Annotated in this window: 104 protein-coding genes, 14 tRNA genes, 3 rRNA genes and 1 pseudogene (2 of these 122 cut by a window edge); 19 read left to right on the top strand and 103 right to left on the bottom strand. The window is 37.7% G+C overall.

From position 1 onward, the window contains the following. The 3 genes in view from MKY45_RS09805 to MKY45_RS09795 are tightly spaced (at most 58 nt apart) and all read right to left on the bottom strand, a layout consistent with a single transcriptional unit that may run on beyond the window. A protein-coding gene (locus MKY45_RS09805; protein ID WP_341172871.1) for a hypothetical protein crosses the window boundary here: on the bottom strand, window positions 1-169 show its 5' portion. 47 nt of this gene lie to the left of the window's left edge; 169 of the gene's 216 nt are visible here — the first part of the coding sequence; it begins with the start codon at window positions 167-169; the stop codon falls past the left edge of the window. A 31-nt stretch (window positions 170-200) separates the two neighbouring features. Next, window positions 201-524: a MazG-like family protein gene (locus MKY45_RS09800; RefSeq protein ID WP_256706074.1), complete on the bottom strand. Its 324-nt coding sequence runs from the start codon at window positions 522-524 to the stop codon at window positions 201-203. Window positions 525-582: 58 nt separating this feature from the next. Next, window positions 583-1,365, bottom strand: coding sequence for an MBL fold metallo-hydrolase (locus MKY45_RS09795; RefSeq protein WP_256706073.1), 783 nt, complete (start codon window positions 1,363-1,365; stop codon window positions 583-585). A 116-nt stretch (window positions 1,366-1,481) separates the two neighbouring features. On the opposite strand from MKY45_RS09795, the gene MKY45_RS09790 reads away from it, so the two are divergent. Further along, window positions 1,482-1,655 (top strand): hypothetical protein, encoded by a 174-nt coding sequence (locus MKY45_RS09790; RefSeq protein ID WP_193064569.1) that lies wholly within the window; start codon window positions 1,482-1,484, stop codon window positions 1,653-1,655. A 1-nt stretch (window position 1,656) separates the two neighbouring features. On the opposite strand, the gene MKY45_RS09785 is transcribed toward MKY45_RS09790, so the two are convergent. Then, on the bottom strand, window positions 1,657-2,253 hold the full coding sequence (locus MKY45_RS09785; RefSeq protein WP_193064568.1) for a TetR/AcrR family transcriptional regulator: 597 nt from the start codon (window positions 2,251-2,253) through the stop codon (window positions 1,657-1,659). 94 nt (window positions 2,254-2,347) lie between these two features. Here MKY45_RS09785 and MKY45_RS09780 point away from each other — a divergent pair, with 94 nt between their 5' ends. Then, window positions 2,348-2,887, top strand: a complete 540-nt coding sequence (locus tag MKY45_RS09780) for a 2TM domain-containing protein (RefSeq protein ID WP_193064567.1) — start codon at window positions 2,348-2,350, stop codon at window positions 2,885-2,887. 168 nt (window positions 2,888-3,055) lie between these two features. Here the strand turns inward: MKY45_RS09780 and MKY45_RS09775 are convergent, their stop codons facing one another. From MKY45_RS09775 to MKY45_RS09755, 5 genes are all read right to left on the bottom strand, one after another. Then, window positions 3,056-4,480: an aspartate ammonia-lyase gene (locus tag MKY45_RS09775; protein ID WP_413465456.1), complete on the bottom strand. Its 1,425-nt coding sequence runs from the start codon at window positions 4,478-4,480 to the stop codon at window positions 3,056-3,058. Window positions 4,481-4,528: 48 nt separating this feature from the next. Continuing rightward, on the bottom strand, window positions 4,529-4,738 hold the full coding sequence (locus MKY45_RS09770; protein WP_193064565.1) for a hypothetical protein: 210 nt from the start codon (window positions 4,736-4,738) through the stop codon (window positions 4,529-4,531). 416 nt (window positions 4,739-5,154) lie between these two features. Beyond that, window positions 5,155-5,718, bottom strand: a complete 564-nt coding sequence (locus MKY45_RS09765; protein ID WP_193064564.1) for a flavodoxin family protein — start codon at window positions 5,716-5,718, stop codon at window positions 5,155-5,157. After that, window positions 5,719-6,930 (bottom strand): MFS transporter, encoded by a 1,212-nt coding sequence (locus MKY45_RS09760; protein WP_193064563.1) that lies wholly within the window; start codon window positions 6,928-6,930, stop codon window positions 5,719-5,721. Between the two features lie 204 nt (window positions 6,931-7,134). Beyond that, complete coding sequence (locus tag MKY45_RS09755; protein ID WP_193064562.1) at window positions 7,135-8,370, bottom strand: ATP-grasp domain-containing protein; 1,236 nt, start codon at window positions 8,368-8,370, stop codon at window positions 7,135-7,137. Between the two features lie 237 nt (window positions 8,371-8,607). On the opposite strand from MKY45_RS09755, the gene MKY45_RS09750 reads away from it, so the two are divergent. Next, window positions 8,608-9,504 carry a LysR family transcriptional regulator gene (locus tag MKY45_RS09750; protein ID WP_341172870.1) on the top strand — a complete coding sequence of 299 codons (897 nt, stop codon included), beginning with the start codon at window positions 8,608-8,610 and terminating at the stop codon, window positions 9,502-9,504. Window positions 9,505-9,795: 291 nt separating this feature from the next. Here the strand turns inward: MKY45_RS09750 and MKY45_RS09745 are convergent, their stop codons facing one another. Next, window positions 9,796-10,782, bottom strand: coding sequence for an alpha/beta fold hydrolase (locus MKY45_RS09745; RefSeq protein WP_319022566.1), 987 nt, complete (start codon window positions 10,780-10,782; stop codon window positions 9,796-9,798). A 196-nt stretch (window positions 10,783-10,978) separates the two neighbouring features. Continuing rightward, the gene (locus MKY45_RS09740; RefSeq protein ID WP_256706057.1) at window positions 10,979-11,119 is read right to left on the bottom strand and encodes an FbpB family small basic protein; all 141 of its coding nucleotides are present in this window, start codon (window positions 11,117-11,119) and stop codon (window positions 10,979-10,981) included. A gap of 351 nt (window positions 11,120-11,470) precedes the next feature. On the opposite strand from MKY45_RS09740, the gene MKY45_RS09735 reads away from it, so the two are divergent. Both MKY45_RS09735 and MKY45_RS09730 read left to right on the top strand, forming a co-directional pair. Beyond that, window positions 11,471-11,683: a helix-turn-helix transcriptional regulator gene (locus tag MKY45_RS09735; protein WP_193064559.1), complete on the top strand. Its 213-nt coding sequence runs from the start codon at window positions 11,471-11,473 to the stop codon at window positions 11,681-11,683. Then, window positions 11,680-12,078 (top strand): hypothetical protein, encoded by a 399-nt coding sequence (locus MKY45_RS09730; protein ID WP_193064558.1) that lies wholly within the window; start codon window positions 11,680-11,682, stop codon window positions 12,076-12,078. The genes MKY45_RS09735 and MKY45_RS09730 overlap by 4 nt, the downstream gene beginning before the upstream one ends. A 67-nt stretch (window positions 12,079-12,145) precedes the next feature. On the opposite strand, the gene MKY45_RS09725 is transcribed toward MKY45_RS09730, so the two are convergent. The 3 genes from MKY45_RS09725 to MKY45_RS09715 form a co-directional block, all read right to left on the bottom strand. Beyond that, window positions 12,146-12,940, bottom strand: coding sequence for an aminoglycoside N(3)-acetyltransferase (locus MKY45_RS09725; RefSeq protein WP_289585227.1), 795 nt, complete (start codon window positions 12,938-12,940; stop codon window positions 12,146-12,148). Window positions 12,941-13,067: 127 nt separating this feature from the next. Next, window positions 13,068-13,394 carry a permease gene (locus tag MKY45_RS09720; RefSeq protein WP_226895045.1) on the bottom strand — a complete coding sequence of 109 codons (327 nt, stop codon included), beginning with the start codon at window positions 13,392-13,394 and terminating at the stop codon, window positions 13,068-13,070. Between the two features lie 76 nt (window positions 13,395-13,470). Further along, complete coding sequence (locus tag MKY45_RS09715) at window positions 13,471-13,680, bottom strand: helix-turn-helix transcriptional regulator (RefSeq protein WP_193064555.1); 210 nt, start codon at window positions 13,678-13,680, stop codon at window positions 13,471-13,473. A gap of 256 nt (window positions 13,681-13,936) precedes the next feature. Between MKY45_RS09715 and MKY45_RS09710 the strand changes: the two genes are divergently transcribed. Then, on the top strand, window positions 13,937-14,140 hold the full coding sequence (locus MKY45_RS09710) for a hypothetical protein (RefSeq protein WP_193064554.1): 204 nt from the start codon (window positions 13,937-13,939) through the stop codon (window positions 14,138-14,140). A gap of 140 nt (window positions 14,141-14,280) precedes the next feature. Here the strand turns inward: MKY45_RS09710 and map are convergent, their stop codons facing one another. The 13 genes from map to MKY45_RS09645 all read right to left on the bottom strand — a co-directional run bounded on the left by map (window position 14,281) and on the right by MKY45_RS09645 (window position 25,483). Then, complete coding sequence (gene map, locus MKY45_RS09705; protein ID WP_193064553.1) at window positions 14,281-15,021, bottom strand: type I methionyl aminopeptidase; 741 nt, start codon at window positions 15,019-15,021, stop codon at window positions 14,281-14,283. A 285-nt stretch (window positions 15,022-15,306) separates the two neighbouring features. Then, a complete protein-coding gene (locus tag MKY45_RS09700) occupies window positions 15,307-16,314 on the bottom strand; it encodes a ketoacyl-ACP synthase III (RefSeq protein WP_341172869.1) in 1,008 nt (335 codons plus the stop codon). Window positions 16,315-17,521: 1,207 nt separating this feature from the next. Further along, window positions 17,522-18,967 carry an MDR family MFS transporter gene (locus tag MKY45_RS09695; protein ID WP_341172868.1) on the bottom strand — a complete coding sequence of 482 codons (1,446 nt, stop codon included), beginning with the start codon at window positions 18,965-18,967 and terminating at the stop codon, window positions 17,522-17,524. 203 nt (window positions 18,968-19,170) lie between these two features. Continuing rightward, a complete protein-coding gene (locus tag MKY45_RS09690; protein WP_193064550.1) occupies window positions 19,171-20,202 on the bottom strand; it encodes a C45 family autoproteolytic acyltransferase/hydolase in 1,032 nt (343 codons plus the stop codon). Further along, window positions 20,199-20,957, bottom strand: coding sequence for a MerR family transcriptional regulator (locus MKY45_RS09685; RefSeq protein ID WP_341173477.1), 759 nt, complete (start codon window positions 20,955-20,957; stop codon window positions 20,199-20,201). Before MKY45_RS09685 ends, MKY45_RS09690 begins: the two co-directional genes overlap by 4 nt. Before the next feature lie 383 nt (window positions 20,958-21,340). Then, window positions 21,341-21,757 (bottom strand): ester cyclase, encoded by a 417-nt coding sequence (locus tag MKY45_RS09680; protein ID WP_193064549.1) that lies wholly within the window; start codon window positions 21,755-21,757, stop codon window positions 21,341-21,343. 122 nt (window positions 21,758-21,879) lie between these two features. After that, window positions 21,880-22,395, bottom strand: coding sequence for a ClbS/DfsB family four-helix bundle protein (locus tag MKY45_RS09675; protein ID WP_042533512.1), 516 nt, complete (start codon window positions 22,393-22,395; stop codon window positions 21,880-21,882). 37 nt (window positions 22,396-22,432) lie between these two features. Then, on the bottom strand, window positions 22,433-22,663 hold the full coding sequence (locus MKY45_RS09670; protein ID WP_042533511.1) for a DUF3923 family protein: 231 nt from the start codon (window positions 22,661-22,663) through the stop codon (window positions 22,433-22,435). Continuing rightward, window positions 22,578-22,793, bottom strand: a complete 216-nt coding sequence (locus MKY45_RS09665) for a helix-turn-helix domain-containing protein (protein ID WP_226895044.1) — start codon at window positions 22,791-22,793, stop codon at window positions 22,578-22,580. Before MKY45_RS09665 ends, MKY45_RS09670 begins: the two co-directional genes overlap by 86 nt. A gap of 217 nt (window positions 22,794-23,010) precedes the next feature. Continuing rightward, on the bottom strand, window positions 23,011-23,619 hold the full coding sequence (locus MKY45_RS09660; RefSeq protein WP_256706054.1) for a DUF6434 domain-containing protein: 609 nt from the start codon (window positions 23,617-23,619) through the stop codon (window positions 23,011-23,013). Between the two features lie 27 nt (window positions 23,620-23,646). Continuing rightward, complete coding sequence (locus tag MKY45_RS09655) at window positions 23,647-24,381, bottom strand: SDR family NAD(P)-dependent oxidoreductase (RefSeq protein WP_193064589.1); 735 nt, start codon at window positions 24,379-24,381, stop codon at window positions 23,647-23,649. A gap of 63 nt (window positions 24,382-24,444) precedes the next feature. Next, a complete protein-coding gene (locus MKY45_RS09650) occupies window positions 24,445-25,110 on the bottom strand; it encodes a Pr6Pr family membrane protein (RefSeq protein WP_341172867.1) in 666 nt (221 codons plus the stop codon). A 187-nt stretch (window positions 25,111-25,297) separates the two neighbouring features. Continuing rightward, window positions 25,298-25,483: a hypothetical protein gene (locus tag MKY45_RS09645; RefSeq protein ID WP_042533507.1), complete on the bottom strand. Its 186-nt coding sequence runs from the start codon at window positions 25,481-25,483 to the stop codon at window positions 25,298-25,300. A 202-nt stretch (window positions 25,484-25,685) separates the two neighbouring features. Here MKY45_RS09645 and MKY45_RS09640 point away from each other — a divergent pair, with 202 nt between their 5' ends. Continuing rightward, window positions 25,686-26,954 (top strand): aminotransferase class I/II-fold pyridoxal phosphate-dependent enzyme, encoded by a 1,269-nt coding sequence (locus MKY45_RS09640; protein ID WP_193064545.1) that lies wholly within the window; start codon window positions 25,686-25,688, stop codon window positions 26,952-26,954. 61 nt (window positions 26,955-27,015) lie between these two features. Here the strand turns inward: MKY45_RS09640 and MKY45_RS09635 are convergent, their stop codons facing one another. The 32 genes from MKY45_RS09635 to MKY45_RS09480 form a co-directional block, all read right to left on the bottom strand. Next, window positions 27,016-27,774 carry an ABC transporter ATP-binding protein gene (locus MKY45_RS09635; protein WP_341172866.1) on the bottom strand — a complete coding sequence of 253 codons (759 nt, stop codon included), beginning with the start codon at window positions 27,772-27,774 and terminating at the stop codon, window positions 27,016-27,018. Next, entirely contained in the window at window positions 27,767-28,579 is an 813-nt protein-coding gene (locus tag MKY45_RS09630; protein WP_341172865.1) for an ABC transporter ATP-binding protein, read from the bottom strand. The genes MKY45_RS09635 and MKY45_RS09630 overlap by 8 nt, the downstream gene beginning before the upstream one ends. Window positions 28,580-28,589: 10 nt before the next feature. Further along, a complete protein-coding gene (gene opp1C / locus MKY45_RS09625) occupies window positions 28,590-29,435 on the bottom strand; it encodes a nickel/cobalt ABC transporter permease (protein ID WP_042533501.1) in 846 nt (281 codons plus the stop codon). A gap of 2 nt (window positions 29,436-29,437) precedes the next feature. Continuing rightward, entirely contained in the window at window positions 29,438-30,367 is a 930-nt protein-coding gene (gene opp1B, locus MKY45_RS09620) for a nickel/cobalt ABC transporter permease (protein WP_042533498.1), read from the bottom strand. A gap of 63 nt (window positions 30,368-30,430) precedes the next feature. Beyond that, a complete protein-coding gene (gene nikA, locus MKY45_RS09615) occupies window positions 30,431-32,017 on the bottom strand; it encodes a nickel ABC transporter substrate-binding protein (RefSeq protein WP_042533496.1) in 1,587 nt (528 codons plus the stop codon). Between the two features lie 60 nt (window positions 32,018-32,077). Then, complete coding sequence (locus tag MKY45_RS09610; RefSeq protein WP_042533495.1) at window positions 32,078-32,599, bottom strand: GNAT family N-acetyltransferase; 522 nt, start codon at window positions 32,597-32,599, stop codon at window positions 32,078-32,080. A 132-nt stretch (window positions 32,600-32,731) separates the two neighbouring features. After that, window positions 32,732-33,745, bottom strand: coding sequence for an urea transporter (locus MKY45_RS09605; protein WP_052485033.1), 1,014 nt, complete (start codon window positions 33,743-33,745; stop codon window positions 32,732-32,734). Between the two features lie 15 nt (window positions 33,746-33,760). Then, window positions 33,761-34,582: an urease accessory protein UreD gene (locus MKY45_RS09600; RefSeq protein ID WP_042533494.1), complete on the bottom strand. Its 822-nt coding sequence runs from the start codon at window positions 34,580-34,582 to the stop codon at window positions 33,761-33,763. 1 nt (window position 34,583) lies between these two features. Continuing rightward, entirely contained in the window at window positions 34,584-35,195 is a 612-nt protein-coding gene (gene ureG / locus MKY45_RS09595; RefSeq protein WP_042533493.1) for an urease accessory protein UreG, read from the bottom strand. Window positions 35,196-35,210: 15 nt separating this feature from the next. Beyond that, complete coding sequence (locus MKY45_RS09590) at window positions 35,211-35,897, bottom strand: urease accessory protein UreF (protein WP_193064542.1); 687 nt, start codon at window positions 35,895-35,897, stop codon at window positions 35,211-35,213. Further along, entirely contained in the window at window positions 35,890-36,345 is a 456-nt protein-coding gene (locus MKY45_RS09585) for an urease accessory protein UreE (RefSeq protein ID WP_042533490.1), read from the bottom strand. The genes MKY45_RS09590 and MKY45_RS09585 overlap by 8 nt, the downstream gene beginning before the upstream one ends. An 11-nt stretch (window positions 36,346-36,356) precedes the next feature. Further along, complete coding sequence (gene ureC / locus MKY45_RS09580; RefSeq protein WP_193064541.1) at window positions 36,357-38,066, bottom strand: urease subunit alpha; 1,710 nt, start codon at window positions 38,064-38,066, stop codon at window positions 36,357-36,359. Beyond that, a complete protein-coding gene (gene ureB, locus MKY45_RS09575; RefSeq protein ID WP_193064540.1) occupies window positions 38,056-38,385 on the bottom strand; it encodes an urease subunit beta in 330 nt (109 codons plus the stop codon). Before ureB ends, ureC begins: the two co-directional genes overlap by 11 nt. Before the next feature lie 11 nt (window positions 38,386-38,396). Beyond that, window positions 38,397-38,699 carry an urease subunit gamma gene (locus tag MKY45_RS09570; protein ID WP_042533484.1) on the bottom strand — a complete coding sequence of 101 codons (303 nt, stop codon included), beginning with the start codon at window positions 38,697-38,699 and terminating at the stop codon, window positions 38,397-38,399. A 689-nt stretch (window positions 38,700-39,388) separates the two neighbouring features. Then, window positions 39,389-40,261: a DNA-3-methyladenine glycosylase family protein gene (locus MKY45_RS09565; RefSeq protein ID WP_193064539.1), complete on the bottom strand. Its 873-nt coding sequence runs from the start codon at window positions 40,259-40,261 to the stop codon at window positions 39,389-39,391. A gap of 123 nt (window positions 40,262-40,384) precedes the next feature. Next, on the bottom strand, window positions 40,385-41,404 hold the full coding sequence (locus tag MKY45_RS09560; protein WP_042533481.1) for a serine hydrolase domain-containing protein: 1,020 nt from the start codon (window positions 41,402-41,404) through the stop codon (window positions 40,385-40,387). A 34-nt stretch (window positions 41,405-41,438) separates the two neighbouring features. Then, window positions 41,439-42,086 (bottom strand): HAD-IA family hydrolase, encoded by a 648-nt coding sequence (locus tag MKY45_RS09555; RefSeq protein WP_042533480.1) that lies wholly within the window; start codon window positions 42,084-42,086, stop codon window positions 41,439-41,441. A 14-nt stretch (window positions 42,087-42,100) separates the two neighbouring features. Further along, window positions 42,101-42,241 (bottom strand): hypothetical protein, encoded by a 141-nt coding sequence (locus MKY45_RS09550; RefSeq protein WP_175297046.1) that lies wholly within the window; start codon window positions 42,239-42,241, stop codon window positions 42,101-42,103. A 71-nt stretch (window positions 42,242-42,312) separates the two neighbouring features. Then, window positions 42,313-43,212 (bottom strand): PhzF family phenazine biosynthesis protein, encoded by a 900-nt coding sequence (locus MKY45_RS09545; RefSeq protein ID WP_193064537.1) that lies wholly within the window; start codon window positions 43,210-43,212, stop codon window positions 42,313-42,315. Between the two features lie 91 nt (window positions 43,213-43,303). Continuing rightward, window positions 43,304-44,548: an MFS transporter gene (locus tag MKY45_RS09540; protein WP_341172864.1), complete on the bottom strand. Its 1,245-nt coding sequence runs from the start codon at window positions 44,546-44,548 to the stop codon at window positions 43,304-43,306. A gap of 191 nt (window positions 44,549-44,739) precedes the next feature. Further along, window positions 44,740-45,138, bottom strand: coding sequence for a RidA family protein (locus MKY45_RS09535; protein WP_193064535.1), 399 nt, complete (start codon window positions 45,136-45,138; stop codon window positions 44,740-44,742). A gap of 413 nt (window positions 45,139-45,551) precedes the next feature. Further along, window positions 45,552-46,079 carry a GNAT family N-acetyltransferase gene (locus MKY45_RS09530; RefSeq protein WP_193064534.1) on the bottom strand — a complete coding sequence of 176 codons (528 nt, stop codon included), beginning with the start codon at window positions 46,077-46,079 and terminating at the stop codon, window positions 45,552-45,554. 223 nt (window positions 46,080-46,302) lie between these two features. Then, window positions 46,303-46,950: an SDR family oxidoreductase gene (locus MKY45_RS09525; RefSeq protein WP_193064533.1), complete on the bottom strand. Its 648-nt coding sequence runs from the start codon at window positions 46,948-46,950 to the stop codon at window positions 46,303-46,305. Between the two features lie 218 nt (window positions 46,951-47,168). Continuing rightward, on the bottom strand, window positions 47,169-47,450 hold the full coding sequence (locus MKY45_RS09520; RefSeq protein WP_256706051.1) for a hypothetical protein: 282 nt from the start codon (window positions 47,448-47,450) through the stop codon (window positions 47,169-47,171). Window positions 47,451-47,638: 188 nt separating this feature from the next. After that, window positions 47,639-48,001: a hypothetical protein gene (locus MKY45_RS09515; protein ID WP_193064531.1), complete on the bottom strand. Its 363-nt coding sequence runs from the start codon at window positions 47,999-48,001 to the stop codon at window positions 47,639-47,641. After that, window positions 47,991-48,530, bottom strand: a complete 540-nt coding sequence (locus tag MKY45_RS09510; protein WP_193064530.1) for an acyl-CoA thioesterase — start codon at window positions 48,528-48,530, stop codon at window positions 47,991-47,993. The genes MKY45_RS09515 and MKY45_RS09510 overlap by 11 nt, the downstream gene beginning before the upstream one ends. A 131-nt stretch (window positions 48,531-48,661) precedes the next feature. Next, complete coding sequence (gene cidR, locus MKY45_RS09505; RefSeq protein WP_341172863.1) at window positions 48,662-49,561, bottom strand: cidABC operon transcriptional activator CidR; 900 nt, start codon at window positions 49,559-49,561, stop codon at window positions 48,662-48,664. Between the two features lie 67 nt (window positions 49,562-49,628). Beyond that, entirely contained in the window at window positions 49,629-50,036 is a 408-nt protein-coding gene (locus MKY45_RS09500) for a hypothetical protein (protein ID WP_193064528.1), read from the bottom strand. Between the two features lie 878 nt (window positions 50,037-50,914). Further along, window positions 50,915-51,448, bottom strand: coding sequence for a hypothetical protein (locus MKY45_RS09495; RefSeq protein WP_193064527.1), 534 nt, complete (start codon window positions 51,446-51,448; stop codon window positions 50,915-50,917). 749 nt (window positions 51,449-52,197) lie between these two features. After that, complete coding sequence (locus MKY45_RS09490; protein WP_341172862.1) at window positions 52,198-52,929, bottom strand: ABC transporter permease; 732 nt, start codon at window positions 52,927-52,929, stop codon at window positions 52,198-52,200. Continuing rightward, window positions 52,926-53,768 (bottom strand): ABC transporter ATP-binding protein, encoded by an 843-nt coding sequence (locus MKY45_RS09485; RefSeq protein WP_341172861.1) that lies wholly within the window; start codon window positions 53,766-53,768, stop codon window positions 52,926-52,928. Before MKY45_RS09485 ends, MKY45_RS09490 begins: the two co-directional genes overlap by 4 nt. Before the next feature lie 410 nt (window positions 53,769-54,178). Next, entirely contained in the window at window positions 54,179-55,462 is a 1,284-nt protein-coding gene (locus tag MKY45_RS09480; RefSeq protein ID WP_341035585.1) for an IS110 family transposase, read from the bottom strand. Between the two features lie 874 nt (window positions 55,463-56,336). On the opposite strand from MKY45_RS09480, the gene MKY45_RS09475 reads away from it, so the two are divergent. Together MKY45_RS09475 and MKY45_RS09470 are read left to right on the top strand one after the other, a co-directional pair. Then, complete coding sequence (locus tag MKY45_RS09475; RefSeq protein ID WP_193064524.1) at window positions 56,337-57,011, top strand: response regulator transcription factor; 675 nt, start codon at window positions 56,337-56,339, stop codon at window positions 57,009-57,011. Between the two features lie 12 nt (window positions 57,012-57,023). Further along, window positions 57,024-58,031 (top strand): sensor histidine kinase, encoded by a 1,008-nt coding sequence (locus tag MKY45_RS09470; protein WP_193064523.1) that lies wholly within the window; start codon window positions 57,024-57,026, stop codon window positions 58,029-58,031. Here MKY45_RS09470 and lanM read toward each other — a convergent pair. Both lanM and MKY45_RS09460 read right to left on the bottom strand, forming a co-directional pair. Continuing rightward, window positions 58,014-60,707 carry a type 2 lanthipeptide synthetase LanM gene (gene lanM, locus MKY45_RS09465; protein ID WP_193064522.1) on the bottom strand — a complete coding sequence of 898 codons (2,694 nt, stop codon included), beginning with the start codon at window positions 60,705-60,707 and terminating at the stop codon, window positions 58,014-58,016. The genes MKY45_RS09470 and lanM overlap by 18 nt on opposite strands. A 69-nt stretch (window positions 60,708-60,776) precedes the next feature. Continuing rightward, a complete protein-coding gene (locus MKY45_RS09460) occupies window positions 60,777-60,947 on the bottom strand; it encodes a class II lanthipeptide, LchA2/BrtA2 family (protein WP_193064521.1) in 171 nt (56 codons plus the stop codon). 150 nt (window positions 60,948-61,097) lie between these two features. On the opposite strand from MKY45_RS09460, the gene MKY45_RS09455 reads away from it, so the two are divergent. The 3 genes from MKY45_RS09455 to MKY45_RS09445 all read left to right on the top strand — a co-directional run bounded on the left by MKY45_RS09455 (window position 61,098) and on the right by MKY45_RS09445 (window position 66,485). Further along, window positions 61,098-61,286: a plantaricin C family lantibiotic gene (locus MKY45_RS09455; protein ID WP_193064520.1), complete on the top strand. Its 189-nt coding sequence runs from the start codon at window positions 61,098-61,100 to the stop codon at window positions 61,284-61,286. A 75-nt stretch (window positions 61,287-61,361) separates the two neighbouring features. Continuing rightward, window positions 61,362-64,379: a type 2 lanthipeptide synthetase LanM family protein gene (locus MKY45_RS09450; protein WP_193064519.1), complete on the top strand. Its 3,018-nt coding sequence runs from the start codon at window positions 61,362-61,364 to the stop codon at window positions 64,377-64,379. Window positions 64,380-64,394: 15 nt separating this feature from the next. Then, window positions 64,395-66,485 carry a peptidase domain-containing ABC transporter gene (locus MKY45_RS09445; protein WP_193064518.1) on the top strand — a complete coding sequence of 697 codons (2,091 nt, stop codon included), beginning with the start codon at window positions 64,395-64,397 and terminating at the stop codon, window positions 66,483-66,485. A gap of 462 nt (window positions 66,486-66,947) precedes the next feature. Here the strand turns inward: MKY45_RS09445 and MKY45_RS09440 are convergent, their stop codons facing one another. Next, window positions 66,948-68,153, bottom strand: a complete 1,206-nt coding sequence (locus tag MKY45_RS09440; RefSeq protein WP_341172375.1) for an ISL3 family transposase — start codon at window positions 68,151-68,153, stop codon at window positions 66,948-66,950. 392 nt (window positions 68,154-68,545) lie between these two features. Here MKY45_RS09440 and MKY45_RS09435 point away from each other — a divergent pair, with 392 nt between their 5' ends. Continuing rightward, window positions 68,546-68,836, top strand: coding sequence for a transposase (locus MKY45_RS09435; protein ID WP_226895040.1), 291 nt, complete (start codon window positions 68,546-68,548; stop codon window positions 68,834-68,836). A gap of 136 nt (window positions 68,837-68,972) precedes the next feature. After that, window positions 68,973-69,672, top strand: a pseudogene (locus MKY45_RS09425) (IS3 family transposase); the annotation flags it as partial. A gap of 305 nt (window positions 69,673-69,977) precedes the next feature. Here the strand turns inward: MKY45_RS09425 and MKY45_RS09420 are convergent. The 20 genes from MKY45_RS09420 to MKY45_RS09330 form a co-directional block, all read right to left on the bottom strand. Continuing rightward, entirely contained in the window at window positions 69,978-70,739 is a 762-nt protein-coding gene (locus MKY45_RS09420) for a DUF2599 domain-containing protein (RefSeq protein WP_226895037.1), read from the bottom strand. Between the two features lie 348 nt (window positions 70,740-71,087). Next, window positions 71,088-71,255 (bottom strand): transposase, encoded by a 168-nt coding sequence (locus MKY45_RS23295; protein ID WP_193064587.1) that lies wholly within the window; start codon window positions 71,253-71,255, stop codon window positions 71,088-71,090. A 110-nt stretch (window positions 71,256-71,365) separates the two neighbouring features. Further along, window positions 71,366-71,447 (bottom strand) — tRNA-Leu (locus tag MKY45_RS09415). Between the two features lie 7 nt (window positions 71,448-71,454). Beyond that, window positions 71,455-71,528 (bottom strand) — tRNA-Cys (locus tag MKY45_RS09410). Window positions 71,529-71,539: 11 nt separating this feature from the next. Further along, a tRNA-Gly gene (locus tag MKY45_RS09405) sits at window positions 71,540-71,611 on the bottom strand. Between the two features lie 5 nt (window positions 71,612-71,616). After that, window positions 71,617-71,691 (bottom strand) — tRNA-Gln (locus tag MKY45_RS09400). 41 nt (window positions 71,692-71,732) lie between these two features. Beyond that, a tRNA-His gene (locus tag MKY45_RS09395) sits at window positions 71,733-71,805 on the bottom strand. Between the two features lie 5 nt (window positions 71,806-71,810). Further along, window positions 71,811-71,884 (bottom strand) — tRNA-Trp (locus MKY45_RS09390). 15 nt (window positions 71,885-71,899) lie between these two features. After that, a tRNA-Tyr gene (locus tag MKY45_RS09385) sits at window positions 71,900-71,985 on the bottom strand. A gap of 13 nt (window positions 71,986-71,998) precedes the next feature. Continuing rightward, window positions 71,999-72,071 (bottom strand) — tRNA-Phe (locus tag MKY45_RS09380). A 23-nt stretch (window positions 72,072-72,094) separates the two neighbouring features. After that, a tRNA-Asp gene (locus tag MKY45_RS09375) sits at window positions 72,095-72,171 on the bottom strand. Between the two features lie 4 nt (window positions 72,172-72,175). Beyond that, window positions 72,176-72,252 (bottom strand) — tRNA-Met (locus MKY45_RS09370). A gap of 21 nt (window positions 72,253-72,273) precedes the next feature. After that, window positions 72,274-72,349, bottom strand: a tRNA-Val gene (locus MKY45_RS09365). Between the two features lie 3 nt (window positions 72,350-72,352). Beyond that, window positions 72,353-72,427: transfer RNA gene (locus MKY45_RS09360), tRNA-Glu, on the bottom strand. 15 nt (window positions 72,428-72,442) lie between these two features. Beyond that, window positions 72,443-72,534, bottom strand: a tRNA-Ser gene (locus MKY45_RS09355). A 3-nt stretch (window positions 72,535-72,537) separates the two neighbouring features. Beyond that, window positions 72,538-72,612: transfer RNA gene (locus MKY45_RS09350), tRNA-Asn, on the bottom strand. A gap of 68 nt (window positions 72,613-72,680) precedes the next feature. Then, a 5S ribosomal RNA gene (gene rrf, locus MKY45_RS09345) occupies window positions 72,681-72,796 on the bottom strand. A gap of 129 nt (window positions 72,797-72,925) precedes the next feature. After that, window positions 72,926-75,847 (bottom strand): 23S ribosomal RNA (locus tag MKY45_RS09340). Window positions 75,848-76,044: 197 nt separating this feature from the next. After that, a 16S ribosomal RNA gene (locus MKY45_RS09335) occupies window positions 76,045-77,608 on the bottom strand. The 16S, 23S and 5S rRNA genes sit together here with 14 tRNA genes alongside, the layout of an rRNA operon. Window positions 77,609-78,573: 965 nt before the next feature. Further along, window positions 78,574-79,455 carry a nucleotidyltransferase-like protein gene (locus tag MKY45_RS09330; protein WP_042533455.1) on the bottom strand — a complete coding sequence of 294 codons (882 nt, stop codon included), beginning with the start codon at window positions 79,453-79,455 and terminating at the stop codon, window positions 78,574-78,576. Between the two features lie 251 nt (window positions 79,456-79,706). Here MKY45_RS09330 and MKY45_RS09325 point away from each other — a divergent pair, with 251 nt between their 5' ends. Then, window positions 79,707-80,078, top strand: coding sequence for a YgzB family protein (locus MKY45_RS09325; protein WP_042533453.1), 372 nt, complete (start codon window positions 79,707-79,709; stop codon window positions 80,076-80,078). Between the two features lie 128 nt (window positions 80,079-80,206). On the opposite strand, the gene perR is transcribed toward MKY45_RS09325, so the two are convergent. The 4 genes from perR to MKY45_RS09305 all read right to left on the bottom strand — a co-directional run bounded on the left by perR (window position 80,207) and on the right by MKY45_RS09305 (window position 82,308). Beyond that, window positions 80,207-80,653 (bottom strand): peroxide-responsive transcriptional repressor PerR, encoded by a 447-nt coding sequence (gene perR / locus MKY45_RS09320; protein ID WP_042533451.1) that lies wholly within the window; start codon window positions 80,651-80,653, stop codon window positions 80,207-80,209. Between the two features lie 98 nt (window positions 80,654-80,751). Then, window positions 80,752-81,309, bottom strand: a complete 558-nt coding sequence (locus tag MKY45_RS09315) for a cob(I)yrinic acid a,c-diamide adenosyltransferase (protein WP_341172859.1) — start codon at window positions 81,307-81,309, stop codon at window positions 80,752-80,754. A 28-nt stretch (window positions 81,310-81,337) separates the two neighbouring features. Next, window positions 81,338-81,811: a thioredoxin-dependent thiol peroxidase gene (bcp, locus tag MKY45_RS09310; RefSeq protein ID WP_042533447.1), complete on the bottom strand. Its 474-nt coding sequence runs from the start codon at window positions 81,809-81,811 to the stop codon at window positions 81,338-81,340. Window positions 81,812-81,873: 62 nt separating this feature from the next. After that, window positions 81,874-82,308, bottom strand: coding sequence for a potassium channel family protein (locus MKY45_RS09305; protein WP_042533445.1), 435 nt, complete (start codon window positions 82,306-82,308; stop codon window positions 81,874-81,876). A gap of 274 nt (window positions 82,309-82,582) precedes the next feature. Between MKY45_RS09305 and MKY45_RS09300 the strand changes: the two genes are divergently transcribed. Continuing rightward, a complete protein-coding gene (locus MKY45_RS09300; protein ID WP_042533443.1) occupies window positions 82,583-83,881 on the top strand; it encodes a glutamate-1-semialdehyde 2,1-aminomutase in 1,299 nt (432 codons plus the stop codon). Window positions 83,882-83,957: 76 nt separating this feature from the next. Here MKY45_RS09300 and MKY45_RS09295 read toward each other — a convergent pair whose 3' ends face one another. The 4 genes from MKY45_RS09295 to mutY all read right to left on the bottom strand — a co-directional run bounded on the left by MKY45_RS09295 (window position 83,958) and on the right by mutY (window position 88,007). Then, window positions 83,958-85,706 carry an ABC transporter ATP-binding protein gene (locus MKY45_RS09295; RefSeq protein WP_193065388.1) on the bottom strand — a complete coding sequence of 583 codons (1,749 nt, stop codon included), beginning with the start codon at window positions 85,704-85,706 and terminating at the stop codon, window positions 83,958-83,960. Window positions 85,707-85,869: 163 nt separating this feature from the next. Beyond that, window positions 85,870-86,403: a nucleoside tri-diphosphate phosphatase gene (gene ntdP, locus MKY45_RS09290; protein ID WP_042533439.1), complete on the bottom strand. Its 534-nt coding sequence runs from the start codon at window positions 86,401-86,403 to the stop codon at window positions 85,870-85,872. Window positions 86,404-86,579: 176 nt separating this feature from the next. Next, window positions 86,580-86,756 carry a gamma-type small acid-soluble spore protein gene (locus MKY45_RS09285; protein ID WP_040984584.1) on the bottom strand — a complete coding sequence of 59 codons (177 nt, stop codon included), beginning with the start codon at window positions 86,754-86,756 and terminating at the stop codon, window positions 86,580-86,582. A 174-nt stretch (window positions 86,757-86,930) separates the two neighbouring features. Beyond that, window positions 86,931-88,007 (bottom strand): A/G-specific adenine glycosylase, encoded by a 1,077-nt coding sequence (gene mutY / locus MKY45_RS09280; RefSeq protein ID WP_256706048.1) that lies wholly within the window; start codon window positions 88,005-88,007, stop codon window positions 86,931-86,933. A 72-nt stretch (window positions 88,008-88,079) separates the two neighbouring features. On the opposite strand from mutY, the gene MKY45_RS09275 reads away from it, so the two are divergent. Beyond that, complete coding sequence (locus MKY45_RS09275; protein WP_042533435.1) at window positions 88,080-89,069, top strand: metal-dependent hydrolase; 990 nt, start codon at window positions 88,080-88,082, stop codon at window positions 89,067-89,069. Between the two features lie 125 nt (window positions 89,070-89,194). On the opposite strand, the gene MKY45_RS09270 is transcribed toward MKY45_RS09275, so the two are convergent. Then, a complete protein-coding gene (locus tag MKY45_RS09270) occupies window positions 89,195-89,527 on the bottom strand; it encodes a YfhH family protein (RefSeq protein ID WP_332094473.1) in 333 nt (110 codons plus the stop codon). A gap of 60 nt (window positions 89,528-89,587) precedes the next feature. After that, window positions 89,588-90,412 carry a recombination regulator RecX gene (recX, locus tag MKY45_RS09265; RefSeq protein WP_338112850.1) on the bottom strand — a complete coding sequence of 275 codons (825 nt, stop codon included), beginning with the start codon at window positions 90,410-90,412 and terminating at the stop codon, window positions 89,588-89,590. 91 nt (window positions 90,413-90,503) lie between these two features. Here recX and MKY45_RS09260 point away from each other — a divergent pair, with 91 nt between their 5' ends. Beyond that, complete coding sequence (locus MKY45_RS09260) at window positions 90,504-91,397, top strand: TIGR01777 family oxidoreductase (protein ID WP_193065384.1); 894 nt, start codon at window positions 90,504-90,506, stop codon at window positions 91,395-91,397. 127 nt (window positions 91,398-91,524) lie between these two features. On the opposite strand, the gene MKY45_RS09255 is transcribed toward MKY45_RS09260, so the two are convergent. Together MKY45_RS09255 and MKY45_RS09250 are read right to left on the bottom strand one after the other, a co-directional pair. Next, complete coding sequence (locus MKY45_RS09255; protein ID WP_256706046.1) at window positions 91,525-91,989, bottom strand: hypothetical protein; 465 nt, start codon at window positions 91,987-91,989, stop codon at window positions 91,525-91,527. A gap of 167 nt (window positions 91,990-92,156) precedes the next feature. Further along, a complete protein-coding gene (locus MKY45_RS09250) occupies window positions 92,157-92,897 on the bottom strand; it encodes an Rpn family recombination-promoting nuclease/putative transposase (RefSeq protein WP_332094474.1) in 741 nt (246 codons plus the stop codon). Window positions 92,898-93,404: 507 nt separating this feature from the next. On the opposite strand from MKY45_RS09250, the gene MKY45_RS09245 reads away from it, so the two are divergent. Next, window positions 93,405-93,968, top strand: a complete 564-nt coding sequence (locus tag MKY45_RS09245) for a GNAT family N-acetyltransferase (protein ID WP_341172858.1) — start codon at window positions 93,405-93,407, stop codon at window positions 93,966-93,968. Window positions 93,969-94,043: 75 nt separating this feature from the next. Here MKY45_RS09245 and MKY45_RS09240 read toward each other — a convergent pair whose 3' ends face one another. The 9 genes from MKY45_RS09240 to MKY45_RS09200 form a co-directional block, all read right to left on the bottom strand. Continuing rightward, the gene (locus MKY45_RS09240) at window positions 94,044-94,223 is read right to left on the bottom strand and encodes a hypothetical protein (RefSeq protein WP_042533423.1); all 180 of its coding nucleotides are present in this window, start codon (window positions 94,221-94,223) and stop codon (window positions 94,044-94,046) included. Between the two features lie 12 nt (window positions 94,224-94,235). Beyond that, complete coding sequence (locus MKY45_RS09235) at window positions 94,236-95,081, bottom strand: SPFH domain-containing protein (protein WP_341172857.1); 846 nt, start codon at window positions 95,079-95,081, stop codon at window positions 94,236-94,238. A gap of 74 nt (window positions 95,082-95,155) precedes the next feature. Next, window positions 95,156-95,941: a ComEC/Rec2 family competence protein gene (locus tag MKY45_RS09230; protein WP_341172856.1), complete on the bottom strand. Its 786-nt coding sequence runs from the start codon at window positions 95,939-95,941 to the stop codon at window positions 95,156-95,158. A gap of 310 nt (window positions 95,942-96,251) precedes the next feature. Next, a complete protein-coding gene (locus tag MKY45_RS09225) occupies window positions 96,252-104,273 on the bottom strand; it encodes a Cna B-type domain-containing protein (RefSeq protein ID WP_341172855.1) in 8,022 nt (2,673 codons plus the stop codon). A gap of 484 nt (window positions 104,274-104,757) precedes the next feature. Beyond that, a complete protein-coding gene (locus MKY45_RS09220) occupies window positions 104,758-107,802 on the bottom strand; it encodes a hybrid sensor histidine kinase/response regulator (protein WP_341172854.1) in 3,045 nt (1,014 codons plus the stop codon). A gap of 28 nt (window positions 107,803-107,830) precedes the next feature. Continuing rightward, window positions 107,831-108,829, bottom strand: coding sequence for a response regulator (locus MKY45_RS09215; RefSeq protein WP_341172853.1), 999 nt, complete (start codon window positions 108,827-108,829; stop codon window positions 107,831-107,833). A gap of 444 nt (window positions 108,830-109,273) precedes the next feature. Continuing rightward, a complete protein-coding gene (locus MKY45_RS09210; protein WP_341172852.1) occupies window positions 109,274-112,303 on the bottom strand; it encodes a hybrid sensor histidine kinase/response regulator in 3,030 nt (1,009 codons plus the stop codon). A 33-nt stretch (window positions 112,304-112,336) separates the two neighbouring features. Further along, window positions 112,337-113,323 (bottom strand): response regulator, encoded by a 987-nt coding sequence (locus tag MKY45_RS09205; RefSeq protein WP_341172851.1) that lies wholly within the window; start codon window positions 113,321-113,323, stop codon window positions 112,337-112,339. Window positions 113,324-114,524: 1,201 nt separating this feature from the next. Continuing rightward, on the bottom strand, window positions 114,525-115,343 hold the final stretch of the coding sequence (locus MKY45_RS09200) for an ATP-dependent Clp protease ATP-binding subunit (RefSeq protein WP_193065378.1). Its footprint extends 1,326 nt past the window's final position; 819 of the gene's 2,145 nt are visible here — the last part of the coding sequence; its start codon lies off the right edge, out of view; the stop codon is at window positions 114,525-114,527.

Genomic DNA, 115,343 nt, shown 5'->3' with positions numbered 1-115,343 from the left:
TGCGCCGGGGATAAGCTGGAAACCCGGGCCCGCCGTGCAAGAATAAAAGTAATGGTTTATTTTGATTTAAAGATTCTACAATGATCCCTTGCTTTGCACCATTGATTTCTACATATTCCTTTAGGATTGTTTTATTGTGTTCCTTGTTTTCCGTATACGCTGATTGCATGTTGACAGCTCCTTATTTATAAAATACGATATTATCCGTCCGCAGAATAACGCTCTAAGAGCTTCTCTTTATGAGACTGAAATACTTCCTCCAAAGAGATATTATATTTATTGGCGATAACGATAACATTCCCCAGTACATCTCCTAATTCCTCTACTAAAGCATCTCTATTTTCGGCAATTGATTCCGTTATCTCATCCGGTCTGTCCCTGCCAATCTCCAGTGCTCTTATGGCTCTTGCTACTTCTCCTGTTTCCTCTGCTAAAAAACCGATCCGGATGAAAATATCTAATTCCGACCAGCCTCTATGTTGGTAATAACTATTTACCCATTGTTGAAATTCAGTTACATTCATTTTTTACACTCCTTGATTCAGCTATTGAATTTCCCTTCCCTCTTAATGATATTCGAAGTTAAAACTGCACACGAAACCCATGAAAAGTATGAACTCCCGTGCCAAATCGCACAAAATCATGCTTCCGTAAATACTCCACTGCATTTTTAACTTCATCTAAAATTTCAGGAAGAAGTCCCAATGTATTATGCGCTCCATAAATCATGGAGACATGATTTATTTGCGTGAGCCTCTCTAACGAATTTACTAAGTCTGCCGGATTGGTTGTCGGATAAAAAGCATAGATTGGAGTTTCATCATATAGCAAGTCCCCTGTAAATAAATATCCGGTCTCTTCATCAAAAATCACAATATGACCTGGAGAATGGCCGGGAGTATGGTAGATAATTAATGTTCTGTTCCCCAGCTCCACCCTATCACCGTCTTTTAAAATTCCAGTTGGCTCACCCTGGAAGGGTTTATATGTATTCGGGTCAAAGCTTTCTGGCACAGGAATCGTAATATCCCTTGCTGTATTTTGTCTTATTTGTTCTAATGACAACCCTACAATGCCATGAACAAGCCAATCTCTTTCCGCTTCATGAACAAATATCCGGTCATATTCTCCATGACTTCCAATATGATCGGAATGTACATGCGTCGTGATAACATCAATGGGCAGAGGCGTCAGCTGATCTGTGATTCGCTTGATATTATCAATACCTAAGCCAGTATCAATTAAAGCTGCTTTTTTGTCTCCGATAAGCAAAAATGAATGCACTTTTTCCCAATGACCAAGCTCACTAATGGCATATGTTTTTTCATCTATTTTTCGAACGGTAAACCATGGATCATTTAACATAACCTTACCTCCCTCTCAGACTACTAATACTATATTATCAGAAAATATGGCTTAGACACTCTATTTCCCCTCTGCTATTATTTATATGAAGAGAAAAATACGAAAGGAACCTTCATATGAAAAAGAAAAGAATAATTATATTTTCAGGAATTCTTCTTTTTATCTTAATCATTACTATATTTTCTAACAACTTTTCTTTAGAAGAAAGAGAGGAGGATGAAATTGTAGCAGAAGAAATACTGGATTATACATTTGAAAATTACGATTTTCTTTCTGCTAGATGCCTTTAGATTACTTTATAAGAGAATGGAGGTGATACTTTAAAGTCTCCATCATTTCTTCATGTGTAAACTGCTCTGGATTTAATAAGTGATGCATCGCCATCCCATCGACGATAGCATGAAGCCTGTTAACCTCCATCTCTATGTCAAGTCCATCTTTTGCTATATCTAATAATTGCAATGCGTGAACAACATTTTTAAATCCTTCATGCATGTCACCATAGACTTTATCACTTAGCTCCCGAAGTGTTTTATCGACCAGAACTTTTGCTGAAAAAGCTAACCATACCTCCATTTCTATTTTTCGTTCTTCATCGACAGGCAGTACTTCACTTACACCCTCTGTCACAAGCTCTAACGGATCCCTGTCTTTTGAAAATTTCCTTGCTTTCGCTCTTTGAATAACCCGATCAGATACAAGCTCCATGGAAAAGTGCAGCAATTCCGACTGCGTTGCAAAATAATGTCTGACAGCACCAACTGATAAACCTGAAGCTTGCGCTATTTTTCTGACGGTTGCATGTTCAATCCCCTCTTCTACAATAACTTTCCATGTCGTTTCTGCAATTTGAATTTTACGTTTTTGATGATCTACTTTTTTTGGCATATTTTTATTTTAGCACACTTGTATTAAATAAACAATCATCCTTTTTATTAATTTAATACAGTTGTACTAAATTAATAAAAAGGATGTGTTTCATTTGATTGGTTGGCTGATTATAGCTTGTGAAATTGGATTTTGGGTGTTTGTTTTAGCTGGATTATGTTCCAGATATGTATGGAAAAAGAAGAAACTAGGTACCTTCCTGTTGATTTGTACGCCTGTTGTAGATCTCATATTGCTTATTGTAACGGTCATTGATTTAAAAAATGGCGCTGTTGCTACTACGATACATGGAATAGCCGCGGTTTATATTGGTGTAAGTATAGCCTTTGGCCACCGGATGATTCAATGGGCAGACGGCCATTTTAATTATCGATTCGGAAACGGTGATAAGCCGGTAAAAATAAAGTACGGGAAAGCGCATGCCAGAAAAGAACGTGAAGGATGGTACCGGCATTTGCTCTCCTTGTTCATCGGCGGCGGGATATTAATAATCATCACTCTCTATATTAACAATTATGCTCAGACTGAATCATTAATGCGTATTATGCTGCTCTGGTCTCTTATTGTAATCATCGATTTTGTAATAAGTTTCAGCTATACACTTTTCCCTAAAAAAACAAAAAGTATAGTGTGAAATTGGGGAAATTGGCTTTTCGATTAGAAGGATAGGTCTTCACAGTGAACTACTCTCACCGGTATAATCCTAACTAGTTATTTAGTGAGGAGCGCTTCTTTTGGAAGGAAGTGATAATCAAAAGGTAACTGCGTTCTTTAAGCAAGAAATCAGTTACCTTTTTGATATTCATTTTTTCATCAGAAACTCATTCCCGGCAATTCCAGGTGTTGTCATCTCTTTTGGATCCAGAATCGTATCCAGTTCCTTCTCTGATAAAAGGTCGTGCGCCTTGCAGATTTCTTTGATAGTCAGCCCTGTTTCAAATGCCTGCTTAACTACCTTGGCAGCTGTTTCATATCCTAAATGTGGATTCAATGCGGTGATAATGCCATAACTCTCTTCCACATACTCACGGCATCTCTCTACATTTGCTTCTATACCGCTTACTGCATAGCTTGTAAATACATCTAAGCCATTATCCATTATTTTAAGAGACTGCAGCAAATTAAAAATAATAACAGGCCCCATCACGTTTAATTCAAATTGCCCGGCTTCAGATGCCATACAAATCGACTGGTCATTGCCTGCAACTTGAAAAGCAACCTGGTTGACCACTTCAATCATGACCGGATTTACTTTCCCAGGCATAATGGAAGAACCCGGCTGCTTTGCAGGAAGAATGATTTCCTGAAAGCCTGTCATTGGTCCGGATACCATCAAACGCAAATCATTACAAATTTTGGACATATTCATTGCCAACACTTTCAATGCCGCTGAAAGTGCCGTATAAGCATCTGTATTTTGTGTGCCATCCACTAAATTTTTCGCTGAATGAAGCTTTACACCAAGCTGTTTAGATAGTTGTGTTACCGCCTTTTCCATGTACTCGGGTTTGGCATTAAGTCCTGTCCCAACAGCTGTTGCACCAATATTGACCGTCAGCATTGCCTCTGCTGCCTGCGTAATTCTATTAATATCCCTGCTAACCACTTCCGAATAAGCGCTGAATTCCTGACCTAACAGGATTGGTACAGCATCCTGAAGGTGAGTTCGTCCCATTTTTAGCACATTCTGAAATTCTGCTTCTTTCTTCACCAGTTCTTTTTCCAATCGCTTCAAGGTCGCTATCAATTCCTGAGCCATGCGATAGGAAGCTATTTTTAATGCCGTTGGTATCGTATCATTGGTGGACTGGGACATGTTGACATGGGTATTAGGCGAACAGAAATTATAGTCGCCTTTTTCTTTTCCCAATATTTCCAAAGCACGGTTGGCCAGCACCTCATTCATGTTCATATTAATGGAGGTGCCTGCTCCTCCCTGAATGGAATCCACGACAAACTGATCCAATAGTTTTCCTTCCATCACTTCTTCGGCAGCGCTTACAATTGCTCCCCCAATAGATTCTGGCAGCATTCCAGTATGCATATTGGCTAGTGCCGCTGCCTTTTTCACCTCGGCAAGCGCGAGAATCAGCTCTTTATGAACTGGGATTTCCGTGATGGGAAAGTTCTCAAGAGCACGTACCGTTTGAACGCCATAATAAGCATCCTGAGAAATCGTTTTTTGGCCTAAAGAATCTTTTTCAGTTCTAAATCCTGTTTTATTCATCATATACACTTCCTGTACAAATACTAATCTATCACGTTCATTATACTATCAAAAGGGAATAATTCCTACCCAACCTCTATTTTCCTGTTTGTTCCCTGCTTCTCTAATAATATTTGTATCATTTGCTGTTTTATCTAAAATTGTTAAAAGTTCTTCCTGGTCTGAAAAAGAAAGTGTGTCTGGAACAGCAAAGGGATAGACTATTTTATTTTCTAAAGTAAGAAATGAAACAATCTCTTTATTTTTTGTTTCCGTCAATTATCTGTGGCCTTTCATATAACAATTAAAATAGCATCAAAAAATCTGTGAACTTTTTTAAAAGTGATATTAAATTTGTGATTAAAAGATAAACCGTTATAGGCAGTTTCCCGTAACAGTTTATCTTTTTCTTGTTGCCCGATATGTGAACGTTTTCATTATTATAAACTAGTATTTTAACACTCAACTCTATTACTCTATCACGATAGTTCCACCGAATAATTACATTGCTTTCCAAGAGGAAATGCGATCTCAAATTGCTTTGTACACCACTTCTATTAAAAACCTTTTCAAATAACTAAGGGAAATCTACAGAAATCTGCAGGTTTCCCTTAACCAAATTATTATTCACAGCGTTTTGTTTATTTTCTATAGTTACTCTTTCTACTGCTTACATCCATAGTGCGAAGCTTTATTCATTCCTGTACTCCCCCCTCTTTTTTTAATCTTTCCCCTAACGTATGAGCCTCTTTTATAGCAGTTTCATCTTTCAATATATCTAGAGGTTTATTTCCCTCGCCTATTAAATATCCCTTATACTCCAATCCAATGAAATCACAGATGTAAGCGAATTGTTGTATTAAAGGCATTCCTTTAACCAAAGGATTATCTCCTCCAACCGCAATAATATAAGCTTGTTTACGATTCATTTGTTGATTAAAATTGGGATAGTTTTCATCTCTAACTGTCTGCGACCAGCGATCAATGAATCTTTTCATCACACTGGTCATTCCAAACCAATAAATAGGCGTTGCAAAAATTAAAACTTCACAGTCAATGATTAGATCGATTATTTGGCCATATTCATCTTCCACTGGTAAGAATCCATTTCTTTCGTGTCTCTGATCGGTAATATCGTTAAACTGATATTTTTTCAAATCAATTTTTGTTACTGCTGGTAGGTTCTTAATAACTTCTTCTGTTAACCATTCCGTATTCCCTTGATATCTCGTACTTCCGTAGATAACTCCAATTTTCATTTAAACCACCTCGTACCTGTTATTCTTCTTATTTTTACTCTTCGTAACAAAGTAATGTAAAACTAAACCAAACAACATTAATCCTCCCATACAAATAAATCCTATACTTGGAGAAAAAATATCGATTAATAATCCAAGGACACTTGCAAATACAGCCTGAAGAAATAGCGCAATTCCCATCCAAACAGACATCGCTCTGCCCATTAGTGATTTAGGAACAATTTCCATAAGCATGGTATTCATAATAATTCTTATCGAAGAATTTGAAAAACCAATGATGAAACTACCTAGGAAAATAACGAAAACAATAGAATTAAAAGATAGACCTAGTAACGTCATAATAGATAACGCAAAGATTACGTTGACAGCTTTATTTTTTGTAATATTTCTCGCAAATGGCGCTGCAATAAATCCGGAAATCAAACCGCCAATTCCATAAGCCATATCAGAAAATCCAAAGACCACCGAATCAGCATTTAACGTTTTACTAACATACTCTGGTAAAACAACATTAAAAACCATGGTAACTACTAAAGGAATCGCTGCTACTAACCCTAGAAGAAAAGTTAATTTATGAGAATATAAGTATTCAATTCCTTTTTTAAAAGATTGAAGATAACCTTCATCTTTATCTATCAAACTTGACTCATATTTAACAAAAATCATAAATAAACTACAAATGACAAACATTAAAGAATTGATTAGCAGAATAGCTTCAAATCCAGCAAATCGATAGATAAAACCAGAAGCTGCACCTGCCATAAACATTCCAACTTGTAAACTAATCTCGACTAACGAATTCCCTTTTGATAATTGCTCCCCTGACAGCAATTCTTGAATAAGACTACGAGATGCAGACATATAAATACTCCATCCGATACCGTTAACAATGGAAAATAAATAGATATACCCTATAGAAAATCCGTCTAATAGAAAAGCAACTGTAAGTATCCCAATAGCAACCGCTCTTAAAATAAATGTTATTTGGATAACTACTTTTCGATTAAATTTATCTGTAAGAATACCGGTCAATGGTGAAACAAGAAAACCAGCTATGACATTCAGTGCTAACATCACACCTACTGCTCCAGACGAACCAGTTTCATCTAATAGATACCAATTTGCTCCAATTGTACTCATTCCTACTCCAAATCCTGACATAATATCTGCAAGAAAAAAGAATAAAAAATTTTTATTTTTTAAAATTGACATCTTATCGCCTCGTCCTTTTACTGTTATTATCTTGAATATCCTATGACGTAAAATGGATAATTCAAAAGCTTCCCTCGACAATCAATTTAATCTCACCATGATACGAGGCTTTTAATTCTTAATTAACATAAAATTAATATTCACAAAATATTAGAAAAACTATCCAGCGAATAATAGAATCAACAAGGTAATTTCAAAAATAAGCTATGCATAATCTAAATGGATTAAGTTAATCAATTCTGTCGCTTTATTTTTTGCATCCTTAGAATTACTACTAGTTGTAATAACGTACCCCAGTCTATCATCCGAACTTTCAGGAACTTTTACAGCAGATCCCGACCGAATGCTTACTCCATATTTAATAACAGATGGATTCGTTTTAAGATGTTCTATACCACTTATGTTTGAGATTATTCCATTTTTCGGAGCAGTTAAATAAGCTATCGACGTTGCTTTTTTAAATGGAAAATATTCATTTATAGGTAAGCCCAAATAGAAGTTTACGGTCTCTTCAAAAATATCCCAACCGTAAGTATTCACAAGAAGCTGAGAAGAAATCTGATCTCCGCCGGGTCTTCCATTTACTTCGATAATTTTTGGTCCAGAATTCGTTAATTTTAATTCCACATGGCTTGGCCCGTTATCAATCCCTATGGCTCGTACAGCTTTAGAACCCACCTCGACAAGCTCTTCTTGTCTATTAAAATGTACGGAGGCAGGGACGGTATGGGATGTTTCTACAAAAAATGGTAAATCTGATGTTTCCTTCTCCGTAACGGATGAAAAAATAATCTCTTTGTCTTTTAGAAAGAACTCAACACTAAACTCTGGCCCCTCTAAATATTCTTCCACCAGATAGTCTCTGCTAACGTCAAATCCCATATAGGTCTTTTTAAATTCTCTTAACTTATGAAATGCTTGAACCATTGCTTCTTTATTATTGATAAAAAATACTCCCTGGCTACTCGCACAATTTGTTGGTTTCAGTACGACTGGATAGCCAATAGATTGTGCAGATTCACATGCTTCTTCCAAGCTTGATACTTTGGCAAATCGAGCGCTGGGAACGTTGTACTTTTTATACACAATACGCGCTGAATCTTTATTACGAGCGGTATATGCAGCAACTGAGGGAACAGTCGGCAAGTCCAGCCATTCCGCTACTTCAGCAGTATAATGTGAAGCATAATCAGTTGCAGGAATCAACGCATCTATTTTCTCATCATAGATGGAGTCTTTGATGGCGTTATAAATTAATTTTGGATTTCTAATATCAGCAATTAAAAAGTCATGAAAATAATTTTCATATCCATATATTTTAGGGTTATCCTTCGAAGACCCTATAGCAATAACTGTACATCCTTTTTGGTAAGCCCTCTCTACAAAATCGACTCCGTAGAAACTAGGCTCTACAAATGCAACAATTTTTTGTGTATCCATTTACTTACAGCTCCTTATTTTTTTCTGAAAATAGTCATCTTTCACTGCCAAAGATATATTCTTTATCATTTCAATTTCGTTCTAATATGCTAAACCATTTAAATCCATCATAATTCCCTCCAGTTATTGGTTTTTCCACTTTTTTGTGAGCAACATTATTGTATGATAAGATATTTGTATAAACCAGATTAAAAATCCGATAGTTTCCATCGGAAATATCGATTGGAGCGAAAATAAATGGATATAAAGCAGCTATCAACGTTTCAGGTTGCAAGTGAAACGTTAAATTTCACGAAGAGCGCTGAAATCTTAAACTATGCTCAGTCCAGTGTTACTTCTCAAATCAAAAGTTTAGAGGCTGAATTAGGGGTTAATTTATTCGATAGACTAGGAAATAAATTGGTATTAACTTCATTTGGAGAAAAATTCAAAAGTTATAGTGATACGATTATTTCCCAATATCATTCAGCTATTGAAGAAATCCATTTTGATAAAAATATGAAAAGCACTATCACAGTTGGAGCAACCGAAAGTCAATGTACTTATAAACTGCCTGAAGTGCTAAAAGAATTAAAAATGCTATTTCCTAATATAGGAGTGATTGTTAAACCGCTTCATAAATTCTCTGAAATTCAGGCACAATTACATTCTGGTGAAATAGATTTTGCATTTATGCTCGGTGAAGAAATAGAACGTGGCGGGGATAACTTGGAGATTTCAAAACTGGCATCAGAAAGGTTGGTTTTAGTTGCTTCTCCAGACAATACTATTTCACAAATTACTAACGCTAATTTACAAGATTTAACCGAAGAAACCATTATCCTTACCGAAAAAGGGTGTTCTTACAGAAATTTATTAGAGAGAACCCTTTCAAGTAAAAAAATAAACTTCCATGCAACGTTTGAAATCACTAACATAGAAACATTAAAAAATTGCGTGAAAACAAATCTCGGAATTGCTCTTTTGCCTTATGGAGTTGTAAAACAAGAAATTGAAAAAGGAGAATTAAAAATGGTCAGGCTGCCTGAAGAAAAGAATCGTGAAATATATCACTTTATCTCCTGGCATAAAGATAAGAAACTAACCCCCATTTTAAACTCATTTATTTCTGTTAGTGAACGTGTTTTCTTATAATCATGAGCCATATGAATTCCTTTACCTTCATCACTTCCATCCAATAATAAAGCCTGCAGAGAAAATGGAATTATTTCTCTGCAGGCTTTATATAAAAACTAGAAGCATTTGTATCATAATCAGATTAATTATTTGTATCATTTTTAAAATACATATTCTGAAAATCATACCGCTTCTCCCAATTCCATTCACTCTTCTATTTGCTCCTAACACGGTTTTACCCTGTTTCGATTATCATTGCATCCTTTCAATTTCAACAAGGACACTAACGTTTACAAATACTATAAGCTATTATTTTTCATCAGAAATTAAACCAATAAATGCACGAACTTCTTCACTTATTTCCTTATAACGCGTCCAATGCAGATAATGATGCCCCTCCAAGGTAACAATTTTACTGGCAGAGAAATCCGTTACCTGTGTTTCAAAAAAAGTCAGCATATTTTTACCATCCGCGGTTTCCTGATCTTCTTTTGGAGTAAAGAGTAAAACAGGCATATTCGCCGGAAATGTCATCTCTGCCGTTTTCTCAATATTATTGGCTATTTCATTGGCTTCGGCAACAACATTTTTGTTATTTATTTTCCAAGCCGAAATAGCCTTGGTCATTTTTAAATTATCTTCAGAATATGTACCGTCGGCAGCAAGCGGCAGGAAGTCTTCAGAGCTAATATATGTTGCTAACCTTGCCAATCCGGAAGGTGCTAAATAGCTCATATATCCAGGCATTGCTGGGGCAGCTTCATCAAAGTACGCTAACGCCTCTGGTAAAGTCGGGTCGATGCCTATGACAGCTTTGACCTCTTCTGGATACACATTAGCAAAATACATGCCGTATATTCCTGAAACGGAATGGGGCATCAATATATATGGACCATGGATACCCGATTGCTTTAGAGCGGTTCTTAATTCTTCAACAATATTTTCCACTGTTCGTTCTTTTTCGGTTAATTCACTCCAGCCATAACCAAATCCCTCGACCACGACTACTTTATTTTCCTTTGCTAATTCATTTAACAACGGTTCAAAATCTAAGGCTGGAGCGGCGGTTCCTAGTCCACTCATTAAAACAATCGTATTATCTCCTTCCCCTTTTATATAAATATGCATATCCTTCCCATCCACTTCAACAAATTCTCCGATTGGCGGATACGTTTTTTGCCCAAATGCAGTCATGATATTATTAAAAAGAAACCACATGACAAACGCAGCAACGGTAATCAATAATATATTCCTTAAAATCCTCCAAAGTCTAACTTTCCTTTTCGTTTTCATCATTATTTCCTTTGGCCTTCTTTCTTTTTAATTCTATCTTACCGTGCCAACGAACGTATAAGAATGAACCTGAGGAATATTTATGGATAGGCCTTGAGGCTTATCGGATATCGCTGACTAATTACTGCTAATCAACTTCTATATAATCCTTTTTTAGGCATTAAAAAACCACTTTAGTAAGCGGCTCTTACTAAAGTGGTTAGCTTTTTTTATAGCCTGGAAAAGCTTCTTGTTTCTTCTCTAACTTCTCTTCAATTTGGGAAATTCTTTTTTCATCGTTTAATAATTCTTGTCTGTTTAAATCGACCAATTGTTCAAAATTTAATGTTTTCGGCCTCAATTTATACCCTCCTCTCTTTCTATATCTTTATTATAACTTATAATCGTTTGTATAAATCAAAATTGTTTGAACATTTATTGAATTTTTTATAGTTTTTATAAGAAGGGTTAATAGATTATATTATGTTTTTTTATTCATTAAAAAAAGGCAGGATATTGGTGAAATCATAGATGCAAAAATTCTCACCCAGTCGCTAAGAGAATAATATTGTTTAAAATTTATATCCCTGGCCTTTAATACGAATTTTTAAGTAATTCATTTATATTTATGTAAAGATATATTTACATAATTACAAGTTCATGTTATAAATTATGTAAAGGTATATTTACATTTTATAAAGGTGGCGAGCGAATGCCTGTACAAAACAACATCAAAGAAATAAGAAAACAAAGAGGCATTAAGCAATTGAAATTAGCAGAGGATTTACAAGTATCGCGGCAAACGATGACGGCAATTGAAAAAAATAAATACAATCCAAGCTTAGAACTCGCTCTAAAAATTGTTAAGTACTTTGAACTTCCGATTGAAGAAATTTTCATTTTAAAGGAGGACGACAAATCATGAATAAGCATTTACAACCTTGGGTTTGGACGGTCGTTGGGAGCATTGGTTTTATTACTTCGCTGCTCGTGAAGACCATTATCTATTTATTTACTGGTCAATTTGATTTCTCCGGGCTTCTCGGATTGCTTGCCGGATTATTTATTATAATCATCATCAATATAATCATTGTTAAAACGAAAAAAGATAAAACGCCTTCGATAGACGAAAGAACCCTGAATAACATTAAAAAATTCTATGCTATTTCCCCGCATATTTATTTAGGAATCATCATTATAGGTCTCATTATTCTTTCCATAAAGGGAATGGAAGTGATTTCAATCACTTATCTGTGGGCAGCAGTTATGTTGTATTTGGTGTTAAGTGGAATTGGGTCACTCGTAATCCATTTAAAATAAGTGAAAGCTTTTTTAAAAACAAAAACAGGATAACATTTTTATCATTCTTACATGTTATCCTGTTTCTTTATTTTATATTTTTTCCTGTAAAATCAACTAAATCAGGCTGATAAATCAGCTTTGAGCGCGCTTCTCCAACATAGCCTTCCCAAATGGCAAATTCCTTTTCAAACTTTTCTCCGATTGCGGGGAACTTTTCCTCATCATAATCGAGCTCTTTATACTCTTTCCATACCCTCTGACCGTTTTCTAAAATCGGACTCATTTTATGAACTTCTTTTATTCCTGCAGCTTTATGTTCTCCATAATGCATGGAGGTGTTGGTTCCATAATCCGTTCCAAGCATCAACACATAGCCTTTGTTACGATATATATAAGCAAGCGGAGATTTATCTCCCAATCCATTATCTAATGAGTGATTACTTGCGATTTCACCCCTGTTCTTTCCCCATACAGAAAAAGAGAGTGCAGGATGATAACTGCGCCTAACATTGGGGTATGTTCGGAATGCCTCTGGTATAGTCCCCATTCCAAAGGTCGGTGTTACATCGGGATCAAACGGCGGTAATTCCTTCATTACTTCAGGAATCCATTCTTCTGGAATTGCCGGATTACTCCACTCTCTTGGATCCGATATGTCACCACTATGAGCTGGCATGATAATCGTCCCTTTTGAAGTTATCACGTCCTGTAAAGCATGAATAATAGCTACTGGGCCACCACAGACCCATCCTAATGATCTCATGGAGGAATGGACGATTACCGTCATTCCTTCATATAAGCCCAGCTTTCTGAAGTCATTCGCAAGCGAGCTGCGCGTTTGCGGTGCATTGGATTGTTGGATTAATTCTTCCTGACTCATAATGAAAAACTCCTTTGTATATGAGAGAAATCACAGTAATAGACGGACATGATTTCATATGATTCCATTCTTTCTGATATTTTTCTGTCCATATGTATTATCGATTATTTCATCAAACTAGAAAATATTAATACTTTTTCGCAGCGATGACCATGCAAATAAAGACCGTACAAATGGTTAATGCTGTCAGAATATAGAGCACGTCTAATGCAGATAGTGTTAAGAGATTAAACTGCAGAATAATCATTAGGATCATAAAATAAACTAATAAGGCGAAATAAGCATACTCCAGCCCCTTTTGCCTAATTAACTTCATTCGTTCATCTTTTTGTTTGAATTGCGGATAAAGATAACTCATGCAAAAAGCCATAATACCTAATGATGGCATGATATAGGTGGAAGTTGGCGGAAATGCATTTGCCATCACCGCTGCAAATACAATAAAACCAAACATACCTGCCTGAAAAAAACCTAAAATTAAAAAATAGCCCCCGGCTTGCATCTTTATTCACGATATCCCTCCTGCTCATTTATTTTTTATAATCTTCTTCCTCTAAAATAAAAACATTCTCTACATTAGTTTGAAAAAGTTCGGCAATAATCATGGCTAAAGGAAGTGATGGGTTGTATTTTCCCTTTTCAATTGAAATAACGGTTTGTCTTGAAACGCCAAGCAGCTCAGCAAGTTTTTCCTGAGAATAATCAAATTTTCGTCTGAATTCCACCATATTATTTTTCAATCGATTTCAGCCCCTTCATGATTAATGCTAAAGTAAAGGTCACTTGACGTCAAGTGTCCTTTACTTTACTTATTTAACGTGTCCGTCCGAATGATGCAGTCTAACGGACATGTAAATTATTTATAAAATCATAACTAACAGCCGCTGTATTTCGCACGCTTTTTGTAGTTTGGAAATTTTGATACAATAACCCCAGAAAGCAGGTTTTGACAATTCCATAATCGAATGACCTAACAAAGGAAAAAGGGGGATCTTATTGGCAGGCTTATTAGAAAACATATCCCAATTATCTGGAGCAATCCTCTTGATATGCGCCGTTTATTATTATTTTCATTTTAAAAAAATCAAAAAGGAAAGAAAATTAACAGCCATGGAGCGAACCGTTTATGTCCTGACTCAAATTGCGATTTTCCTATGGATGGGCAGTAATTTAATTCTGTTTCTAGATCGAATTTATTAAAGGGCGGTAATGGCCTTTATTATGCCATACCGCCCTTTAATGGAATGAAAATCTATAGTCTTTAAATAACGATGGAGATAACTAAGCTCAAAAACAAAATGGCTACTTAAACAATCTGGTTTAAAACATTAAAAACATACTTACAATGTAGTAATAATCGGTCCTTCCTTCGTCAGAATAATCGTATGCTCATATTGCGCTACAAAGCTTTCATCCGTCAGGAAAGTCCACCCGTCATCCGATTGGTAAACTTCCTCTTCCAGTGTAGAGATAAACGGTTCAAAAGCAATAACCATACCATCTTTTAAAATTTCATCATCCCAGCGGGAGTAGTAATTGAAAATATGGTCCGGTGCTTCATGAATAGATCGGCCAACGCCATGCCCCGTAAGGTTTGTTATAACAGTTAAATCATTTTGCTTGGCTGCATTGTGCACCGCTTTTCCAAGACCGCTTTTTTTCGCACCCGGCTTTGCCTTTTTCAGACCAGCATCAAATGCTTCTTTAGCAACGTCACATATTTTCTGCAGGATTTCCTCTCCATTTCCGACTACAAAGGAAATTCCAGTATCGGCAAAATAACCGTTTTTCGAGCCTGACACATCAATATTAACAAGGTCGCCTTCCTGAATAATCCGTTTCCCCGGAATACCGTGGGCTACTTCTTCATTTACGCTGATGCATGTATATCCAGGGAAATCATATTCTCCTTTTGGTGCAGATTGTGCTCCTTCTTTTTCAAACATCTCGCCTGCTATTTCATCCAGCTCTTTCGTTGTGATTCCAGGTTTTGTATATCGGACTAATTCATTTCGAATGGCTCCACAAATTTTACCGATTTCTTTTAGACCTTGAAAGTCTTCTTCTGTCTTTGCAATCATTGTGTATCCTCACTTTTTAAGTATTTTATAATTTATATTTCATTTTGATTTTATCATAAACAGTATGGATTTTTCTTCAACTAAAAATTCTTTGTAAAAAATAAACAATCAAAAGGGCTATCTTTTTTATTCTTATAATGGCGTATCATACAGCCAGTTATATATAATAAATGCTACTCTAACTATTTTTAGAATTTGACGGATTGTATCGCCATGATTTTATTAAAAATAAGAGGACTTTCGTACATAAATGCATTACGAAAATCCTCTCCTATACATATTTAATTATAATGGTCTCGGCGTATTAACTTCCTCATCAAAATTTATTTTTAACAGTTGCCCTGCATGCACCAAGCCGGAACCGAAGCCGTACAGAAGCGCTTTATCTCCATTCTGCACTTTTCCATTCCGAACACCAAGGTCCAGTGCCAAAGGAATGGTTGCTGCTGAAGTGTTCCCAAATTTCTCAAGGCTATAAAGTGTTTTTTCGATCGGGTGTCCTATTTTTTCACAAATCGGTTCAATCAATCTCAGGTTGGCACTATGCGGAATAAACCAATCTACCTCATCTAAGCCGGCTTCCGTTTTCTCTAAAAGCTGTTCAATGCTTTTCGGCACCTTCCTTACTACCCATTTAAAAACTTCTCTCCCGTTTTGGACAAGATATTTTGTGTCAATTAGCTCTACATCATTCACCTTGTTAGCTAAGCTGGTTTGATATACATACTGTGCGCCGCTACCATCGCTGCCCAAATGGAAGCCGATAAAATCTTCTGCGTCCTCATCTTTTTCCACTAACACTGCACTGGCAGCATCACCGAATAAAATACAGGTGCTTCTGTCGGTATAATCCGTTACTTTTGAGAGCGTTTCTGCTCCAATCACAAGCACCTTCTTATGAAGGCCGGAACGGATTAAACTATTCGCCGTATGCAGACCATAGACAAACCCCGCACACGCTGCACCTAAGTCAATGGCCCCTGCCTGCTTGATTTTCAGCCGATTCTGTATAATGCTTGCAACAGACGGGTAAGGAAAATCCGGCGTGCTGGTTGCTACAATAATCATATCGACATCTTCCACTGTTTTATTATATCTTCGCATTAAATCTTCCACAGCAGCTACACATAAATCACTCGTAAATTCATCTGAACGCGCTATTCTTCGTTCGTGAATTCCAGTTCTCTGTACAATCCAATCATTTGTTGTCTCCACCATTTCTTCCAGATCGAAATTCGTTAATTTCTTCTCAGGTACATAGCTTCCGATCGCAGTCATTCTTGTTCCAATCATCGAATCCCTCCAAAATAATTAGAAGTTAGTATTATTATCTGGTACTAATTATAACATAAAACGAAACATCAGTCAGTGGGAGTTTTTCGGACGGTTCTACGTAATAAAAAATATATGATAGGTTCTGTAAAATATAATGCATGGTATTTATCATTCTATATCAAATCATTCCAATCCATATTTCTCAGTGTAACATGGTGAGCCTCTACTTCTCTCATCTATGCTGCCAGATGGCGTAAATCCAATAAAAGTAACATCGCATAATTGAAGGCACTTCTTCCAACGACTTTTTTATTTTACTTAGATAAACTGCCTAAACACATTCTTTCCAATCATTATAGCAATATTCGCTATTCTTCCCTCATTTTCAACAAAAATGTCAGATTATGCGCTTTCCCGGGAAATATTCCATGTCATTAACGATAATATTTTTAGCAATGCAGAATATGAAGCCAATACCTTCATTAATTATAAAACGAAAAATTTCATGCAGCAGGAGTTTTAGACACACAAAAGTTCTTCTTCGGGGTAGGTAATCGCAATGGTTTCAGTGGGCGAGTAATCGCAGGCCCAAGGCGTGGCGAACTTAGTCTGTTTCCTTTCTCCCACTGAGTTATCTTGAGTAATTCAGGAAGTTAGCTCACCAGATTTCCCGCCTAAATAAATTCATTTCACGCATTATTTTAATGTCTCCAGACTGCCGATATTCTAGAAGTCCGTTATGTTTTATCATTGTTTCGGTATTCGTAGGATTTCACTTTAATATCTAATGATTGATATAATCCTTTTCACAAAGCTTTAAACAACTTTCTTCAGCATATCAATCGACATTAGTTTTTTATAAAAATTTTTAACTAAAAGTCTAAAAAACTATTTATTTAAATATTATGAATAATGTAAATTATAATTATAAAAGGCAAACAAATTTTATAATAGACAAATGGAAAGAGTCCTGCACAAATCCAAATTTGAAACATCACTTTTGAATAAATTCTATTCATCATTTCCATTTGCTTTTGTCTCTTTATTGAAAAACAAACGTCAAGGGGTCCCCTTGACGCTGTTTCAAACTCTATTTTTCATAACACTTTAACAAACTGCTAAAAAAACCTTTAAGAGATAAAATAACACACAGTTCAAAATACCCTTACGCAAGCTCAATCAAATACCTGCTGGATAAGTCATTTCATTTTCCCTCTGGCCTGTTTTACCTCGATTCACGAACTGTCCGCTCTTCTCTTTCATCCCGCTGCATATGACTTTGCTCTTCAGCAGGGGAATTGCCATTCTTCATAAAGAAGCTGATTACAACCCCAATCAGAGAGAGTATTGTAATGACCATAAAGGCTGTATTAACACCATGGATCATTGGATAAGATATATCCAGATTATGCTCTGCAGACATTTCCGTTGTTGTCATTATGGTAATGACAATTGCTGTTCCAACAGAGGCTGAAACCTGACGCATCGTATTCGTCATCGCCGTACCATGTGGAATCAAGTCTCTAGGCAGCTGATTTAAACCGGCAGTTGTTACAGGCATCATGACCATAGACAGACCGAACATCCGGATCGCATACAGAATCGTAATCATTAACATTGATGTGGACGGTCCCAGATTGGTAAATGCAAATGTAGAGATGGTAATAATGATAAGGCCGGTTACTGCGAGCCACCTCGCACCGAAACGGTCAAATATTTTACCCGTGATGGGAGACATCATTCCATTCACTAAAGCGCCGGGAAGAAGCGCAATTCCTGCTTCCATCGCAGTAAAACCGCGTGCATTCTGCATATAAAGCGGAACTAACGTTTCCGTGCCAATCAATCCCATAAATGCAATCATGGGAATAATCGTTGATAAAGTAAAAATAGGATTTTTAAATACCCTAAACTCCAGCATAGGCGTCTCCATACGTAATTGCCTGATAATGAAACATACTAGCGCTACCGTTCCGACAATCAGGGTAGTAATCGTAATGGGACTTGCCCAGCCATTGTTTCCTGCACTTGTAAATCCATATAGAAATCCGCCAAAACCGAAAGATGACAAGATAATCGATAACATATCCAATTTCGGATACGTTAATTCCGTAACATTTTTCATCACTTTAGCTGCAAATACAATAACGATAATTGCTATAGGCAGAATAAGAAGAAATACGGCGCGCCAGGAGTAATTCGTGATAATCCATCCGGACAATGCAGGACCAATCGCTGGAGCAAAAGAGATTACCAGCCCTACCAATCCCATCGCTACGCCGCGGTTCCTGACAGGAAAAAGTAGTAAAAACACAGTCTGCATCAGCGGCATGATTACGCCTGCACCGCTGGATTGAATGATCCTTCCTAAAAGCAGCATACCAAAGTTCGGAGCCATGGCAGAAAAAGCGGTTCCGACAGCAAACACGGTCATCGCAGTAATAAACAGCTGCCTAGCCGTGAAACGTGCCATTAAAAATGCCGTGACTGGTATCATAACGCCATTGACGAGCATAAAAACCGTCGTCAGCCATTGTCCGGTATTGGCACTTACATCCATTTCGTCCATGATTGGCGGGATGGCAGTAATCATCGTCGTCTGGTTTAAAATTGATATGAACCCACCTGTAAGAAGTACGATAATGATAGGTGTTTTATTAAATGATTGCACTTTTCTATGACACCCTCCTTCATATAACAAATTACAATAGTGACCATGTTACAGGAATGATTTCGTTTTGTCGACGATTGTGCTTTACATTTCCCCGCCATAGCAAGGTAAGAAATTAAAGCAGAGAACAACAAATTTAACGCGCTTTGGTTAAGAAAAGATGTATTTAAAGGATGGCATGATTTCAATCTAAACCCGCCATATTAATAAAGGAAGCTCCCGCTTGCTATCTCCCCTTCAAGTAAACAAGGCAGTTTTTCTTTTCCTTTCAGCCAATCGTTGAACGAAAGGAAATAGGGATCACCATTTCCTCCAATCCCCGCCATTACACCCCGGTCTTTAGGGCAATAGACCACCGTATGAAGTGTTCCAAAGTATTCTTTATAATCCTTGAAAAATAATGGCGATTCTTCATCGTTAAATATATGATACGCAGAAATTGGAGTAACATTTTTCTTTTCCAAGGCTTCCAAATAATTTTTACGGTGCAGCGAACCTTGAATGAATGCTCTATTTTTTTCACTTAGCTGCTTAGATTCAAAATGATTCGTACATATCAGCGGTGTCCTTTTATAAACAATCTGTTGCTCAGGTGATACTTCCACAACGGCATTATTTCCTTCTCTATCCATGATGGAAAAGTTCACGCAATACTGATGGGGAACTTGTTTGATAAGTGAAATTGCTTCATAAATGTCAGCACATTGCTCCAAGACCATTCGGCATATCGTCGTTGCCAAAAAGCCTTTTTGACTGACCTTTTCATTTACTAAATGCAGCCCAATCACAAGCCCCTTTTCATTCATGCCATCCAGTCTGCCAGTAATCTGCTGACTGAACCCGATGCTTGCATAGCTGTTATCCGGATTGAGCAGAACCAGTCGAGCATCATATAATGCATCACTAAAATCATAATTTCTCACATACAAAGAGTCATTGGCCAGTGTGGTACAGCCCATGGAAGGCATTTGTATATTGTACCCTCCAAACAGCTGCATTGCTGTATCTACATGAATGTTCATCCCTGCAGCCAGCCCCTCTATCTCGTTCAAAAGACTTGGCGAAACTTTCTCTATTTGTTTTCTTGCTTCCAGCATGTTTCCATTCGTCTGTAATTCCGTTTGCTGTTTCCATTTTGCATTCGATTTCAGCGCAATGCCCTGTTTCCTGCCGATTTCATACATCTTCCCTTTTAGTTCCATGACTTCCACCTGCAGTTTTTTTCTATGCTTCATTGCTTCGCCCCTATATAACTGACAGGCATAATGATGTCGGCTGTTTCCATCTGGTCACCGCGATACCATTCCAGAATAGAACCAGCAGGAGTCCAGCTGTTTGTCACGCAATAATCCATTAAGCTGCGATAAGCTCTTTCAATTTTTGAAAAGTCTTCATTAAAAGGAAGACCGACACAGAAGCTGCCCCGCATTTTTTCTGAAAAAGCATCTGGAAAGAGTGCTGTATTTATTTCTCGGGATACACCGAAGCCAATCTCTGCTTTGACTTGATTTCTGTTTCCGGATATATACCGTAAATACATGTTGTTAATCGGAATATAGTGCTGTTTCATCTGTTCTCTTCTGAAAACAAACTCCCGGCTAAACTGTCCCGCAGCGGATTCTGCCTCAAACCAAATGACTTTCTCTCCCGTTTTTTCAAACATATAAATCTCTTTTTTCTCATTATCACATTCTAAATAGCGAAGACTGACTTCCAGCTGTCTCTGATTTTCTTTTATGGTTTGAATCCATTTCTTCTTCATCTGCTTCCGGCTGTTTTCGTTCGCTTCTAAATAAAGCTGAATATCACGGATAGGAACCTTAGCTGCCCGCAAGCTTGCAATCAGCTTGGCGAGAGGAATTTGATCTTCGGCATACATGCGGTAGTTACTGCTCTCCTCCCTTACTGATTTCAGAAGATGCTTTTCTTCATAAAAACGAAGGGTGCTTTTTGGTATTCCAGTCTGTATTGAAAAGACCTGTATCGTCATCAATATGTTTTCCTCCAATTCCCTTTCTTAACTATAAGCATAACCCTTTAAGTAACTTGAATGTCAAGAAGTACTTTGCGGACTGTTACTTCAAAAATGCCATTTAAATTCATTCAATCATTAAGTTTTTGAAGCCCTTAATGATTGAATTGTCTTCACGAAATGAATCATCTGTTCCCGCAAAAAAAATCAAAAAACACTGAAGCAGCTGCATTTCAGTGTTTTCTTAACTAGATTTTGATTAGAACGTTATGTTTCTTAAACTTACTCGCTTTCCGAACTAATTTTCAAAAGGTTATCATACTATACATCAACAGCTCCATCCTTCATATAGAGCTAGCAAAAATTAATGAATTTTCAAGTAAGTCCAACTGAACATACCACTAAAATACTTCCAGCTGATTCATAAAATCCATTACATCAGAAGAAACCCAATAATCTTTGATTTTACCCTTTTCAATACGGAATATGTCCGTTCCATCAAAGGAAACAAGCTTTCCTTTCTCTGCTTTTGCTCCCTCCATATTACCATTATAAATGCCTTCAAAATTCCAGCGGGCGGAAACATAATTTCCTTCTTCAATGGGCTGAACCACTAGGGACATGTTTACATTTTCAAAATAGTATTTAGCAGATTCAACAACATCCTTTAATGCTTTTATCCCTTTTGCGCTGCCCGAATCTTTGCCATCTGTTCTTGCTTGATGTACTGTGCAATTCTCATCAGTAATGTCATGCAGAATAGATATGTCTTCATTCCAGGCATTCATCCATGCTTGATAAATTTCTTTTCCATTCATATTATAAACTCCTCTCTTGATTAATAGGATTCCATTAATAACATGATACGTTAGTAATTTCCCGATTAACTTCCTATTCTTTTTTAGTATCTGCTTATTTTGCAGATTGAAACAATGCAAACTTATACTCCCCGAACCTTTTTCCACTTTCTAATCTTCGTCCGGAATGTCTTAAACGGCGCCACTGTATTAATATGGATCCATTTCCAAATCGCCCAGCTGGAAGGAGTCGTCGTCGCCCATTGTCTGCCACCCTGCTCAAATAACTCTTTATCCTGATAGCTTTCTACCAACTGAATGACCCGGTCAACATCTTGATGAAACTTCTCAATCAGATTTCCCAATGAATCATCTGCATACGTATCATAGAAGCTTTGATAAAGGCCGCCGAGATTATTCCATTTATAATCCGGCGTTGGCGTGATAGCATCTTCCCCATTTTGATTGGCCTGCTCCCAGAATAAGATTAAATTCATCCATCCCAGCTGATAAGCAATCATTTGTGCCGGCGTTCTGTCTACATCATCTACAGAGACATCTTTATCTGAATGATTCACTGAATCAAATTCACTAATAAATAAATTGGCTCTCTTAGTGATTTCATCAATTAGAGCTTGTTTACTCTCGTATCCCTGCATGTCATCCATCCTTTCTGATATGTAAATTGTTTTATTTTTAATTCTTTGCCAGAGACGGATGCTTTCTTTTCCTTGCAAAATATAAAAATATCAATTGACCTATCAGAACAAGTACAAAAAATCCGCCTAAAACCATAAATGCAAGAAATCTTAATTCAGGAGTCTGTACCACCCCTGCTCCGTCAACATCTCGAACGCCGATAGCAACAGATGCTGCTATAAAAAATAGTATCCAAACGATACTTGTTGTCCACCAAATTTTCATCATATGTATCACCTATTTGTTTTCCTGTAAAATAGTTGTAGACAAAGCGGGAGCAGCCGATTGTCTTATGAATGAAGGTGATTTGTTTTTTGTTCGGATAGATACGAAAACGAAATGCTTTTTTTACTTTCATGGCTTCTTACCTCCTCCTGTCTATTATATCAGAAGAAGGATGTTTTCGGAACATTTGTTCGATTTAATATTGAACAATCGAAACACTCAAAAGCAATCTTTTGTGCATAGGAGATTCATCTCCCCCTTACCTCTACGCGCTTGAAGAGGGAGTTTTCTCTCCTTTTTTTGATAAAAATAGCATGTAATCTCCCAATCCAGATTCGTGTTAACTTACTTCATTCCGCTTCAGATGCAGATCGATATACATTATCGCCGCGTCTGCTCCGAACTTCCTTCCAGGCACTGATTGCGTCTTGCAGTGATTTTCCCTTATTCGCCGAATCATCAAAATAAGCACGAATAAACGTATTATATTCAAATTGTCCGGAAATCGTTGTACGCTTTCCTTTCTTTTTATCTTCTTCTAATTGATAATAATGATCTACTACGTCTTGATATGTTTTTCCAGCATTGGCTTTGAGATAATTCTGCAAGGCTACAGAGAAATGAAACTTCGGGCCAATCACACGTTTAAAAAATTCTCTATGCTCCTGCGTGCATTTAAAATTGGATTCAATCACCGTTTCCAAGCTCATCGAATCTGCCTTTTTCCGTTTTTCTGGATATGCAGGTGCTTTTTTAGACTTGGCAGCTTGTGATAGCTCCCCTGTTTTTAAATAATGGATGATACGTTCTGCAATTTCTGTTTTAGCTCCTGAAGTTTGCATTCCTTTCTTTCTGCAAAAATCCTGCAATTCCACCTTCAACCAATAGAAATCTAAAAAATCTTCTACCGAAATGTTCTCATCCAAATAAGGACGAGTCTCTTTGTTCTGTCTGTTCATTTTTTCGCTCCCCCCTGACGTGCAGCTTCATCTCAGATAACCGCCGTTATTGATATCAAAAGTAGCTCCTGTATAATGTTTCGACTTATCCGATAACAAGAACACTACTGTTTCAGCAACATCCTTAGCAGTTACTGGTGTATCAACTAATTCGCTATGTAAATATTCTTCTTTTCTCCACGAAGGGATGACTTCCATCATCGAGGTGTCCACCATCGTCGGCGCAACAGCGTTTACCCGGATGTATGGAGAAAAATTCATGGCACAGCTTTTCGTCAGCCCCAGAATTGCTGCTTTTGAAGCACCATAGATTGCATCCGAGCTCCCTTCCATCCCTGCAACGGAGGACATATTGACAATCACGCCAGGTTGCTTTGCTTGAAGCAGCTTTTCACCAAACAGCTGCGAGAAATAAATGCCTCCCTTTACATTCACATCTAATACCTTGTTTATTTCATCCTCTTGATAATCTGAAATATTTTTTGCTAAGTAGACACCCGCATTATTCACTAATCCATCTAACTCGGGATGTTCTGTTTCCAGATAATGAAAGAATGCAGAAACTGCTTTATAGCTGCTGATATCTAATGCATATGTAAATAATTTGTCGCGATGATCTATCCTCTGCTTTAAATCATCCAGTCCTTCTTGATTCTTATCACACGCTATAACAGCCGCGCCTACCTCTATACACTGCCGGACCACTTCCTTCCCTATTCCAGCAGCTGCACCAGTGACGATAATTTCTCTATTTTGAAGCACCATTAAAATCTCCTTTATTTCCTTTTATTATATATCCATTTCCTCAAACTCTTTCATGCAAATCTATCGCGACGAAATAGCTCTATTCTTATGACCGATATACAAAAATATTCGATTAGATACAATCAGCAGAAACCCAAGAATAATATAAACAAATAAAAAAGCGGCAATAAAGCCTGCAACATTTGAATAACTTCCCACGCCTGCCGGAATCTCACCATTGGGGTTTAAAAAGAAATAGGGGTAAAACCCGTCCATTAATCCTCTCAAGCTTGAAATAACACAATAAATAACCGGATAAATCATCCAATAAAAAATATATTGATAGCTGTATCTTTTCTTCGTCTCCAAAAGAAGCCAATTGATAAAGACGGCTATCGGAATAAAATAATGCAGCGTCACATTCGTGATGGTGCGGATGCCAGTATATTCACCCCCGCTGGCAAGAAGAAAATGATAGGTAGAAATGCAGACAAACATATATATAACGGAAGCATTTTTGAAAAAATCCAAGAATGGACTCTGATTTTTACGATTTAAAATGGCGACGCTGCTGCACAGAAAGGTTATCGCGACCATTAAATTCGCTTGAAACGTAAATTTCGTTATTGATACCAAAGGGTCCGGAGAGTAGGCGACGTGTAAAATAACACTGATAAAACCTGTAAGCCCAATTAACAGATGAAAACCCAGCTTTAACCTGAATGGTCTTTCAATTACATTTCCCATATAAATACCCCTATTTTATTTTCGATACAAAATAGCGCAGCATAATTAAGGCTGCTCTGTTAGCTGATTTGCAGCTGCTCCTATTATAGAATTCTACATATTTACTATAACTCCTGCTCTTATAGTTGAATTTAAACAGTTTATTAATGCAGAAATGATCTCCAAATTAACTTTCCCCTTCCCTGCTTCACATTACATCCGTCACCCATCTCAGCACGCCTCTAAATGACCAAAAGAGAATCCGAATCGGAAGAATGATAACTTCCGGAATCCAAAAAAGAATATCAAAAAACAAATCGGTCTTTGTATAATCTCCTTTCCCCTTTTTGCTTTTCCTTGTTTTCGATTTCTTCTTTTCCCACCAGTCACTCATTATGCTATTCCTCTCCTTTCTTATTATCTTTCTTTACGGGTTACAGCCGGGAAATGTTTCAATTATTCAACAATTTATAGAGGAAATGCTTCCTTGTTAAATAGATTTGTAAACTTCTCATGTTTTCCCTTGCAATTCTTATTGAATGAAATAAAATAATTAACAAGAGATAAAATTAAGTTACACATGCCGGAGGGATAAAATGAGTACGCTACAACAGATGGATCATTCCAGTCTGCAACATCTTCATGAAAAAACAAAGAAAGAATTGGATGCAATCAAGAAAGAAAATCTATCTTTAAATATGGCGAGAGGAAAGCCAAGCGCTGAGCAGCTGCAATTGTCATTGGAATTGTTAGACAGCGTTACTTCTAAAAATATTGGGGATAACTTTTTTGTTTTAAATTATGGGATGGTAGATGGTCTGCCAGAAGCAAAAGCATTATTTAAAGATCTATTAGAAGTAGATACAGAGGAGATTTTAATCGGAGGTAATGCCAGCCTGAATATCATGCATGATTTGATTTCAAAAGCATTGATTAAAGGCGTTATTGATAGCGAAACTCCTTGGGGTAAAGAAGATGCAATTAAATTTATATGCCCTGTCCCCGGTTATGACAGGCATTTTACGATTTGTGAACAATACGATATCGAAATGATTTCCGTAGAGATGCTGAATGACGGTCCGGATATGGACAAGGTGGAAGAGCTTGTACGCAACGATGCGTCCATCAAAGGAATGTGGAGTGTTCCGAAATATAGTAATCCCGAGGGTATTACATATAGTGATGAGGTCGTGGAACGTTTAGCTAAAATGGAAACGAAAGCAAAGGATTTTAAAATTTTCTGGGATAATGCGTATGCCATTCATGACCTGACGGATCATCCTCCAAAATTAAAAAATATATTGGAAGCATGTAAGGAACACGGAAACCCAAACAGAGTATTTATGTTTGCATCTACTTCCAAAATGACTTTCCCGGGCTCTGGTGTTGCAGTCGTAGCAGCAAGCAGGGAAAATATCAGCTTTATTAAAGAGCAGTTAAGCGTGCAGACAATTGGTCCTGATAAAGTAAACCAGCTGCGCCATGTCCGCTTTTTTGAAAACTATAGTAATCTCCTGGAACACATGAAAAAGCATGCGGAAATTATGAAGCCTAAATTTGATGCCGTAATAGAAATACTTCATTCCAAACTGGATTCTTATGGCATTGCAACATGGGCAGAACCGGATGGAGGCTATTTTATCAGCTTAGATACGATGGACGGCTGTGCTTCTGAAGTAATCCATCTTGCCAAAGAGGCTGGAGTCACCTTAACCGGAGCCGGAGCAGCCTTTCCATATGGGAAAGATCCTCGTGACAGAAACATTCGTATTGCGCCATCATTCCCATCGTTAGAAGAAGTGGAAAAAGCAATCGACGTGTTATGTACATGCATTATTCTTGTAAGCACGAAAAAATTATTATAAAAGATAAAACTTGCCATTTGCCGGGTTAGCAGGCAAGTGGCATGTTTTATATAGTAGAATTCTATTCCACTCTAAACCGAACCACTGCTTCCAACAGCCTCTTCGCATAAGTACTCTGCACATTTGCCAGATTTTTTGTCTCTATCTGCTCAACGATTTTTCCTTCATTTAAAAACATCACTTGATTACATAGATAAGCAACGGTTTGCAAGTCATGTGCGATAAATAGACACGTCATATCCATTTCTTTTTTTAACGTATCGAGTAAATCTAGGATTTGTGCTTGAACAGAAACATCCAGCGAGCTGACTGCTTCATCCAGAACCAAAAATTTTGGCTTCGTACTAATTGCCCTGGCGATACACACCCGCTGTAACTGGCCGCCGCTTAACTCATGCGGATAACGTTCTGCTAACTCCTTAGACAGACCGACTTTCTCCATTAAACTTTCCGCTGTTTCCTGTATCGGATGATTCCGGCTGAAAGCCTTCAAGGGTTCCATGATAATATCTTTTATCTGGAAAGCAGGATTGGCTGAGGACGTATAGTCCTGAAAAACAACACTCATCTGCCCTCTCTTTTCCTTCCTCCACGCTGCTGGATTTTCCCCCTCCAGCAACAGACTGCCGCTGTCTGCTTTTTCCAAGCCTAATATCAATCTGCTTAATGTACTTTTCCCACTGCCGCTTTCCCCGACTAAGGCAGCCCAGTCTCCCGCATGAATCTGAAAGGATACGTCCGCTAAGACGGATAACCTTTCTTTTCTGAAGCCTTTTCCTGCTTTCGGATATGTTTTATAGACCTTCTTTACTTCAAGCATGATAGGAATCCTTTCTCATCGATTGTTCAAACGCACGGGTCAGTTTGATTCTTGTATCCACCAAGTATTTTGTATATTCATTTTGTGGATGCTGAAATACATTTTCTGTCCTGCCATATTCCACTTGTTTCGCGTCTTTCATCACAAGCACATCTTCCGTCAGCTGTTGGATAACGCCGAGATCGTGAGAAATAAAAATAAAGGTAGTCCCCGATTGAGCCTGGAGATGCTGAAATGTTGCAATGACTTCTTTTTGGGTAATAGCGTCCAGCGCAGTGGTTGGTTCATCCGCAATAATAATATCAGGCTGTACGGCTGCTGCAATGGCAATCATACATCGCTGGAGCATCCCGCCGGACAATTGATGCGGATATTTCTTCAGCACCTGTGCAGCTTCCTTTATCCCCACTCTTTCTAATTCTCTCAAGGATACTTGTTTTGCCTCTGTCCTGGAAATTATCAAATTCTCACATAGCGTTTCCTGCATCTGCTTTCCAATGGTATCTAACGAATCAAAGGCGGACATGGCATCTTGCAGAATCATGCTGATATGCCGGGCTCTTATATCTCGAATTGATTTTGTCTTCATCCTCAGCATATCCGCATCTTCAAAATAGGCTGCACCGGAAACGGTTATCCAGGGCGCTATAAGCCCCAGCATCCCCTTCACCGTCATTGACTTGCCGCTGCCGCTTTCCCCGACAATGCCCAAACTGCGGCCGCGTTCCAATTTAAAAGATATATCTTCAACGATAACCTCGTTTGTTTGTGTATCTTGTATCGATAAATTTTTCACTTCCAGCATAACCAAGCAATCACCTCATTCTTTTACCGCGCTTTCCACGCTTAACATTAAAGGCATCCTGCAGACTGTCCCCAAGAAAATTAAATGCCGCTACCACAACAAGAATTGCTATTCCCGGAGCAAGCATTAATTCCGGATAGATGGTCATCACGTTCTTCGCTTCGTTTAACATCATTCCCCATTCAGGCGTCGGTGCCTGCACTCCCAGCCCGAGGAAGGATAAAGCGGAAATCATTAAAATCACCGAACCTGCATCAAGTGTGGCCAGGACCGAAATCTCGCCTACCGTATTTGGCATGATATGCTTTTTGAAAATATGCCATCTGCTGAAGCCGGAGACTCGGGCAAACTGAATATAGTTTTTATCGGCATATTTAATGATAATCGAACGGACCATACGTGTGTACCATGCCCATTTTGCAATAATACTGGCGATCACGATATTGGTAAGCCCTGGTCCCATCATTCCGATAATGGCCAGAATCATCACTTCACTTGGAAAGGACATAAAGACATCGCAAATCCTCATAATGATCTCGTCGATTTTCCCGCGAAACAGTCCGGCGATTCCTCCAATCAATGTTCCAATCACAATCGTGACAATCATGGTTATAAAGGCAATGAAAACCGTCGTGCGAATCCCGTATAACAGCCTTGAAAAAATACATCTCCCCAGCTGATCCGTACCAAGCGGATAGGTTGTACTTATTCCCGCCAGTTTTTCTTTTACATTGACATCAATTGGACTATGCGGCGCTAGCCATGGCGCGAAAATTCCTGCCAGTACCACAAGGGTTAAGAAAATGATACAAATCATGGCGGAACGATCTCTCATCAATTTATTTAAACCCCCCATGATTATACCTCTTTTCTCATTCTTGGATCGAATATGGCAGTAACAATATCTACCAGTAAGTTACAGATGACAAATAAAACCGCCATCAGAAAGACATACGCTTGGATAACGGGATAATCATAATTGAATATCGCTGTCACACTCAGCCTGCCTATCCCCGGCCAGGCAAAGATATTCTCGACAATGACAGTGCCTGCAATTAATTTGGGAATCGACATGCCCAGTGCTGTAATAGCAGACTGAAGAGAGTTTTTGAAAATACGCTTTAAAATAATACCCTCTTTCATCCCGCGGGCTTTTGCATAAAGTACAAAATTCTCGTTTTTGTTTTGCACCATATTATTTCGAATCAATCTCACATAGGTGGAAATATAAGCAAAAGCTAACGTTACTGCCGGCAGAATAACAGATGTCCAAGAGCTCATCCCGCTTGTCGGCAGCAGATTTAATTTAATCGAGAAAAACCATATCAGCAAAAGCCCGATCCAATAACCGGGCATGGCCTCTGCAATAAAGACAAAGCCTCTAATGGTCCGATCAATGATGCTTCCTTCATAAATCGTACATAGAATGGAGGCAGAGACGCTGATAAAAACAATCATTACGAAGGCAACCAACGCAAGCATCAGCGTAGCTGGCAATGCCTGCCCGATTTCTTCGATCACCGGTTTATTATTAACAAAGCTGTTTCCGAAGTCACCTTTGATACTGCTGGTCACCCATGTAATATATCTTTCAAAAAATGGTTTATCGAGGCCCAGCTCCTCGCGCATCTCTGCAACAGCTGTTTCTGTCGGTGTGATTTCATTTACCCGCAGCGCGACTTCCGCCGGATCACTTTCGCTCAGATTAATGAGAATAAACGCCAAAAAGGATATTCCTATTAATAAGGGAATGATGCTTATGATTCTTTTCGTAATATAACGCTTCATTTACTCCACCTACATTCTTACATTAAAGAACCAAAAAAGCGGACCTTCATCCGCTTTTTTAATTTACTCTGTATCAAAATACATGTTTTCAAATGGAACTTCATATTGAGAGACATTAAACGTGACACCCTGCAGTTCTGGTCGATGGACTGCTTTTGTACGTGAGTATGTGAGCGGGATGTATACTGCTTCATCATGGATATACGATAACACTTCCGCATACATCGCTTCTCTATTCTCCTCATCATGCTCAATCATCAAATCGGTAATTGTTTCGTCCAGCCACGCTTTCTTGTCCAGCCCTGTCTGCGCCTGATAATCGCCATGCGCCGGGATTCTCCAGGAGGACAGGTAAGATTGCGGGTCATAAGGCGTTCCCCATGACAAGGAATATTGCAAATCAAATTCTCCTGATTTTTGTCTGTCTAAAAACGCCTGCTTCTGCTCTCCAGTGATATGCAGCTCCACACCTATCTCCCGCAAATCAGACTGAATATATTCACTGATCGTCTTTTCCTGTGCATTATCCGAATTATAATACAGGTTAAGCTCTAATTTCTCGCCATCTTTATAACGATATCCATCATCACTATTCAACTCCCAGCCGGCATCATCGAGCAGATTATTAGCTTTATCCGGATCATATTTCCTTTCCTCCAGTCCAAGGTCGCTGTAAGGAACTGTCGATGCAAGCAAGGTCGGCGCAACAGATTCTGATCCATTTAAGATACCATCCGCAATCGATTGTTTATCAACCGCATATTGCAGCGCTTCTCTTACCTCGATTTCGCCAGTGATGGGACGATTGGAGTTCAATAAAATCGCTCTGGAAGCGACCGGCTCACTCATTTCGGTTACGTACTCTCCCTGCTCTTCCAGCGCGGAGAAAGAGTCCAGGTCAATCATATCTCCATCGGATCCAAAAATCAGATCGACCTCTCCTTTTTCAAGGGCAAGCAGAATGGTCTGATGATCCGGCATCACCTTCCATCTTACTGCATTCACTTTAGGCTGTTCTCCCCAATATTCTTCGTTGGCAGTGAACACAGCCTCCTGATTCTCTTTATGTTCTGATAAAACCCACGGCCCTGTTCCCGAATAACCGCTGATGCCATCCTTTGTCGTTCCATCCACAAAGTCATTGGGAGATAAAAAACGAAACGGGCGGGTAAGTCCCAATTCCGTTAACGTCGGATAATACGGATGCTTTAACACAAGCTTATACGTATATTCATCCACTACCACATTTTCGTCAATCAAATTGACTAAATCCAGCCAAGCATGACGTTCTTCATTATCCATGATGGCATCCATATTCTGTTTTACCGCCTCTGCGTTGAACTTTTCTCCGTCAGAAAAGGTAACATCCTCTCTTAAATGAAAGGTATATTCCAGCCCATCCTCTGAGATATCCCAGCTCTCCGCCAGCCAAGGCTCTACACCGTCTTCCGTATTCTTGACCAGTGATTCAAACACCATATTCTGGGCTGCCATTTCCCCGCTGTATAAATGCGGATTAATATCGCGGATATCCTTCGAGCTGGCATATACGATTTCATCTTTAGCTGCTTTATCATTTTCCGAATTGCTGCAGCTTGCCAATAAAAACAAAAACAATACGGAAAGCAGCCCTATATTTATTTTTCTCATTTTATTACTCCTATTATTCTTGGTGTCATGCCTGATGAAGCAGCTCACGCAAAAGGAATACTATAAGACCTTATCCATATGCAGTGTTTTCCAGACTGGATCTGACTCAGCCAGTCTTTCTTCAAAGCCCAGCGCTTTCCAGAAGGGAATACCGCCAGGCAGAAATGGATGAGAATGCAGATAAACCTTCTCGTATCCTACTGTTTGAATCGACTTTAAAGCCGTTTGATAGAGGGCAGTGCCAATTCCTAAACGTCTATATGCCGGATCTATATAGCATCTTACCAATTCCGTGGTCTTCGTTTGCGCGTAAAATTGCTGCAGCTCGTCAAATCGATTGTCATAGGGCAAATAACCAATTGTACCAAGCACATTGCCCGCTTCACTTAAAGCTGCAAATAACGCCGCATCCCTTCTATCTATATAATGTGCATAAAAATGAAGCATATCCGGCGGTAATTGCTGATGATCCAACATCGGAAATACTTCTTTTCGAATCGTTGTCATAAAATCCACTACCTGCGCAGCGTCCTTTTGTTCAACCTGTTTCACACGATATTTTACAGGTGTTTGTATAGACATTTCCTATCAGCGTCTCCTTGCTCTGATTGATTCCTTCATGTTGTTCTCTCTTCATAGCTGCAGGCAACATCAACTCGTTTCTCTATTGATGTTACCCTGCAACAACGCTTCATCATAAAAATTCATTTTCTATTATACTCTATTTCCCGGTTTTAAGATAGAATTTGATGCGCTCAACAGCAGCCATGTAATGATTACAAATGGAATGGTTAATACAGGCAGGCCGTATGGGATAAGCAGAATAGATAAGCTCGCAGAAATCGGAACCGTCAATAGTGCTCCTATCAGACCGTACACAAACATACCTTTCGCCCCCTTGGCATTGAATGTATGGCCCACTGCTATGGCCGTCAAAATCGCATTGTATCCATACAGCCCAAGCTGCATCTGATCATTTTCTGCCCCTAATATGTAAGCAAAAGCTAAGGCAGCGACAGCGGATATAATGGTGCTCGCGCTCACTCTGATCCCGGCAATCAGAATTCCTGCCAGGATCAGCGCTCCCGCCCACACAGAATCCAATAGAAAGATTTCACTGATGCTTTTAAAAAATGCGGTAATCCAGTCCATTCCGCTTCCTTCAATATACTCCCAATGCATTAGATTCTGCGGTATAAGCTGATCACTCATTATGAATAAATCTAATTTATAAGGAAATAAAAATATCAGCCATGATGTAATAATGAATGGAAAAGTGAGAACCGGAATACGCACAAAATAATTATTTAAAGCTACGGTTGCTAATGCGGATAATCCAGTTCCTGCAAAAGCAAGCAGCCACAGATACGGCCCATCCAAAAAAATGAGAATAGCTAAACAGCTTAACACCGCGTTATAGCCCATTAATCCATCCTCTATAAAACTTCTATTCTTCGTGAGCACATAGCCTATAACATTCGCTATTATCACACTTAATAAGGATACTACGGCAAATTGCCAGGAAACAACAAGAATGCCCAAAAAAATGAAAAGTCCTGTTTTCCAATTCGCCAGCAGGATTACTTGGGAAAAACTGTGCAGCGTACTGATCAAATAATATTTTCCAGAAATTTGTCGCTCCATCTTAACTACCTTTCCAAAGGCCGGGGAAGCAAGCTTTCGAACATCTCTAAAGCTGCTCTCAGATATCCCGCTTGTCTTCCCCACCGTTTTTAAACTCTTTTAATATTTCCGTAAAAATACAGGAGACATGCCAAACCATACTTCTCGTAAATACCCATGGCACATTTGCAGTATCTCTTCGATGATTTGCGTCTGATTGGCCAATATTCTCAAAGAAAACCCCGGGACCGGACACCTCGAGATACCGAAGTTCACGTCCTTCTGCTCCATCATATCATAGATATTTTCAATTACTTCATCTGTCATATAAGGACTAATAACCATCATGGAGCCTAAATGACTATACCCTTCCATTCTTCCAAACACAGAAGGATTATTTTTAGCCGGTTCCGTTACAACGCGGTCAAAAACGCCTAATTCCTTATGGATAAACACTTCATTTTGCAAATCTACCTTGTCATAACTGAATTGCTTTCCGGTTGGTGACCATCCAGGTGTAATAATATCAGAGCAAATCAATGTCGAGGTATTATCTACATAAAATTGGTTGAGCTGTTTATACGACCCTTCCCGATAAACGATCAGCGGATCAGGGATATACTCCAGCAGACTGTTCGATTTCAAGGTAAACTTCCCATACTGATACGCAGGCTCTCCTGGGGATTTATATACTTTGGTTGCAGATTGCGTTGTCAAAATTGCCCGGGCATTTTCATTCACCCTAATATCCATGGAATATGTATCTCCAGATAAATAGCCGCCTCCAGGATTTAATAGATAATAGGTTAATTGCCCGGAATCGTCTAAATAGATTGGACGCATCACTTTGAAGGCACCTCGGAAATATACATCCGCAGGGACCGTTTTATTCTTCTTCTCCGTTAATTCAAGCTGAAGCTCTCCGGTCCATTCCTTCTGCATCTTAGACGATCCCTCGAAGCAGTACATTATCTTTCAGCCAATCAATTACTTCGTCCAATCCTTCATTATTTTTCAAATTCGTAAAAATAAAGGGTTTATCTCCTCGAAATTCTTTCGTATCTCTTGCCATGATATCTAAGTCCGCTCCAACATATGGCGCCAAATCCGTTTTATTAATAATAAATAAATCCGACTTAATCATGCCCTGCCCGCCTTTACGGGGAATTTTCTCTCCCTGGGCTACATCAATGATATAAATAGAAAAGTCAACAAGCTCCGGACTGAATGTCGCTGCCAGATTGTCCCCGCCGCTTTCAATGAAGATCAATTCTACGTCGGGAAAACGTTCTATTAATTTATCGATAGCAGCAAAATTCATGGAGGCATCTTCTCTGATAGCGGTATGCGGGCACCCGCCCGTTTCCACACCAATAATCCGGTCATCCTCCAGCACACCATTTTTCATTAAAATTTTAGCGTCTTCTTTGGTATAAATATCATTCGTAATAACCGCCATGTCCATTTCATTATTTAATTGTCTTGTTATTTTCTCTACTAACTCTGTTTTTCCAGCCCCTACTGGACCGCCAATACCTACTCGAATCGGTTCCATCTCCAAATCTCCCTTCTAAGACATAAATATCCTTACTTTTACATGCTCATGCTTCATTTGTGAAATTTCCAGACCGGGCGAAACAATCCCAAAATCCGCTATCGTTAAAGCAGCTATTTCTTCCGCGACACTGTTTATTAATTGCTGACTCTCCAGCAATATCTTCTGCCCGTCTGTCTGCCCCATCGGAATAGCTCTTACTGCATTCTGTACCAGGTTGGAAACCAGGGAATATAAATAAAACCCAAGTCCCTCCCGAGGTTGTATCCTGTGATAATGCGCAATAACTGCAAAGACAATGGCGCTGTGCCCGAATGATTTCCCTTGCTTTATTCGTTTTAGATAATTTGCAAGTATTCCGTATTCAAACAGACTTTCTGCCAGCTTCAGCATCCGGACTCCCATTTGGGTATTTCCTTCCCTTGTTTCCTTTGGAAGGTTCTGGACATAAAGCAGCCGGTCCATATGCCAAATCCGCTCCAAATCATTTTCACACAGCGCCTCGCATACAAGTTGAAAAGCAAGCCCTTCTGTATATTTCACCTGTTCCCTGAAATACGTATCCAGCCATTCTTGAAATGAGATCCTGTCCTTCACAACATCTTCTTGAATATAGGTTTCCAGTCCAAATGAATGGCTGAAACCGCCAATAGGGAAGTTTGAATCGCATAACTGAACAAAGGTGAGCAATGAATTAGTCATGGCTATGCCCTATATGTTTAAACGCTTCTTTTAATTTGCGCTCTTCCCGCTGATAAGAAATGTCTAGCTGTTTCAGCAATTCTTCTACAAGATAATCATATTGGACAATCATATTATCCGCTTCAAATTGTGCAGGAAGATGACGGTTTCCTAATTGGTGCGCAATGACGCCCATTTCATGAATATCTTTAGGGCGGATAACAATCACGTCGTCCTGATAGACATCAATAAAAATAATATTGGATGTATCTTTATATAAAACGTCACCCTTTGTCAGGGCCTGTCTTTCTTTTAAGGAAATACCAATATCCTTTCCATGGTCTGTTTTCACCCGTAAAATACGCTTCAGCAAATCGGCACTATCCAGGTAAACCTTTTCTTTATGCAGCTTTGCAAGCTCTGCTTCTTCTATATCATTTATATTCATCTCAATTTTTTCAACCAGCATTGGTCATCACCTCAAAATAAAAAGTATCGTTGCCCCATCGCCACCTCTTTCAGCGGTTCACAGGTTATGGCTTCACCGTCCACTTTTACTTCATATGTTTCCGGATCCACGTCAATGGTTGGTGTCTTATCATTCAGCTTCATATCTTTCTTCGTCAGATTACGAATGTTCTTTACAGGCAATACCGTTTTCTCTAAACCCAGCTCTTCCTTTATCCCCTTTTCATAGGCTGCAGTGGATACAAATGTTAAGGATGTTCGTTGCACTGCTTTCCCATGCGCTGCAAACATCGGGCGATAAATAACCGGCTGTGGTGTTGGAATCGATGCATTGGCATCTCCCATCACACTTTCAATAATCGAGCCGCCTTTTACAATCAATTCTGGTTTCACACCGAAAAATTCCGTTGGCCAAACAACTAAATCAGCATATTTCCCAGCCTCTACCGACCCGACATACTCGGAAATACCATGGGTAATCGCCGGGTTAATCGTATATTTTGCAACATAACGTTTTACTCTATTATTATCTGCAGTTTCTGTATCTCCCTCAAGTATACCGAGCTGTTTTTTCATTTTATCCGCTGTCTGCCAAGTTCTTAAAATAACCTCGCCAATCCGCCCCATTGCCTGTGAGTCGGAACTGATAATGCTGAGTACACCCATATCATGCAGAACATCCTCAGCAGCAATTGTTTCTTTGCGGATACGAGAGTCAGCAAACGCTACATCCTCCGGTATCGACGGACTTAAGTGATGGCAAACCATCAGCATATCGACATGCTCTTCAATCGTGTTGACCGTATAAGGCATGGTCGGATTGGTAGAAGAAGGAATCACGTTTGGATATTGTGCTGACTTAATGATATCCGGAGCATGTCCGCCGCCTGCACCCTCTGTATGATACATATGAATGACGCGGTCTTTCAGTGCTGCCATTGTATTTTCAACAAATCCGCCTTCGTTTAAGGTATCTGCATGCAGCGCCACCTGTACATCGTATTTATCCGCAACTGTCAACGCATGGTCAATCGCAGAAGCAGTCGCTCCCCAATCCTCATGTACTTTTAAACCGATTGCTCCGGCTTCGATTTGCTCTGCTAACGGATCGATCGAAGCAGCTTGTCCTTTCCCTGTATACCCAATGTTCACCGGATAATCTTCTGCAGCCTCCAGCATCTTATGAATATTCCATTTCCCCGGCGTAACGGTTGTTGCTTTTGAACCGGAAGAAGGCCCTGTTCCGCCGCCAATCAATGTTGTTAAACCAGATGCAAGCGCCGTTTCAATCTGTTGCGGTGAAATAAAATGAACGTGGGCATCAATCCCGCCGGCAGTCACAATTTTACCTTCCGCTCCGATAATATCAGTCGCTGCACCGATGGTAATATCGACGTCATCCATCACCAGCGCATTACCACTCTTGCCGATTCCGCATATTTTACCGTCTTTAATGCCGATATCCGCTTTATAAATCCCTGTGTAGTCCAATATAATTGCATTTGTCAATACCGTATCTGCAGCTTCATCATTTAGAGCAAGCGGATTTTGTCCCATGCCATCCCGGATGACTTTTCCTCCGCCAAAAACAACTTCATCCCCATACGAGGTATAATCCTTTTCAATTTCAATGATGAGATTCGTGTCAGATAACCTCACTCGATCACCCGTTGTAGGTCCGTACATTTCCGCATATTGTTTTCGGGGAATATTATAAGCCATTTACTTTCTCCTTCCCGACGCTTCCATCTGTCATATTATTAAATCCATATATCTTTCTCTCTCCGGCAAAGTCTACCAGCTCCACCGTCTTTTCATCCCCTGGCTCCAGACGGACCGCAGTTCCTGCTGGAATGTTCAACCTTTTGCCAAAAGCGGTATCCCTGTCAAACTTTATCTGTGTATTGATTTCATAGAAGTGAAAATGTGATCCAACTTGTACTGGGCGGTCTCCTAAATTAATGACGGTTACTTTCGTTGTATCTCTTCCTTGGTTAATTTCTATCGTCCCTTCTTTTGGCAGCACTTCTCCTGGTACCATCGAAATCCCTCCTATTTAATTGGCTGATGCACAGTTATCAGCTTTGTTCCATCTGGAAACGTTGCTTCTACCTGAACATCCTTAATCATTTCAGGTACCCCTTCCATGACATCTTCCTCCGTAAGTATGGTTGTGCCAAAGCGCATTAATTCAGCAACACTTTTGCCATCTCTTGCGCCTTCCATTAATTCATAAGTAATCAGTGCAACACTTTCCGGATGGTTTAATTTTAAACCTCTGTCCTTTCTTCTCCTTGCAAGGTCAGCAGCAACAACAACCATCAGCTTATCCGTTTCTCTTGGCAACAGATTCATCGGCTTCCCTCCTTGATTTAAATGATGATACATCATTTAAAAAATCATCTCGTTATTCCCAATAGTTCGATAATTATTGGGATGCAAACTGGTATTTCTAATCCAGCATTGAAGAATAGATTACATAGCCAGCTTCAACAATTTATATTAATTTTTCGAATAACTTTATATGTAATATTACCTAACATATAAAGTTATGTTAATTATCATAAGAGTTATTTTATAAAAATGCAAGTCTTTTAACTAAATTGGTTTTGAATAATTTCTACGGAAGGTACAAACACACTGATATATCTACAAAAATAAACCAGATTCTATATTGCTTATTTCGCAATAGAATCTGGTTCATTTATTAAATCGTTATGAAAAAATTTATGATGAAGCATATAAAACGCAACTTCATTCAGTGGGAGTTTTCAACGCACAAATGTTTCCGATGGGGTGAGTAATCGCAGCCCCAGGAGATTGCGAACTTAGTCTGCTGTTTTTCTCTCATTGCGTTAGCCTAAGTGATTTAGGAAGTTAGCTCATCTGATTCCACGCCTGAATAAATTTATTTTTACGTTTGATTTTGACGGGAGTTTTACAGACAGTTTTCTAAGATAAAAATTATACTTTGAAATAAGACCGGGCGTGAAGTGAACATAATCGATTATACTCCCCATTCCATTATTCCCGGCATTTTCATATCACTTATCAAACCAATAAGCCAAAAACTTAAACTCTCCCCATTCTTTATATAGCTGCTGCAATTGTGATTTAGGTGGAAGTTCACCAGCGAAATATTTATTTTTTACATGCTTTTTAAATTCGCTGTCTACTGGCAAAAAGTCGTATCTTCCTAATAACATTAAAATAATGCTGAGTGCATAAGGTCCGACGCCTCTAATTTCTTTCAGCTTGTGAACGACATCTTCAGTCGGCATTTCTGGATTGGTAAGTTCCTCTAAGTCATATACACCATTACATATGTTTAATGCAAGATCATAAATATAATCACTTCGATAGCCTAATTTGATGCTTTTATTTAAAAAGGTTTTATCTTTTTTTAAAACTGCTTCTGGTGCAGGAAAAGTAAATAATTCCGACTCATTCGAGTATCTTTCTCCTAAATGACTCACAAAATTCGTTGTCATGGCAATGGTCCGGCTCCAGGTCGTATTGGTTGTGAAAATCGTCTTTACAATATCTTCAAAGATGCTTGGGGAGCGTAAAAGTCTTCCTTTATTTTCCGCTACGATTTCCTGCATATTCTGGTCAGCGCTGCACATTTGATAAAAAGCACGAAAATCCTCATCTAAACGAAGCATCCAGTTAACCTTGCGAACAACCTCTTCACTTTCTTCTCTCGTTAACGTTTGCTTACCCCCTGTTTCTATCATCAATGTATTTTGATTCTGTGTTATATGCAGCAGAACGATTTTACCAGTTGAAAGCGCTTCTACCCTTTTTAAAACACTTCTGTCATCGTTAGCTTGAAAAGGCGGCAGTAAATACCATCCGTGATCGGTAACAGCAGCTTTAAAATTGAATTGTTTTGGCAGTTCAATAGCATTTCTCAACACGATTTCCTCCTGACTAAGAACTATTATTTTATATAGGGGGGTCAAAACCTCTAGTCTAGTTGTAAAAAGGAGTGGAACCAATATAACGAAACTTCACGCAGCGGGAGTTTTTGTTCTTCTTCATGATAAACAACGCATCACCGTATCTCCAAATGATCGGACATCCGATAAATAATCATACCCTTCAGGTGACCCGAAGCTGTTAAACATCCGTACAGCTACTATATTTTCCTGTGGAATCACTAATAACGTTACTCCTGTATATCCCAGTATCTGATACGATTCTTTAGGAACGCTTTGTCCAATTTCTGTTTTTTCAGCCGGTAAGTCTTTCACAAACCATAAAAAGCCATTTTGCGGAAGGTTTTTATCTACCGTTGATGGGCTTTGTACCGTTGCAGCCATCTGTATTATTTCTTTCGGTATCATTTGTTTTCCGTTTAGATAGCCTTCCTTAAGATGGACATAGCCCCAATATGCCAATTCACGTGCAGATACATACATATTCATTTTGTTGCCTTCCGTGCTTTCACTAACATTCCAATTTTTATCAGATTCATCTCCAAGGATAACATCCACAAGCTTCTCATGTTTTTGTGCGTACCAATCTGATTCATTAAATTCGAAAGGATTAAAAACCTGTTCATGAACAATTTCAGATACCGTTTTACCAGTTGTTTGTTTTATGAGCTCCGTTAATACATCTATTCCAACCTGTCTATATGACCAATTTTCTCCTGCAGGAAATTCTCGAAATACCGTATCTTCTTTTTTATGTAAACCATGTGTATGGGTTAATACATGCCTTATTGTTGTATCCTTCCATATATCTTCATTAAGTCCAGGCAAATAATGCAGTATCAAATCATCTATGGTTTTAATTTTCCCATAATAGACTGCGCATGCCACAGCAAATCCGATATAGCTTTTCCTGACAGAGGCTACATGAAATTGGGTATCTTCCTGAACTTTTCTTGAACCTGATTTGTTTGATTGGCTTCCAAAATAGTCTTCTAATACTACTTTATCGTTGTGAATTACAAAAGCAGCAGCTCCGGAGCAGGTTACCTTTTCCGCTGTATTTAGGACATGTTCTGTTATAGGAACAAAATCTTTATTCTTTTTTGAGCTAAGAAACATTATATCCCCCTGTCTGTTGAATATCCGTTATTTTTTAGGTGAATTGCATTCTTCTTAATTCAATTAAATCATTAATCACAACATCTGCTTGCGAAAGCTCTTCTTCTTTCGCAAAATCAAAGCTGCATCCTACAGCTGTCAATCCATTATCTTTTGCTGCTTTAATGTCTGATATCCGGTCTCCAACCACTGCCGCTTCCTCTATTCCATATTTCGTTAAAATAGTTTTGACTAAATCAGATTTACTAAATGATTCGATTTGTTCAATACTATAAGTCTCTGAAACCCAGTCATCTAAATGATAATAATCCACAATCGCTTTTAAATAGGCTGGTACTCCATTACTGGCGATGAATATGGTATAACCATCCTTTAATAAAAACTCAAAAATATCCTGTACATTCGGATATAATGCACCTTTTCCGTTTTTTATATTTTCAATTAATCTATCTTGAAAATAATCATTGACTTGCTCTCTTTCCTTCACAGAATGATTCGGCAGTAAAGTTTCCCATACTACCGGCAATGGAACTCCCATAATTTCCCGGAACTTATCAATTGGGATGGAGTCTCCCCATTTCCCTAAAGAAGCTAAATAGGTAAACGTATCTTCTAATGACAATTCTAAAATTTTATCTGTTTGAAATAATGTTCCGTCCATATCAAAAATTACCGATTTCATACTTCCTCACCTCTTTAATACGGAATAAAAGTCCCTTTTAATTTATTTTTATATCTTTCTACCTTCTTTATTTTCTTGAAAGTAATCAGAGATAACAATGCAACAGCGATTAGCGTCCACTCATGCGTTTCTCCTCTGTTATCTATAACCTTCATTAGAATAATCACTCCTTGATTTTGACTTTCACAGTAAGATATTTTCATCAATATACATTACTTGTATTCTTCTAATTTTCCAACATAATCTCAAAGTCTTTCACAAAAACAGCATTCCCGGTAATTTGAATATCATATGACTCCCCATTCTTAGATACCTGAACACCTACCCTGCCATCTTTACCAATTTCATGTCCCTGCTCCACCACAAGCTTCATCACATCTTTCCTATCTTCTCTTATATAGTCAGTATAATAAGCACCCATTACTCCCGACGCTGTTCCTGTTACTGCATCCTCTACAGTACCTGAAAATGGAGAAGAGAAGTGCCTTGCATGCATATCCGCATCTGTATCATACGTTTCGATACAAATTGGATGTACAGACGATTTAGGCATCTCCTTTAAAATTGCAGGAAAATCTTTATTCTCTGGTTTCATTTTACGAAAAGCTTCTAAATTATTTATTGGAAGCAGCAGTGTCCAAGCACCTGTGCTTCCATAAAGAATTGGTAAGTTATCATGTATATCCGATTCTTCTATCCCAATCGAATGAGCTAAATCCATTTTAGAGCCATGGAACGCTACAAATTCCGGTGCAGCCTGGTTCATTGTTATCGTTATTTCCTTTTCAGGAGCAGAATCAAGCCTTACTGGTAAAATCCCTGCTTTAGTTTCAATCGTTAATTCTGTTTTATCTCCGAACAGTCCTTTTGTTTTTAACGCATACACCGTTGCCATGGTCGCATGACCGCATAAATTCATTTCATGTCCAGGTGTAAAAAAACGTATCCCTAAGTCTGCTGTTTCTGATTTAACTGGAAATGCCGTTTCATTGAATCCTACTTTAAATGCGACTTCCTGCATTTGCTCATCTGTCAGCTCATCCCCATTTAAAACAACTCCAGCAGGGTTTCCTTTATTCGGCACCTTACTAAATGCATCATAATGATATACTTTGACCGATTTCATGCTATGTCCCTCCCGTAATCATATTAAAATTCTCGACGGAAAAACGAAATACTTATCGAGAATTTTAATATGCTGCTTCGTTTATACTTTCCTATTTGTTATAAACTGGCTCTACTTTGCTCAATGCAACGCCAGCCTTTCCAAAACGAAGGAAGATGCAAGCTGGCATCAAAAGAATAAAAGCCCCGATCATTAAAGCAATTTTTTCCATAAATAATTCCGGAATAGCTCCCGCTAAAAAAGTTCCCAGTATGGAAAATAGTCCGCCAATAACATAGGTGGAGCTCCTGACTCTTGTTAAGAATTCATCTGGCGTGATCCCCTGGTGAATAGCACCTTGCACAATAAAAGCCATAGATAGCGCACAATCAAAAACAGCCATCCCAAAACACATCATAATAAAAACGTTTGTTGCTGTAATCATTAATATACCTATACCAGAGATAATCAGCAAGAAACTCATCAGCAACACCCAATTTAGATTTTTGAATTTATTGATCAAAAAGATGCCAACAATATTACCTACGCCAGCACTCGATAGCAAAATACCAATGAACCCTTCAGACAACTCTAATGTAATCCGAGCGTAAAAGATTATAGTTAATGTAATAAATATCGTTGTGAAAGCTAATATTGCCATGGCTATTGTGCTGATCAGCTGTTGTGGATTAGAGATTAAAATCTTCAATCCAGCGATGGACCTTCTTAAAAACACGCTCCATTTACTTTTTTGCAGCTCTTCCGTCTCTGTCCCTATAAAACCTTCTTTATTACGAATAAAACCAATCAACAGAGCAGAAAGAAGAGATAAAATCCCGCAAATAAGCAACGTTAATACCGAGCCTGTTTTTGCTAATAATATTCCACCCAACGCAGGGCCGATGACAGTAGCAATAGCATCAGCTGCTTCAATATTGGTATGTGCTTTTAACAGATTTTCTCTGCCGGCAATGGCAGGAATCATTGAAGTAAACGCTGTTCTGCTAATTAAGGCAAGTAACCCCATTACGAACAACAAGGAAGCAATAATTACTGCATTGACATTCTGTGTTGCCAGAAGAAACGCGAGCATAAAAATGCCTATTCCATATAAAAAATGACAAGAAGATGCAATTCTGACCTTATTCTTCGTTTCTACCCATGTTCCGATTGGGATGGCAAATAGAACCGTACCCAATTGCTGGGACAAAGCGACAAGGGCTGTAACTAGCGGCGAACTGGTTTGACCTAATACAACTAAAGGAATCAACAGCTCTTTAAACCTTCCATTTAAAATAGAAAGAAACTCTGAACCCCACATACGTCTAAAATCTTGGTTAATGAGTATCGATTTCAATTTAATTCTCTCCTCTTTAAGGGAGATACACTGCTTCCAGGAAATGCCTGAAAAAATTCCTATCTGCGTATAACTGATATTCCTACCCGCCATAGTGCTTATTCCGTTTTGTAGATATCTCCCTGCTTCATAATTCAATTGCAGATATGAAGAGAGATTGTTAAATTGGACAATCCATTTTATATAGCTCCTTATTTATTTTCTTTACACGCCCATGCATCTATCTCTACTTTAAATCGCGGACCGGCTAACCCGGCAACAAAAACCATCGTTGTACAAGGAAGGTGATCCCCTAAAAATTCGCCAATTGCTTCTCTTCTTCTATCCGCATCCATTTCCCCGACAATATAAAAAACAAGCTTCGTCAGGTTTTCTACGTCCATATCCGCTTCCTGTAAATTGATGCGAATGTTTTCAAAGGCCATTTTTAATTGCTCCACGGAATCCTCTGAGACATTGCCTTCCATATCCATCCCTAACTGGCCCGACAAATTTAACCACCGTATGTCTCCGGAGACTTCGATTTGATGACTATACGGAGCTAATGGTTTATGTACATCCTTTGGATTTCTGGATTCTATCACTTTCATTCCTCCTGCTATTCTATTATTTTTTTATTAGCTTAATTAACAAGAATAATTATTCAATATATCGATTTGCAGATTAATTATTATTTCGCGCATTTATCTGATAACATCAAGAGGAAAGCTTATTTAATAAAGAAATAAAGCGTTCCCCTCTATCTTTTTAACAGTCTTCTAATCAGATAAATAACAAGGACAACAGCTATCACCGTAATAATCATCCCTGGTATTCCGATATTTCCCATCATTTATTAATCCCCTTCTCTATTTCAATACGATTTAATTGTGAGAATTTTATATATTCTGTTCTTCATGTTAACATATTCCTAGATGTTGTTGTAATTAGCTGGGAAAATACATTCTAAGAAATCTCAATATCCTTAAAACCTCCCAGTTTATTTGAATATATTTTTCAACATTCAATCCCATCCTGAAGTAAATACAATATGCTCCGCACTATCTAAACTTGGGTGACGCAGCAGCCCACTTTTTTCCGCAACCCTTAACGAAGGTATATTAGATGGACGAACTCTCGATATGATTGGTAATTCAGAAAGGTGTTCACGAGCTAAATACACAGAATATCTGGCTACCTCCGCAGCATATCCTCTTCCCCAAAACTTTGGTGAAAATCTATAGTACAAGTTTAACACTTCGCGCCCTTGCCAATTTATATTTCTTACGCCTCCAATTCCTACTACATCCGAGCGCTTATGCTCAGAAATCATCCAATAACCACAGCCATGTGTTATCCAGTCCTTATTCCAAAGCTCTATCTTTTCCAGAGCTTCCTCTATGTTTTTCATTGGTCCAGACGGCCGGTATGTATTTGTTTTGGGATCTCCTTCAATCTCAAGGACAGCATAAGCATCTGCTTCTGATGGCTTTCGAAGAATTAGATTTTCTGTTTTTACTTGTTCAAAGACTTTTTTGATTAAAGCATTCATTATAAATCCCTCTCTTTTTTATACAGTATATTGGTTTTTAAAATTCTAATTTTTTAAATTGAAATGAAATGATACCATTATGCCCTCTTTATTTTTTTATTATCTCAAGCTGATATTAATTGCTCCCATATTAAAAGGCTATTTAACAAAGAAAGACCTGTGCCCATCTTTTACATAGCACAGGTCTTTCTAGACAGATTAGAAAATCTGACGTTTTTATTTATTACACCGACTGTATCGCTTCTTCAACAGCTGTCTGTCCGCCTACTGCGCGGAATCTCTTGCCGATGGTTGTATCATTTTTCAAGCTGGTATAAATCACTTTCGCAATATCTTCCCGAGGGACTTCTCCCCGTTCCACATTGGCTCCAAGATTTACTTGATTGGTGCCAGGTTCATTCGTTAATAGTCCTGGATGAATAATGGTATAGTCTAAATCGGAGTTTAACAGCCACTCATCTGCATAGTGTTTTGCTACGACATAAGGTGCAAACGATTCAGGGGCTGATTGAATAGCTTCACGGTTGGTATCAAACGAACTAATCATGACAAAACGTTTAACATTCGCCTGTTCTGCCGCTTGAATGGTTTTCACCGCTCCATCCAAATCAATCATCAGGGTTTTATCCTTTCCAGTTTTCGGACCGGAACCAGCTGTGAATACGACCGCGTCCACACCCTCTGCTGCATTAGCAATTGCATCGACTTCATCCTCTAAGTTAACAATGGCCGTTTCTGCACCTAAATCTTTAAAATAATTCGCTTGCTCTTCCTTGCGAATCATCGCACGTGCCTGATCCCCATTGTCTTGAATCAGCTTGACCAGATGCTTCCCTATTTGTCCATTTGCTCCAACTACTAAGATATTCAACACACTCACCCTTTCTTTTTGACTTCTCCCTGTTTATTGTAAAGGTTTCAGAATGAGATGTTAAATAATTGGATTGTGTAGAAGAGCTGGCTGGGTAGTCAGCGTGATTTCATTTCGTCTGAATGCCTGCCCTGACGTTAATCCCATCCGCCAGATTAAACTAACAAAGCTACTTAAGGTTTTCTATTCATCTTATTCCCCCCTGCTTATACTCCTTCTCACGCCTCCCCCATACCAAAACCTAGTAAAAGCAAATAAACAAGTGCTCCCGTTAAGTTGAGAGAAATTATCAATCCAAATACGGCAACAACCTTTTTTTCATTCTTTTTAAAAAGAGCAGCTACACTTAAGATGATTGATAACGGAGCGCCAATTAATTGAGCAATAAGTATAGTTTGAGCTAATACTAATGGTTCTATATCAGCCACGGCAAACAATAATAGAAATAATAGTATAGGCAGCCCGAGTGATAGATAACTGATCCAAGAATACTTTTTCATCAAGAAAGCCTCCATTCTTCGTAAAGCCTGATAGATATTTCACAGAACAGCTAATTTAATTAAAGTAATATTATTCAAATTATTTTAACACAAAGCTGCTGATATAATCATGACTATTTTATTTACGTGCCCACAATCGCAAAAACAGGGCTTATCACTCCAAACAACATGGTGATAAGCCCTGGCTGCTATTTAATGATTGTATTGACCTGAATAAGCTCCGGCTTTGCCCCCAGCACTAACAGAAATACTTGTGAATAGGAAACTTGTTCTAAACGCTGCAGGATAGACAGCAATTTTTCAAAATCCTTTTGCTCTTTTAATAAATTCACTTCTTTCTGATAAAGGTGTATAACAGACTCCCGAATAAAAGGAGGTTTGGTTGCTTCTTCATTTCTTACTAATAGTTCCCCTAAATATTTGTAAGGAATCTGCAACTGTCTAGTCAGACTCACGATATGCTGTAAATGCTCATACAATTCTCTGTAATCCCTTTGAAGCTGGTCAAGCTCTTCCTCTATATGATATAAACTATTTATATTAACAAACATAGATATCTCCTCTTTCCCATGGTTTTTCCAAACCAATAATTTGTGTCAGCTCTTTACTGTGTTCTCTTCGCTTCCGGCGCATCGCTGCCCGTTTTTCGCCAGATTCATATAAGAATTTTTCTTCTGTTGATTCCGGTACAATGGGTGCTACTTTCACAGCCTTTTTGTTGCTGTCCAGGGCAACAAAGGTAAGAAAAGCAGTGGCAGCAATTTTTCTCTCCCCTGTAATCATATCCTCGGCAATCACCTTACAAAAAATCTCCATCGATGTATTGCCTGTATAGGAAACAAAGGATTCAATACATACCGAATCAGACTGACGAATCGGATGAAGAAAATCAATTGAGTCCGTAGAGGCTGTGACACATTCCTTCACTCTGGCATGCCTTCTTGCAGAAAGCGTGGCATTATTATCTAATTTCTTCATCAATACACCTCCAAAGAGGGTATTGTAATTATTTAAATCATTGATTAGCACTTGATCCGTACTAACTACTCTGCTTTCGTTTGGATGCTTATAACTGTTCATATTTCAAGTGTTCCCTTCCTTAATAAAATTGCTTTATTTTTACTCTATACTTATCTTAAATCCTATCGTTCTATAATAAAAATAGTTATTCTTTATTTGAACTATAGATGAAATCTATGGAAGCGCCATATTTAATTATTTTTGCCATCTTTAAACATCAATTGTTCCTGCATAAACTTCAGCCACTCTTTGGTAACAAAGGAGGTATAGCTATTCTTCTTCCAAATAATTGCTAATTGCCATAAAATCGAAGGATCCGCAATTTCAATACTGACAACGTCTTCCTTTAGCGTGTCAATAATACTTGCCGGGAGAATACTTACCCCAAGGCTTGCCGTAATCATCTGTTCGATAAAGTACCACTGTGAGCTCTCCGCAATCACCTTAGGAATAAAACCAGCAGTCTTACACGCCTCGGTTATACGATCATTTAAGATGAAATCTTCACTAAATAAAATAAAGTCATCATCCTTTAATTCAATAAGACTTACTTTCTCTCTCTCGGCAAATTTATGAGAGCGCGGAACCACCAATTTCAACTGTTCCTCAAGCAGAAAAAATTGATGAAAGGTATCCGTATCTGTCGGCAGCACCGTAATACCGACATCGACCTCATCATTAATGATGCTCTCTTCAATCCGCTTACTGCCACTTTCTAATAATTCAAAGCTGATATCCGGATAGCTCTCATGAAACTCTCCAAGCGTGTGAATAAACAGCTTTACATTCATAATCGGAGGCAGCCCTATTTTAATATGCCCCTGCTTCATTCCTAACAAATTATTCATTTCTGTCGGAAGATTTTCATATAACCGGACAATTTCTTTTGCCTGCTGTAAAAAAGCTTTTCCCGCATCAGTAAGCACCATTTGCCGTTTATGACGGTCAAATAATTCCATTCCTAATTCTGCTTCTAGATTCCGTAAAAGCTTACTAATCGTAGGCTGTGAAATATACAGCTTTTCTGATGCCTTAGTCATGCTGCCAGTTTTGACGATTTCTATAAAATAAATCATGTGTTTTAGTTCCATTGTTTTGCCTCTTTCTTAATTAGGGTAGTTATTTTAAGTTTACCATTTTAAAGGTTAAGATAACCATTCAAGTATTGTGGATAGCCGCTGAATTTGGCGGAAGGCCATGTTTAGTAAACAAAGATTGAATTGCTGTTTCGAAACTTTCGCCACGCTTAGTTAAATCAACATTAAGTTTATTCATATGATGTAGAAATGTTTTAGAAAAGTTATTCATCATAAAAAGAGAAGGGATTATAATAACATTATTATCCTGAGGCATAACTTGATTACCTATTGATTTCTTATCAATTGCTAAATAAGGTGCACGCACTTCTTTTTGTTCAGTTTGAATAAAATAATTAGTTGCTTCAAAATAAATAAGTGCCATAGCTTTAAGACAAAAATAGAAATGGAACAAATCCAAAACGTGTACAGATGTATTGGAAATCTTCAATATAGGAACATAAAAAACCTCCTGTATTCCTAATGTCATGCTGCTTGGCATGCACATTAAGTATGCAAGGAGGCTTAACTGGTAAAGCCTTCCGCAAAAGGCGGTAAAAAAGATTGCAAGGCTGGTACATATTGAATGCCATACTCAAAGGGATGATAGCTACTAATATTGCACCTAATATTGCCAGTACTACTGCAACTACTTTTCCGTTCATTAATCTTTGTCGATTTGGGGTAGCGGTTACATTTATCAAACGACGTAAAACGGATGTGGACGAAATATTAAATTGTTCACAAGTTACCTTTAGACTATTTCCTTGTTCGAGATAGAACGCTACAGCCTGTCATTTTAATTCCTCCGGGTGGAATGTCATGACCACCTTGACATTCTTCTGCAAAAAAATCACTATCTAAACCCTTATCCACAAAACCTCGATCTGCTTATCAGTCAAAGAGCAGGTCCCTTCAGATACTAACTGCTTTGCTATCCCCAATGATGTAGGATGCTCCAACTTTACTAAAGTAATCAATTGCTAAACATAATCCTCAAATTCCCAATCTCTTGCTGTTTCATTTCGTAACATTTCTTTTAAATCTTAATAATACATAATTCTTTTTCCTTTCTAAAATTTATTTACATCATAACCCTAACATAAAAATAGGCTGTTAAAGGTTCGTTTCTTATCCAATACTTTAGAACTGCAAAAATTAGAGATTTACTAATATGAAGAAATAAAGAAAATTATCTTCTTGTTCTATTTTGAATATACGTTACGAGCAATTGTTGCGCTTCCAGACAAAGAACCTTACAGAAAAATTATCGTTTCAAAGGCAAAATAATAAAATGTTGTCATTCATAAAAACACTTGGTGTCATTAAACAGTAAAACAAAATATCATATTAACTCATTGGTGTTTATTAGTGGTTGGAATCTTTATCAAATGATAGATTTACAGGAGAATTCAGCATTTCATCCTGCTGCTGCATATTAGTAGTTGGAATATTTTCATTTACTTCTTCCAAAAAAAATTGATTTGCCCATACTGTTCCTTTCCCTGATAAAATGATTCCGAATAATATAGTAGTACTATTATTTGGCACATCTAAAACTATGGAATATAGTTTCCAATCTGTAGACCCTTTAACAGGCCGATTACTCATATTATCTAATTGGACTAACTCTTCCATTGTATCCTTTACACCCATCCACATCCCAGCAGAGTTTTTTACACCTTTTGTACATATATAACTCGAAAGTCTTACGCGTTTTCCTTTATATCGATTTGCTTTAAACATTTGCATCATAGTGGCAAAACTCGTTGAATCCACTTCTGTTTTAGATTTTAAATAACCTGATGCTTTTCCCTCTAGTACAATTTCATAATCAATACCCATTTCATAGCTTAATGGGTCTAACCCAGTCAAAAACCAACCCTTCTTTTTTATCTCCATTTATGCTCTCCCCTTTTTGACTTAGACTTGTAAGAGTACTACTTAATTTGCATATTGATTTTACTCTCTTTATATAGAATAAAGGAATTCTTCATTTTTTTTTGATTAATCTTGCTATTTTATTGTTTTTTCAATTACAAATTAATAAATTGGTACTACATAATACTCCTTGTATATTGGTTATTACTCGATGACCAACTATATAATCATATATTGATTCTATGGTGATTTTAGATATTTTTATACATCTTTATGAAAGTATTGATTCCTAACTAATAGTATTTCTCGTCCTCCTAAAAAAATAAAAGCATCTATTTCTTCGTTATCAAAGTACATAATCAGGAGTTTTTTTATCTAAATCTAACGATTTTATAAATTAGAATATAAGAAAACGAAGGGGCCTTGCCATACATAGCCTCTTCGTCTTCTAATACTGTGTAATGCAAAATAAAGTACACAACTTTGCAAGGCTAAATTCAAAGAATTGCAAAGAAAAAATACATAACGAAATGATCACTTTTTGATACGGAGAGGCGAGCATGATACCCTTCTGCGGAAGAGCCAGATCCTTTGTGCAGTCTGGCTCCATGGCTCTTGACTCATGCTCGTAGAGGCTCCGTGTCAAATAACAAAATTCCCCATGTATTTTTCGTTGCAAAACTATGTATTGATGTTTTGCAATTCTGTGTACAATTGTTTTGCAAAATACAAATACTTAATATCTCTTATATTTCTAATGTAAATACAATTTAAATAGCTTTTTTATTAATTATTTTCAAACTTAATATTAGCATAATTAAAGCTAATACTATAGTTATTCCAATTCCTACAAGGGTAGAAATTAAAGGATTGTCATAATAAAATTCATTATCAACAAAGTATAAACCAGCTCTATATCCGAAAGTTAATGGTATTAAATAAGAAAATGGAGCTGCCATTAAAATCATAGAAATTAGAGAGCCACCTATACCAATAGAAATGCTTATCACAATATTTCTTGTTAGTTGAATGATTACCGAAAAGATTAAAGAAACACTTATAACTACAATTAAGTGTAATGTGGTGAATGACAATATTATTTTATATAGATTAGAGAATTCTCGATCCACGATACTATAAAATACCAACAAAATTATTAGATTAGATATAAAAATTACAGCCATAATTAATAGTGATACAAATAACTTTGAAAAGAATAATTTTCTTCTCGGAATATTGTATGTTACCCAATCTAAATAAGTATTATTTCTATATTCTATATAAAATATAGATGAAATAATAATACTTGTGATAATAGGAAGCAACATAAAATATTGGTTATAAAAAGTAAAGTAAAATCCATTCTCTAAACTCATACTTTTGTTATTCACGATATAATTTGCAAAATTCATTAATATTGGGATGAGATTTAAAATAAAAATAAATTTTATATACTTTTCGCTTCTTACCTTAACCAATTCATTTTTAATTAATTGAATCATACGGCCTTCACCTCTGCTGCTAACGACATTAATTCAATATAAAGATTTTCTAAATCCAAATATTGAATATCGTCTAATAGAATTGACTTGCTTTGACTTAAAATGTCGTATTTTTTATTGCTTAAAACAACTATATCTTCATTCTTATTGTTCTTTAATAAAGTTAATTTGTCTTTTTGCTCATTTGAAATTTCTTTCACTTTTCCAATAATATAAGTCTTATCTTCGTTTTCTATTTCTAGTACTATTTCTCCGTTGTTAATAAATATTAAAGTATCTGTTATATGAGAAATTTCATTTAGATTGTGACTTGAAATCATTACAATTCTATTTTTGTTTCTTATTTCCTTTTCCACTAAATTACGCATTTCCTTTATTCCCATTGGATCTAATCCATTTGTTGGTTCATCTAATAATAAAATATTCGGATTTCCCATTAGCGCCTTAGCCACACCTAGTCTTTGCTTCATTCCCATAGAAAGATTCTTAAATTTCTTATCTTTAGCATTAAATATTCCTACAAGTTTTAATAAATTATCGATATTTGGATAGTCATCTAACTGAGCATAAGATGCATGTAACTTTAAGTTTTCAAAGCAACTTAAGTTAGGATAAAAGGCAGGATACTCTATTAGCTTTCCAACAAGCATATTATTATTGTTATTAATTATTTCCCCCTCATATTTTATCGCATTCAAAAGAGCTTTAAATAATGTTGTTTTTCCAGCTCCGTTTGGGCCTAATAAGCCATAAACTTTCCCCTCATCCAATTTCAAGTTTACTTTTTTTAATATCGACTTTCCATCAACTTTATAAGAAACATCTTTTATATTTATCATTAAATTCCCTCCCTCTATATACTTAAAATATCTCCGAAATGCTCTTGTTTTCTTAGAATTTCTTAAACATCCAATTTGGGGTTGGATAGTGGGGGTGGAGCGTTTGTCAGAATACAGAATATTCTAATGCACTCCTAGCCATCCTAACGACCAAACAGGTAGTATTTGGTAAAAAATGGTGTAACCATGCTTGGTAACTCCACACTTCTTATGGTCGCTCACCCTCCCATGTATCACGGGATTGGTATCCATACATTCCCTCGTCCTGCGTATCCACAAGGTGGAGGTCGGAATAAGCTCCTATGCTGGGTCTAGCCCGAATGGAAAAAATAAGCTCCGACTCCGCATTATTGGTGTTTGTGTATTCTAAGTTCCCAAGGTCATTTGTTGCTATTTCTTTCTTCTACAGCTTAAGCTGCCTGTAAAGTTTCTATCTGAGGTAAACCTTTCAATAACTTGCTTCCATCAAATTCACACTGTTTTTGACCAATGACAAACAAGGCACGTAATAATTTCCCACACAACGCAATCAATGATTGTTGTTTCTTTAATGGATTTTCCGGGCGGGTCGTGTAATACCTATGCAAGGTTTGAAACGTCGGATTATTCGCTACGAGCGGTCGTATCGCTAAATAAATCGCCTTTCGCAGTTTCTTCCGTCCGCGTTTCGTTATTTTCGTTTCCCCTTTGAATTTCCCGGAACTGTGCTCCCGCAACGATAAGCCGGCCAGATTCACGAGTTGTTGCGGATGATGATAATTTGATATATCTCCTACTTCCGCGAAAAAGGTAGCTACGGTTGTTACTCCCAGTCCTTTGATAGCCAGCATTTCTTTTGCTCCTGGTATCTCTCCTAAGAGCGCCTCTATTTCCAAATCCAGCTCTTTCAATTGTTCTGCATACAGCTCATATTGGTCTAATAAGCTGTGTAGCTCTTGTCTGGCAAAGCGTAAGCCGATTTCTATGCCAACACTCTTCTTCGCTTTGTCTACCAGTTTGGTTGCTCGTTTGATACCAACACCACGTTTAACGACCGTTTGCCATTCCTCCAGTACGTCTTCTGGCGTTTTATCACGAATATCAGATGGAAATGGAAATGCCCGTAACGTATATAATGCGGCCTTTCCATTCCATTGTTTAAATACATCCTGAAACTCTGGAAAATAGCGCTGCATGTTATTTTGTATACGTCCTTCCGTAACTGTCTGCTGTTTGATGAGTTGATCTCGTAGTTTCATGGCTTCTCTTAACTCGGCATAGATGCCGTCGAGAAGGTTTGGTATAGAGTATCTCCCATCCTTCACCAGCTGGGCAATCACGCGCGCATCTTTGGTATCATTTTTCGTTGGCGAGTTATCATCCAGTTCTTTTGCTTTCTTGACATGCATCGGATTAACCAATACAAAATCCGTATCCTTGCTGATCAGATAATAACCTAAACTCATCCAATAGTGACCTGTTGGCTCAGCTCCTATGATGACATGGTTTTTATCGTGTTCTTTCTGGAGCTTTGAAATCCATTCCAGTAGGATTTCAAAGCCTTCTATTCGGTTTTCAAAGATCAATCTTTTCCCAAATTCATAGCCTCTGTCGTCCTGTGCTCGTGCCACATGTTTGTCTTTGGCAATGTCTATTCCCACTACAAGTGTAGATGGTGTGATTTGCGATATTTTGTGATTTTGATTATAATTCATGGATGAGTCCTCCTTGGTATTTTTTAATTTCGGGGTCATTGCAATGACACCCTGTACTATACCAAGAGGGCTCTTTTTTGTTCAAACCTCAAATTTCTTCATTACAGGAATGCTCCTAGTTACGTATTAATAAGAATATAACCATACTAATAATGTAAATAATAAAGAGCGTGAAAGATAATTTAAAATTACTTTGCTTAAATCCATTCTTAACGATTTCTACAATAAATAATGAAACAGATAATATGAACGTAAGAATCGTTATTGCAATAAATAATTTTTCCATAGTTAACATAAATATTCCTCCTGTAATTTGCATGTGTTTATTTATATGTACATAATATAATATGAATATTAAAAGAATCTTAAAATTAACGATTTTATTTTCTTTCTTATAAGTTTCTACGATTACTCGGGACTTTTAAATATGAATCAATTCCACATATGAACTTTATAAATTTTTTTAACTAAGACCATCTGTATTTGTGAAAGTGTATTTTATAACCAGACTTTTTTAGTATGTTGTCGTTGTTGTTGAATAAGTTCTCAATTTATTTAACTTACTACAAAATTAAATATATTAAGATTAAAAGCAGCAGTGTAAAAAATGAATCTCTATACATTTTTAAATACTATTGTTTTGTTATATAAACAAGTTAAAGTATGTATTATCGCATATGACTTGGTACATCGTTTGATCATATTCTAAATCTATGAACCAGCATTAGGTATAACCTTACATCTACAGGAATCTCAAATTATTAACAGACAATGGATCGGTTTGTAATATCTAACATCTTAAATTATAATGATAATTCACACTTCGACATTATTTGTTATCAAAAATGGAGAAATAAGGAGGAAGAATAATACTATGAAAAATATAATGAAAACATTAAGTATCTTTGTACTAGAAGACGATAAATACATATCGGATTTTTTGCACGACTTTTTAGGTGAATACTTTGCTAATGTATTTATTAAAACCGATAATCAAATTACTTATTCTGAATTAGAACATATTGATATTTTCTTATTAGATATTGAAATTCCATTTGATAATGGCTATGAAGTATGTAAAAAAATAAAATTACTTTATCCTCAAAAACCAGTAGTGTTTTTAACTGCTCACAGCCAATTAGAAGATAAAATTAAGGGATTAGAACTAGGGGAAGATTTTATCCCTAAACCATTTGAGCCTTTAGAACTTATAGCTCGATTAGAGAATTTATTGAATAATAAATATAGTGAATATACGTATATAAGCGGGTTAATGATTAATAACATTACTCAAAGTGTTTTAGATTCTAATACAAAGAAAGAGATTAAATTGAGCAATACCGAAAAAAAACTATTTTTTTATTTATATAACAATATAGATCTTTGTTTATCTAAAGAGCAGATTATTGAATATATTTGGGGAATTGACTATAATGATAAATCGAATTCTCTAAATGTGTATATAAATAATTTAAGAAATAAAATAAATATTAACGAAAATATTATCCATACTGTTTACGGATACGGTTATAAAATGACACATCATTAAGGAGTAAGAAATATGTTTCACAAAAAAGTTTATTTAATAACATTAGCTTCTATATTATTTTTTCCTTTTGCTTTTATATTTTCTAACTATACGGTATACGGAATCCATTTATTGTTGAATTTTATTAATAATACGGATATCCCTTTTAAATCTAATGATAATTATATATATATTTTTTCTCTTTTTTTTATAATGATTTTATTATATGTTTACTTTCTTTCTAAAATTCTTAAAAATATATCATTAGAGATTACTAATCTTGCAAAACTAATACATATGATAGCTGATGAACAAGAGATTCCAGACACTGTTCCTATTTCAAATTTAAAATTTGATGAAATAAGATATCTAAGCGAATCTATTAATGTATTAATAGAAAGATTAAAATACAATCAAAAAAAATATAATGAATCAGAAGAAATAAGAAAAAAGTATTTAGATCAACTATCTCATGATATTAAGACCCCTCTTTCAATTATTAATATTAATCTATACTATATTCAAGCAGGCAAAAATACAAAAGAGGCCATTGAAGAAATCACCAAAAATGTAAATATTATATCTACACTTAGTGATAGAATATATCATAAAAATTATTTGAATTCTGATTCAATAATTCTAAAAAGAGAACCTGTTATTTTGTCTGAATTTCTAGAGCAAATTTCCCAAAAATGGAATAATGCTTTAAAACATAAACATATAAAGTGCAATATGAATATTGATCCTAGTATTAACTGGACTTTAGATAAAATGTGGTTTGAAAGATTATTTGATAATATATTGCAAAATGTTCTTTACCACTCAAATGCAAATACTTTAGATATAAAAACAATAAAAGAAAACAAATGTGAACACTTAATCATACTCGATAATGGTATAGGATTTGACTATACAACCAAAAATCTTTCCGATGGAAAAGGGTTAACTATAATAAAAGAAATTCCAAGTTTATTAGAACTTGGAATCTCAATAAAAAGTGATGAGTTTGGTACGAAGATAACTCTAACTCATAATGTTTAAAGCAAACCTATAATCCTCCTTTTTTAGAATTATGTCGAATAATTGTCCGCTTTTGCCTAGAAAAAAACCCGAATTATTATTGGGATACGAAAATCCAGAGTCCCAGGAATTACTCATTGTATGATTACCTAAATCTTTATTCCATTGTTCAATATCAGGAAAAGATTTTTCTCTAAGAAATTCTATTGCCTTTAACACTAACATGTTTCCATGCACACCATGACATATACTTTTCCTGTTATTTAAATTAGATACATTTAAACTGAGAATTTCTGTTAATTCTTCAATATAGTTCACTTTAAGATATGGTATATACTGTTGAATTTGAACTCTTGCTAGTAATATGCCTGAAAGACCATTACACCAAATAGTAGGCTCTTCAAAGTTTAATGCTTTATCTTCATAAGATAAGATTCTCTCTACTGTATAAATAACTTGTTCATCTTTATTAATAAAGTGCACATACTTCGCTAAAGTTAATGCTATACCAGAAGTACCATGAGCTAAACCTGGATTCATCTTCATATCTTTGGCATCCTGATCCCAATATATTTCTTTATTGGTTACTTTGGATTTGGATATTAGTATGTCTTTAAAATTTTCAATTGCATATAATATTTCTTTATTGTCAGTAGAAATATAAAAGTCAATTAATAGTGATATAATACCTGTTAGACCACCCATATAATCTATTGGATACCAACTTTTCCCTATATGAATATTATATTCATTTATTAATTTTAATAGGTTTCTCACAATATTTTCGTTTATGTGATTTTCTTCAGTAATACTATTTAGAATATATATATATTTAAAATAGGAAAATTTACCGTGATAAATTGAAAAATTACTAGTTTTATCAATTTCATATAGATTCTCAATTGTTTTATTCAAATCCTTTAAACTAGGTGAATGTTCTTTTTTATATTTTAATATCCAATAATGAAATAATATCGATATGCCTCCTAATCCATCATATAAATTATATCCAATTGGACTGATAACTGCATTCCCATTACCATTATGGCGAATACTTAATAGTGTTGAAAAGCTATCAGTAGGTGATGTTATTTTTTTTATTTCCTGGTTAATATCTTTCTTATAATGTAACTTCTTAAGTGATGTTGATTCAATCTCCTTTGAGCTATTCTCTTTGTATGCATCTATAGCTAAATTTAATAGATTAGACTGCTCTTCCAGATCATTGAATGATAAATTATTTATTCTTAATAAAGTTTCTTCTCTAGGTTCTTTATCAAAAAAATTATATACTACTTTATCATTAAAAGTAGGACTTTTAATATCTTTTTCATCAATATTTACAGTGAAGTAAGGCACGTCATAATTTAAAAGGCTTTTATACTCCAAATCAGTAATTACATCTTGGGACTTAAAATGGGTATTTGTATTTTGAAGTATACCAAAAAGTTCAGTGCTCTCTTTGGAGTGGGTTTGTTTTAAAAATTCTATGTATGTAATATAGGTATAAGTCGGTTTTAGTACATATCTCACATTAAAAGCTGGATAAGTAGAAATTATTTCCATGTACTCTTGCTTATTCTCAACTACATACAAATAAGCTTTCTTAAATCCTCTTATAACTTTCTCTTTGAAAGAATAGATTTCCATAAATTTATTCTTATATTTGGGGATATTTTTACTTTCTTTTAAAAAATGTTTTTTGTAGATATACCGCATATTATCACTATTTTCATCAACCAAAATTTCCTCGGTTTTGGGTGTTAGTGTTTGATTTGTAGTTCCACCTAAAAACATTATCCCCTCACCAGTGAAGGTAGTAGTGTAGTCAAACAATAAACTTTGTAAGATTGACTCATTTAAAAAAAGAGAATTATTTTTTATTAACTGATTAGAATCAAAGTTAATTGTCCCTTGCATAATAGTTTCTAAATCAATAATAACTGGACTATTCGAATTACTAATTATATTTTCATAATGGATGTCATTGGATCTTAACATATATGTGTAAAATATATGAATTCCTAAATGATAATAATACGCTTCTATTTCTTCAAGAGTATTACAATTTGTATAGTCAATAAATTCTTGCCAACCATGAGATTTGTAATTATATAATTTAGGTATCTTTAGATCGGATCCATTATCATCATTAAACATTTTGATTAATTTATAATAAAAGATATCACTTTCTATATTTCTCGGTTTATATACAAGTTTTGTACCATTATTAAAAAACAATACTACTACAGTTTTTCCATTATTGTGAGTATCTCCTTTGTCGATTTCAATATAATTAATTTTAACATTTTGATTTGGAAAAAAATCTTCTCTGTTTTTGCAAAAATCATTTAATATATTATAGTGAAAATTCATAAATTCTGTAATATTATTATCTAATATTGACCTTAAATTTTTAAATTTATCTTCTTGCATGTCTAATTTTTTTACATAATAATTGATTCTGCTATCTTTACATTTATCATCCTCTCCTTTGTCATTAAAATTTTCATGAAAATCTTCGAGCATAAACTTACCACTTATTTTTCCTATTTTTTCTATAATTATATCTTTAATATCCTGATTATAATTATCTAATAATATATGTTTAAACTTCTTTCCAATTTCCATAATATATATATCTATTTTCTCAGAAAAAAGCTGTTCATAAATTTTCAAACTTATTAGGTTTTTCATAAATTATATTCCTCCTAAAAAATAAATACCCCCTGTAAATAGGGGGCATTTATTATCAAATACTGTACCTTAGCCATTATTACAAGGTCTGACAATAGATGCACATTGAGTTGTTGGACAAATTGCAGCAGATATCGGGATTGTAACAGTTGGAGTTCCTTGCGGTTCTGCAGCACCACCAGAAACTTCTCTTAAATCCTCGACACTAATTTTTTTGTAAGCGCATACTTTCTTTTCCATTTAAATTCCTCCTCTTTTGTTTTTTTGGGAAATAAAACAATATTTGCTAAATTGCCCAAATTATTGTATTATTTCCTTATAACTAATTTTTCACACTTTTATAATAACACAATTTAACAAAAATTCAAACATGTAGGAGGTAATTTTTTTATGAAAGAAAAAGATTTGCAATTGTTCAATACTGCCGGTGATTTCATGAGCGAATTAGAAGAAGCTTCTCTAAAGAATATTTCTGGTGGTGCTGCAGAACCAATGGGAATATCTGAAGATAATGATGGAAAGTACTGTACTCTTACTTGGGAATGTTCAATCTGCCCTACACACACTTGCTGGTGTTAAGAACAATAATGGTGGGGGATTTCTCCCCCGCCATTACCCAATACATAATTAATAAAGTATTAAGGGGTGATTTTAATGCAAAAATTAAATTATTTTATAGATAACATATATAAAGATTTTGAAATTAATGACGTTGAAAATGCACTTAAAGAATTAAATATATCTAACATAGAATATTTACATAGAGATTATTACAGCAAAAATAAACCTATAATATCTAATCCTTCCTGCAACAATGATGAAATGATTGATTATAATTATTTAAATCATATAAATATAAATTCTCAAGTTAACAATAAAAATCTCATTCTCTTTACTGACTTATTTGTAGAACTCTTTCAAACGGAATTCACCAATAAATTAACTTTACTAAAAAAGTATATTGACTTTAATTTTTATAAAGAAGAAAAAAATCTTAAAGAACAGGTATCACAATTACTAATGTCTGTTGCTTATAGATCATTAATATACGATATAAACAAGAAAAGAACTTTTAAAAACTTCAAAAGTAATAATGAAAAAGAGCAGTATACTGAATACATTGAAGAATATTTATCTAACCCAACAGAGCTTACAAAAATTTTAAAGGAGAATGATACTTTAACTTCTTTAATGAATCATAAGTTAACATTGATATTAAACTATTTAGAGGAATTTTTATTTAATCTAATTGACGATATAGACGAACTAAAAAATTATTATAATATTAATGAAAAACAAGAAAGTTTATATTTATCAAATATTACTATAAACAAAGGCGATACACATAACAGAGGAAAGAGCGTTGTGTCTTTTGATTTAAATGGCAAAAAAATATATTACAAACCAAGAAACGGTAATATAGATTTATTCTATGAAAAGATTTTAAAACAGTTCAATAAAAATTCAAATCATTATTCTCTTAAATTTCCAAGAAATATTTATAGATCAAATTATTTTTGGTCTGAATCTATTGATTACTATAAAATCGAAAATAAAAAAGATATACCTAACTTCTACATAGAGCTAGGTATCCATTTATCCTTTTTATATGTTTTCAATGCAGTTGATTTCCATTCAGAGAACTTAATAGCTAATGGCAAAAGTCCGGTTTTAATAGATTTAGAAAGCTTATTTAATGTTAAAAGTTCTTTAGAAAAATTTCGTAATGCAAGTGATGTTAATCAGCAACGATTGAGCCATTCTGTAAAATCAACCGGGGTACTTCCCTTTGTTTTTGGGAATAATAAAGCTGACATTAGTGGAATCGGAAGACGTGGCGAGACTCAGTCATCTATAAAAGTACCGACTATAAAAAATGAACGAACATCCAATGTTAAAATTATTTCAGAATATAAAACTATGCAAGCTTCACAAAATCATCCAAAATATAAAAATCAACATGTTAATGAATTAGAATATATTGAAAATCTAAAAGAAGGTTTTACAATAGGCTATAAATTTATTTACAACTTTAAAGAATATATCGTTAATACTCTTAATGATATGCAAGACGAAATAGAATTAAGATATATTAATAAGCCAACAATTTACTATTCTAATATTTTAAATGTAAGCCATCATCCGGTCTTTCTGGAAAACAAAACTGTTCGAGATTTACTATTAATTAAACCTTTCATTGAAGATGCAAATAATTTATCTAAATTGGAAGCGTTTGATTTATCTGAAGGAGATATACCTTATTTTAAATATCGTTTATCAAATAAAGATATATTACATCATAGCTCTATATTGAAAAACTTTTTAACAAAATCACCTTTGCATATTGCTACCGAAAAATTAGATAAATTATCTAAAGGTGATCTTTCCTTTCAACTAGATCTAATTTCTAGCTCACTAGTCGATGATGAAAAAGAATTGACTGAAAAAAAGGAGAAACTTTTTATAAAAGATTATTCAGATTTACCCCTTAATAATATCGCTGATAAAAAAAATTATTTGTATAACTTTGCATTTCTGATTGAAGAAGAAATTAGTAAACAACAAACACAATATAAAGATACATTCAGTTGGTATACTTCAGTAGTAATGGGAGATATCGGAACGAGGAAATCAAATCTAATTGTTATGGATGGGAAATTATATGATGGATTATCAGGAATGGCTTTCTTATATATCACAATGTATTCTGTAACTAAAAATCAGAGATACATTGATAAGGCGCAACTAATAATTGATGATATTCTAGCATCTTACGGATCACCACATAAATATCCCATTGGAGCATTTGACGGTATTACATCATTAATTTATTTACTTACTTATTTTTACAAAATCACAAAAATAGATAATTATAAGGATAAAGCTATTGAAATGAGTCTTGATATTAAAGAAAATATAAAAAAGGATAAGACAAATGATATTATAAGTGGATCATCTGGAGTTATGCTAGTATTTATAAATTTGTATAATTTAACAAAAGACTCCAGGTTAAAAAAATTGATAGAAATTTGTAAAGAAACCCTAATTAATAATGCTGAACAACAAGACGATGGGACCGTAAGCTGGAAGTGTATTTCGGAGGAATATTTAACAGGTTTTGCCCATGGGAATACTGGTATTTGTTATTCATTAAATAAATATCTTGAAGATATAAATTCAGGTGATATTAAAGTGAAAGAAGTTATAGAGAAATCAAATAATTTCGAAGAAAAAATGCGATCAGGAGATAGGTGGCTGGGTAGCTCTCATGATACCGAAAACACACCTTATGCATGGTGTCATGGTTCGCCTGGAATTCTATTGAATAGAATATCATCAAAAAAAGGAGACTTTGAAGATAATCAAAAGATACAAAATGAAATTTTAATAAATGGTTTTTCAAGAACTCAATGCTTGTGTCATGGAGATTTAGGAACAGCTATGATTTTAAAAGATTTTTATACCACATATGAGCAGTTCGAAAACCAAAATATCCCCATAAATATTATTTATAATATCATAAATAATAAAGAAGTTAATGAGTTGAAAAACGGGCTAGGTATTAATAATATACAAACTCCAGATTTAATGATAGGCTTGGCTGGAATCGCTTATGGTCTGTTGTATATTACAAATCAACATTTACCAAATATATTAAAATTAGAAGTGTAAGAAAGGTAATTCAACATGTATAACTTTAAAATCCCAATTATATTACAAAATCATCAGTATGAATGTGGTTTAGCTTGCTTATCAATGTTATTTAGCTGGAATGATAGCAAAGTGAATACTAATATGTTTGAACATAATTATAGTATCGGTAGAGATGGTCTTTCTGCCCAACAACTAAAACAGATTACTGAAAAGCATAATGCTGATTTTTATGCTTTTCAGGTCACTGATATTAAAGATTTTGTTATCAAAAGTAAAATCAAACAACCATTGATGTTACATTGGAAAAATAATCATTATGTAATTCTTAGAAAAATAAAAAACGGTATTTTTTATATTATTGATCCTGGTACTGGAGAAAAAAGCTATAGTGAAGAGGAGTTCTACAAAAATTTTTCAAATGTAGTCTTTTTTATAAATAAAAATGATAAGAATAAAAATATATTCTTTAAAAAGTCTAGCTATTTAAAAGATCTTTTAAGTATAGTAACTCCATATAAAAAATATATTTTTACTATTATATTTTTATCAGTATTATTTCAAATTTTGAATTTAATATTGCCGGTACTCACTCAATTTGTAGTGGATTCTAACGAACCTTTAGACAATAGTTCATTGTCCAGCATCCTGTTAACAGTAATATTAATAGTTGGTTTAAGCGTCTTTTTATTACATATGGCAAGAACTTTTTTTGTAGTAAACTTACAAATTAAAATCAACAATTACTTAACAGACGGGACAATAAAGAAAATTTTCAAGCTGCCTTTTAGCTTTTTTGAAAAAAATACTTCTGGAGATTTATCAACACGTATTAATAATATAACTGTGATAAGAGAAATTCTTTCAAATGTTATGACAAGCTTGCTTTTAGATGTGGCGTTAATATTTATTTTTTCAATTACTATGCTATATTATTCTCCACTTCTTACTGGCATAGTTTTCATAGCTGTCATGATTCAGTTATTGGTAACTAAATTTGTTATACCAAGAATAACTTTATATACAAATCAAGAAGTTGCAAATCAAACCCTTTTTCAAACAAACTTTTTATCGGTTCTTCAATCAATAGATTATATAAAGACTTTAGGAGATAATAAACTAATTTATAATAGAACTATTAATCCTTTCCATGAGCAATTAGAAAATTATAAGAAAAAAATGCTTTCTTCCGCAGTACTTGGTGGAACTTCTTATACAATTTCCGTTGCTCTACCATTGCTAATTATATACTTGGGTGTTTTTCAAATGGATTTCGTGGGTCTTAGCACAGGAGAAACTATAGCATTTTCAACAATAGCCGTAAGATTCTTAACTCCTTTTTCATCCATTTTTAATAGTATACAATCTTTTAAATATGTTGAAGAAATTTTCAATAGAATTAATAAAATTCTTTTGGAAGAAGATGAAAGTGAATTATTAAATAAAAGTAAAAAAATTAGTAACTTAAAAGGGAGTATAGATTTACAGAATGTTTCATTTGGTTATGGAGAAGTAAATGTTTTAAAAGATATAAATCTTAAGATTAACTATGGTGATAAAATTTTAATAAATGGTCGTAGCGGCAAAGGAAAAACTACCTTATTAAAGATAATCTCTTCTCTCCACTTTCCAACGAAAGGAAATATTTTAATTAATGGTATTAATCTTAATGAATACGATATCAGTAGTTATAGAGAAAATATAGGTATGGTCACTCAAGACGTTTCACTACTTTCAGGTACTGTTAGTGAAAATATTAACTTTTTTAATGAAACAGTTGATGAAGAAGTGATTATAAATAGTAGTAAAATAGCTTGTATATATGATGACGTTATGAAATTTCCTATGGGTTTTGATACCCTACTTGGGGAAAATGGAGCTAACTTGTCCGGTGGCCAGAAACAAAGATTGTCTATTGCAAGGGCAATATCTAGTAATCCAGATTTGTTACTTATAGATGAAGGAACTAGTAATTTGGACGAAGAAACTGAAAAAATTATAATAAATAATTTATTCCAATTAGATAAAACAATAATTTTCATTACCCACAGACATAATTATATTCCAGGTGTGAATAAAAAAGTTGATTTTACAGAAGAAACTATAAAAGTGACAGAATTTGAATAGTTAGTTATCAGATGTGTAGCATTATCCTATAATTAGTTTCCAAATCTTTTTCAATGCATAATTATTTAAATTCAAAAATATAAAATGCACCTCTGCATAAAAATGGTTATATAATAGTATCTATACTAACACTACCAATTTGCGAGGAGCATTTTATAGGATTATAATAATACTTTTTTCTTTTGGGAACATAATAGCTAATCTATATTCAATATCGAATCCAGGTTTTATTATGATAAAGAAAAATCATCCACATTCTATCTAAGCAAAACTAACTATGACAGAACCACCGCTGATTCATTATTCAATTCCACTTTGCTACTTTATATAAAATAATCCAGTTTTAATTTCAGTCTAAGTATATAGCAATTGTATATACTTAGACTATTACTTCTGTCCACGAATATGAATTTATCCGGTTCTATGTCAAATGTGGTGGTGGAAAAACATTCCTCCACCTCTTTATTTATAAGCTTGCTTCAGCACAAGCTTGACCTCTTGTTGCCATAGAATTTTCTTTCTCATTCGTTCAAAATTTTTAATTCCATAAGATAATCGTTTCAATACTTTAATCGTATTATTGACTCCTTCTATGTAGCCATTATTATAAGGATACATAAAAGAATGCAGAATTTCCTGGTGCCATCTTTTAAATGTACGTGCGACACGATGAAATCCTTCTAATGTGGATGCCTCTAACTTTTCCAGACATACTTCTAAACCGGAAGTTACATTGTATGCATCACTTTCTTTAAACCACGTATCTAACGCTTGTTTTAAATCATAGGCTTCTTTTAAACGGGCATCTATTTCTACTAATTGCTGTACTTTTTTCTTCTGATCATCCGAACAGGCTGCCCATGATTTCCAAAGAAGTTTCTTGGAGCGTTTCATTCGAAGCCGATCTTTTTTAGGAAGCTCCTTTTGAACTTCACGGCGCACCTCATCCAAAGCCCAATAGACCTGACGCATGAAGTGGAAACGGTCAGCGATAATCAGGGGATTGCCCAATGCTTTTCGAATGGCTTGTTTAAACGCTTGAGATAAATCCATCACAACCATTTCTACTTTACCTGTATCACATGACTTTAGATACTTCTCAATCGTTTCTACTTTTCGATCAGGTAAGATATCGATGATTCTTCTATTCTCCACATCGACCACATTCAATTGAAACCTCTCTCCATCCGCATCGCCTTTAAATTCATCAATCGCAATGACTCGAGGTAACACTTTACTGGAGGTTAGCTCCTTCCGATCAAACCACCGTAAAACACGATTCACTGTTACACCAGTTACCAGTGCTGCCGTACGAAAGGAACTCACCGCTGCATGCTTCATCGCTGTGGTCTGAACACTTGCTATACACCGTTGATAACGGTGTATCATCTGAAGCCGTTCATAAAAGGTGCGATGACAGGACACACAAATGTAACGCCTTTTCCGTAATGAAATATGAACTTCTTTTGTCGTAAAAGCAGGCCCTTGAATGCTTTGCCAACGGTAACCATGAATCCGTTTGGTTCTTTCTCCACAAAACGGACATTTCTGCATGCGCGGTTTCGTGAATAACTCCGCAACGAAATGACTTTCTTCTTCTCTGAGATCCCAGACATTTACATGAGAATCTTTTATTCCTAATAACTCTGTGATAAAATGATGATGCACTCTTTTCCTCTCCCATTCCTTTTGTCTCGACAACTCAAGGTTATCAGAGAGAGGAAAAGGAGTGTATTTTTTTGCCTCCGTTCCATCTGGCGATGGAACGGAGGACACCACCACATTCAGTATAGAGCCATTTATCCGTAAAAGCTTCTTTTCTCTAATAAAAAAGTATGAATATCAATTCTTCATTTTGGTGACGAACGACGAACTCTCCCCTCCCATTAAGCATTTATAATTAGCTTCAGGTAAAAGCGTACTGAATTTGTCATTAAATATTTTTAACGGGTTTAAAGTCCTTTATAAGAAGTCTATGTTTTTTTAAAATGTGTTGAAATGACAATATATAATGGACCCAAGAATCTAGACACGAAAAAAGGAGATGTTAAGGTAGGTATATGAAACGAAAAAGATATACAGCCGAATTTAAATCACAAATCGTGTTAGAAGCCTTGAAGGAAGAAAAATCTATGAGCCAAATTGCATCAGAACACGGAATCCATGTGAACCAGATTCATAAATGGAAGACACAGTTCCTGCAAGATATGCCTCAAATCTTTGAGAAGCAAAACAAAGACTTGAAAAAAATGAAAGCCGAACATGAAGCACAGGTAGAAAACTTGTATGCCGAAGTCGGGAAACTAACCACGCAATTGTCGTGGCTTAAAAAAATCTGGCATCCACCATGACTAAAAAGAACGCATGTAATTGGTGGACTGGAACGATGCAGAAATATCTATTTCGGAACAGGCTAAATTGATTGGAATCAATCGTTCCAGTCTTTACTACAAGCCCGTGCTGCCATCAGCCGAAGAAGTGGCAGTGAAGCACCGTACTGATGAGATTCACACCCAATTTCCGTTCTTCGATTCACGCAGTATTACCCAATTATTAAACCAAGAAGGAGTGAAAATTAATCGAAAGAGTACAGCGTCATATGCGTGAGATGGGCATTCAAGCCATCTGCCCTGGTTCAAATTTGAGTAAACGCAATCTGCAGCACCGTATTTATCCTTATCTATTGAAAGGAGTGAATATCAGCCGCCCCAACCAAGTTTGGAGTATTGATATTACGTATATTCGTCTGCATCATAGCTGGATGTATTTAACAGCAATTATAGATTGGTATTCCCGTTATATTATTAGTTGGGAGTTGGATCAGGTGCTGGAAATGGACTTTGTCCTACAAACTGTCCAACAGGCATTCACGGTGAGCGCGCCTGAGATATTTAATAGTGATCAAGGCAGCCATTTTACAAGTCCGAAATATATTCATCTTTTAAAGGAACATCCATCCATACAAATCAGTATGGACGCAAAAGGACGAGCATTGGACAATATCATGATTGAACGCTTTTGGAGAAGCTTGAAGTATGAGAAAGTCTACTTAAAAAACTATGATATTCCAAGACAAGCCAGAAGCAATATCAACAATTACACGGACTTTTATAAAATTGGTGTCTTGACAATTGGGTTCACTTTAATAGGTGATAGAAAGATTTTCTATCACCTATTATCTACTTGAGTATGACATCCAATATGTACCAGCCATACAATCTTTTTTATCGCCTTTTGCGGTAGGCTTTACCAGTTCAACGCCTCCTGTATACTTAATGCGCATGCCAAGCATCATGACATTCGGAATACAGGAGGTTTTTATATTCCCATATCGACAAACGCTAAAATTATATAAGGAAAGGAGTTTACGAAATATTGCATAACGCCAGATTCTTTACACTTGATTGTAGTGGACGCAACTTCCCTTTTCTGCAATTGTTACTCAGATATCCGCATTCAATAGCTCAAACCCATCCACAATACACAACTGAACTATGGATTACATCCATTCAGAACTGTTTCTATATAACCCACATCAGGTCTACTAGGTTCTATATTCCAAGGCGTTTTATTGCCTTTCGCAAAATCAAAATGGCAACTATATTGATCTTTCATACCATTTTGATTATAGAATTGGTCGTCATTTACGTGTCCATCTAACAACTTTTGCCAACTATCATTTCGAATAGATGCCCAATCGAATATTCCGGATTCCCATAATAAAGGTTTTGGATCAATACTCAAAGATATTATACCGTCTCTTTCTATCCAATCACTAGAATAGAAATAATCATCATAGGAGTATGAAGCTATTAAATAAGTAATATCTACAGTATCTTGTTGAGAAGTAATACGTAATTCAAGACTTTTACCATCTTTTTCGATTAATTGAATATTACTATTATTCTCAAAAGAAATTATACCGATAGAATTTCCATAAGCATCGTATATATTAGCTGAATTCAATAAGTTCCCTTCTTCGTCTCTATTAATCTTGATATCTTCACCTTCTTCAAAGTTAAATGGAAGTTCAAACTTCAATTCTTCATTCTGTTCTTGGGTTAATTTACCAAGAGTTACTGTTTCTTTAACCTCATTGTTGCTTACATTTCTATCTACATTAATCAGATGTGGAGATGTTGGTTCTTTAAAAAAATTACTTTCGTTATTGTTTTGGGCGAAAACAAAATTTGTTGGGATAAATAATAGAGCTAAAAGCATCAATAAACATGCGAAAATTAAACTTTTTCTCATTATTTTAATTATTCCTCCTTTTATAAATTTTATTTGTTATATAATAACATAATTTAAATAAATTGCAATAATTAGATAATATTTTCTAGGTTTAAATTTTATATTATCAAAGATAGTATTTTAATAACTACATTAACATTGTTGTTGTATTAATCTGTTGTTCCATAAGGTCCTGCCATTTGGCATACGCTTCGATTTTCATTCCGTCTATATAGATTGTTTCACCGGTAACCGCTTCTTGTTGATATAGCCATACGACTTGTTGGAAAAAGAGCTGTTCCATCACGGTATCGGTCAGATATTTTGCTTTAAACGACTTATAATAGAATAATCGGGAGCTTCATATCCTTAAAGAATCCAACAAAAATTGATATACTTGCGACATGCTTTTTCGATCTCATGGGAAGAATAGATTTTTTGCGAAACTGCGTAGGTGATAATTTTAAATAGAATGACTGGATCGACTGCCGGTCTTCTCCCTTTGGAAGAAACAGCAACGAAAAAACAACCTAAAATTAGAGTCTGCTAAGTGAAATAACCACGGGAATATTGAGTATGTCAGGTGGTTCTCTACGAAAAATCCCCGCTAAAACTGTATCTCAACAGCTTTAACGGGGATTAATGAATACCGGTGGTCGGGGTCGAACCGACACTCCTTACGGAACACGATTTTGAGTCGTGCGCGTCTGCCAATTCCGCCACACCGGCATGTGTTTGGAGGCGGTAACCGGATTTGAACCGGTGATAAAGGTTTTGCAGACCTCTGCCTTACCACTTGGCTATACCGCCATTTATTTTAGAGCGGAAGACGGGATTCGAACCCGCGACCCCCACCTTGGCAAGGTGGTGTTCTACCACTGAACTACTTCCGCAAAAATGGCTGGGCCACCAGGATTCGAACCTGGGGTACACGGGATCAAAACCCGATGCCTTACCGCTTGGCTATGGCCCAACGATTCTATTATTGATTTATGTAGTATTAAATAAAAAAGGGGCGACCGGTGGGGATCGAACCCACGTGTGCCGGAGCCACAATCCGGTGCGTTAACCACTTCGCCACGACCGCCATATTGGCAGGGGTAGTAGGAATCGAACCCACATCAAAGGTTTTGGAGACCTTCGTTTTGCCGTTAAACTATACCCCTATGATATTTTATAAATGGTGGAGGGAGTAGGACTCGAACCTACGAACCCGATGGGAGCGGATTTACAGTCCGCCGCGTTTGGCCAACTTCGCTATCCCTCCACTAAATGAAAGGTGGCTCGGGACGGAATCGAACCGCCGACACAAGGATTTTCAGTCCTCTGCTCTACCGACTGAGCTACCAAGCCAAATCTTATTTCAAATGTTTAAGTGGCGGTCCGGACGGGACTCGAACCCGCGACCTCCTGCGTGACAGGCAGGCATTCTAACCAACTGAACTACCGGACCATTTTGGTTGCGGGGGTAGGATTTGAACCTACGACCTTTGGGTTATGAGCCCAACGAGCTGCCAGACTGCTCCACCCCGCGATATGAATTTATGAACTTACATGGTGGAGGATGCAGGGCTCGAACCTGCGACCCCCTGCTTGTAAGGCAGGTGCTCTCCCAGCTGAGCTAATCCTCCATTTGGTGACCCGTACGGGATTCGAACCCGTGTTACCGCCGTGAAAGGGCGGTGTCTTAACCGCTTGACCAACGGGCCATGTAATAGTTTAAATGGCGGAGAGCGAGGGATTCGAACCCTCGAAGCCGCGATAGCGGCTTACACGATTTCCAATCGTGCTCCTTCGGCCTCTCGGACAGCTCTCCATATGGCTCCACAGGTAGGATTCGAACCTACGACCGATCGGTTAACAGCCGATTGCTCTACCACTGAGCTACTGTGGAATAATTCCATAATATTAAAGAAAGAAGTAATTCGCTTGTCCTTAAGGACTTCATAAGAGAATACTCTTGCCTGGCAACGTCCTACTCTCGCAGGGGGAAGCCCCCAACTACCATTGGCGCTGAAGAACTTAACTTCTGTGTTCGGCATGGGAACAGGTGTGACCTCTTCGCTCTCGCCACCAGACAATGTTTTAAAAATCAGTAACAATCAATATTATAATCGTTTTTGAGAAAAAATCAAGTACTAATTTCAAAAAATATGTAAGAATTTGCACCCTGAAAACTAAATAAGAGTAACGTGACATGAAAAAACTTAGATAAGTCCTCAATCGATTAGTATCCGTCAGCTGCACGTGTCGCCACGCTTCCACCTCGGACCTATCAACCTCATCGTCTCTGAGGGATTTTACTCACTTCAAGTGATGGGAAGTTTCATCTTGAGGGGGGCTTCATGCTTAGATGCTTTCAGCACTTATCCTTACCACACGTAGCTACCCAGCTATGCTCCTGGCGGAACAACTGGTACACCAGCGGTGTGTCCATCCCGGTCCTCTCGTACTAAGGACAGCTCCTCTCAAACTTCCAACGCCCACGACGGATAGGGACCGAACTGTCTCACGACGTTCTGAACCCAGCTCGCGTACCGCTTTAATGGGCGAACAGCCCAACCCTTGGGACCGACTACAGCCCCAGGATGCGATGAGCCGACATCGAGGTGCCAAACCTCCCCGTCGATGTGAACTCTTGGGGGAGATAAGCCTGTTATCCCCGGGGTAGCTTTTATCCGTTGAGCGATGGCCCTTCCATGCGGAACCACCGGATCACTAAGCCCGACTTTCGTCCCTGCTCGACTTGTAGGTCTCGCAGTCAAGCTCCCTTCTGCCTTTACACTCTTCGAATGATTTCCAACCATTCTGAGGGAACCTTTGGGCGCCTCCGTTACCTTTTAGGAGGCGACCGCCCCAGTCAAACTGCCCGCCTGACACTGTCTCCGAACCGGATTACGGTCCTGGGTTAGAATGGTCATACAGTTAGGGTGGTATCCCACGGATGCCTCCACGTAAGCTGGCGCTCACGCTTCAAAGGCTCCCACCTATCCTGTACAAACTGCACAAACATTCCATATCAGGCTACAGTAAAGCTCCACGGGGTCTTTCCGTCCTGTCGCGGGTAATGCGCATCTTCACGCATAGTATAATTTCACCGGGTCTCTCGTTGAGACAGTGCCCAAGTCGTTGCACCTTTCGTGCGGGTCGGAACTTACCCGACAAGGAATTTCGCTACCTTAGGACCGTTATAGTTACGGCCGCCGTTTACTGGGGCTTCGGTTCAAAGCTTCGCTCCGAAGAGCTAACTCTTCCCCTTAACCTTCCAGCACCGGGCAGGTGTCAGCCCCTATACTTCGCCTTTCGGCTTCGCAGAGACCTGTGTTTTTGCTAAACAGTCGCTTGGGCCTATTCACTGCGGCTCACTCACAAGTGAGCACCCCTTCTCCCGAAGTTACGGGGTCATTTTGCCGAGTTCCTTAACGAGAGTTCTCCCGCTCACCTTAGGATTCTCTCCTCGCCTACCTGTGTCGGTTTGCGGTACGGGCACCTATGATCTAACTAGAGGCTTTTCTTGGCAGTGTGAAATCAGGAACTTCGGTACTCTATTTCCCTCCCCGTCACAGCTCAGAATCATGTCAGACGGATTTGCCTATCTGACTTCCTCGCATGCTTGGACGCACATCCATCGGTGCGCACTCCTTATCCTCCTGCGTCCCCCCATTGCTCAAACAATCATGAGGTGGTACAGGAATATCAACCTGTTGTCCATCGCCTACGCCTGTCGGCCTCGGCTTAGGTCCCGACTAACCCTGAGAGGACGAGCCTTCCTCAGGAAACCTTAGGCATTCGGTGAAAGAGATTCTCACTCTTTTTTCGCTACTCATACCGGCATTCTCACTTCAAAGCGCTCCACCAGTCCTCACGGTCTGACTTCGCAGCACTTTGAACGCTCTCCTACCATTGTTCGTAAGAACAATCCGCAGCTTCGGTGATACGTTTAGCCCCGGTACATTTTCGGCGCAGCGTCACTCGACCAGTGAGCTATTACGCACTCTTTCAATGATGGCTGCTTCTAAGCCAACATCCTGGTTGTCTGTGCAACGCCACATCCTTTTCCACTTAACGTATACTTTGGGACCTTAGCTGGCGGTCTGGGCTGTTTCCCTTTCGACTATGAACCTTATCACCCATAGTCTGACTCCCAAGCGTAAGTAACTGGCATTCGGAGTTTGACTGAATTCGGTAACCCGGTAGGGGCCCCTAGTCCAATCAGTGCTCTACCTCCAGTACTCTCTATCTTGAGGCTAGCCCTAAAGCTATTTCGGAGAGAACCAGCTATCTCTGTGTTCGATTGGAATTTCACCGCTACCCACACCTCATCCCCGCATTTTTCAACATACGTGGGTTCGGGCCTCCAGTCAGTGTTACCTGACCTTCACCCTGGACATGGGTAGATCACACAGTTTCGGGTCTACGACCGCATACTCATTCGCCCTGTTCAGACTCGCTTTCGCTACGGCTCCGTGTCTTCCACTTAACCTTGCATACGATCGTAACTCGCCGGTCCATTCTACAAAAGGTACGCCGTCACCCATTAACGGGCTTCGACTACTTGTAGGCACACGGTTTCAGGTTCTATTTCACTCCCCTCCCGGGGTGCTTTTCACCTTTCCCTCACGGTACTGGTTCACTATCGGTCACTAGGGAGTATTTAGCCTTGGGAGATGGTCCTCCCGGATTCCGACGGAATTCCACGTGTTCCGCCGTACTCAGGATACACTCCGGAGGAAATTCCTTTTCGATTACAGGGCTGTTACCTTCTTTGGCTGACCTTTCCAGGTCGATTCATCTAAAGAATTTCTTTGTCACTCCAATGGAATGTCCTACAACCCCAAGAAGCAAGCTTCTTGGTTTGGGCTCTTTCCGTTTCGCTCGCCGCTACTCAGGAAATCGATGTTTCTTTCTCTTCCTCCAGGTACTGAGATGTTTCAGTTCCCCGGGTCTGCCTCACCTACCCTATGTATTCAGATAGATGTACTGTTCCATTACGAACAGTGGGTTCCCCCATTCGGAAATCCTCGGATATCATGTTTACTTACAACTCCCCGAGGCATATCGGTGTTAGTCCCGTCCTTCATCGGCTCCTAGTGCCAAGGCATCCACCGTGCGCCCTTATTCACTTAACTAAAGTTTTTGAATAAGATGGCTGATTACAGAATGTAATCAGTTGTGTCGCTATATCAATAGCTTTTTTGCCTTATTTTTAAAGTTTGATGTCGTTGTTACTCTTATTTAGTTTTCAAGGTACAAACTTCCTTTGAGAGAATTGCTCTCTCAAAACTGAACCAAACAACCACGTACGAATTCCGTTATATATCCTTAGAAAGGAGGTGATCCAGCCGCACCTTCCGATACGGCTACCTTGTTACGACTTCACCCCAATCATTCGTCCCACCTTCGGCGGCTGGCTCACGTCTGTGTTACCTCACCGACTTCGGGTGTTACGAACTCTCGTGGTGTGACGGGCGGTGTGTACAAGACCCGGGAACGTATTCACCGCGGCATGCTGATCCGCGATTACTAGCGATTCCGGCTTCATGCAGGCGAGTTGCAGCCTGCAATCCGAACTGAGAACGGTTTTATGGGATTTGCTGGACCTCGCGGGTTCGCTTCCCTTTGTTCCGTCCATTGTAGCACGTGTGTAGCCCAGGTCATAAGGGGCATGATGATTTGACGTCATCCCCACCTTCCTCCGGTTTGTCACCGGCAGTCACCTTAGAGTGCCCAACTAAATGCTGGCAACTAAGATTAAGGGTTGCGCTCGTTGCGGGACTTAACCCAACATCTCACGACACGAGCTGACGACAACCATGCACCACCTGTCACTTTGTCCCCGAAGGGAAAACTCTATCTCTAGAGCGGTCAAAGGATGTCAAGACCTGGTAAGGTTCTTCGCGTTGCTTCGAATTAAACCACATGCTCCACCGCTTGTGCGGGTCCCCGTCAATTCTTTTGAGTTTCAGCCTTGCGGCCGTACTCCCCAGGCGGAGTGCTTAATGCGTTAACTTCAGCACTAAGGGGCGGAAACCCCCTAACACCTAGCACTCATCGTTTACGGCGTGGACTACCAGGGTATCTAATCCTGTTCGCTCCCCACGCTTTCGCTCCTCAGCGTCAGTTACAGACCAGAGAGTCGCCTTCGCCACTGGTGTTCCTCCACATCTCTACGCATTTCACCGCTACACGTGGAATTCCACTCTCCTCTTCTGCACTCAAGTCCTCCAGTTTCCAATGCACGTTTGCGGTTGAGCCGCAAGATTTCACATCAGACTTAAAGAACCGCCTGCGAGCGCTTTACGCCCAATAATTCCGGACAACGCTTGCCACCTACGTATTACCGCGGCTGCTGGCACGTAGTTAGCCGTGGCTTTCTGGTCAGGTACCGTCAAGGTACGATCAGTTACTATCGTACTTGTTCTTCCCTGACAACAGAGTTTTACGATCCGAAAACCTTCATCACTCACGCGGCGTTGCTCCGTCAGACTTTCGTCCATTGCGGAAGATTCCCTACTGCTGCCTCCCGTAGGAGTCTGGGCCGTGTCTCAGTCCCAGTGTGGCCGATCACCCTCTCAGGTCGGCTACGCATCGTCGCCTTGGTGAGCCGTTACCTCACCAACTAGCTAATGCGCCGCAGGCCCATCTGTAAGTGACAGCAAAAGCCGCCTTTCAACTTTCTATCAGGTGATAGAAAGTGTTATCCGGTATTAGCTCGCGTTTCCGCGAGTTATCCCAGTCTTACAGGCAGGTTGCCTACGTGTTACTCACCCGTCCGCCGCTCGTTCCACGAACTTCCCTCCGAAGAGTTCCGTTCGCTTCCCGCGCTCGACTTGCATGTATTAGGCACGCCGCCAGCGTTCGTCCTGAGCCAAGATCAAACTCTCCATAAAAGTGTTTGAAACATTAGCTTTCAGAAGTCAACTTCTGACTTATTTTTTAAGAAAAACGAGGTTGTCTTTCTTCTTTCGTACTGGTTGTTTTGTTCAGTTTTCAAAGAGCAATTTGTATTGCTTCGCTTCAAGCAGCGACTCTATTAATATAACATGAAAGCAAATTTGTTGTCAACAACTTTTTTTATTTCATGTTAGCTGAGCGCCCGCTCAAATCAGCAACGAAATTAACTTTACCATGCTGAAAATAGAAAGTCAACGATTATTTTAAAATTTATCCGAAGTGGATTTTAAAAACAGCTTCATATAGGGGAACTGTAAGTTTAACAAATGATAGACAACGAAACAAAACGTTGCCATACCAGCTTTCAGAGAGCTCACTTTACATATTACAGCAATGGAGAATATACTTCTTCTTTTTATTGCTATTTTGTTTCTTCATCCTTTTCTCTTTGCAGATGTTCCATTATAAAGAAGCAAATGGACAGAAAATAACTACGTTCTTTTTAACTTTTCTTCTTCCCATTTTAAAAAGCAGATGAAAATCAGTCCAAATTTTCTTTTTATCAAAAAACAAGTTACACTCTCTCCACACACTTCAAGCATAATTAGGAAAAACTTTAATATATAAATTTGTAATAAGAAGTCTTGCTTCCTCTCTAAGTTATTATAATCACCAATTAATTGTTACTCTTTTTTATCGGGGATTCCATTCAAATTCTCAGTACCACTTATACAGTAAATCATTATTCAACGCGTTTTTTTAAATTCTATACTGAACAATGAAGAAAAAGTTCCTTCTTCTATAATCTCATCCATCCCCAGCCTCCTTTTATTCTAAAATAACCTTCTGCGGATATAAGATAATATATAGTAGACACCAAAAATTACTTACGCTACAATTTCAAAAATTGCAGAATAAGTAATTTGTTTTCTTTCTGGAATGTTCCATTTAGAAATCCTCATTATACTTCTTCTAACTTCTTTACTTTATACATTCTCTGAAACACATCTGGATTTTTGGTGGGGACAAGTTTCATATCAATAATATCCTTCTCTTCTAAATAAGAAATAATCGCATGTAAATCCAGACTGTAGTGTTCAATTTCCGGCAATTCTTTAATAGAGGCATATGACCAATAGTCTTCTTCTTCGTTTAATAAGTTTAATAAATGTGTTGAAGCAGACTCCGCTTTATTCAGCAGGACAAAATCCATTGCAATCAGCATAAGCTCAATTCTCTTTTCTAAATTCTCTGTGCTGTCCATTAACTTTTCATATAGCTTGTAGACTTCTAAATCAATGCTCTTTACCTGGTTCCAGACAGTTACTTCTGGATAATAGCCCTGGTCAATAACGGATAGCCTCGCTAAATAATGAAGTGCATTTAAAATTTTGCTGTATGAATCCATTACTTCTTTTGCTTCATATAACGCTTTTCCTTCACTATAGTTTTTTAGAAGCTTTCCAAAGTCAATTATTTTTCTAAGTGTACGTTTTTCCTCTGGAAAAGATTGAAGCTCCTCTTTTAATTCTTTTATAAATTCATTCCTGTCATAGGCTTTTCTTCCATAAATCACCCATTCTGCTGCACGTCGATATCCGCTCGTATCAATCCAATCCATCAGAAGTGATTTCGTTACAATGTGCATCGCTACGGTCTGACCATTTACTTCATAATGTTTTACAAACCAATCGACTTCTTGTTTTTCGACAATAATCAATAAGATGCTATCAAATTCATCTGTAATTGGATGATCAAAAAGTGTTTTCTCCACAATAAGTATTCCTAATGTATTTGGATTGCTTGCATGCTCCTGATAAATCATTCTTTGAAAATTCTCCATGTCTATTGTTGCCTCCCTGTTTTGCCTCTAATAAACATAATTCGATATATACTTTAAAAAAACCTTTTTTGCATCGTAAAGAAAGGATAAAATTTTAATTTTTGATTTCTCGCCGGGAGAAAAATACGGAATCCCCAATCAAACGGAAACGATTCGCCGTCATTGTATGGCTGACCTCGCTATATTTTCTTTAAAATTCATTCTTCTAATATTCTATGATATACTAAATTTGTAACTTAAGGGGGATTTAAATGGCGAAACAATTGACTTATTCAAGTAAAATAAATAAAATACGCACCTTTGCCTTAATCCTTGTGTTTGCTGGTATACTAATCATGTATGGCGGGCTTATGGTTCGTAATATTCAGTGGCTCATGCTCGGTCTGTTTATATTGGGCATACTGATGATTGTACTGAGCTGTGTTGTATACATATGGATTGGCACCTTATCCTTGAGGGCAGTTCCTGTGGTTTGTCCAAACTGCGAAAAACCTACAAAAATGCTGGGACGTGTAGATGCTTGCATGCATTGCAAAGAACCGCTGACTTTGGATAAGAACTTAGAAGGTAAAAATTTTGATGAACGGTATAATCATCGCAAATTCCGTGAAGAAAACAAATAATAAAAAGGCACCATGCTTTGGAGGATTTCGTTAAAGGAACATCCCGCAAACATGGTGCTTTTTTTATATAATAATTAAAAATCGGCCTCGCCTGTTTTCTTACCAGCGAACCCGATTTTTAACATGCTTTACTGTTCATTTGCTGCCTGCTGCTCTTTGCAGGCATTGCATGTACCATAAACCTCCAGGCGGTGATGGCTTACATCAAAACCTGTCACCTGTTCAGCCAGTGATTCCACTTCCTCTAAAGAAGGATAGTGAAAATCAACAATCTTTCCACACTGATTGCAAATGATATGATAATGATCTGAGGTATTACAGTCAAATCTGCTCGAAGCATCTCCATATGTGAGTTCTCTAACCAGTCCGATATCTTTTAATACACGTAAATTATTATAAACGGTCGCAACACTCATATTGGGAAATTTTCCTTCAAGTGCTTTATATATATCATCCGCAGTCGGGTGAGTCATTGAATTAAGCAAATACTCCAGCACGGCGTGTCGCTGTGGTGTAATCCGGACGCCTGATTTTTTCAAAGTATCGATTGCTTGCCGTAATTTAACTTCAGACACCCTAAACACCTCTCTTCCCAATTAATAATATTATTATATTATAATTCTTATAATTAGTGTATCGCCCTGTGTGCATAATGTCAATTAATTCACGTTAATCAAACATCCACATGGAGAGACTTTTCATCTCCGCCAAGCTGCTGATTGACATACCTGGCAGCAACAAATAAATAATCAGACAACCGATTTAAATAAACGAAAACAAGCTTATTATCCACTTCATCATCCAATCCTACAGTCAAACGCTCTGCCCGTCTTGCTACAGTACGCGCGTGATGAAGGGCACTCGCTGCTCTGTGACCAGATGGCAGGATAAAATTCTTTAAAGGTTCGAGTGATTGGTCCCATTCATCAATCTGTTTTTCCATCTCATCAATATGCTTCTGTTCAAGCTTCCAATAAACTTCCTTCCCCTTTGGCGTCGATAATTCTGCACCAACATGAAAAAGAATGGTCTGTACGCGGTGCAGCTGATCAAGAAAAGCAGCCTTTTTATCCCAATCCGTTTCTTCGATATAGCTTACTGCCAAGCCAATACTGGAATTCACTTCATCACATGTGCCATACGCCTCTACTCTTAGATGGTTCTTTGGTACGCGTTGCCCATAGACTAACGATGTCTGTCCTTTATCTCCTGATCTGGTATAGATTCGCAAAGCTGCTCCACCCCAATCCCTCTATATTTTAATCCGCTTTATTTTCCTTCAAATAATTTAACGCATCTACAACATGATCTTTAACCCGGACTTTCCGATATTCTTTGATTAGCTTTCCTTCTTTATCTAAAATAAATGTAGAGCGCTCAATACCATAATATTCCTTGCCAAAGTTTTTCTTTAGCTTCCATACTCCAAATTGATCAGCTGCCTGATGATTTTCATCAGAAAGCAAGGTAAATGGCAGTTCATGCTTGTCGATAAACTTTTGATGACGTGCTTCCGGATCCGGGCTGATCCCGACAATAACCGCATCCAGCTCTCTGAATCTTTCATGATGGTCTCTGAAATCACATGCTTCTGTGGTGCATCCTGGTGTCATATCTTTTGGATAAAAATATAAAACAACGTACTTTCCTTGAAAATCTGATAAGCTGACTTCCTCCCCGTTTTGATTGGGCAGGGTAAAATCTTTTACTTTTGTTCCTAATTCGACTTGCATCCAATCCCTCCATTTAAACAATCGATCTTCTTCCTTAAATATAGCACATTGCAGGGTAAGATTCATTTATCATTGTCTCTGCTGCTGATTTGTACAACTTTTAATACAAAAGCAGCCGGCAATATGTAGCCAATCAGCGCTTCTGAGATAGCAATGATTCTGCCGATGCCGACGGGCGCTAAGTCACCATAGCCGAGAGTCAGCAAAGTGACCCCGCTGAAATAAATAGAATGAACAACCGATCCCCATATCGTCACTTCTCTAAGCTCTCCATGCTCCACAATGACGATTCCTTGAAAGGATAAAATAAAATAGATTAAGCCGTAGCCAACCATTGTAATGCAATAAACAATCAGCATAGCAATAAAAATTTCTAAAGAAAAATGTCCTTCCTTCATTTGTATACGTGAATGAACTAATTTATATTGAATGAAATCATAGATGCTTTTTCCAATTAAAATGATAATCGTAATAAGGAATATCCAAGGGATACTCATCTCTTTTACTCCTCCCCTACTGCCTTCCCTCATTAAAAAAACAACTAGATGCAAACGTCAAAATATGAGGAATCTCAATTTGTAATATCCGCTTTTCCTATGTATATGCAGAAACCAAAACAGTTTGTACAAGTTTTCTATGCAATTTTTTGTTATATTAGTAACTGGGTAAAATATTACAGAAAACCAAATTGTTCATTTTACCTTTTAAATGAACTTGTAAAAGCGTGTCATAACCTTTACAAGTTGGGAAGAATGAGGAGGAAACGAAATAATGAAATTTACAAATTCTGAGAAGTTGCATCAAGAAGCTTTACAACATATTGTCGGCGGGGTGAATTCTCCTTCCCGCTCTTATAAAGCTGTAGGCGGGGGCTCTCCTGTCTATATGAAAAGAGGACAAGGTGCTTATTTCTGGGATGTGGATGATAATAAGTATATTGATTATTTAGCTGCATATGGACCGATAATAACTGGCCACGCTCACCCGCATATCGCAAAAGCGATTGCTGAAGCAGCCACAACTGGTGTTCTATACGGGACACCAACGGAGCTGGAAAACACATTTGCGAAAATGTTAAAAGAAGCAATGCCTTCATTAGAAAAGGTACGTTTTAATAATTCAGGCACAGAGGCTGTGATGACGACTATCCGTGTAGCCCGCGCCTATACAAACCGTACCAAAATCATTAAATTCGCAGGCTGCTACCACGGCCATTTCGATGCTGTATTGGTAGAGGCAGGATCTGGGCCTTCTACACTGGGCACGCCGGATTCAGCCGGAGTTCCTGCTTCCAGTGCTGCAGAGGTAATCACCGTTCCATTTAATGATTTAAATGCCTTTAAACAAGCCCTTCATCGCTGGGAAGGTGAAATTGCAGCTGTGCTGGTTGAGCCGATTGTAGGAAACTTCGGAATTGTCGAACCGTTCGAAGGCTTTTTACAAGAAGTAAATGAGCTTACCCATCGTGCCGGTGCGCTAGTTATTTATGACGAGGTAATTACTGCCTTCCGTTTCACCTATGGAAGTGCGCAGCAAATCTACAATATCGAGCCTGATTTAACAGCAATGGGTAAAATCATTGGCGGCGGTCTTCCAATTGGCGCTTATGGCGGACGCAAGGATATTATGGAGCAGGTTGCACCACTCGGGCCTGCCTATCAGGCCGGCACCATGTCCGGAAATCCCGCTTCAATGGCAGCGGGTATTGCATGCCTAGAGGTGTTACAAGAAGATGGGGTATATGAAGAATTAGAACGTCTTGGAAAACGGCTTGAAGAAGGTATCTTGGAAAAAGCAGAAGAATTTGGTATCCACATTACTATAAATCGCCTTTGCGGAGCTTTAACCGTATACTTTGGCGTTGATAAAGTAACCAATTACAGTGAAGCAGATGCTTCAGACGGAGAGGCCTTTGCAACCTTCTTCCAGCTTATGCTGAACGAAGGTATTAATTTAGCTCCTTCTAAGTACGAAGCATGGTTCTTAACAACAGAGCATACAGACTCTGATATTGAAAATACCATCGATGCTGCAGGTCGTGCATTTGCAAAAATGGCTGAGAAAAAATAATATAATGGCACGATAAAAAAGCATTTCCCGGAGAAATCAACCTCTGGGAAATGCTTTTTTATCCTGTAAATGAATTTTATTCATCCAAATTTTGAATCTGATACAAATCATAATAATGACCGCGGAGCCGCATTAATTCCTCATGCGAACCTATTTCTACAATTTCCCCATTTTCCACAACAACAATGCGATTTGCGTGAGTAATGGTTGCTAGACGGTGGGCAACAATAAACGTTGTCCGGTCTGAAGCAAGCTTCTCCAGTGTTTCCTGAATAAGATGTTCACTTTCTAAATCAAGTGCTGATGTTGCTTCATCAAAAATTAACAGCGGCGGATTTTTCAAGAAAACACGCGCGATAGCTATCCGCTGCTTCTGGCCGCCAGATAACTTCACACCGCGTTCTCCCACCATGGTTTCATAGCCCTCGGGCATTTCATCAATAAAGTCATGCGCATTTGCTGCTTTAGCCGCCCGAATGACTTCCTCTCTCGTTGCCTCTGGATTCCCCATCCGGATATTCGTTTCAATTGATTCGGAGAACAGAATATTATCCTGAAGCACCATTCCAATATTGTCCCGCAGCGCCCGGGCCTGCATATCCCTTAAGTCCATTCCGTCGATTTCAATCGACCCGCCTGTGACATCGTAAAAGCGTGGAATCAAACTGATTAGTGTCGATTTTCCTCCCCCACTCATTCCGACAAAGGCTATGGTCTCTCCTTTTTGGACATGAAGGTCGATATCCTTAAGCACTGACACTTCTTCCTCATCATATCGGAAGGAGACATGGTTAAAGGATACTTTTCCTTTCAGTCTTCCCGGATCAACCGCACCCTTTTTGTCCGTAATATCATATGGCTCATTCATTAATTCAAATACACGGTCAATAGACGCAATGGATTGTACTAACGTCGTTGATGAGTTGATCAGTCTGCGTAATGGACTGTACACCCGCTCCATATACCCGACGAAGGCTACCATCGTTCCGAGTGAGGTGTTGCCCATAATAACCTGATAACCTGCAAAAGCAATGACGAGCAGCGGCGCCAAGTCAGTAATCGTATTGGTCACGGCAAAGGTTCTGGCGTTCCAATCCGTATGCTTTAAAGCCCGGTCCAGGAAATGACGGTTTCTTTTATCAAACTGCTCATCTTCATAATCTTCCAGCGCAAAGCTTCTTGTCACCGGCACCCCTTGGATACGCTCATGCAAGTGGCCTTGTACTTCTGCCAGAGCTTGTGACCTTTCTCTTGTCAGACGGCGTAAGCGCCCGAAAAAGTATTTGACAGAAATCCCGAACAGCGGGAATAAAATAATCGATACAAAGGTGAGCGGCACATCCATGGTAAACATAATAATGATAGCAATTAAAATGGTTGTGACATCCAGCCAAATATTCATTAACCCGGTCATCACAAAATTTTTCGTCTGCTCCACATCATGAATTACCCTTGAGATGATTTCACCTGTTTTGGTCTTCGAATAGAATTTCAGGCTTAGCTTTTGAAGATGATCGAATAATTTTCCTCTGATATCAAAAAGAATTTTATTCCCGACCCACTGCGCTAAGTATTGACGAATATACTCAACCGGCGGGCGGACAATTAAAAATACGACAAAAGAAATACCCATAATCCAGAATAAACGGGTTATTCTCTCGGATTGGGTCATGTTTTCTACCGTAACAATATCATCGATAACGTATTTCAAAATCAAAGGCATTAACAGCGGAATACCAAATTTAACAACACCGATGAGTAATGTCCAAATAATCTTCCATGTGTATGGTTTTACAAATTTCATATACTGTTTGATGCTGCTCATTTATCAACTTCCTCTACTTGAAAAGGTATTTCGTTTTAATATCCCTCTAAATAAAAAAAGGATATCCTCGTTATGTCATCCGTAACAAGGATACCCTTTTACTCAGTCGAATTGCAATCAAACCGCTCAAACATCGCTAAAAATATTTGTTTTCTTTTCAAATTTAATGATACGTTAAGTACATTTCATACCAATCATCGACAAACCCCGGAGAAAAAGGACCCTTTCCCTGGCGAATCCAATGAATTAATACTTCTAATTGCTGATAAAGAATATGATGAATTTCTTCTGGGTATTTCATCAAAACTTTATTTTCTTCATATTCATCTTCATCAAGAAGATTAAATGTCATATCAGGAAATACCTTCACATCTAAATCGTAGTCAATGTATTTTAGCGATTCCGCACCCTCATCGTAAACAAATGGGGAGCTGAGATTACAGTAATAATGAATTCCATCATCCCTAAGCATACCAATAATATTAAACCAATGCTTCGCATCAAAATAACAAATGGCCGGCTCTCTCGTCATCCAGGAATGACCATCGCTTTCAATGACTTTTGTCCGATCATTCGCTCCGATTATAATACTTTCCGTCCCTTTTAATACGACACTATTTTTCCAGATTCTATGAAGTTGTCCATTATGTTTATAACTTTGTATCATCATTTTGGAACCAGCGTTTGGAGAAACCATCCAAAATCTCCCTCTCCATTTTCATACAGTGATTTATGAATTATCTTATATTATAAGCCTTCAGCCATAAAAGTTAAAGGATAAGTCCTTTTTATTTCCATAATGGTTTCTTCATTGATATGTAGAATCATTAAAAGGGTTTCCGTAATTGGAAACCCTTTTGGGTAAAACAGATGTTATTGCTTGTTTTGTTGAGATTGTTGGTTTTGCTTTTTCACTTCTTGTGCATCTGTTTCTTGAGCAAACTCAGTACCATATTGTCCTTGAGCTGCTTGTTGGTTTTGCTTTCTTACTTCAGCTGCGTTTGTTTTTGCAGGATTTTGTTGGTTTTGTTGATTTTGTTTTTTAGCCATCAATATCACCTCCGCAATAATTAATTTGTCCAGAAGCGCATTTCTTTATCCAAACTTTTTTAAAGAAATATTTTTAGCGTGTTGAAAACCTCGGTAAATAAAGCATTAAGGCGTTTTTTTGATGACAAAAATTTTTATCAGGATTTATATTTCCTCGTTGCATTCAATAAAATTTCATTTTCCTTCTATAAAAGGTATCATTTTTTGATGTGGAACAGGAAAAGGAAATTCTTTCAGCTCTTCTAAAGAAACAAATTTTAAGCGGTCATCCTTTACTGTTTCCTGATTTGTGATTGCTTTACGTACGTCTACATTCCAAATGATATGTGAAAAAACATGCTTGATGGATGTACACGATGCTTTGATATCCACATCTAACCCATAATTCTCTTCCAGCCATGGCTGCCAGTCCTTTTTTACAATATCATCGGCAGGAATCATTGGAAATTGCCATAATCCTGCCAATAGTCCGGAATCCGGTCTTTTTTCAATAATATATTTCCCTTCCTGATTTTGGATCAGCAATGCAATATATTTTTTCTTTTGCTGCTTCTTCGCTTTCTTTTTCACTGGCAGCTTTTCCTGGATTCCATCAACGTATGCTTGACAATGCTCCATCACTGGGCAGAACATGCACATAGGCTGCTTCGGTGTACATATTGTCGCACCTAAATCCATAATAGCCTGATTAAAGGAGGAGGGATCTTCCTTTGAAATCATTTCCGCTACGTAGTATTCAAACAACTTTTTGGTGGAGCTTAAAGCAATATCTTCTTCAATGTGTAATACACGGGAGAAAACACGCATTACATTACCATCTACTGCCGGAATCGGCTGATTATAAGCAATAGAAAGAATCGCCCCTTTCGTATAAGGGCCAACTCCTTTTAAGTCACCGAGCTGCTTCGGGTCATCCGGGATTTTTCCATCATATGTTTCCACAACCTCGCGTACTGCTGTTTGTAAATTTCTTGCGCGGGAATAATAACCTAAGCCTTCCCATTGTTTTAAAACATCCTGCTGTTCGGCTTCAGCCAGTTCATATACCGTTGGATATTTCTTCATAAACCGATTAAAATAAGGGATGACCGTATCTACTTTTGTTTGCTGAAGCATAATTTCTGAGACCCAGACGCGATAAGCATCATTATTTTCGCGCCAAGGTAGATCACGTTTATTTTCTTCGTACCATCTAAGTAAATCTTCTTGAAAAGCGGAAATATTTATTTGTTCTAATCTTTTATCGTTCATGTTTTCACGTCCTATGTGTTAAAATAATATTGGAGTGCTTTGATGGAAGCAACTTAAGGAGGATATGTAACTATGGATACTGGTACGCATATTGTTATGGGTGTTGCACTTGGCGGTTTAGCAACATTAGACCCAAATGTGCAAAGTAATCCTACTCTATTTCATGCCGTATTGGTTGGAACAGTCGTCGGATCACACGCTCCTGATTTTGATACAATTTTTAAATTAAAAAGTAATGCAACGTATATAAGACAGCACCGCGGAGCGTCTCATTCACTCCCTGCTATTCTTATGTGGAGCCTGCTTGTATCTGGAGTAATTTATTTATTTGTTCCAGAAGTGAGCTATTTGACTCTCTGGCTATGGACTTTGTTAGCTGTGTCCATCCATGTATTTGTCGATTTATTTAATGCGTATGGTACACAGGCATTTCGGCCATTTACCAAAAAATGGATTGCTAAAGGGTTTATTAATACATTTGATCCTTACATTTTTTTCTTGAATGTAGCTGGTATCGTTGCATGGGCATTAGGTGCCAATCCCGGATACACTTGGCTGATTATTTATACAGTCATTGTATTATATTACATCAAACGCTATATGGACAAAAGGGAAATCGTCCAGAAAATCAAAGAATATTTTCCTGATACAGAGATTGTCGCTACGTCCCCTACGCTTAAACAAAATTATTGGCGCGTTGCTATTACGACAAGCGACCGTTATTATGTAGGCAGCGTTGAGAATCGGCACATTGAGATTGTTGATGAATTTTATCGAGTTCCTTTACCCGATACAGATGTCATCAAAGCTGCGATAAAAGATAAAAATATCTCTTCATTTTTAAATTTTTCACCGGTGTACCGCTGGGAAATAAATACGGATGAAGAGGATATTATAGAAGTCCGTTTTATTGATTTACGCTATCGCAGCAAAGGGTATTATCCATTTGTAGCTGTGGTAAAGCTGGATAAGAGCCTGGAAGTAATTACTTCCTATACAGGCTGGATTTTCTCAGAACAGAAGCTTCAAAGTAAATTGATACCAAGCGACTCAAGTCCTTAAAGCTTATACAGGAAGTGAATACGGTAACCCCGCAAATGGTTCAGGCGTTTGAAACAGCGGTACCTTATTTCAATAACTAAAAGGAACAACTCAGGTGAAACGGATTTCGCCTGAGTTGTTTTTATTCAGCTCACTTTTTTTCCTAATAAGGAGATTGGCAAGGCTTCAATATTTTCACTTTCTTCATTTAATAAATTAATACGATAACCCCATGCAAATACCCCATTAATATAGGATATTCTGAATTTATAGCCTGTTTCCATTTTAAGCTGATAAATTTTCTCTTTTTCAAAATCATCCGGACTCATTGTATATGCAAGCGCTACTTGCATTTTTCTTTCACATATTTGCATCTCTGAAATATTCCCGAGCTGCTCTGCTTTTTGAGCCTGCTCTTTTAGTTTCCCAATTTCTTGGTGCAGCTGTTCTATGGAATAATCACTATATCGAAATTTCATTCTTCTCCCCCTTACTGTCGATTCCTATTGTACCAAATATAACAGAAAAGTAACCTACATTTATTCCTGATTTTCCATGTATTTCTCAACAAATTGCTGAATCATATCGAAATGGAAGCCTTTTCTATATAAACCTTCCATTACTTTTTGCTTGAGCTGGAAGCCTTCATATTTTTTTACATGTTTTTGATACAGCTTTTCTCCTTGAAATTTCAAGGCCTCCCACTCATGATTTGTATCCTCTTCCTGATCCATAGTCTGAATAGCTTCAAAAACAAGCTGCTGATTAAATCCTTTTTGAAGAATCGTATTTTTTGCTTGGTTTATCTGTTTTTGAAAAGAATCCTTCGAGCTTTGCTTTATTTTTTTTCCCAGCAGCTTTTGAACTTTTTCTTTCTGCAGGGCTGGCGTATATTGCTCTAAAGCATTTACTGCAATTTGTCCGCTAATCCCCTTTTCAAACAGCTCCTGTTCAATGACTTTTGGACCTTTTGAACTTGTATTCATACGCGAGCGCACAAACATTTCAGCAAATTGCTGATCATCAAGCAGTTTTTCTTTCTTCAATCGTTGCATAATAACAGCAATTTGTTCCTCTTCCACTTCTTTTTTCTGTAAATACGTAATCACTTCTTTTTCCGAACGTATTCGATAGCTTAAAAAGTGAATAGTAAGGGTATATACTTTATGGAGATTATCTTGTTCCTTCAGTGTTTCGATGAGTTCATTATCTAATTCCATTCCTTTCTCCAGACGAAATTGAATGAGAATATCCTCACCGACACTAAATCCATATTCATCACCAGCTGATGTGTTTAAAAATATATTGTAGCGATGCTTCTGTTTTTTTTGCGTTGTAATTCGGGTAATTTTCCGCAACTTCATTCACCTCTCTTTTTATCATAGCAAAAAATGAAGCAAGCAGATAACATGAAATATATACTTTAAAATATCATCTAAAGGAGGGTTCAATATTATGAACATACTAATAACCGGAGGTACAGGGTTTTTTGGCAGTAAATTAGCTGCACACCTCACTGGCCTTAATCATAAATTATACATTCTGACCCGTTCTCCTGAGAAAAAATCAAATACATCGCACTTGACTTTTAAGGGATATGATACGACCGCAGATGAACTTCCGAGAATAGATGCTGTCATTAATCTTGCAGGAGAATCATTGTTTGGATACTGGACGAAAAAAAAGAAGGAAACTATCCTTACCAGCCGCCTTCGTGTCACCAAGTATCTTGTCCAATTGATGAAAGCCATGAAGGAAAAACCAGATGTATTTATTAGCGGCTCCGCAGTAGGATTCTACGGGATGTCTGAAGATTTTATCTACACTGAGGCAACAACGCAGCCTGGTACTGATTTTCTTGCATCTGTAACAAGGCAATGGGAGAATGAAGCGAGTGAAGCCGAAGAATTGGGAATTCGAACAATCTACGCCCGGTTTGGCATACTGCTTGGCAAGGACGGTGGTGCATTTCCGCTTATGTCATTGCCGGTAAAATTATATACAGGCGGACACATCAGTGATGGCGAGCAATGGCTTTCCTGGATCCATGTTCAAGATGCCGTAAACTTAATCACCTTTGGCTTAGAACATCATACCCTAAAAGGTCCGGTCAATATTACTGCTCCTACTCCTAAACGTAATAAAGATTTTATGAAAAAAGCAGCACAGGTATACAAACGGCCGAATTGGCTTCATTTGCCGGCTGTATTCTTCTATCTTACTTTGGGAGAAATGGCGCAGCTCCTGGTAAAAGGACAGTACGCGTATCCAGAAAAGGCGCTCGAACACGGATTCACGTATGATTTCCCCTCCCTCGATCAGGCTTTATTAGATTTGAAAAATAATTAAATCATGTAAATGCTTTTTCACTTAAAAGAGCAAAGAAAAAAATGCTGGTTTTGTATAGGAGCATGCCGTGTTATTTTCCTGCATGCTCCTTGTTATTTTCCGTTTTATGAGGCATTTTGCAATCCTCTTATTTTGATGCCTCTTGCTGAATCAGCTCTAATTGCTCTGAGGTTAAACCTGTCACCTGTAAAATGGCCGTTCGGCTTATCCCCTGCTCTAACATTTTGAGTGCCGTCTGTTTTGCAGATTCCTTTAGTGCGGACTCTGCTTCAAGCCTTTTTCGTTCCGCTTCATTTCTTTTGATTTCCGCCTCTTCTTTCTGTTTCTCTGCTTTTTCTTTTTGTTTTTTTGTTTTATCTTTCTCCGCCTTTATTTCTTCATTCTCTGCTTTCAGCTCTTCTTTCTCCATTTTCATTTCTTCTCTTTGCTCTTTCATTTCTTCCATTTCCTGCTCTAACAACTCTCTATCCTGCTTCTTAGATTGCTCATCTAAAATTTGCTTCAAACGGATTTCATATTCCCGCCGTTCTTCTTCTGTACGGCTTAAATCTTCCCAGACCCGCATCGCAACATTTAACGTTTTATCGACCATCGCAATCTCCTCCAGTTCTTGATAGATATCATTATATAAAGTGAAACTTTGTTCAGTGGGGTTCTTTACACCCCACTGAACATTTAGTTGAACCAATCGGGCCGTTACTGGCTGTTAGATCTTCCACTTAAAATTTTCATGACTTTTCTATTTTTAATGTGGGAGTCTTACAGCCAGTTACACTGCGAGAAGTGATTCTTTCGTCGGTCTACCGTTCCTAACAGCAGCAGCCAGCGCGTTAAGACATCTTCCCATGGATCCAGCTGGTTATTCTTCCAGGCAGTAATTAGTTTAGGAATCTCCACAAAATGAAATTCAACCATATCGGTTAATGGATATTTCTGTTTCATCTCATATAAACGGAAGATATTATGAAAGGCGTCCGTTTCATTCAGCAGGTTAAAATGCATGATATTAATACTAATAACAGGGTACAATTCTTTATAGCTTTGCCCTTCTTTCAGCTGTTCCGAAAAAAGTCTCGACCAATAATACAGCGATCTTTTAATCATATTATACTCATTATTGATTTGAATTTCTATGTTGACCCATTCTTTATTCTCCGTCCTAATTAAGAGGTCTAAACTGGACTTTTTGTCCTCTTCATATTCGCCGCCGATTTCGATATTTTGAAAGTAAAGCTGCTGAATCGGGCTTCTTCCTGATTTGGCTAAAATGGCAGTGAGAAAGACGACAGTGATATCCTTATTCTTTTCGTTTCCAAATAGTTGTTTAAAAGCATAGTCTACTTTTAAATCCATTAATTGAATATCCGGTATTCGATGCAGTGCTTTGTTAGTCCGCTCTTTTCTTCTTTGATATTTGTTGTTTGACCTGGATTCTTCCTGTACATGCAGAGAGGGTGTTTCTGATGAGGAGTATACTTTTCGGAGACATATTTGGGGCATAAAAAACACATCCTTTTATTTTGATAAGGTGAGTTTCTGAGATGGCTATCTAAACAAATCATACAGAACAAACGTTCCTCAATCAAATTGTTTTTTATGCTATTTTCTTATCTTTGTGCGGTAACCATTCTCTCCTGCTTCTTTCTCTCTCCTTCTAGTTTCGAATCAGCAGCTGCTGTGCTGGTCCAAAATATACTTACAAAAATTTCATGCTTTATTATTAAAAAAACACTTGCATTTTACCAAAAAAATCATACAATAAAATTATCAAAAATGAATTTGAAAAGAGCTGATGAACAGCCTATTCGGCTGTATTGATAGAAGATCAATTAAATAGGGAAGGCAAATGGTGCGCCACCGGGGTTTCCTGGTTCTAGCGGGTTCGATTCCCGCCCCGAATTTTTGTTTCCAAGCTACTTTAAAAATAAAAATTCGAGGGCGGGTGACTCACTAGCTGCGGCTTTTTTGCTAATGAATGTACCCGCCTGGAAAAAGGAGGGTATTTTTATGCTTAAAATACGTGATTTAATGGAAGTGCCAGCTTTATATGAATTGATGACAGCCCCCGAGGTATACCCATTTGTCAGGAAAAAAGCTGCAACCGTGGATGAATTTTACTTTTCAACCAAGCAGACAATAGAAGCGGAAGACCGTGGAGAATTAATTTCCAGAACGATTTTAGATGAATATCAGCAGCCAATTGGTACGATTAATCTTTTTGATATAGAGGATAATTATGGATTTTTAGCTACTTGGATCGGTAAGACGTATTTTGGTAAAGGCTATAATCGCCAAGCAAAAGATGCCTTCTTTCATGAACTTTTTACTACTAAAGGCATTGATGGTATCTTTATGAAAGTGCAAAAAAGTAACAAACGTTCCTTAAAAGCTGTTTTAAAGCTTCCTTACGTTACTTTTGCAAATGAGTTATACGACTCTATGTATAAACGCATTAATGCACATTCTAATGAAGCAATATATGATTTATTTGTGATTACAAAAAAGCATTACTTGTCCTATCAGCAATTTCACTCAGAAGCTGCTGTCAACTCTGATGAGGAAGTATCCTAAATAAAATAGCCTTAAGAAATAACAGCTTCTGATGATTTCTTAAGGCTATTCGTTTGGGATTTCCATCGAAATTCTTTAATCTTCCCCAATTTTCTTATCCTGTTTTTTCGGCAGCCTTCCCGCTCGTTTAGCAGATTCTCTCAGCAAAAATTCAACGTGGCTATTGACACTGCGAAACTCATCCTTTGCCCAGCGCTGCAATATGTCATAAAGCTCCGGATCGATACGTAATGGAAAGTTTTTTTTCTTCGCCATAGTAACCCCTGCTTATTGGTAAAGCGATCCTGTATTGATTACCGGCTGTGTTCCTTGATCGGAGACAATGGCAACAAGCAGGTTATTAATCATCGCCACTCTGCGTTCATCATCTAAATCCACTACATTATCTGCTTCCAAGCGGGAAATAGCATCCTGAGCCATTCCGACAGCACCCTGAACAATTTGCTCCCGGGCTGAGATAATTGCACTTGCCTGCTGACGCTGCAGCATCGCCTGAGCGATTTCTGTAGAATATGCTAAGTGTGTTAACCTCGCTTCAATCACTTCTACTCCGGCAACCTGCAGACGATCTTGAAGCTCTGTTGTTAATTGGTTTGATACTTCATCTGCATTTCCACGTAAGGTTAATTCTTCATTGGTGAAAGAATCATATGGATACGTTGTTGCCACAGCGCGAATAGCTGTTTCACTTTGAATCTCCACAAAATCTTCATATTGATCTACGTCAAAAACGGCTTTGGCTGCATCTACCACTTTGAAAACAACCACTGCAGCAATTTCAATTGGATTTCCGTTTACATCATTTACTTTCAATCGATTACTGTTAAAGTTACGAACTCTCAAGGAGATTGTTCTGCGCACAGAAAATGGCACAGTTATCAAAATTCCTTCACGCCGTACCGTTCCCATATACTTACCTAAGAAAATAACGACAATCGATTGATTAGGCTGCACGATGGTTATCCCGCTAATTAGAATACCTGCAATTAAAACAAGCACAACCCCTAAAACAACATACGATTGAACAATATTGAATACCCCTAATGCAAGTAAAACAACAATCAGACCGATTCCAATTGCGCCATTAATGCTCCAAGCTTTACGTTCCTGCATGAAATCCGCTCCTTCATATCTTTATTATACTATAATGATATCATTTTTGTATTAAATTGTAAAAGATATGATGTTTACCCTGCCTGTTCCTCCACAAATTTTTGGATTGGATTCATTCTCGGATTTACAATTAACGTCTCCCCATCCGTTTCAACTGTAATACTGTCTAAAGCAGCAGTAGAATAAATCAGCGCATTAATTTCGTATAGATGTTCAATCACCCGAGGAACAGGATGACCGTAGTTATTATCTTTGCTGTAGGTTAAAATAGCAATTTCAGGGTCTACCGCTTCTAAAAAAGACATACCCGTACTTGTATTCGAACCGTGATGCCCGATTTTAATCAATTCCGCGTCGACATCATGTTTTTTTTGTATTTCTTTTTCTTCTTTTTTACCGACATCGCCCATAAAAAGCATATCTGTTTCTTCATAATTAAGCTTTAAAACTAACGAGGATGCATTAGGAGAAGTCAAAGACTGCGCTGCATTCCAAATATCCAGTGAAATCATTGGATCAATCTCAATCGGAGTATCTTTTTCAGCAATCGTCAGCGGTATTTGTAAATCACGAATCCGGTTCATGTACGCTGCAAATGTTTTTGTCGGGTGAAGCTTGCCGATATCAAGCACACCGCCTACATCTATCTCATCCAGGACCTTTACTAAACCGCCAATATGATCGACATCTGGGTGGGTAGCAATCATTAAATCAATTTCATTAATCCGCCGTTCCTTAATATAGTTAACCAGAGTATCGCCAGCCTCCGGAGGTCCGCCATCAATTAAAATAGTCCGGTCTAAAGGCGTCTCGATTAAAATACTGTCTCCTTGACCAACATTAATAAAATGCACCTTCATTACAGGCATTTCCTGTTCTGCATGGGCGGTTGAAGGGATATGAAATTGTATTGTTATCAGTATTAGTAAGAGGATGAAAACGCTTTTTCGCATATTTTAAATACCTTCCCTTCTTTTTCATTAGTGTGAGCAAAAAGAAAGCTCGATATGACGACAGGTGATTGGTAATTGTTGAAAGGAATTTCTGCTATTGTTTTATGCAGGCGATATGTAAGTAAGATGTCACATTTAATTTTTTCTTTTTAAAACAGAAAAAGAGGTTATTACCTTTAATTGGCAATAACCTCTTTTTTAATTAAATCCGTTCTATCTAGTGAGAGGAGCGATTACGAACTCGGTATACAATCATTAGAATTGCACCGGCTGCCAGTAATCCTAAGCTGATAAGCAATAAGTTGAACATGGATGTTGCTGTACCTGGCAATGCTTCTCCATCATCACCTTTATCGGTCTCAGCACCTTCTCCAACTTTAGGGTCTCCCGATTGTTCAACGGAATCTCCATCTGTTTTGCCTTTTCCATCAGCGGTTGATTCACCAGAATCTGTTGCTTCTTCCCCTGATTCTTCTGGGTTTTCAGGATCTGTCGACTCTTCTCCCGGCTCTCCTGGAGTCTCAGGATCTGTCGGTTCTTCTCCCGGCTCTCCTGGTGTTTCAGGATCTGTCGGTTCTTCTCCCGGCTCTCCTGGTGTTTCAGGATCTGTCGGCTCTTCTGATTCTGCTTTCACAAAACCAAAGTCTAATGTTGGATCATGTTCTCCGTCTTCTGTTAAATGTCGAGATATTGCAAACCATATAGATGAGTCAATTGAATTATCATTGCCCACTTCTTCCAAGGTTGGGACATATCCTTCCAAGGCTTCTGCGGATGCTTCACGATCAATTCGTACAATGTACGTTTTATCGATTGGCAGATTTTCAAAGATATAATATCCATTTTCATCTGTGGTTACTGGTCCTACTGGATTTCCGTAGACGTCTGTTACTGGATTTCCGTCTTTATCTTCAATCGTTAAGACGACTCCTGGGAGCGGAATATCCGTTTCGTCTTGCAGGCCGTCTTTGTTCACATCAATCCATACATAATCCCCTACACTTACTTTTGCCGGGCGATTAGTGATAGTGAATCCATCTGCCGCATTTCCTTCTACATTATCCGTTACATACCCGTTAACAGCTGCTTCTTCCACTGTATAGGTAATCTCTGCTCCAGCTGCAAATTTAGGCATATTTGTAAACTCAAATGTCCAACCCGTGTCCGCAGTGATTTCTGCTGAATCCACTTCTTCTCCATCTGCTAACAAACTAACAGTGATGGAATCTGGGCGTTGATCAACATAATCATTGTCATCCCAGATTTTCGTTCCTTCTAAATCAATCAACTCTGGCTCATGCGTATTCGTAATGACGTAGCCGTCCTCCGCATTTCCAGTTGTTTCTGCCTCATAACCGTCAACGGCTGCTTCTTCCACCGTATACTCGATTAATTCGCCGTTTTTAAATTTATCCAAGCCCGTAAAATCTGATTGCCAGTTATTTAATTCATTCAATTCGATGAAATCTATTTCTTCCCCATCAGCTAGTAAATTCACTGTAATGGATGCCGGACGAATGCCATCCTGGTTTTCCGCATCCTCCCATGCTTTAGAAACATGAACACTGGTTTGTGCCGGTTCATGATGGTTGGTTAACAGGATATTTCCATGGTCGGCATCATTGACAGAGACTTCATAGCCTTCTGGCACAGATACTTCTTCTACGGTGTAGTTAATTTCTTCACCGCCATTTTGGTATGCATCCAGTTCAGACCATGTATGCATCCAGTCATTTTCTGCAGACAGAATAACCGTATCGCCAACTTCATTTTCCCCTGCATATAATTGAACCTCAATCTGTTCAGGGCGAATGCCGTCTTGGTTATCATTGTCGTTCCATCCTTTTGAAACAGTAACCGATGTTTGTTCTGGCGTGTAAGCATTAGTGACAGTCACACTGCCGTCATCACCGGTTTCCAGTTCGGTTGAATACTCCGCAACGGAATCTTCCGTCACACGATATCCAATTTCTTCTCCATTACGATTTTTCGGCAAATCTTCAAACGTATGGGTCCAACCGTTTTCTTCATTCAATTCAGCTGTTCCAACAATTTCCGATGCATCATTGATGACATTTACAGTCACGCTGTCTGGGCGGACCCCATCCTGATTCTCTGCATCATCCCATACTTTGGTAACAGGAATTTCAACTGTATCTGGTGTACGGTTGTTTGTAATCAACACGTTTCCATTAACTTTTTCTACAGTTGGCTCCTCATAACCTTCTGGGACATTTGTTTCTTCTGCCGTATAGTTGATTTCCTGACCGCCGTCTTGGTAAACATCTAATTCTGTCCAAGTATGCTTCCAATCATTTTCTGATGATAAGCGAACAGGTTTGTTAACAGGTTCTCCATCAGCGAATAATTGAACGGTTACATGTTCTGGTCGGACGCCATCTTGGTTATTGCCGTCATCCCATCCTTTCGTAACAGTCAAGGATGTTTGTTCTGGCGTGTAGCTGTTGGTAATGACAAATCCATCTGCTTGTTTTACAGCAGTTGCCCCGTAGCCTTCGATGGCATCTTCTGTAATACGGTATTGGATTGCTTTCCCATTATCATATTTCGGTAATCCTTCAAACACATGAGACCATTCGCCATTTTCATCTGCAGTTACTTCTGCTGTCTGGACAATTTCAGACTTTCCATTGATGACATGAAGCGTAATACTCTCTGGTCTGTTTCCATCTTGGTTATTGCCGTCATCCCATACTTTTGAAACTGGAATATCAATTAATTCCGGCTCATAGCTGTTGGTAATCGAAATTGCTCCGTGATTTTCGTCATTTATATCTGACTCATATCCTGCTGGAACATCGACTTCCTTCACTGTATAATCAATCGGTTTTCCGCCATCGCGATTCGCATCTAAACCAGACCATGTGTAGGACCAATTATCTGCTGCTGTAATGAGCACCTCATTTCCTAAGGCTTCTCCGTCTGCAAGCAATTGGACGCGAATGCTGTCTGGACGCTGACCGTCTTGATCATTTTTATCATTCCAGAATTTATTGACGGTAACAGAAGTCTGCTCTGGCGTATGTTCATTCGTTACAGTAAATGTTCCATTACCATTATTGGAAATAGAAGTGGAATAATCTTCTACTGTATCCTCTGCCACGCTGTACGCAATTTCTACGCCATCACGATATTTTGGTAAGTTCTCAAAAACATGTGACCAAATTCCATCGTCATCAGCTGTTATTTCTTCCGTTGCTACAACGTTAGAACGATCATCATAAAGATGAACCGTAATGCTTTCCGGTCGTGCTCCATCTTGGTTATTGGCATCTTCCCATGCTTTTTCTACTGTAATATCCGTCATTTCCGGCGAGTAACTGTTTGTGATGGTATAGCCATTTTCAGTACTTCCACTAACAGTACTTTCGTATCCAGCCGGCACATTTGATTCTGCAACAGTATAGTTAATCCGCTCTCCATTTTGGTATTCATCTAAACCGGCAAACGTAAATTCCCAATTATTAGTTTCATTCAAAATGATGAAGCGCTGTGTTGCTTCGCCATCTGCAAACAGACGTACTGTAATGCCGTCTGGGCGGGCGCCATCCTGGTTATTTGCATCTTCCCATACTTTTTCTACCGGGATATCTACCGTACCTGGTGTATAGCTGTTTGTGATAACAAATCCGTTTTCTGCATCTCCGGCAATATCACTCTCATACTGCTCTGGTACGTCTATTTCTACAACGGTATAAGTAATCTTATCTCCGCTATTATCCAGCTCCGGTAAATCTGTAAATGATCCTTGCCATTCATTTTCATTGCTTAGCGTGATATTTTCCGTATCAGTCTCCTCACCATTTGCAAATAATGCAACTTCAACGGATTCAGGACGATTGCCATCCTGGTTGTTCGCATCCTCCCAAGCTTTCTCCACTGGAATTTCAGTAGTTGGAGATACGAATTCATTTGTAATCGTTAATCCATCTTCGGAAACAGATTTTTCATAGTTTTCTGGGACAGTTACTTCATCGACCGTATAGTTATACTCATTACCCTCGATATCAGTTTTATCCAAGTCCGTCCATGTATATTCTGTTTCACCGTCTTCCAAGGTTACCGGATTTCCAACTGCTTCTCCATCTCTGGATAATTGCAGTTCAATGGATTCCGGGCGATGATTTTCGCCGCCTTGCCATTCTTTCGTGCCTGTTACATTAATTTTTTCCTTGGTGTTTTCGAAATTAACCTCATGAACGATTTCATTTTCACCATATGGCTCATCTACATTAATTTCGATTTCTTTATCGGATAACACGTAGCCATTTGGTGATTCAATTTCTACCAAGATATAGGTCCCTAAGAATAAGTTTCCTACTTCTAAAATACCATTCTCAGTAGTAAATTCGCCCATTAATACTCTCTCTTCATTTACAACTCGATATAATTCAAAAGTTGCTCCTGAAGATTTGATTACTTCTTCAGTAGCTGAATCAACTTTAGAAAGTTGGATAGCTCCACGATCTATTCGGAATTCTCCACCAACCCATGAAAATTGTCTTGCTGAGATTTCGTTTGTTTCTCTCGTTACTGTCTCAATTTCTTTCCCCTTAAGGTCTACTGTATTATTAACAGTTTGCCCATTTTCGGCAATAACGATAGTGGTATAAGTGATTGTTAGAGCTTCCGTTAAATCCTCATCAAAAGAGATATTTAAAATTGTTTGGCCATCTTCAGTAGTTTCTGTTTCAAGCGTATAACCAATCTCTTCACCACTACTTGTAACAATAGTCAAACTGTCTTCTACAAATGACAGACCAGCACTAATTGTATCTGTAAGTGTTGCATCACTTATTCTTGAAAGGCTTTCATTAGCAGTGATTTTCCATTCAAGTTCTTCACCAATATAAACTTCGCTTACATCAGGCAGAACTTCTTTATTCAACACGTTATCCCATCTGTCATAATGCACAGATGAAGAATAAGGATATTCTACTTCTTCAGTTGTTACTTCCGCATGGTTTACATAATTTTCTTCTGAAATGTCTGGAACTCTTGTTTCAAACTGAATGACATATCTTTCAGTTACTTCACCATTAAAGTTAACAGTAAGTTCATTACCCTCAACTTCTACAGTATAATCATCATTAAGAGTTAATTCAGTATCAGTAATTGTTGTATTACCACCTGCATCTACTTCATAAACAGATACTGTGATACTGTCTTCAATGATTTCTCCGTCATAACCTAATGTATCAGTAACTGAAACATTTTCCCCAAGATTATGCTGATGATAGTTAAAGTACACTTGCCAAGCGATTCTTCTATCAGATGCATCGGACCAACTATCTGAATCAACAAGATTCCCTTCTTTAAAGCCACTATTCCAAGCATTTTCTATTACACGTTGGCTAGCATCGTCTTCTTCGTTAATTTCACGATTATTTTCCGTTATTCCTTCAAAATGTGCGTGGTTTCTATAAAGACCAGCTTCATCTTCATTAGAATGAGGAATCAATGAATTTCCGTCTTCATCCACAAATTGCTCGTCATAAGAAGTAGTATAGTTCACTACTAATTCTGCTTTTTCTATTTCCCGATTGAATACAATTGTAAAGCCATTTTGGTATCCACCCTCAATTGGAGCAAGTGTATAATCTTCTCCTGAAACAAGATTTTCATTACCAAGAGTAATTTCAACTGTCCCTGGCAATAAGATTAGCCCATCATTTGTGAAGGTATCAGTAATGGTAAAACCTTCATTGATGTCTTCTCTCGTAGGATCGACATTTAAACGCCAATTAATTGTTTTCTCATTATAGTTAATTCCATCAAAACTCTTTTGATACGTATTTGCATGTGGACGGATTGTAGCATCTCTATCTTCGCCACCTTCACCAACACCGTCACCTTCCATACCTACAGTGTTTGTAAATGCATCCGCATTATTGAAATTATCAATACTAGTCGTATATTCAATTGTAATTGTTTCCGTACCAACATCTGGCAAATCAATTGTTAATAAGCCATCTTCTTCATCATGAGTCGCTCCAGAGAATTCATTACCATTTTCACCTGTAATTGTAATGTTTGTTAATGTTAATCCCTCTGGCAATTGGTCTGTTACGGTAACATCGCCCAATAGATGTTTTGCTTTGTTTACAGTAACTTTCCAAGTAACTGTACGATTTTCATAATCAATGTTGCCCGCTTCTACTTTCTCAAGAATCGGGCCTCTATCGAACTGAACTGTTGCGTCATCATCGTTCAATTCTTCATCACCATCAAAAAGAATGGCTGTATTTGTGAACCCATTATTCTCTTGGTATTCACCCTCATTAACTTCTGACCAATTAATTTCAGTCAGGTAAGTGATTGTATATGTTTGATCTGGGCTTACTTGACCTAATTCGATTGGGAAGTCATCAGCTTCGATAACAGAATCTCCACCATTTAAAGAGATATTAATAGATCCTGGAACAATTTTTAAACCGTCTGGTAATTGATCCTCAACCCTGGCATCATCAATAGACATACCATTTTCATTAACGATAATGGTCCATTCAATCTGGTCACCCGATTCTGAATCAACTCGATTTCCTTCTTTCTGGATCGGATTACTTCTTTCACCTCCAGAAACGGTTGCTTGTGCTTCCAAGTCAATATTATCACTTACAAATGTCGCATCATTGGTGAACTGTGCTACATTAATATCTTCAATTGACGTTGTATAATTGACCTGATACCCGCTTCTTCCATCGATAGAATCGAATGTCATTTCAAACCCATCGCCAGTAAGAGTTGGGGCGTTAAAATCGTCAATTGGATTTCCTACGATTTCATTACCATCCACATCGATAGTGATTTCTCTAACTTCAAAATCACGTGCTTCGACAAGACCGTTTGGAATAACATCGGCCAGCATTCCATTCTCTATTGCCTCGTCAGCACCATTCACAATATTAACTGTCCAATAAACTTCTTTTGCATTGACAGGGCTATCCGTACGACCGGATTTATCTAAATCTGTATTAACTTCTGTCGGTGTAACTTGAACAGTTAAATCTCTTTCACCATCGCCATCAAAATCAATCTCTTGCTCCCATTCCTCAGTGAATATTTCTCGGTCAAAATTTAATTGGAAACCTACGTATCCATTTTGAACACTTTGATCCTCAATGTTCTCATCGAATGTAAAAATCAATTCACCATCATTAATGGTAAATGTTCCTACTTGGGTACCTTCTACCATTATAGGTTGATCTGGCGTATTTACCCAATGTAGAAATACATCTGGCAATGGCATAGATGCTGTATCTCCAGCTTGAATGGTTTCATCTGTTTCCCAGCTATATTGAACCTCATAAGTTCCATCAAAATCAACTTCATGACCGTCTTCAACATTTTCACCATCTAGTCTAAACCACTCAAAGGTAAAGATATTCCCTAACTCAGCCTGAGGTCCAACCTCAGATGCAGCAGAAGGCGCAATATTTTCTTCTTCAGCCGCTTCTTCCTCTACGGCTTCCTCGGTCCCTTCTTCTTCAGCCGCTTCTTCCTCTACGGCTTCCTCGGTCCCTTCTTCTTCAGCCGCTTCTTCCTCTACAGCTTCTTCGGTTCCTTCTTCTTCAGCCGCTTCTTCCTCTACAGCTTCCTCGGTTCCTTCTTCTTCAGCCGCTTCTTCCTCTACAGCTTCCTCGGTCCCTTCTTCTTCTTCAGCCGCTTCTTCCTCTACAGCTTCCTCGGTCCCTTCTTCTTCAGACACTTCTTCCTCTACAGCTTCTCCGGTCCCTTCTTCCGTTGACCCCTCTTCTACAGCTTCCTCAGTGGTCTCTTCTCCTTCAACAACTTCTTCTTCCTCTTCTAAAGGCAATTGCAGCTTCAATGTACCCTCAGCTTCTGAATGCTCCAGTGCCGATTCATTAAACGTGACACGAATTATATCTTCTGTTGTTTCAAAGGAGGCAATTTCCACCTCTTCCCCTTCCGAAGATATTGTGCCCTCCTGTTCGATTAATGCTACAGGAGAATTAAAATCTACAGGCTGGTTTACATCTTCTAAATCATAGTCTGCAAGCGACCAGTCTATATGTAGAAGCCAACCATCATCTTCCTCGGAAAAAGATCCTTCAGAAATGCTTTCAAAATCAAAGAACGTATCATTTTTGTTTTCTTCTGCATACGCCATTTGTATAGGTGCAATACCTGTTACAACGGACTGCATAACAAGAAGAAAAATCATAAATATACTGGCTCTTTTTGCTCTTCTCTTCAATTATTCCAGTCCTCCTTTTTTATTTAGTTTTTAATCACTGCTGGAATACGGAAAACCGACACCTCCTAATATCTCTGTATCTTTAAAATGATTTCTATTCTGCTGAAAAGCATAAAAGAACGTGTTCTAATAGATGAATAGATGATTGCTATTCACAAAAACGCTCTGACCTTAAACTTATTCAACTGACAGAAACATTTTAAAGTTTCATTTGACTGCACACTCATCCTCTAATCCGTACCATTTTTCTAGTATTCATGAAGTAAAATTTCAATTTATCCCGTTATATTAGAAATGAGCTTTTGTAGTCATTTTTATCATAACTTACGGAGTATACCCAGAAAATAGTATGTATATATACAAATTCTATACAGCCTGATAATCCAGAAATATACCAATATCTGTATGAAACTAACTAAAGATACCTTCCTTCTATTAAGCAGATAAAACACTTAATAAAAGGAAGGTTCCATGAATGTACATCTTATTCTGTTGGAGGCAAGTCCACCTCAAAAAATACTTTCAATCCTTGCTCCCTCAAGCTTACTATCTGCAGCCCCTTCCCAAAATGCTGATGCAATCGTTTATCCACATTAAAAATCCCAACACTTGATTTACTGTCAGATTCTCTGTTTAAAATGGTTTGCATTTCCGCTTCTTCTATACCTGCCCCATCATCCTCCACCGTAATCGTTGCTTTGTTTCGGGAGATATTTTTTATACATCTGATGGTGACGGTTCCTTTGCCCTGTTTGTTTCGAATACCATGCTGTACCGCATTTTCCACTAATGGCTGGATGGAAAGGAATGGAACATAGATCTCCTCTTCATCTTCCAGATCCCACTTCACCTGTAAAGCTTCGCCAAAGCGTACCTGTTCAATATACAAATAGGAGCGGACGATATTTAATTCTTCCTTCAAGGGGACCAGCTCTTTCATATGCTGAAATTGAAATTTACTTCTCAATAAATTACTTAATTCGTTCAGGAGTCTTCTCATTCCTTCTACGTCTAATTCGCTTAACGCCATAATAGAATTCAATGTATTAAATAAAAAATGCGGCTGTATCTGTGCCTGCAGCCAAGAGGTCTCCATCTGTACCTGCTTCTCGGCAACACGCTTCAATGTTACCAAAGAATCCATACGTGCTTTCAGTTCAACCGGTTCGACAGGCTTGGTGATATAATCATTTGCCCCGGCTAAAAAAGCTGCCTGTATATCCGTTGTTCCTCCGGTAAGCAGCAGGACAGGCAATTCTGTCAGAGAAAAGCGTTCCCGAATTATTCTGGTAAGCTCATATCCTGATATTTCCGGCATCATTACATCTGAAATAACGAGATCCCACTCCCGCTTTTTCATTTTTTCCACAGCCTGTTTAGCGCAGGAAACAAATACCGGCTGATATGCATCATCGGGAATAATCGCCTTTAAAGCCAACAAACTTGACGGATTATCATCGACAACCAGGACAGATGGCATCTGAGCATTCTTTTTGTTTGGCTGTACTGTTTGTTTCTTATCTTCTTTCGGCACCGGCTTTTCTACTGTGCTTTCAAAGGCCAATGCTGCCGCTTCTTTCCTTGCCAGTGCTAACGTGAATGTAAAGGTTGTCTTTTCTCCTTTTTTAGAAGAAACTTGGATTTTCCCGCCATGAAGTTCTACTAACTGTTTCGTAATATTTAATCCTAACCCAAAACCGCCTTCTGACATTTTATTTTCCGGGTGCCCCTGTTCATAAGGCTGAAAAATGCGCTTTTGAATCTCCTCGCTGATTCCGATGCCTGTATCTGTTACTTGAATTTCTGCGTCATATTCTTTGATAGAAGCAGAAACTGTGATTGAACCTTGATGGGTAAATTTAATAGCATTTCCTATCAAATTAAACAAAATTTGTTTCACCCTATTTTCATCTGCATATACCGGAGGAAAGTCTTTAGAAATCAGATTGACGATGGGCACATTCTTTAAATCGGATGAAAAACGCAATGCATCAATAATCCCTGTGATAATCGGATTCAATGCAATCACCTGTCGATTTAAACTTGGTTTATTAACCTGTAAGTTTCTAGTTTCCAATAAATCTGCCAGCAGCAGATTCATTTGCTGCCCTACGTTCAAGACGGTATTCAATTCCGTCATGCTCTGTTTGGACAAATTTGTTTCTTCCCTGTCCCGCACCGCCTTGGAAAGCAATAATATACTATTTAAAGGATTACGGAATTCATGAGATGTATTTGCCAGAAATTGATCTTTTTCCTCATTCACTTTTTTCAATCTCTCCGCTAAATCTTTTGTCTCCTTATGCTTTTGAAAATATCTCTGAAACCAGACAATCGTATAGCAGGTTACTGCCATTAACATATCAAACGGATAAAAAGTCAAATAAATACTTTTTCCTGACCATATATAATTCCATATCCCATGGTTGGAAATTGCAATAAACCCAAGGAGCATAAGATTTTTCGCCTTTGGATTATTCTTAAACATCAGAATAATCGAAGTGCTGGTAACAACTACAGTAAAAAAAGCAAATATATTATATATGGGGCGAAGCGCTAAAATTTGCGGCATAGGCAAAAAGATAGTGACCACAGCTAATACTGCCATCCCCCATTGAAAAAATGGAAAGATTTTATTCCAATAAGGCAGCTTTTGATGATCGGTACATTGAACCAATGCATAAAAAATGATTAAATACACCGTATGGATCATCCAAAATTCTAATTCATAATTCAAATTAAAAAATTGCTGCAGCAATTTTTCACCAGTATAAAACAAAAAACCTGAAAATAAACTAAAGGCCAGCAACGAGAAAGAAAGTACTTTTCTATCTCTTCCCCCAATAAAATAAATAATCAAGGTGTATACCGTATGCATGAACAGAATAGCTGCAATGACAACTTGTGAATAGTTTGTGAGCTGTACTTCTCTCGTAATCGTTTCATCTGTCCCAAACCGAAGCGAGAGATAAATACCGCCATCTCTGCTGTCGATAAAATTGGCAGCCTGAATGACAAGATCTATATTTCCATTTTCATCCGCTGAAAAAGTCACTGTTTTAGGCATAATATCCGCAACATACGCAGCTTCTGTTTCCGCCAACCGACCCGTCTCCGCTACTATCTGTCCATTCACATAGATTTCCGATGATGTACGGATGTTTGGTATGTATAATTTAAAATTCCGGTCATCCTCCGGCTGTACCCTTACCTGCAGCCTATAAGTCCCATAACCAAAAGGAGAGCCCAGATTATTCTTCCAGCCGTGGGGCACTTGAATTGTTTCCGGCACTTCAGCAGAGAAGACATCATCCTGCATCAAAAAATGCGAGGGATAAAACTCCCACTCCCCGTCCAACAGCATCGATTGCCCTTCTTCTACTTCCCATGAGCTTAAATCAAGCTTTCCTTCTTGAATATCGGGAGTTATATTTTCTTGAAATAACCCTGCCCAAATTAGACGCAAAACTGACAAACTGATTATACAGAGAATCACAAAAATTCCCGATCGGATAGTATCCCGCTTCATTTATATCAACTCTTTTTCATGGATATCTCTAAATCCATGATTTTTCTTTTACAATCTCTGCCGCTTCCGCATCAAAATCGGTTAAACCTCTTAATTTTGAAATATTGTAGGAGGACGATTTCTCATAACGATGCAGATATGCTGACAATCGAATGATAAGCTCCAGCCATAAATCTCTCAGTATTTTTCTCTCGCTAACAGCCCAAAGGTAATCAAGGCCGGCTAAATACTCGTCTTGATACGCGTCCAGTACTTTGAAGTACTGCTCGGTATTTATGTTCTCTTTTTTTAATAAATCATACGCTGCAAGCTTAAATTCTCGCGACTGAATCTGTACATCATAATCGATATCAATTTGATAAAATTCTTTTTGACTGATAATTTTAATAGGTGCGTCTATTTGCTGCATGACCTTTCTAATCTGATATACCGTTGTATACAACTGAGCATTCGCTTTCTCCCAGGGAAGGTTACTCCACAGCAAATCAATCAATTCACTTTTCCGGATAGTATCTTCATGATGATGAATAAAATAAGCAAATAATTCTTTTGCTTTGGACGTTCTCCATTTTATATCAATCCGCTTATTCCCTTGGTATATTTGCAAAGCTCCTAAATCCCTAAGGACGGTCGTCCGGTTTTCAACTGCTTTATCCTGATCTGTCATCTTTCTTTCAATTATCCGCTGTACAGTTATAGCTAAACGTTCCTGTTTTACAGGCTTTAATATGTAGTCTACTGCATTTAGTTCAAAAGCTTTAATCGCATAATTATCATATGCCGTAACAAAACCAATATGTAAGGAAGGATTGATGTTTAATAGCTGTTCCGCTAAGTCTGTGCCTTTCATAGCAGGCATATGTATATCTATAAATACAGCGTCTATTTGTTCAGTCTGAATATGTTGAATCAAGTCTTCTGGATTCATACATTTCCCTGAAACATGCACTCCTTCTATTTTACGCAACAGTAAATCCAAATATTGTAATGCCAAAGGTTCGTCATCAATAATAGCAATTTGAAGCATAGAATCTCCCCCTGATTATTTATCTTTTAGTATTTCTAGGATATATATATTCAAGGATACATGATGATAAATAGTAGCTATCTGATTTTTTCTATACAAATTCTATACAAACGCCTGCGTTATCATCCATACTTCCAGTTGTCTTTCCCCTGCTTCAGCTTTCAAAATATGATTATGAAATTTTCTGTTATTTCAATAATATCCTATTACGCGATATAAATTTGCTTTTTATAGAAGTTTTATATCGGTATTAAATGGAATAAATAATTATTTATTGCTGTTTCCACTTTTCAAAATCCGAACATACGATAGGATGAGTAAATAAAGCTTCATCCGACAGGAATACTTTTCTTTCCGGACGAATGAAGCTCTTTTTTACTATTACCTTACTTATCAGGTACTTCTATTTCAATGAAGGCGGTAGAATACCCCACACTGAATATATTATATATCTATTTCAAAGGATACGCTCGTTCCCTTATTCAAAGAACTGATAATGGTTAATCCTTTCCCGTAATGCTGATGCAATCTTTTTTCTACGTTTAATACACCTACTCCTGATTCGCTATCCGATTCTCCTTTTAAAATGTTAGGAATGTCTGCTTCATCTATTCCTGCCCCGTCATCTGTTACGGTAATCACTGCTTTGGAGCGGGCAGGATCTTTTTGAAAGCTTATGGTCACCGTTCCTTTTCCCTGTCTGTTTCTAATTCCGTGCTGAACCGCATTCTCCACTAATGGCTGGATGGATAGAAAAGGTACATTGACTCCCTCCTGTTCATCCAGCTTCCATTTTACCTGCAAAGCTTCTCCAAAACGGACTTGCTCAATAAATAGATAAGAACGAACAATGTTTAATTCTTCTTCTAAAGGTATCAGATCCTTCATTTGCTGAAACCGAAATTTACTTCTCAAGAAATTGCTGAGTTCATCGAGAAGCTTGCGCATTGCCTCTACATCCCACTCACTCAAGGCCATAATCGAATTCAGTGTATTAAACAAGAAATGCGGCTGTATCTGAGCCTGCAGCCATGCGGTTTCTAATTGTAATTGCTGCTCAGCAACACGCTTCATTGTGATTAAAGAGTCCATCCGGGCTTTCAGCTCGACTGGCTCCACAGGTTTGGTAATATAATCATTTGCTCCGGCCAAGAAGGCCGCCTGAATATCAGCATTTCCTCCGGTCAGCAGCAGGACAGGGAGTTCTGTCAGGGTATAACGTTCTCTAATCATGCCGGTAAATTTATAGCCTGATATTTCCGGCATCATAATATCGGAAATGACTAAGTCCCAGTCCCGCTTCTTCAGTTCTTCGAGCGCTTGCTTCGCACTGGTCACCGTCATCGTATCGTATGCATCTTCTGATAAAATGGAGTTTAATGCTAATAAACTCGCCGGGTTATCATCAACCAGTAAAACTGCCGGAGTCTGGCCGTCATGTAATCGTGTTAATTCAGCATCTGCCTTTTCCGGATACTTGACATCCGTTTGTTTCGTCTGATTAGATAGCTGTACAGCTGATTGCGGAGAGGCTAATTCTAAAGTAAACGTAAAAGTTGTTCCCTCCCCTTCTTTCGAGGAGACCCAAATACTTCCTCCATGAAGCTCAACCAGCTGTTTCGTAATACTTAATCCCAGCCCGAATCCGCCCTCCTGCATTCCACTTGTTGCATTATCCTGTTCATAAGGAAGAAACAACCGTTTTCGCATTTCTTCATTGATTCCAATACCTGTATCCGTCACATGGATTTCCGCATACTTTTCTTTTTTTGCTGCGGATATAATGACTTCTCCCTGACTCGTATATTTAACAGCGTTTCCTGCTAAATTAAATAAAATCTGCGTTACGCGATTTTCGTCCGCATAAACTGCTGGAAATTCCTTAGGTATCTTATTGACCATTTGCAGCTGCTTCATATCTGATGAAAGCTGTAATAAGTCCAGGACGCCGGTTGCAATAGGCTCCAGGGCAACTGCCTGCTTGTTCAACCGCGGTTTCGTACGATTTAAATTCCTCGCTTCCAGCAAATCTGTTAATAAAAGGTTCATTCGCTTTCCGACGTTCAATACCGTATGAAGTTCACTTACACTCCGCGTTGACAATACTGCTTCTTCCCTATCCATGACAGCCTTAGAAAGCAGCATGATACTATTTAAAGGATTGCGGAACTCATGAGAAGTATTCGCCAGAAATTGATCTTTTTCTTGATTCATCCGCTGTAAGCTGGACGCCAATTCTTTTGTTTCTTCATGCATTTGAAAATACCCTTTAAACCAGACAATGATATAGCATACGACCGCAACAATCAGATCAAATGGATAAAACGTTAAATAAACACTTTGTTCCCTCCATGTTAAATCCCATATATAATGATGAACGACAGCAAAAAAACTAAGTACAAGGAACATATTCGTTGCAGGATTCTGTCTATACAGCCGGACTATAGAGCAAAATGTAACGATAATAACTATAAAAGCAAATAGATAATAAACAGGAAATAAAAATAGAATCTGCGGTATGGATAAAAATAAGGTTATTCCCATCATGGTAAATATACTCCATTTATAAAAAGGAAATATCCTTTTCCAATATGGCAGCTCCAGATGATTGGTACATTGCAGCAAAGCATAACACCCCAGCAGAAGCAAGGTATTCGCTATGCGAAAATCGAAATCATAAGGTATATTGAAAAACTGGTGAATCAGTTTATCTCCATTACTTAAAAGAGATGTCATAATCATGCAGAACATCAACATAGAAAAATACAATAGATACTTATCCCGATTTCCTATCAGATATAAAATGAAGGTATATACTGCATGAATTAAAAAGATAACAATGATGCTGATTTGAAAATAACTGGACAGCTGCGTTCCGCTTGAGATAGCCTGCTCTGTCCCAAATCTCACAGAACGAATAATACCGCTGCTTCTGATATCTTTATAGTTGGCTGCTTGAATAACGATATCGATAATACCTTCTTCATCTGCTGTAAAAACGACTCTCTGCGGTAAATTTTTTGCAGTATATTGTTCTTCTTCTGCAGCTATCTCCCCCGATGATGCCAGTTTCCTTCCGTTAACATAGATCTCCGATGAACTGCGAATACTTGGTATGTATAATCCATAATTTTGTTCTGCATCACGATTCACTTTTATTTGCAGTCGGTAGCTGCCATATCCATAGGAAGAACCTAGTATATCATTCCATCCTCTGGGGACTTCTATAATATCTGATTCCCCCTGCACCGAGCTCTCCTCCATAATAAAGCGGGAAGGGTAAAACTCCCACTCTCCATCTAAAACCAGTGTTTCTTCCTCTCCCGGATCCCAAGTTTGGATATCAAGCATCCCATTTTGAATATCGGGCTGTACCTCCTCTTGAAAAAGCCCCGTCCAAATCAAACGGAAAGCAGATAAACAAAGCATAAAAACAAGCAAAATAACTGTCAGCTGAATCGCATTTTTTTTCATTCTTCTCCACTCTTCCAGTTCCATTTTCTAATGCTATAGTTTTTCATTTACTAATATTCGAGCTTCTTCGTCAAAGCTTACCAGTGCACTTATTTGAGAAATATTACGAGATGAAGGAGACTTATTTTGAAGAGTATCCTTTATCAGATTATCTACGATCTGCAGCCAAATGTTCCTTATCTCCTTTCTTTCTTCCAAAATCCAATCCGATTCTATCCCTTGCAGATAATCCCCTTGATATGTTTCTAATAATTTCATATGTGCTTTAACTGATATATCATTCTCCTGCAAGGCTCTCCATGCTGCTTGTTTCCAGCCAATAGATTGAATAACCACTTCTTCTCCTAAAGTTATTTCATAAGATTCCTCCTGACTGACTATCTTAATCGGGAATCCCATTTGCTGAATTACCTTTCTTATTTGATACACGGTGGAATACAATTGTGAATTGGCCTTTTCCCAGGAGAGGTGCGCCCACATGAAATCTATCAATTCTTCCTTTCGAATGGTATTTCTATGGTTTTGAAGAAAATAAAAAAATAGCTCCTTTGCTTTCGACGTTCTCCACTTTACTTCTATCGGGCTCTCTTCCTTATAAAATCGAACTGCACCCAGGTTTTTGATATGATACGCTGCCTTTAGCGGGGTTTTATGTAATATTTCATCCTTCTCTTTGATGCGTTCAATGGTCAATTGCAGCCTTTCTAACTGTACCGGCTTCAAAATATAATCTAACGCATTCAGTTCAAATGCTCTGACTGCATACTCATTATAGGCTGTGACAAAAGCAATATTTAGAACGGGCTTGATATTTAACAGCTGTTCAGCTAAATCGATTCCTTGTATATCAGGCATATGAATATCCATCAATACGGCATCTACATCCTCCGTTTGAACATGATTTATTAACTCTGTCGCATTGTTAAATTTACCGGTAACCTGTACTCCTGCTATTTTATTTAAGAGAAAATCCAAATACTGCAACGCCAATGGTTCATCATCAATGATACAAATCTTCACGCTTTCATCTCCATCCGTTTTTATCGTATACATAATATTAGAAAAACTTCCATTGCGGTTAAAGCGAGTTTGAAAACATCTTTTTGCTTTTTATACAGATGCTATCTGGTGATAAACGATTCTATTGCTTTGATTTTCAAAAACTGGTCCTTATTCTTTTTATACCATATATTGCACAAAAAAACCTTACTTTCTCACACATTTTAATTCTTTTATACAGCGGGATCGTCAGCTTTAAAGCAGGAGGTTAATTTTTCTCGAAATATTATACACTCAACTTTCGCATCTTAAAAAGTTAACTTCCTTTCCGTAGAAATAGGAGTTGATTTTTTCTTTGGCAACTCCCTTAATAAAGTAATAAGAGGTGTAGTGTAAAATACCGCTGCGGCGGACCGTTTTGCTTTCCGACGTACAGGACGTACTAGTGCAGGCGTTGCAACAGGACGTTGCGACCTTAGCCTGCCTAGGGGCACGCTCTTCAGCTAACTTTTGCCAAGAAGATCGCTTGGCAAAAGTGGATCTTCAGATGGTGCTGATCCCTCAGGAGTCAAAACGGTCCGCCTCCGCTAGTAAGGTGTTCTATACGTGAACTATCTGAACAAACAAAAGATTGTTCAGATAGTTCAGACAGTTCAGATGGAAGAGATTTTTTATGGTGCATGGTAAAATGTTCAGCAATGATTACTTTTTGTGCATGAAAGCTATTCTTGATGTTAATTATTCATGCTGTCATCATTCGAACTGCTAAACCAACCATTTGAAATAACGTAATGATCGTGTCATCAAGTGATAGAGATACTATTTCATCCAAATCAACAGGATGTTATTTCTTATATTCGCTGTAGAATCCTAACTAAGCGGAGGCCAACCACGGAGACTCCTATGGGAACAGGGCGAGCTGAAGATCCACTTGAAAAGCGGTCTTCTTTTCAAGTTAGCTGAAGCCGTCCCTATGGAAAGCGGAGTGGTTGGTCGGAGCGGAGCTATGCACAATCAACAATTCCAAAATGGCCGGATATGTAGCCAAAAGCAAGCATGCTACTGGAGAACATGTTCACCCTGAAATAGCAAGATATATATGTATTCTTAGGTGGGAAAGTGAGTTATACATAAAAAAAGACCAGCTAACGCAATCAATGAGTCAGCTGATCTATTTTATGCTTTATTTTATTTGATATGCCTAATACCATTTCACCTTATATTAAGATGCATTGGAAACAACAATTTCTTCGTCTTCAACATCCACATGAATGTCTGTTACATCTTCTCCTTCAAGGATCAAATCTGTTAATTGATCCTCTACTTTATCCTGGATAACACGACGTAATGGTCGTGCGCCAAAGCGTGCATCATATCCTAATTGAACAAGACGTTCTTTTGCTGCATCAGAGATAGTGATGGTAATTTGATTTTCCTTCATGGTTGCTTCTAAATCATGCAGCATAAGGTCTACAATTTGCAGTAAATCTTTTTCTTTTAATTCATTGAAGTTTACAATCGCATCGAAACGGTTCAAGAATTCAGGTTTGAAATAGGTGCTTAAGTTTTCCATTGTCGCAACAGATTCATGTGTTTTCGCATTAAACCCGACATTTACTTTTTTCTCACCAGTTCCAGCATTACTTGTCATAATGATAACCGTATCCTTAAAGCTTACTCTTCTGCCGTGAGAATCGGTTAAATGACCGTCCTCCATGATTTGCAGGAACGTATTTTGCACATCTGGATGTGCTTTTTCAATTTCGTCCAGCAACAGAATAGAATATGGGTTTCTGCGGATGCGTTCGGTCAGCTGTCCAGCTTCTTCATGACCGACATATCCTGGCGGTGAACCGATAATTTTAGACACCGCGTGTTTTTCCATATACTCACTCATATCCAGACGAACCAGCGCATCTCTCGTACCAAACATTTGCTCAGCCAGTACCTTCGTCAACTCTGTCTTACCAACACCGGTAGGACCGACAAATAGGAAGGAACCGATTGGACGCTCTTTTGCTTTTAATCCGGCACGGCTGCG

Source organism: Oceanobacillus sp. FSL K6-0251, assembly GCF_038004725.1.
GTDB classification, from domain to species: Bacteria; Bacillota; Bacilli; order Bacillales; family Amphibacillaceae; genus Oceanobacillus; species Oceanobacillus oncorhynchi.
The sequence above is the reverse complement of the archived record's forward strand: the minus strand, read 5'-3'. Positions and strand labels throughout refer to the sequence as shown.

Coding starts and splice junctions, on each gene's coding strand:
- MKY45_RS09800 (WP_256706074.1), bottom strand. CDS start 524: ATGAATGTAACTGAATTTCAACAATGGGTAAATAGTTATTACCAACAT.
- MKY45_RS09795 (WP_256706073.1), bottom strand. CDS start 1,365: ATGTTAAATGATCCATGGTTTACCGTTCGAAAAATAGATGAAAAAACA.
- MKY45_RS09790 (WP_193064569.1), top strand. CDS start 1,482: ATGAAAAAGAAAAGAATAATTATATTTTCAGGAATTCTTCTTTTTATC.
- MKY45_RS09785 (WP_193064568.1), bottom strand. CDS start 2,253: ATGCCAAAAAAAGTAGATCATCAAAAACGTAAAATTCAAATTGCAGAA.
- MKY45_RS09775 (WP_413465456.1), bottom strand. CDS start 4,480: ATGAATAAAACAGGATTTAGAACTGAAAAAGATTCTTTAGGCCAAAAA.
- MKY45_RS09765 (WP_193064564.1), bottom strand. CDS start 5,718: ATGAAAATTGGAGTTATCTACGGAAGTACGAGATATCAAGGGAATACG.
- MKY45_RS09760 (WP_193064563.1), bottom strand. CDS start 6,930: ATGTCAATTTTAAAAAATAAAAATTTTTTATTCTTTTTTCTTGCAGAT.
- MKY45_RS09755 (WP_193064562.1), bottom strand. CDS start 8,370: ATGGATACACAAAAAATTGTTGCATTTGTAGAGCCTAGTTTCTACGGA.
- MKY45_RS09750 (WP_341172870.1), top strand. CDS start 8,608: ATGGATATAAAGCAGCTATCAACGTTTCAGGTTGCAAGTGAAACGTTA.
- MKY45_RS09745 (WP_319022566.1), bottom strand. CDS start 10,782: ATGATGAAAACGAAAAGGAAAGTTAGACTTTGGAGGATTTTAAGGAAT.
- MKY45_RS09735 (WP_193064559.1), top strand. CDS start 11,471: ATGCCTGTACAAAACAACATCAAAGAAATAAGAAAACAAAGAGGCATT.
- MKY45_RS09730 (WP_193064558.1), top strand. CDS start 11,680: ATGAATAAGCATTTACAACCTTGGGTTTGGACGGTCGTTGGGAGCATT.
- MKY45_RS09725 (WP_289585227.1), bottom strand. CDS start 12,940: ATGAGTCAGGAAGAATTAATCCAACAATCCAATGCACCGCAAACGCGC.
- MKY45_RS09720 (WP_226895045.1), bottom strand. CDS start 13,394: ATGTTTGGTTTTATTGTATTTGCAGCGGTGATGGCAAATGCATTTCCG.
- map (WP_193064553.1), bottom strand. CDS start 15,021: ATGATTGCAAAGACAGAAGAAGACTTTCAAGGTCTAAAAGAAATCGGT.
- MKY45_RS09700 (WP_341172869.1), bottom strand. CDS start 16,314: ATGATTGGAACAAGAATGACTGCGATCGGAAGCTATGTACCTGAGAAG.
- MKY45_RS09690 (WP_193064550.1), bottom strand. CDS start 20,202: ATGAAGCATAGAAAAAAACTGCAGGTGGAAGTCATGGAACTAAAAGGG.
- MKY45_RS09685 (WP_341173477.1), bottom strand. CDS start 20,957: ATGACGATACAGGTCTTTTCAATACAGACTGGAATACCAAAAAGCACC.
- MKY45_RS09680 (WP_193064549.1), bottom strand. CDS start 21,757: ATGAATGGAAAAGAAATTTATCAAGCATGGATGAATGCCTGGAATGAA.
- MKY45_RS09675 (WP_042533512.1), bottom strand. CDS start 22,395: ATGCAGGGATACGAGAGTAAACAAGCTCTAATTGATGAAATCACTAAG.
- MKY45_RS09670 (WP_042533511.1), bottom strand. CDS start 22,663: ATGATGAAAATTTGGTGGACAACAAGTATCGTTTGGATACTATTTTTT.
- MKY45_RS09665 (WP_226895044.1), bottom strand. CDS start 22,793: ATGAAAGTAAAAAAAGCATTTCGTTTTCGTATCTATCCGAACAAAAAA.
- MKY45_RS09660 (WP_256706054.1), bottom strand. CDS start 23,619: ATGAACAGACAGAACAAAGAGACTCGTCCTTATTTGGATGAGAACATT.
- MKY45_RS09650 (WP_341172867.1), bottom strand. CDS start 25,110: ATGGGAAATGTAATTGAAAGACCATTCAGGTTAAAGCTGGGTTTTCAT.
- MKY45_RS09645 (WP_042533507.1), bottom strand. CDS start 25,483: ATGAGTGACTGGTGGGAAAAGAAGAAATCGAAAACAAGGAAAAGCAAA.
- MKY45_RS09640 (WP_193064545.1), top strand. CDS start 25,686: ATGAGTACGCTACAACAGATGGATCATTCCAGTCTGCAACATCTTCAT.
- MKY45_RS09635 (WP_341172866.1), bottom strand. CDS start 27,774: ATGCTTGAAGTAAAGAAGGTCTATAAAACATATCCGAAAGCAGGAAAA.
- MKY45_RS09630 (WP_341172865.1), bottom strand. CDS start 28,579: ATGCTGGAAGTGAAAAATTTATCGATACAAGATACACAAACAAACGAG.
- opp1C (WP_042533501.1), bottom strand. CDS start 29,435: ATGGGGGGTTTAAATAAATTGATGAGAGATCGTTCCGCCATGATTTGT.
- opp1B (WP_042533498.1), bottom strand. CDS start 30,367: ATGAAGCGTTATATTACGAAAAGAATCATAAGCATCATTCCCTTATTA.
- nikA (WP_042533496.1), bottom strand. CDS start 32,017: ATGAGAAAAATAAATATAGGGCTGCTTTCCGTATTGTTTTTGTTTTTA.
- MKY45_RS09610 (WP_042533495.1), bottom strand. CDS start 32,599: ATGTCTATACAAACACCTGTAAAATATCGTGTGAAACAGGTTGAACAA.
- MKY45_RS09600 (WP_042533494.1), bottom strand. CDS start 34,582: ATGCAGAAGGAATGGACCGGAGAGCTTCAGCTTGAATTAACGGAGAAG.
- ureG (WP_042533493.1), bottom strand. CDS start 35,195: ATGGAACCGATTCGAGTAGGTATTGGCGGTCCAGTAGGGGCTGGAAAA.
- MKY45_RS09590 (WP_193064542.1), bottom strand. CDS start 35,897: ATGACTAATTCATTGCTCACCTTTGTTCAGTTATGCGATTCAAACTTC.
- MKY45_RS09585 (WP_042533490.1), bottom strand. CDS start 36,345: ATGCTGGTTGAAAAAATTGAGATGAATATAAATGATATAGAAGAAGCA.
- ureC (WP_193064541.1), bottom strand. CDS start 38,066: ATGGCTTATAATATTCCCCGAAAACAATATGCGGAAATGTACGGACCT.
- ureB (WP_193064540.1), bottom strand. CDS start 38,385: ATGGTACCAGGAGAAGTGCTGCCAAAAGAAGGGACGATAGAAATTAAC.
- MKY45_RS09570 (WP_042533484.1), bottom strand. CDS start 38,699: ATGAATCTGTTGCCAAGAGAAACGGATAAGCTGATGGTTGTTGTTGCT.
- MKY45_RS09560 (WP_042533481.1), bottom strand. CDS start 41,404: ATGTTTCTTAGCTCAAAAAAGAATAAAGATTTTGTTCCTATAACAGAA.
- MKY45_RS09555 (WP_042533480.1), bottom strand. CDS start 42,086: ATGAAATCGGTAATTTTTGATATGGACGGAACATTATTTCAAACAGAT.
- MKY45_RS09550 (WP_175297046.1), bottom strand. CDS start 42,241: ATGAAGGTTATAGATAACAGAGGAGAAACGCATGAGTGGACGCTAATC.
- MKY45_RS09545 (WP_193064537.1), bottom strand. CDS start 43,212: ATGAAATCGGTCAAAGTATATCATTATGATGCATTTAGTAAGGTGCCG.
- MKY45_RS09535 (WP_193064535.1), bottom strand. CDS start 45,138: ATGAAAGTGATAGAATCCAGAAATCCAAAGGATGTACATAAACCATTA.
- MKY45_RS09530 (WP_193064534.1), bottom strand. CDS start 46,079: ATGAATGCTTTAATCAAAAAAGTCTTTGAACAAGTAAAAACAGAAAAT.
- MKY45_RS09520 (WP_256706051.1), bottom strand. CDS start 47,450: ATGAAAAAGTATTCTTGGATCAGTTATCTATCACTCGGGCTGCCTATA.
- MKY45_RS09515 (WP_193064531.1), bottom strand. CDS start 48,001: ATGTTTGTTAATATAAATAGTTTATATCATATAGAGGAAGAGCTTGAC.
- MKY45_RS09510 (WP_193064530.1), bottom strand. CDS start 48,530: ATGAACAGTTATAAGCATCCAAACGAAAGCAGAGTAGTTAGTACGGAT.
- cidR (WP_341172863.1), bottom strand. CDS start 49,561: ATGGAACTAAAACACATGATTTATTTTATAGAAATCGTCAAAACTGGC.
- MKY45_RS09500 (WP_193064528.1), bottom strand. CDS start 50,036: ATGACATTAGGAATACAGGAGGTTTTTTATGTTCCTATATTGAAGATT.
- MKY45_RS09495 (WP_193064527.1), bottom strand. CDS start 51,448: ATGGAGATAAAAAAGAAGGGTTGGTTTTTGACTGGGTTAGACCCATTA.
- MKY45_RS09490 (WP_341172862.1), bottom strand. CDS start 52,929: ATGATTCAATTAATTAAAAATGAATTGGTTAAGGTAAGAAGCGAAAAG.
- MKY45_RS09485 (WP_341172861.1), bottom strand. CDS start 53,768: ATGATAAATATAAAAGATGTTTCTTATAAAGTTGATGGAAAGTCGATA.
- MKY45_RS09480 (WP_341035585.1), bottom strand. CDS start 55,462: ATGAATTATAATCAAAATCACAAAATATCGCAAATCACACCATCTACA.
- MKY45_RS09475 (WP_193064524.1), top strand. CDS start 56,337: ATGAAAAATATAATGAAAACATTAAGTATCTTTGTACTAGAAGACGAT.
- MKY45_RS09470 (WP_193064523.1), top strand. CDS start 57,024: ATGTTTCACAAAAAAGTTTATTTAATAACATTAGCTTCTATATTATTT.
- lanM (WP_193064522.1), bottom strand. CDS start 60,707: ATGAAAAACCTAATAAGTTTGAAAATTTATGAACAGCTTTTTTCTGAG.
- MKY45_RS09460 (WP_193064521.1), bottom strand. CDS start 60,947: ATGGAAAAGAAAGTATGCGCTTACAAAAAAATTAGTGTCGAGGATTTA.
- MKY45_RS09455 (WP_193064520.1), top strand. CDS start 61,098: ATGAAAGAAAAAGATTTGCAATTGTTCAATACTGCCGGTGATTTCATG.
- MKY45_RS09450 (WP_193064519.1), top strand. CDS start 61,362: ATGCAAAAATTAAATTATTTTATAGATAACATATATAAAGATTTTGAA.
- MKY45_RS09445 (WP_193064518.1), top strand. CDS start 64,395: ATGTATAACTTTAAAATCCCAATTATATTACAAAATCATCAGTATGAA.
- MKY45_RS09435 (WP_226895040.1), top strand. CDS start 68,546: ATGAAACGAAAAAGATATACAGCCGAATTTAAATCACAAATCGTGTTA.
- MKY45_RS09420 (WP_226895037.1), bottom strand. CDS start 70,739: ATGAGAAAAAGTTTAATTTTCGCATGTTTATTGATGCTTTTAGCTCTA.
- MKY45_RS09330 (WP_042533455.1), bottom strand. CDS start 79,455: ATGGAGAATTTTCAAAGAATGATTTATCAGGAGCATGCAAGCAATCCA.
- MKY45_RS09325 (WP_042533453.1), top strand. CDS start 79,707: ATGGCGAAACAATTGACTTATTCAAGTAAAATAAATAAAATACGCACC.
- bcp (WP_042533447.1), bottom strand. CDS start 81,811: ATGCAAGTCGAATTAGGAACAAAAGTAAAAGATTTTACCCTGCCCAAT.
- MKY45_RS09305 (WP_042533445.1), bottom strand. CDS start 82,308: ATGAGTATCCCTTGGATATTCCTTATTACGATTATCATTTTAATTGGA.
- MKY45_RS09300 (WP_042533443.1), top strand. CDS start 82,583: ATGAAATTTACAAATTCTGAGAAGTTGCATCAAGAAGCTTTACAACAT.
- MKY45_RS09295 (WP_193065388.1), bottom strand. CDS start 85,706: ATGAGCAGCATCAAACAGTATATGAAATTTGTAAAACCATACACATGG.
- ntdP (WP_042533439.1), bottom strand. CDS start 86,403: ATGGTTTCTCCAAACGCTGGTTCCAAAATGATGATACAAAGTTATAAA.
- MKY45_RS09285 (WP_040984584.1), bottom strand. CDS start 86,756: ATGGCTAAAAAACAAAATCAACAAAACCAACAAAATCCTGCAAAAACA.
- mutY (WP_256706048.1), bottom strand. CDS start 88,007: ATGAACGATAAAAGATTAGAACAAATAAATATTTCCGCTTTTCAAGAA.
- MKY45_RS09275 (WP_042533435.1), top strand. CDS start 88,080: ATGGATACTGGTACGCATATTGTTATGGGTGTTGCACTTGGCGGTTTA.
- MKY45_RS09270 (WP_332094473.1), bottom strand. CDS start 89,527: ATGAAATTTCGATATAGTGATTATTCCATAGAACAGCTGCACCAAGAA.
- recX (WP_338112850.1), bottom strand. CDS start 90,412: ATGAAGTTGCGGAAAATTACCCGAATTACAACGCAAAAAAAACAGAAG.
- MKY45_RS09260 (WP_193065384.1), top strand. CDS start 90,504: ATGAACATACTAATAACCGGAGGTACAGGGTTTTTTGGCAGTAAATTA.
- MKY45_RS09255 (WP_256706046.1), bottom strand. CDS start 91,989: ATGGTCGATAAAACGTTAAATGTTGCGATGCGGGTCTGGGAAGATTTA.
- MKY45_RS09250 (WP_332094474.1), bottom strand. CDS start 92,897: ATGCCCCAAATATGTCTCCGAAAAGTATACTCCTCATCAGAAACACCC.
- MKY45_RS09245 (WP_341172858.1), top strand. CDS start 93,405: ATGCTTAAAATACGTGATTTAATGGAAGTGCCAGCTTTATATGAATTG.
- MKY45_RS09240 (WP_042533423.1), bottom strand. CDS start 94,223: ATGGCGAAGAAAAAAAACTTTCCATTACGTATCGATCCGGAGCTTTAT.
- MKY45_RS09235 (WP_341172857.1), bottom strand. CDS start 95,081: ATGCAGGAACGTAAAGCTTGGAGCATTAATGGCGCAATTGGAATCGGT.
- MKY45_RS09230 (WP_341172856.1), bottom strand. CDS start 95,941: ATGAAGGTGCATTTTATTAATGTTGGTCAAGGAGACAGTATTTTAATC.
- MKY45_RS09220 (WP_341172854.1), bottom strand. CDS start 107,802: ATGAAGCGGGATACTATCCGATCGGGAATTTTTGTGATTCTCTGTATA.
- MKY45_RS09215 (WP_341172853.1), bottom strand. CDS start 108,829: ATGCTTCAAATTGCTATTATTGATGACGAACCTTTGGCATTACAATAT.
- MKY45_RS09210 (WP_341172852.1), bottom strand. CDS start 112,303: ATGAAAAAAAATGCGATTCAGCTGACAGTTATTTTGCTTGTTTTTATG.